Here is a 115,343-nt window from a genome sequence, read left to right as displayed (position 1 = left end):
TGTTCATAGACCTCACGGCCGAATTTACGGACAAGTTCATCCCTGGTTGATCCCCTGTGACACCCGGTTGCTATAAGGATTGTAATCTTTACCTGTGGGTTAAACCGTCTTACTTCCTGTAGCATGGCGGGTATGATTGCCTTGCTGGGCACAGGGCGGGTATGGTCACTTGCCAGAATAACCACATTCTCCTTTCCTTTTGCCAGCTCACATAAAGGAAGGCTTCCAATTGGCGATGCAAGCGCCTGCTCAACCAGTACATCCGCCGGAGCGGGAGGCTCATAATCATGAAGCTGGTTAGTTAGCACTGCTCCTATTCTTCCATCTGGTATGTCGGCTGATAGAACAGATTTCCCATATGGTATTTCTATCTCCATGTCCCCCTCCTCATCGATGTTTCTGTGTGTGTTTCATGAATTAACTATATCATAAATCCAATATGGGCGATATGGTATAGAAACTACATTTAATAGCATTAATATGGTATGTGTAACAAACTCATTTGTATGTTTTGTATTATTTTTACTTTATTCCATACACATTCTTATCTATTATTACCCATTTCCATATATGTCCGAATATCTATCAAAAAAGGACTACCGCTGCCCGCAGTAATCCTCTTTCTATAAATATCCTTCATTCCATGCTCTCATAAAACGCGATCGCCAGATAGTAATAAGGCGCCGAGCTTAATTTACGCGGGTCATAACCCGTTTTTTCCCTTAACCGGTTCAGTTTATACTGCAGCGTATTCTTATGGAGGTACAGCTGCTCGGCAGCCTGGTTGATGGAACCGTTGCACTCATAGAGCACCCTCAAAATACGAACAGCTTCCTTCATCCGTTTTTCCGAACACCCCTTAAATACCCGCTGTATGAACTCTTCCTTTGTGGCCTGTCCAATATCGTTGATGAATATTTCCAATAAAATACTGTCGTAAAAGGCAATCCCGCCGTTTCCCCGCACCGCGGCCCCGTTCAGGGCCTTAATGGCCCGAAGATATCCGGCTTTAAGCTGTCCGCCGCTTACAGTACGGCTGTCCACGCCTGCAATCAGCTGATATCCGCATTCCTTCTGGATATCCTTCTGGATCTGGGTAATCAGCTTCGCCGCCATCTCATCGCTGCGCTCGCTCATCAATACGATAAAGCTTCCGCCGCTGCTGCCATTTACATTGCGCATGTCCTCTTTCAGGATGCGGCGGATCCTGTGTTCAATCCGTTCCACATCCTCCTGGCTCATGATGGAATTCCCGGTATGCTCAAGCACCGCAACCCGTCTGGCCACCATCACATCGATTCCCTGAGAGATACCTTCATCCACCAGGGCCGAGTTCATCCTCAGCTCATCCGTCATCAGCCATTCCTGCAAAAAGCGGTTTCTGGCGCTGCGAATCCGCATTTTTTCTTCTTTCAAATAACTTTCCAGCAGCAGGATTTCCGTCATTTTCTTTACAACCTGTCCGTAGCGGCTGACCTCTTCTTCGTTTCCCGTGATGCCCACGACCCCTACGACCTGCCCTTCAATCTCCAGCGTCAGGTTAATCCCGGACCGGGTTCCCTGATATGTATCATCATCCGGCACCGTCAGTTCCTTAAGGCCCTCATCCAGCATCTTCCTGCTGGCCTCATGGAAATCTCCTATCCGTTTTTCATCCGTACAGGCAATAATACGGCAGCTCTTATCCATGAACGTCAGATCTTCATGGATGATTTTCTTTACTTCCGTGACAATGCTCGTTCCTAAGCTGGACGATATCTGCATGTATTCTCCTCCTGAATCTGAATACTTCCATCATATCATCCTGGATTCCCATCGTCAATGCGCCTTGGACTCATCCGCAGCAATCATTCACCCACAGCATACACCTGCCTACAGCATATTCCCTGCAGCCAGTGTCTCAAGTGCCCGTTCCTCTGTGAAATATCCGCATTTCACAAGACGTGCCAGAACCTGCTCCTGGCGCTTGCCTGCCAGCTCCTGGCTGACGGTGGGCGCGTACTTGGACGGCGCATTGGGGATCCCGGCCAGCAACGTGCTCTCATAATCCGTCATGTCCCCAGGTTCTTTTCCAAAATATCCCTGGCTGGCATCCTTAACACAGTAATATCCGTTTCCGTAATAGATCGTATTCACATACAGCTCCAAAATCTCATTCTTGCTGTAATTGCGCTCCAGGTCAAAGGCAACAAACACTTCCGCCACCTTGCGCTGCAGTTCCTTTTCCTGGGTAAAATACATGTTCTTGGCCAGCTGCTGCGTCACAGTGCTTCCGCCTTCCACAAAGGCTCCTGCCCGTATATCGTTAAACACCGCCCGGCCGATGGCGATCACGTCAATCCCCGGATGGTTATAAAACCTGTGGTCCTCCACCGACAGCACCGCGTCCACATAGATCTCGGGAAGCTCATGATAGGTGGTATAGTTTTCCTTGCCGCGGATAGAAGCCACCTTGTCCTCCAGGCTTACCTCAGCCACCGCATCCCTGTACATATGATAGCCATCCATGATGACCGTTGCACAAAGGTAAATACCCACTGCCAAGACAACGGCTGCCATATATTTTAATCCTCTACGCACCTTCATTGCTTCACCCGCTTTCCCACTTAGATTCACTCAGATCATTCCCTTATTAAGGATATGTGGATTATATCTGTTTTTATGTATCTATCATATCATATACCTTAGATTTAATCCTTGAAAATGCCTTAACATCACATGACTATTCCCTGACTATTTGTGGAATTTTTTCTAAAGGAAATGTTAGAATTTCTTAAGGGAGACAACAGGAAACTGGGTGCCCTGAACAGTTACAAAATATCAGATCTCCTCATACAAAAACCAGTCAAAGTCCGCCCAGACCCCATTCCCCTGGAGATCCTGGCATCCGATCCCCACCATGGCGCCGGCAAAGCCATTCCCGTTCACCCGCTCATCCGACAACCCATGCATGTCCAGGACATTGCCTGCAGCTTCATAATTTTCTCCATCTGTGGAGTAAAAAAATGTAAGTTCTCCTCTCCTTACCTTTGCCTTGAGATACAGATCACCCTTGTCCGGTACTGATACACAAGGGCTGTCCTCCACCTCCCTGTTGATGACGGACGTAATCTGAATGCAGCGCCCCAGCTCCTCATCACGGGTGATCTTCAGATAAAAATAATTGTCATAATTATAGTAGCACACCAATCCCGCCATATGATGATAATCGCCCGGGCAGAAATCCACCTTCGTCACCGCATCATAGGAAAATGCCTGCTGACGCCTGGCGGTAAATGCCTGGCGGTACTTGGATGACAGGGAATTGCCGCCGTGGATCCGAAGCCAGCCCGGCCTGGAATTAAGGTCCAGTCCGCAGTGCGCGGCCGACTCCCGCAAAGTGAGGAACTGCCACGGGAGGGAAGGACTGTTAAAATCCTCCGCCATATTACCGGACGCGCATAAAACCGTTCCCTGTTTTTCCACTTTATCCGAAGCGTTCTCTGCTTTTGTAAGCAACTCCAACTCCGCATCCATCTTCGCCTCCCCAAACGGGAGCCTCCCCCCGCCCGCCAGGCAGAACCATCCATCCTCTGTCCAACGGATATTCTGGAGCGCGGTTTCACGTCCCAGAATGCTGCACCCGTCCACGGGTCTGGAACACAGATGCGCCATATACCAGCTGCCGTCCGCGGTTTGTACCAGCTGTCCGTGTCCGGCTCTCTGTATGGGATAATCATCATCTGCCTTGGATGTGAGCATGGGATTTTGGGGGTCCACCTCATAAGGCCCGGTGATGTTCCTGGATCTCGCCACAGTTACGCAGTGTCCGAATTCCGTTCCTCCCTCCGCACAGATAAGATAATAGTATCCGCCCCGCTTCATCATGTTGGGACCCTCTGTCTTTCCAATGGGGCTTCCCCGGAAAATGCGGTAAACAGGGCCCTTCAGACAGTTCCCCATCTCATCATATTCCTGGATATCCACTCCGGAAAAACGCGCTCTGTCCATTCTGTGGTCAATGGTCATATTGACCAGCCATTTCCGGTCACCGTCATGGAACAGGGACGGGTCGAACCCGGAACAGTTGAGAAATACAGGATCGCTCCATGGGCCCTCAATGTGTTCAGCTGTAACCAGGAAATTATGGGTATCCTTAAAACGGGAACGGTTGGTGTAGACAATCGTATAGATAAGATAAAAACGTCCATTGTCATAGGTCAGGTTTGGCGCCCAGATTCCGCAGGCCGTATCGATTCCCCGCAGATCAAGCTTCTGGTCGTCATTCAGCGGAGCCGCTGCAAACTCCCAGTCCCGCAGGTTACGGGAACGGTACACAGTGATTCCCGGAAACCACTCAAATGTTGATACTGCAATATAATATTCCTCCCCCACCCGCACAATGGATGGGTCCGGGTTAAATCCTTTTAATATGGGATTTTGTATCTGCGCCATGATTCTAATCTCCTTATGGTCAAATTTTATTCTGGTTCCTGTATTCCTTGGGCGTCATGCCGTAGAATTTTTTAAATAGGACGCTGAAATACTGTGAATTCGTATAACCCACCCGTTCGGCAATCTCATATGTCTTAAAGTTTGTTGCTGAAAGCAGGCCGGCCGCATGCTCCATGCGGATCTTTATGATATAATCGCTGATATTCATACCGGAATGTTTCTTAAATAAAGTGCTGACATAGTTGGCTGACAGATGAACCTGGTCTGCGATCCGCTCCAGGGACAGGTCCGTCTTTGCGAAACACATATTGATATAACTGCTCACCTTGCCCACCAATTCCTCCGCCGTCTCCTCGGCAAACATATACGGGCTGTACTCCAGAATGGGATACTGCCGCTTTGGATATTCCCGGTCCAGCACGTCCCGCAGATTGTTGATCTTGAGAGCCTCCATATAGGAATCATGGATGCGGTCAATGGTGTCATACCAACGGCCGATCCCGGCATACAGGTGGATATCAAGCCGGTTCATCAGTCTGGACATAGCATCCCCAAGAAGATCCCGCAGATCCGGCCGTCCACTGCTCTGTATCTCTTCCCGGCTGCGCCTTGGTTCATTTTCCCCTTCCATGATAACCGCGTTCAAATACTCTTTCCCCTGAAAGAAAGACAGATCATACCCGGCCTCCCTGCACACTGCCCGGATAGCCTCCTCAATGGCATAAAACCATTCCTTGGTCTGAATCAGAAATGGAATTTCATCCATGGCCTTCAGAGACTCGATCTTAAATGACGCCATGCGGCATCGTCCACAGGAAAGGCTGATTCCCAGGCGGCCAGCCTGGGCCTGGATTTCCCCCAATTCCATCTTATTGCAGCTGATCTCACGGAAAAAATTCCTGCGCTGCATATCCAGGCTCTTCCCCCTAAGAAGCCGGCTCTCACTCTCCGCCTCAATCTGTCTGGCAGCCTGGAGCACGGCGTCCAAAACCGAATCCTGGCTTTCGTATTTCAGAACATACTGGCTTACCTTATATTCCAATGCTTTTTTTGCATACTCGAATTCCTCATATGCGGTCAGCAGGACGATCTTCACCTCCGGATACAGCCTGCTGATGGTTTCTGTCAGCTGCAAACCGTCCATGATCGGCATCTGGATATCCGTCACGATCAGCTGCGGCATGGATTCATCCATTTTGCAAAGGGCTTCCTTCCCATTTGCAGCTTGTGCAACCACCTCAAACCCGTGCCCGGCCCAGTCCACATTCTGCACCAGGCCGCGGCGCAGCATCTCGTCATCATCCACGATCATCAGTCTGTACATAAGCGATTCCCTCCATTACATCCAGGGGTACCATGATCTGTACCTGGGTATAGACATCCTTTACGCTGTCAATCTTCATCCCAGCCTGTTCCCCATAAAATCCCTTCAGCCTCATATATACATTGCGCATGGCAAATCCCCCCTGTTTGCCCGGGGCGATTGCCTCCTCCTTTAAATCCTCCCGCAGCCGGTCAAGCGTGTTTGCATCCATTCCCACACCGTCATCAAACACGGTTATGACCATAAAGCCGTCTTCCATCCTGCCGCTTACCAGAATCATTCCCCCGCCGTCCTTGGGTTTGATTCCATGGTAAACCGCATTCTCCACCAACGGCTGCAGCATCATACGCGGAATCTTGGCATGTTCCAGACCTTTCTCGATTTCAAAGGAATACTCAAACTTTTCCCCATACCTGTATTCCAATATCCGAAGATAATTGTCCACCAATTCCATTTCCATGCCCACTGTAATAACCGAATTCCCGTTACTTAAACTGATCCGGTAAAACCGGATCAGCGATTCGCACATGGAGGAAGCCTTTTGGGATTCCTTTAGATCCGCCAGAGCCTTGATAGACCCCAGCGTGTTATAGAGAAAATGCGGCTTGATCTGGGACTGCATGATCATCAGTTCCAGGTGGGATTTCTGCTTCTGCTCCTCCCGCACCTGCTCCAACAGCCGGTCAATGGTGGTTTTTAAATGGTTCAGTCCGCCGGCCAGGGTGGTGATTTCGTATCCCGCGTTCACGCCAAAGACCATATCCCGGTTCTTCTCAAATGCCAGCACCTGTTCCGACAACTCTTTAATAGGCCTGGAAACATAGCGCGAACAGAACACGGCTACGAGCACGGAAAGGATAGCCGCCGCCACAATGATCATGAAGAATACGGCCTTGAAATTATCCAGGGTGCTGTACAGATCCGAATGAGGCGTAACAGATACCGCTGTCCAGCTGTTAGCCTTTAAAGGTGTATAATGAATATCAAGCATCTCCCTGGATTCCTGATCCCAGATCTCAAAATCCCCGCTCCCCGTCATACCGCGAAGCTGGTCCAGCTGTTCCTCATTCAGCCCGGACCGGTTGTCCGATGGCTCCGGCATCAGGCAGCCGTCTTCACTTAACAGAAATACATAGCCGTTGCGGCTGATCTCCGCCTCGTTTAAAAGTTCCCGGAAATAATCTCCCTTAAAGTTGATCACCAAGAGCCCCGTGTACTCTTTCTTTGTATTGTTATAGGGGATGACAAGGGAAAATACCTCCCTGGGGATCCTTGTGGAAAATACCTCATCCGCATGGGCGTTTACCCAGAATAGGGAATCACGTCTGCCGTCCTCAAAACTGTCCCAGCTTAAGTGCGAATAATCGTAAACCATATCGTAATAGACGTTCAGCCGGTTGCCGTAAACGGTCTGGAATGCAATGGAGTCAATAGCTCCGTTGCTGTCATTGTAGATCCCCTGAAGAAACTTATGGACCGTGATCATATCCTGGTATTCATTGGTTTTGCTGTCCTCCGTATAAGGATGGTTCACCATTCGCCACAGGGCCAGGGTCTTGTTAAGCTCGCTGCATTTCCCCAGTGTCAGCTCCAGCTTACTGTCCACCACGGCAGCGGTCTGCCTGGTCGTGTTGGCGATCAGGTATCTGGCATTCTTTTTTACCTGCCCGGCCCCCAGCATGTACATCATAATGCCGGAAAACAGGATAAGAAGGATCGTGGCCGGAAGAAACGTCCTCATGACCTGCTTCTGAAATGTTCGCCTGCTTCTGTATGCCATTGGCTGTGCCTCCTTCTCCCCCGTGCCGCCGGATCTTTATCATATTCCACAACAAGGGCACTTTTCAGTGCCCCTGGTCTGCCGGAATGTCCGGCCATTATTTTAATATTACTGCTTTACGGATTCATTATAATCCACATACGCTTCTTCCAGAGCTGCCGCCCATGTGTCAAGCAGTTCCTGCGGGGTCATTTCCCCGGACATAACTGCCTGGATATTGGACTCCATATCGGACTGGATATTGGAATAGGTCGGAAGATAGTATGGAGTATCATTAAATTTCACATCTGCGCTGGTCTCAATGTCAACACCCACGCTCATGTAAGGCGAATCCTTGAAAAATGGATCCTGCGCAGCTTCCATATTGGCCGGAATCTCGCCGTACAGCTGGCAATATTTGGTGTTTACTTCCTTGCTCAGATACAGGGAGATCACCTTCCAGACCGCTTCCTTATTCTGGGACTGAGAGTTCATGGAAAGTCCCAGAGGCATCAGCCCTGCGTGAACCACATAACCGCCATCACAGGCCGGGAACTTGGCTGCCTGGAATTTGCTGTAATCCTCCTCAAATGCCTGTACCATGGATGCTGCGGAACCCAGGTTATGCACCACGATCCCTGCCTTGCCGGACTGGAAGGAATTAGCCAGATCCGCCCAGCCTTTGGTCAGGTCATCCTGAGCCGTATATACATTGTAACAGTCTACCAGATATTTCTGTACAAATTCCACATTCTTTGGGTCATTGATGGTGGATTTTCCGTCCTCGGTAAAATAGTGGTCCAGGCCGGAATATGCGTACATCAGCATCTCCAGTGTATTGGCGCTGCCTGCACCGCCGCGGATACAAAGGCCGTATTTATCATTGGACGCATCCGTCATCTTCTCTACGGCTGTAAAGAAATCATTCCAGTTGGTGGGAACGTCCATTCCAACTTCCTTTAGCCAATCCGGTCTTACCCACATATTCCAAGTCTGGGAACTGTAGGGAAGCGCGTAGAGTCCTTCTCCGGTGGGGTCATATGTCTTATTGGATTTAATCAGGGCTTCATTGATTTTATCCTTGTCTTCCCAATTTTCAAAATAAGGGTTCAGGTTCTCATAATATCCATTGAGTACCAGTTCCGGACGGAAATCATTGGTGATGTCAGGCGCTGTTCCTGCCTGGATCGCCACGTCCAGCTTCTGCCTGTAATCACTCAGATCACCCGGAACGCCCAGCATATCCACCTTAATATCAGGATACACTTCGGTCACATAGCCGGCAAACCAGTCAAAGAATCCCTGGCGCTCTTCGGTCACGGCAGCTGCCCAGAATGTAACCGTGGTCTGCTCCCCGTTTCCTTCACCAGACTGGCTGCTCCCGGATTGATTTTTACCAGACTGACCGGACGCACCCGCCTGTTCCTGTCCGCTCTGCTGTGCAGCAGAACCGCTGTCCTTGCTGCTGCCGCATCCTGCGAGCATACTTCCCGCCGCCATCACAACTGCCAGGGCTGCCGCCATTACCTGTTTTCTTTTCATAAATAAAACCCTCCTTCAAAATTATATCATAGTTTTCTGAAACCGCATGTATTTTGTTCCATGTAGAAAAATCATGGGTGAATCAGCTTTTACGATCAGCTTTTTACAATCAGCCTTTTACCGCCCCGGCGCTGAGTCCCGCCACCAGATGCTTCTGGATAATGGCAAACAGGATCACAGGAGGGATGAGAGCGATCACGCTTCCGGCAGCAAGGGCCGGATAGTTGACCGAATACTCTCCGATCATGGTCTTAAGTCCTACCGGAATGGTAAATTTCCTCTGAGTCTGTATAAATGTAAATGCCACCAGGAACTCATTCCAACATCCGATAAAGGTAAATGCACTTACTGCCACAATGCCCGGTTTTAACACCGGCAGCAGGATCCGGCACATAATCGTCATCCGTCCTGCTCCGTCCACCATGGCCGCCTCGTCCAGTTCCTTCGGAACTCCGTTTACAAAGCTCCGCATCAGAAGCGTATTAAACGGAGTCTGAAGAATAATATTGAAAATAACCAGGGCCGCAGGGCTGTCGATCAGCTTAATGGTCTTAAATACGGAAAACAGGGGCACCAGATACAGGATCACCGGCATCATCTGCGTTCCAAGGAGCAGCAGGGTCATACCGGATTTTCCTCTGAATTTATACCGGCTTAAGGCATACGCATTGCAGATACACAGCAGAATCACCACAACCACCGACAGCGAGGATACGATCACACTGTTGACAAAATAGGTGGAAAATCCGCTCTTGCCCCATACATAGGAATAGTTATCAAAATTCAGTGACTGCGGCAGATAATGAAGCGTTTCGGACTGAAATTCCGGTATGGTCTTAAAGGATGTGGACACAGCCCACAAAAACGGGATAAGGACCAACGCCAATACAATGAACAAAGGTATGTATAGTACTGCAATCCTGGCAGCTGCAGTTTTCTGTTTCCTACTCATTTTCCTCACCTCCGAAACCGCTGACTTTTATATAGAAGACCGCAAACACCAGAAGGATCAGGAATGCGATCACTCCGATGGTGGAGCCATATCCGTAATTTCCCTTGATAATGGCTGTCTTCATCATATAGATCGGCAGTGTTGTGGTCTTGTCCATAGGACCCCCGTTGGTCATGGTGAAGATCATGTCAATGGAATTAAACTCCCATATGCCGCGGAGAAGCGTTGCAAATATAATGCTCTCCTTCAGGTAGGGAAGGGTGATGTAAAAGAAATTCTTCACCGGCCCGCATCCGTCAATGGCGCTGGACTCATATACATCTGCCGGTATGGACTGCAGCGCTGCCAGGATGTTGATGGCAAAAAAGGGCACTCCCCTCCACAGCTCCGCAATGTTTACCGCAGGGAAGAAGGTTCTGGAATCAGCCAGCCATGCAACCTTTTTTGAAATGATACCTGATTTCATCAGCATATCATTGATCAGGCCTGAGCTCTGGTCATACATCAGGGTCCACAGCATGGTCACAAGCACGCCGGATACGGCCCACGGCACAAGGGATATGGCCCTGGCAAAGCCTCTGCCCTTAAACTTCTGGTTCAGCAGCAGCGCCACCACGGTTCCCAGCACCAGCTGCCCCACCACCTGGGTCAGAACCCATTTTGCCGTAATCGTCAGGGAGCTGTAGAACTTTCCATCATGAAACAGTTTCTGATAATTCTTAAATCCCGCAAATCCGTCTTTCCAGGCCTGGGTAAGGTCATAATTCTGGAAGCTTAGATAAAAAACCCTGGCAATGGGATATACCAAAAACGACAGGATCAGAATCACAGTGGGCGCAACCAGAAGATATGGAAAAAGCTGGGTGCGCAGAGCACCGTCATTTTTCATTCTTCCTCCTTTTGCCGCAGCTACATTCCGGGCATTTTTCATTTCTCTATTTCCCCCTCTCATATTTTCACCGTCAAACTGCACGGTCATTATCCATTTTCTTTTTTGTTTTCCAGCATTTTGATACATTTATATTAATGGTAAAATGGGAGAATTAAAATAAAGGATTCCTCAAAGTTTGTTTGTTATTTTCCAAATCTCAGCATCTAACAAAACAAAGAATCCTGCGAACTGGATTTTCCGCCTGCGGCGGGCCGCTTCAGCGACATCTGATACAAAAAAGAGCCGTGACGCGGGATATCCCAACGCACAGCTCTATTATTATCATAAGATTTTCAGTTCTACCGAACTTTATGGCCGCGCCGGGAGTCTCAATCCCTTCTCGCCTTCCATACCCCAAGGGCAGGGGACTTTACCACATAAATCTCTTCCCCGTCTTCCATCCTCTGCATCCCGTCCTCCATACAGGTGACAGGATATCGCTTCAGCGCCTCCGCCACATCCATGCATCCATACCCGGCTGCCTGTACCTCCCGGAGCGGCAGCTTCCTGGGGTTCACGGCGTATGTAATCTTAAACCTTCCCTCCGAAGAGCTGTGTATCATATGGGCCGGGACCATTGCCATATCGGCAAAGCTCCCTTTCCTCACCAACTCCATGGTGCGCTCCGTCCCCCTGTAACCATATCTGCGGATCATCCGGTCCACCTCCGGATTCTCCCCAAAGTTCGTAAGGCCCGGAGCAATGACCAGCAGCTCCCCGCCGTCCCGGATCATCATGCGGGTGCGGTAAACCGCCTTATTCCCCACCCAAAATGAGGAGAATTCCTCCGGCTCCAGATAGGCCACCACCTTTTTTACAGCCTTTGGCAGGTATGTTATGTTGCATTTCCGGGCAAGGGATGCGGCGTGTTCAAATACCTGCCTGGAGGCCCCTGTGAATATCCCGTGGACCTTCGTGTCCTCCCTTGCCCGGGAGGTTACGGTAAGGATATACATAAGGGGCGCCTGTTTCAGAAAATGCTCCTCAATGTAGTCAAACACCGCCCTCACAGGCGTGTCGGTGTTTCCCATGATCGTCTCCAAGTTGCAGACTGCGCCCAGCATATGGCTTTCATTGATGATCCTGGGCCCTCCCAGTCCCACCAGTATGTTCTTGGTGTAATTTGACATCCCTGTGACCTCGTGGGGCACCACCTGGCCGATGGACAGAATCAGATCATAGCTTTGGTCCACTATGCGATGGTTGACCTGGGCGCAGATATCCCCTGTATATCTGCCTGCTGATACTTCAGCGCAGTAAGACCCCGGCACGGTTCCGATATCCACCGTATCCCTGCGCCAGTCATGGATGAGAAAGGCGTGGTCCGGGATATCCCGGCCAAAGAGCAGGCAGCGCTCCCTGGGCGTCATGGGACGGTGGGTCCCGGTGGCCGGAAGAATACGAACCAGGGCGTCAACAGACAGTTTTTTGTATAAATATGAGGTTATGACCCCTGCAAAGGAATACAGTCTTGTTATGTCCGGCGGCACCAGAAGGATCCTCCCTGCTTTAGGAAGTCCCTCCGTCATCCGGTCCAGCACACGGTCTATCTCCTCCCTTTTAAGGGGACGTATCCTCCCGTGGTCCGGCTGCCCTATAAGGCTGTGTTCCCCGACATGTTCCACCATTCTTAATTCCCGCCTTTGGAGGCAGCCATCTCATCCACAAAGGCCCTGATCTCCTGATCCTGGCAGCCTGCGTAGAAGCAGTCAAGAAATCTGGGGATCATACACTCCTTCACCATCTGGGGATCCAAAGCCCTTAGGGCATCCAAAAGAGGCTTTGCAACTTTTTTCTTTACATCAAACAGCAGGTTTGCATTGCGGTTTTGGGCCTCCTTGCGGCCGTCCGGATACCCCATTCCTTTAGGTGATCCGAACGCCTTGACAAAAATATTGTTTAAATTGATCTCAGCCCCCCAGCCAAAGCCCTTTGCAAATGGAATAGCAAGGGCGTTTCCGTTGTTGATCTGCAAAAACAGGTAGGCGTCCGTGGGTTCAATACAGTAGCCGCACACAACGCCGGGATACATGTTTAAGGACATCAGCGCTCCCTGGGCCGTACCGCATCCTGTGACCACAAAGTCAACTGCGCCGGAGTTTAAAAGCAACGCGGACATGATTCCCAGATGCAGGTAGGTCAGGCGCGGATTCTCCTGCGTGTATGCTTCCGGAACGTCCTGATCAGTGAGTGGAACCTCCATGGCGGCATTAAACACCTGGTGACCCATTGGCTCCACAACAGACTTTAACTCCTTCAGGATGATCCCGTTTTTAGGTGCCTGGCTAAATTCATTCAGTACTGCAATTTTCATGGTCGTATCCTCTTTTCGTTTGATTTTTTGTAACAGTTCAGGGCGGCGGCCTGTATATCTGTTTTACCGATCTTCCTCATTTCCATACTGATCACTCCACTCTGGCCACCATTTCGCCGTATTGCTCTTTTTCCTTTTTGATAAATGCCTTCAGCTCTTCCACTGTGGGCATATCCGGGCTGCACCCGTGGGATGCCACCAGCATGGAGGCGGAGGCGGATCCCAGTTCCAGGCAGTCCATCATCTCCAGGCCGTTAAAAATACCGTAGAGGAAGCTGGAGGCATAGCCATCGCCGCCTCCAAACCCTTTCAGGGCCTCCACCGGGAAGGGACGGATGGAGTAGGAATTTCCATCCCTGGTATAGGCAGTGGATCCCTCCCTGCCATGTTTGACCACCACGACCGATGCCTGCCCCGCACACCAGTAAGCCGCGGAGGCCTCATCCGTACCGTCCAGTCCCAGGAAGCGCTCCGTCAGGTCATACTCCTCCCTGGAACCCAGAATAATATCGCTGTCCCTTGCCACCGCACAGTAGTACAAGGCGATCTCATCCTCATTCTTCCAGTTGTAAGCGCGGTAGTCAATGTCAAAGATAACCCGCAGGCCGTTCTTTTTTGCCAGGGCCACTGCCTTTAGGGCCGCCTCCCTGGAAGGGCTGGCAGCCAGGGCCGTACCCGAGATCAGGATGGCTTTGGACTCCTTTAAATAGTCCTCGTCAATATCCTCCGGACAGAGGGCCAGGTCCGCGATGCCGTTGCGGTACATGAGAATGCTGCTCTCATCATGGCTCAGAATCTCTGTAAAGGTAAGCCCCAGGCTCTCCCCGTTTACACACGTCCTGATATGGGAGGTGTCGATCCCCTCCCCCTTAAAAAAGTTTACTGCAAATTCTCCGAAACGGTCCTGGGAGACCCTTGCGAAAAACCCGCATTTCTTTCCCAGCCTGGAAAGCCCCACCGCGATATTGGCCGGCGAACCTCCTACATATTTGCGGAAGGTTTCGCTCTCCGCCAGTGTCTTATAATAATCCAGGGGATTAAAGTCAATTGCGATCCTGCCTAACAGAATCAGGTCATATTTCCTGTCCTGCTCAAATGAAAGGTATTCCATATTACATTTCCTCCCTTTTCCAAAGCTTCCTGTAAAGGGCTTCCACTTCCTGAACCGTAACATCCCTGCGGGTATTGGACGGGCTTCCTGAAGCCATGGCATCCTCAGCCATCTTGGGGATCGCCCTCATAAAATCCTCCTTTTGTATGCCGTATTCCGCCAGGGTGGGAATCCGGATCTCCCTGAGAAGCGTTTCCACTTGTTCCATAAGCTTATCCGCCGCCTCGCGGCAGCTGTCTCCCGGCTTCCCAAAACCGCACTTGACCGCAATATGGGCAAAACGGTCCGCCGCCCCTTCCTTGGCATAATCCAGGCATACATTTAAAAGCATGGCATTGGAAATGCCATGGGGCACATGGAACAGGGCGCCGATGGGACGGCTCATCCCATGAACAATGGTGACCGAGGAGTTGTTAAAGGCCATACCCGCCTCCAGGGCCGCAAGTGCCATCTGGTTCCTGCCCTCCTCCTCATCTCCGTGCTCCCAGACATTTTTTAAATGGCCGAAGATCCTCTGGCAGGCAGACAGCGCAAGGATATCGCTGAGGGGCTGGGCCTTTTTGGAAGTATAGGCCTCAATGGCGTGGGTCAGGGCGTCCACGCCCGTGGCTGCCGTGAACTTAGGAGGCGCTGTCATGGTAAACTGCGGGTCGATGACAGCCAGATCCGGCATAAGCCCCGGTCCCTTTAAGAGCATTTTTACCTGCGTTGCCGTATCCGTGATAATGGTGAACTGGGTGGCCTCCGATCCTGTCCCCGCCGTGGTGGGGATAGCTGCCATGGGCGCCGGCTTCTCGCAAACAGTCCTGCCCATGTAGTCCGCCGGCCTGCCGCCCCAGGCCGCGATCATGGCAATGGCTTTCATGGAATCAATGGGGCTCCCTCCCCCCAAACCCACAAGAAAGTCGCAGTTTTCTTCCCGGTACACAGCTACGCCGGCTTGGATCATCCGGTCATCCGGTTCCCCGCTGACTCCTGTAAAAACAGCATATGAAACACCTGCTTTCATAAGCATGTCCGTCACCTTATCCAGATTCCCCAGCTGGCGCATGATATCATCCGTCACCACCAGGGCCTTTTTTCCCAGCTTTGCCACAGCATCTGCGGCCATGTCCAGGGCCCGTCTGCCGCTTATGATCCGTCCGGGTGCAATAAATGTATCTGCCATATTCTTTGTCTCCTTTATGAAAATGCCTCCAGCAGGTCATCATAGGATGCCGCGGTCTGCAGCCTCCTCATGGTATTGTCATTTCCCAATTTCCCGGCCAGTTCCGCAATAAGGCGCAGGTGGTCCTTGGCTCCGTCACTGTGGGCCGGGACAGCAAAGAGAAAAAACAAGCGTGATGGCTCCCCATCGTAAGATTCCCAGTCGATCATATCCCTGGTGCGGCCCACCGCGATCCCCACATGGTCCACGTGGTCCGACTTTCCATGGGGAATGGCCACATGGCCGCCGATTCCCGTGATCCCTTCGCTTTCCCTCACATACACATCCCTCACATATCCTTCCAGATCCTCAATGTATCCGGCATTTTTCAGAAGCCCGGCCAAATGCCTGATCACCTCATCCTTATTTTTTGCATCCATGTTCAGGTCGATCACCCGATCATCCAGAATCTCTTTCACAGCCATATTCTGAAATCTCCCCTCTATTTTATAAAATATTGATAGATGTCCAAGGCAGAACCCATTTTCTTCACTGCTTCCAGATTATCGTCATTATCCGTCAGCTGAAGGAAATCCTTATAAAACTGCTTTGTCCTCTTTATTTCAAATTTCGATGTCATTTTTACAGCCAGCAGGAACACCACATCCACCATGTCGCCGTGCCAGCTGATGGGCCTGTCCAAAATTGCAACCACGATCCTGGATTCATTGATCTCCGTCATATTGCCATGGGGGATCGCCACGCCGCGGCCAATGCTGGTGGTGGTTGCCCGTTCCCTGTCAAATACGCTCTCCAGGTAATTGGCTGTCACATCCCCTTTTTTTACCAGTTTTTCCACCATCATGGCAATGAGCTGGTCTTTGTCCCCAACCCCGGGCCTGATCAAAAACAGGTCCACCTCGAACAGCTGATGACACAAGCTGTTAAAATGAAATTCCTGTTTTTTCCGGAAATAGAAAATCTGATTGACCTTCTGGCGCACCGCCTCGATCCCCTGTTCCCTTAAATGCCCTTCCAGGACCACCACACGCTCATCATGGATCTCATTTCCCGATGTGTTAATAATCACGTCCACATCCTGGTAATTAGAAAGGCGGAAATCATGGCAGCTGGCAGCCTCTATGTCTGTGATCTCAGGTATATTATACTTGAGCATCTCGCTGGTCAGCTGGCTGGTGGCCATGCCCCGTTCACTGATGAGCAGGGCCCGTATGGGCCGTCCCTTCTTTTTCCGGATAATGGCCGCCTGTATATAAAGCGCGATCCCGGCCAGCTCATCCTCGGTCACCTGCACATCATAATACTCTTCAAAAAGATTACTGGTGGACCAGGTGGCCAGAAAGGTCTGCTTATATTCATTCTTAACATACTTGCTAATATGATCTCCGGTGGCAGTGGAGTATTTCATCCGGAAAATAGCGGAGCGCATGTGGAGCATCAGGCTCTCGTAGAGCAGTTCATCCCCGGAAAGGTCAATATCCAGCACGGAATCAATGGTATCAATGATTAAATTCACGAAATTCCCCAGGTCTCTGTCATACGCCCTGGCATAGTCCCCTCCTTTCAGATCCGTGAAGTTCTTAAGCTTTTTAGCGGTAAGGAGCATCAAAGCCAGGAACATCACATCATCCTCTGAGGTGTGGGACCTGTATTCCTTCTCAATCCTCTGGTAGATGGACTCGGAAAAGGAGTATTCATTATAATTCTGGATATTCTCCTCCTTTGCCTGGAGGAACTTTCCTGCTTTGCTCCGGCGGGCCAGTGAAAGACAGGTCATGATCCATACCATTTTAAAAGAATTGTCCGCCAGTTCAATGCGCCAGGCATTTTCCGCATCCACAATGATATTGCGAATCCGCGTCACTTCCACCCCGGGGGCAAAGGTTCCCAAAAGGGCCTCCAGCACCTCCGGCATCATTTCCATCATATAATCCCTGATGGCAATGCGGAAACTGTACTCATCCCCCTCCAGGCACACGCCCTTGCTGCGCATGGAAACAATGCTAAGGCTCCTCTCCGTAAACCATTCCGCCACATCCTTTAAGAGCCCGCCTACCGTAGGCGGGCTTAAATACAGGCTGTCGGCCAGCTGCTGCAGGGTGGTGGTCTCACCGGGCTTTAATTTCAGAAGTTTTCCGATCAGCTGTTTATTGCGGCTGTCCTGCCAGGCGGCGGGCTTTAGTTCCTGATCCGTGAGAAGCAGCTGGTTCAGACACTTTTTCTGGTTTTCATCAGCCACCAGCCATATGCCTTTTCCCTGCTTTCGCTCGATCCGTCCCAGGTTCTCCTCCTCCAGCCAGTCGTTAATAAGGCTAACCTTGGTCCTCACGGTCTTTTCAGACAGCCCCACCTGATCCGCGATCTGCAGAGTGGTATAGCTTCCTCCATCCAGAAGGCACCTCATTATTCGGTTGTTGTCTATTGCCTTCTTTTCCTCTTTCAATCCAGCACTCCCTGTTCTTTGGTGATTACTCGCTGCTCCTGCTCACAGCCTTGCCATAAATGTAACGGCCGCTGGAACCGATTACCTTCATATAATCCTTTACAAACTCCTTGATCCCTGCCTCGGCCGCCATGCACAAGTGCATGTAGTCCATTTCAGGGTCCACCCTGAGCGCGCTCAGGGTGGCATCCTTGGCTGCCTGCCATGCATCGGTGCACACATTGATCTTATTGATCCCGCCTGCAACGGCCTTTTTCAGATTCTCCTCCCCTGAGCCGGAACCGCCGTGCAGCACCAGTGGCATTTTTAAGGTATCCTTTAACAGATGCAGACGCTCAAAGTCAAGCTTTGGGATCTTGCCTTTAGGATAGGCGCCGTGAGCCGTGCCGATGGCCACCGCCAGCGCGTCCACCCCTGTCCTGGTCACAAAATCCAGAGCCTGGTCGGGGTTTGTGTACAGGTCCAGGTTGTCATCATCCGCATCGGCTGCCTGTCCCACATGGCCCAGTTCCCCCTCAACGGAACAGCCCATGCCATGGGCCAGGGCGCTGACAATGGCGGTCCTCTTTACATTTTCCTCATAGGGCAGGGAGGATCCGTCAAACATGACATTAGTAAAACCAGCGTTAATGCAGTCCACGATCACATAAAAGTCGCTGCCGTGATCCAGGTTTAAGGCTACCGGCACGTGCACCCTTTTTGCCAGTTCCTCCACCACCGGAAGCATTTCCTCCATATGGGCATGGTTCTTCATCTGGCCGGGGCCAAACTGGATGATAATGGGGGAATGCTCCTCCTCCGCAGCCATGATACCGGCCCGGGCCATCTCTATATTAATACTGTTCATGGCCATAACACCGTAATAATTTGTATTTGCATCTTCAAGAATTGCTTTCATTGAAACTAACATAATGATCTGTCCTTTCTTATCCGCGGGCCTTAACTTTGGGCCCTGACCTTGATTCCTTTGGCTATTCGATCCTGATGTCCAGGTCAATGTCAATGTTTTCTTCCTGCCCGGCCGTCTCATCATCGGAAGGTTTCTTAATCAGGGCGTAGATGACGCCGGTCACCGCGGATCCTATGATAAGCGCGATCAAAAACCATACCGGATTCTTCATCATGGGAACCACGAAAATACCTCCATGGCCAGCCACGGACTCACAGCCCATGCCAACTGCAATGGCGCCTGCGACAGCGGAGCCTGCCATACTGGACGGGATGAACCTTGCAGGATCTGCCGCCGCAAAGGGCAGAACTCCTTCCGTAATAAAGCAAAGCCCCATGGGAAGAGCTGTCTTTGCAGTCTCCAGTTCAGTTCTGGTGAACTTATTTTTCTTGATCATGGTTGCTATGAACAGTCCAATGGGAGGGGTCATGCCGCCAATGATCTTCGCGCACATGGGACCGTTGATTCCATCGGCCCCCAGGGCATTGGCTGCCATGGACGCGGTCTTGTTAACAGGTCCGCCCATATCAAAACCCATGCAGGCTCCGATCACAGCTCCGATCACGGATTTTGCGCCGCCGTTCAGGGAGATGATCCACTGCTGGAACACATCCATGATCCATGCCAGAGGAATGGAGAACACGCACAGGAAGATCATGCCGCAGACAAGTGTGGAGATCACCGGGATAAACATAACCGGCATAAGCCCTTCACACCATTTGGGAAGCTTCCATGTCTTCATCCAGTTTACAAAGTTGCCGATAATAAACGCCATGAGAAGGCCGCCTAAGAACCCGGCCTTCGACTGGGCCGAGCAATAGCCGATGATCAGGCCGGGCACTATTCCGGGCCGTCCGGCCATGGAGTAGGCCGCGCCTGCCGTCATCACCGCAACCGCAAAATCCATTGCGTAGGAGCTTAATTTGTTCACGCCCCACCAGAACCCCGCCCATGTAAATGGATTCAGGTTTGAAAATGGTGTTGCACCCGCTGCAACAGCGCTTCCTATATCCCATCCGCCAAATGCCTTTGCCAGCGCCCCAAGGATACCGCCTGCCACAACGATAGGAATCATATAGGAGATGCCCGTCATAATGTGTTTCATGAATTTTTGCTTCTTTGCCATTTAAAAGTCCCCCATCTTTCAGTATTTACCAATCAGCCTGGCTCACTTGCCAAGTTTTTCGTGGATCTTGTTGATTACGCCCTTTGGAGATTTCATAACCGTGCTGATAGGAATCTCCACCACTGGTTTGCCTTTGAACCGTTCCTTGTTCACACGGATATCAGCGGAGATCAGGATCACATCCGCATCCCTCACCTCTTCCGGTGTCAGTTCGTTTTCAACGCCAATGGAGCCCTGGGTTTCAACTTTGATCGAGTCACCTAATTCCTTTGCTGCGTTTTCCAGCTTTTCCTTTGCTATGTAGGTGTGGGCGATACCGGCCGTACAGGCAGTGATTGCTAAAATTTTCATATGCAGCCTCCTCTCATTTGATTTACCTAAAATGTATCATTTTTCTTTGGGCTGTGGGAAACTTATTGCGGCATATCAAAACGGTAATTTTTCAGTTATATTTCGGTAATTTTACTGAAATACGGTAATTTTCTAATATTTAGGAGGTTTTCCGGAACAGGCGGCGCCTAACAGAAAAAGGTCCCCGGAAAGCCTGATGCCTTCCGGGAACCTTACAATAATCCCATTTAGTCTTTTCATACAATAATCTCATGCAGTAATTCCATATTCCCTGTCATAATGCGTTATTATTACATGGTAATCCCTTTTTCCTTATCCTGAAGGATGATCTGTCTCATGGCCTCGATCCCCACCTCAATGGCCCTCTGTTCCCATCTGTCCGGATAATCAGCCGCATCATTAGAGTACTCCCCAAAGTTGGTGGCGCTGATCATCACGCTGGACGTCCTGATCCCCAGTGACGCGCCGATCAGGAACAGTACGGCACACTCCATGCTGGTATTGGTGGCTCCGCCTTTCACATAGGAATCCCACTTGTACTTAAGCTCCTCATACACCGGCTTTGTCTCGGGTTCAGCCTCTGTATAGTAGGAATCCTTTGTGATGGTGATCCCCACATTATATGGATGCCCCAGTTTTAACGCCGCTGTCTCCAGCGCCTTCAGCATCTCAAAATCAGGCACTGCAGGAAATTCAAAGGGAAGGTAATGGTTGCCCGTCCCCTCCATGCGCACGGCGCCGTTGGGTATGACCACATCCCCGATCTTAACCTTTTGGGAGGTGGATGCAGCTGATCCCACCCGCATCATGGTGTGTGCGCCGCAGGAGTGAAGCTCCTCAATGGCAATACAAGCCGAGGGGCCCCCGATCCCCGTGCTGGTCACGGTCACAGGCACGCCCTCCAGAGTGCCTGTATAGGTCAGGAACTCTCTTTTGTGGGCAATCTTAACCGGGTTATCAAAATGCTCTGCGATCAGGGCCGCCCGCTCCACGCTGCCGGGCAGAAATACATATTTGCCAACCTGGTCTGAAGTGATATCCAGGTGCATGGTCTTTTGTTCTCCCATGTTCTTTACCTTCCTTTTCTAGTTCTCCGCACCGCCGGTACAGCGCTGCGTTTGTTCCTGTTCAAACCTGTAAATTGCTTCCAGAACGATTTTGATCTCCTCGTCCCAGCCCCTTGCCAGCCCCTGGTTGGCCGTCTCGTAGATCACTTCCCCTGTCACCAGGTTGCCGGAAACAGCGCTGATCATGGCCGCCCTTTTCTTCCTTCTGTGACACACGGTATAAAGCGCGGAGCTCTCCATCTCCACATTCAGGCATCCCAGGGAGGAAAGCTTCTCAATCCACTCCTGGGTTTCCCCGTAAAACGCATCATCAGAGGCATTGATCCCATAATGGACCCTGCCGTACAGCTGAGGCTGCATTTCCCTTGCGGTGTCAATAATGGTCCTGGTCAGGTCAAAATCAGGAACTGCCGGGAAACAGTCCGGCACATAGAACCGGCTGGTCCCCTCGTTTTTCATGGAACCCGTGGAGATCATCAGATCCCCGATCTTAATATCCTCCTGCAGGGCTGCGCTGCTTCCGATACGGATCAGGCATTCCGCCCCAATATTCATCAGTTCCTCCGCCGCAATAGCCGCAGAAGGACAGCCCATGCCAGTGGAGGTAACGGATACCTTAACGCCCTTATAATATCCCGTAAATGTCCTGTGCTCCCTGTTATTGGCCACAAGCTCTGCATTCTCAAGATACTGTGCCACACGGTCGGAACGGGCCGGATCCCCGGGAAGGAGCACATAATTTCCTATATCACCTGGTTTCAGGTGGATGTGATATTGTTTCTTTCCTGCTGTCTTACTCTCTTTGTCCAGTGCCATCAGCCCTGTACCTCCTTTAATTTTTTTATCTTACGGCTGGCCGCGGCTGACTTTTGTATGGAATAAACCGTAAGGCCTGCAATGGTTGCCAGATACGGGAGCATCTGGATAAATTCAGACGGGATCTTAAGTACCTGAAGAATATTGGAAAGCCCGTCAAAAAACGCAAAGATCATGGACGAAAGCAGCGCCCCCACCGGCGTGGCCTGTCCCATGGAACAGGCGGCCAGGGAAATAAACCCGCGTCCCGCCGTCATATCCCTTACAAACATATTGAGATAACCCATGGAAAGATACATTCCTCCAAGCCCTGTCATAAGTCCGCACAGGACAATGGCCAGGAACTGGATCCTTACCACATTCTGCCCCACGCTGGAAGCAGCGTCCGGGTTCTCGCCCACCGCCCTCATGCGAAGGCCGGTAGGTGTCTTGTAGAGAAAGAACCAGATCACAGCCACCATGACCAGCGCAACATAGGTCAGGGAATTGTGGCCTGACAGAACACTTCCGATCACCGGGATATCCTTGATCACAGGGATGTCCAGGTTGGGAAATGCAAAACTCTTCAGGGAGGAGGAGTTGCCCTTTTCCCCGGTTGCCAGCTGAAGCACAAATACCGTAAGGCCTGAAGCCATGGTATTCACAGCCGTACCGCAGAGCACGTTATTGGCTTTTAAAACAAGGTGGAAATACGCAAACACCGCGCTCACCGCAACGGCTGCCAGCATACCTGCCGCAACGCCCCATACCAGGTTTCCCCCAAAGGCGCTTCCAAGCACGCCTGCCAGGGCGGATATCAGCATAATGCCTTCCAGCCCCAGATTGACCACGCCTGCTTTTGTACAGATCACAGCCCCCAAAGAGGCAAAAATAATGGGGGTGGCAACGCGTATCCACATATATACGAAGTCTGTGCTAAGGATCAAGTTCAATAAATTCATGCCTGCATTGCCTCCTTTTCCTCTGCTTTTGCAGCCTTTACGATCAGATGCTGCCTCCAGCCCTTTAACAGTGCGTCCGCTGCAATCAGGAACATCATGACACCCTGGATGATGTCCACGACCTCCCTGCCCACATCACTGCTGCGCGCCATGATATCAGCTCCCACATTCAGGTATCCGATAAAGGCGGCCGCCAGGGGAACCAGCAGGGGATTGCTCCTGGCCAGCAGGGCAACCACGATACCCGTCCACCCGTATCCGGGAGTTGTGGTCCATTTAAACCGGTTATACATGCCCAGCAGTTCCGCACCGCCGCCCATGCCAGCAATGGCTCCGGCGATCACCTGGGCCGCCACCATAAGACCGGTCACCTTAAGGCCGGTATATTTTGCAAACAGCGGGTTGTCGCCTGTGATCCTCAGCTTTGTCCCAAGGGATGTGCGGTACAGGAAGAACCACACCAGGACACAGAGCACGATCCCCAGCACAACGCCTGCATGGATCCTGGTCCCATCCAGGACCACCGGAAGCTTGGAGGTCTTTTCAAATTCCAGGGAAGCCAGGCTGGAGCTGCTGACCTCGCGGAAATGATAACTCACCATATAAATGGCAAAAAACTGCACCACATAGTTAAACATAATGGATGTGACCAGCTCACTCACATTCCACTTCATCTTCAGGAACGCAGGGACCAGGGCTACCAAAGCGCCGCAGAATCCTCCGAACAGGATCGCGGCCGCAGGATGGATCCCTCCCGGCAGCTTACAGGCAATGGCCACGATCATGGCGCCTGTAATGCCGATAAAAAAGGACCCCTCCGCAATCATGGAAAACTGGCCTGAGCCAAATATGATGATCACGGCCAAAGCGGTAAACATAAGTGGGGAAGCTGCTTCAATTATATTCCCCACCCTTCTCAGCGAGGTAAATGGCCCCAGAAAAAAACTGCTTATGGCGGTCCATGGGTCATCACTTACAACAAATACAATGACCGATACCAGCACACAGGCAATGAGAATGATCAGTGCCAGCTTCACAAGATCCACCAGCAGGTTGATTCGTTTATTACTGTTCATGCCGTGCCTCCTTTATCTCTTCCTCGGACTGTACCCGGATCCCCAGCATATAGGTACCCAGCTGGGCCTCCGTCATCTTGGAAGTGTCGCTGATATAGGCCACGATCCTTCCCTCATACATGACGATCAGGCTGTCGGAAAGCCCCAGTACTTCGTTCAGGTCAGAGGTTACAAGAATGACCCCATTTCCCTCATCCCTCATCTCAACCAGACGTTGGCGGATAAACTCCGTGGCACCCACGTCCACGCCTCTGGTGGGCTGGTCCGCGATGATGACCTGGGGTGAACCGGACAGTTCCCTTGCCAGGACAGCCTTCTGGATATTTCCTCCCGACAGGCTGTTAATAGCCACATCCTGGGATTTGCAGAATATCAGGTACTGCTTTACCATCTCTTCCCCGTATTCCTTTACCGCCCGTTTATCCCTCACACCCTTCTTAAAGAAACGCTTCCAGCCTAACTTGTCAGCGATCATATTCTCTGTGATGGAAAGGCGGGGAGCCATGCCCATGGTCATCCTGTCCGCAGGGATATGGGCCAGCTTCAGGTTCCTGATCTTCTCAACCGAATATCCCTTGATATCCTGTCCGCTTATCTCAATGGCACCGTGGCTGTAAGCGCCCATGCCGGTGATGGCACGGACCAGCTCCGTCTGACCGTTGCCCTCCACTCCGGCGATTCCAAGGATCTCTCCCTTTCTTAAGGAAAAGGATACATGGTCCACCGCATGCTTTCCGTTCTCATCCACCACCACCAGATCCTTTACCTTAACCAGGGCCTCACCCGGCTTGGCGGCATCCTTTTTCACATCCAGTATCACATCCCTTCCCACCATCAGCCGGGAAATATCCTGTTCAGAAACAGTCTCAACATCATGTACGCCCATGGTGGTCCCCCTGCGGATAATGGTGATCCGGTTGCAGATCTGCTTGATCTCCTGCAGCTTATGGGAAATGAAGATGATGGTATAGCCATGATCCTTCAGGTTTAAAAGCTCCTCAAACAGTTCCTGGGTCTCCTGGGGCGTAAGCACGGCCGTGGGCTCGTCCAGGATCAGGATCTTTGCTCCCCGGAACAGGGCTTTGAGGATTTCCACCTTCTGCTTCTGGCCAACGGTCAGGTCCTCCACCCGCTTGTCAGGCTCCACATAGAGGTTATATTTCCTGCCCATCTCCTCCACCTGCTTCCTGGCATATGCCAGATCCACCATAACTCCCTTTCTGGGCTCCATACCCAGGATAATGTTCTCCGCAACTGTCAGCGAAGACACCAGCATAAAGTGCTGATGCACCATGCCGATCCCCATCTTGATCGCCATCTGGGGAGATGACATATGTACCTGCTTTCCATTTATAAAAATTTCTCCCGATGTTGGCTGTTCTTCGCCAAACAGGATCTTCATCAGAGTTGATTTCCCTGCCCCGTTTTCCCCGGAAAGGGCATGGATCTCTCCCAGATCAACAGACAATGTCACATCCTTATTGGCCATCACTCCATTGGGATATATCTTCACAATATGCGACATTCTCAATGCTTCATCTGCCATAATCAGCACCTCATCATTCCACAGAATCATTCCACAGTTGTTATTTCTGAAAAAAGAGGCTGCGCATCCGCAGCCTCAGTGTTAATTAAATCATGGCTTCATGCCATCACGAAGAGCTGCTACGTCTTCTGTTGACATGTCAAATGCAGTGCCGACCGCGATATCGCCATTGATGATTTTCTGTTCTGTCTCATCGATGAATTTCTGAATCTCTTCAGGAACAATTGCCTTATAATTCTCGTTCTCAGCCAGGCCCACAGCGCCGCTGTCCAGGCCCAGGATATAATCCTGATCCAGCGTCATGGTTCCCTCCGACCATGCTTTAACGGATGTGTAAATGGATTCTCCCACATTCTTTAAGCTGGAGGAAATAACATTGGCTGCCAGCTGGGGATCGGATTCCTTTAACTCGGAATACAGGTCCTGATCGCAGGCGATCAGATATTTGTCTGACTTCTGGGCTGCTGTTACAGCGCCAAGGATGGACTGTGACGCGGGCGCATATACTACCTGGGCTCCCTGGTTGTACAGCTGGGTGGTCATTTCCATGCACTTGGAAACATCCTCAAAGGAACCCACATAGGAGGTCACTACCTTGATCTCAGGGTCCACATACTGAACGCCTTCCAGATAACCTACCAGGAAATCGTTGATATTGGATGTATCCATGGATCCCACAAATCCCAGGATCTTCTTGGAAGCATCGATCTTGGCATCCCCTGAATCCAGCATCTTTGCAGCCAGCACGCCGGAAAGGAATGCTGCCTGGTTGGAGTAATAGTTAACTCCCATCATATTGCCGTCCGTAACCACGTCCCTGTCAACGGAAACATCAAAGATCAGGTAATTCTTTTCAGGGAACTGGGAGGCAATATCCTGAGCCAGTTCCTTCACAGACCATGTACCGGATACGATCATGTCCCAATCCTGCTCGGACACATCCAGGTAGTTGCCCTCATAGCTGGTCTCATCCCTGCCCATCTCAATGGTCTTGACCTCAGCTCCCATCTGGTCAGCCAGCATCTGCATACCGCTGGCGGCGGAATCGTTAAATCCCTTGTCTCCCAGGTTGCCGTTGCACAGATATACCACTTTCAACTTTTTACCGGATGCATCCGCGTCCGCTGGATCCGCGCTCTCCGCCTTGTCCTTTTCGGCAGCGGCATCCCCTGACTGTTCCTGCTTCCCGGCAGCAGCTGCTGTCTCTTTTGCTGAAGATCCGCAGCCTGCCAGCATGGATGCGGCCATCGCGGCCGCCAGTACGGTACTTACGATCCTTTTCTTCATTTTCCATATCCTCCTATGTTTAACTTGTTATCAACAAACTGCTAAAAAGCAGAAGGTTTCATATCTTACAGCCTGCGGTCCAGGGTAAACCGGTACCAGTTGCTGTCCATCCTGTATTTGTGATAGGCAAGGGGAGCTTCATCCTCATAAAGCACCTCATCCATAACTATAATGATCGGGCTCTGGGGCTGGTCCGCCACCTCCTCCGTCCACTCCACCGCGCTCATGGACAGACTGGAACGTCCTGCGCGCTTGTATAGTCCGGAAAGGGCCAGGTCCTTTAGTTTTTCTTCCTCATCAATGGCGATCCCCTCCTGCTCCAGGCGGAGCACCGGTATAATGGCCACAGAGGAGGCCACGTATGCTTCCCCCACATAATATTTCATATCCACGGCCACTGCGGTGAATACCTTGCCGTTGTAGCCCAACAGATCCCCTATAAGGCGTCCGCCATTCTGCACGCTGATCACTGCCTCCGCCTTTGTTATGGTATCGATGCAGCTGCTGATACAGGGATTGGAGATATGCTGAAGCCCATCCTTGTTCCTGGCCAGCTGGCCCGTGACCATGGTCTTCTTGCCCTGCATCTTATAGATATAGCCGTCCTCCTCCAGTTTCCGCACTGCCATGCGCACCGTGCTGCGGCTCACGTTCCAGTACTCGGCCAGAATATTCTCCCCCGGAAGGGTATCCCCCTCCTGCAGCACATTTTCCTGGATCAGCTGGTAAATAATATCATAAATCTGTACGTAATAAGGAATATTCATTTCCTTTAACAAAGGCATTTCCTTATAATCCATCAACTACTTCATCTCCTTATCATTCCTGATGATGATCCTCATGGCTTCGATAGCGGTCCGGATCGCCCTGTCCTCAATGTCAATTTCCGTATTCCTGCCGTTATCACTGTAATTCCTGCAGTTAGTGGCGCTGGCCATCACACATGCGGTCCGGATCCCCAGGCAGGAGCCAATGGCGAACAGGGGCGCGCATTCCATGCTGGTGGAGGTGGCGCCTCCCTTTTCGTAGGCGGACCACTTGAACATAAGCTCCGGTCCCACGGGTTTTGTCTCCGGCTCAGTCTGTGTGTAAAAGGACGCCTTTGTGATGGTAACGCCCACGTTGTAGGGATAATCCAGGTTCTTAGCCGCCTGTTCAATGCACTTAAGCATATGGAAATCCGGCACCGAGGGAAACTCCACCGGCAGATAGTGAAGGCTCACCCCCTCCATCTTCACGGCTCCGTTGGGGATTACCACATCCCCCAGCGACACCTTGGGTGATACGGAAGCGCAGGTGCCCACGCGCATCATGGTATCCGCCCCGCATTGATGCAGCTCCTCAACAGCAATGGCCGCAGACGGGCCGCCGATCCCTGTGCTGGTCACAGCCACCCGGGCGCCCTCCAACTCACCTACAAATGTCCTGTACTCCCTGTTGTAGGCAATCTCCTGCGGATTGTCAAAGTATGCCGCGATCTTCTCCGTGCGCTCCGGGCTTCCCGGAAGAAACACATACCTTCCCACATCCCCGGCCTCCAGTGCAATGTGCATCATTTTTTTTCCCATAACACATCTCCCTTTTCTTATTTTATGTTAATCCATCTTAATGCTCTTACTTCCTGTTGTATCTTCCCGGCGTCATGTCCTGAAACAGTGAAAACAGCCTGCGGACCGCTTTCTCGGAATCCACCTCCACACACACCGCAATCTCCTCCCGGTCCAGAACCGGCACAAATCCCGTGTCCGTCTTGATCATGCCCCGATACGGCTCATGTTCATATTCCACTCCGGCCCTGACCATGCGAAACACTCCCAGTGACGGGTCCTCGGCGATGAGTACGGCCAGCGGATCGTGGACCACACATGCCTCCGCCATGCCCATGGATACCCGGTGGAATTCAAAGTAAAACTTCAGAACATCCCTTATGTAATCCGCAATGGCCCTGCACTCCTCCCGGCAGTAGGTACAGAGATTTTTTACATCCCTGTCCGTGATAAATGTCTTCATGGTCACGTCCAGCCCTACCAGGGCCAGGTTGAATCCGGCCCTGAATACCCGGTCAGCCGCCTTTGCATCCCCGTGGATGTTGGCCTCTGCGTAGGGATTCACATTACCCGGTTCCTTCAGGGTTCCGCCCATGGCCACCACCTTCTTTACCTTAGAGGGCAGCTCAGGATCCTTCTCCAGGGCGCGGGCCAGGTTGGTCATCCGCCCCGTTGTGATGATGGTCAGCTCATCTTTCAGCTCCCCGGCCTTTCTTATAATAAAATCCCAGGCAGTCTCGTCCACCGGCTTCTGGCTGCTCTCAGGCAGCTCCACATTGCCGATCCCGTTATCCCCGTGGATGTGGGCGGGAGCCGAATCGAACACGCCGTCCAGAGATTCGTTGGAGCCCACGGCCACCGGCACCTCATAACCGCAGCCTGAAAGCCGGATCAGGCGCAGGCAGTTGTCTGCGGACTGCTCCGCATTATTATTGCCAAAGCATGTGGTGATCCCCTCCACATGGAAATTAGGTGACCTCAATGCGTATAGGATAGCCAGGGAATCATCCACGCCTGTATCCGCATCAATTATTATCCGTTTCATAAATATGTGCTCCTTTTTCTCATCTCATTTTTATCTTATTTTTTCATCAAGTCTTTTCTTCTCATCTTGTACACATATTTTACAACATGGCAGCCAAGTTGTCAACATGGCAACACCAGTTTAATTATGCTAAATGCACAATTTTTTGTAATTTATAGATACAATTTTTTTAATGATGCCTAAATATTTTTTGTGTTCTTTGTGATTTGGCCAAAATTTTTGGGCGTTCTGCCCTTGCATATCCACTCAATCTATGTTAAACTAAAACCGTTGCAATGCCTGTATAAGTTCATAATCGGATGAACGTTTCTACCAGCTACCGGAATAGTTGACTACATGCTTCTATTTTGTATACTGGCTTTTTTTATGTTAGGGCATATTAAAAAATGCCCTGAAGTTACACAGCGAAAGGAGTTTTTCTATGAATCCAACCAAGAACTTTGACGTGATCATTATTGGCGCAGGTCCCTCCGGCATCTTCTGCGCGTACGAGTTAATCCAGAAAAAACCGGACATGAAGATTCTGATGGTGGAAAAAGGACGCCCCATTGAAAAGCGCGTATGCCCCAAGCGTACCACCAAGGTATGTGTTGGATGTAAACCGTGTTCCATCACCACAGGTTTCGCGGGAGCCGGTGCATTTTCAGACGGAAAGCTGTCCCTGTCACCGGACGTTGGCGGTAACCTGCCGGAGATCCTGGGCTATGACAAGACCATTGAACTCTTAAAGGAGTCCGATAATATTTACCTTAAATTCGGCGCTGACACCAATGTCTACGGTCTGGACAAGCAGAAAGAGATCGAGGAGATCCGCCGCAAGGCCATCAATGCCAATTTAAAGCTGATTGAGTGTCCCATCCGCCATCTCGGAACGGAAGAAGGATATAAGATCTATACCCGCCTTCAGGAACATCTTCTGGCCCAGGGCGTTACCATGGAATTCAACACCATGGTCAAGGATATTATCATAGAAGAAGACAGGGTAAAGGGAGTTCTCACAGACAAGGATGAGACCTGCTACGCCCCTGAGATCGTTTCTGCCATTGGCCGTGAAGGCTCAGACTGGTTCTCACACATCTGCGGGGACCACGGGATCGAGACCCAGGTAGGCACCGTGGATATCGGTGTCCGCGTGGAGGTAAGGGACGAGGTCATGAAGTTCCTGAACGATAACCTGTACGAGGCCAAGCTGGTATACTATACCCCCACCTTTGACGACAAGGTCCGCACCTTCTGTACCAACCCTTCCGGTGAGGTTGCCACGGAATACTACGAGAACGGCCTGGCCGTTGTCAACGGACATGCCTACAAGTCCAAGGAATACAAGACAAACAACACCAACTTTGCCCTGCTGGTGAGCAAGAACTTTACAAAGCCTTTTAATGAACCTATTGAATACGGCAAACACATTGCCCAGCTCTCCAACATGCTCTGCGGCGGCCGGATCATGGTGCAGACCTTCGGCGACTTCCAGAGAGGGCGCCGCACCACAGAGGAACGCCTCTGCCGCAACAACCTGATTCCCACCTTAAAGGACGCAGTACCCGGGGACCTGTCCCTGGTGTTCCCTCACCGCATCATGACCGATATTAAGGAAATGCTCCTGGCCCTTGATAAAGTGACCCCCGGCATTGCCAGTGATGAAACCCTTCTCTACGGCGTGGAGGTCAAATTCTACTCCAACAAGGTGGTAGTGAACACAGATTTTGAGACCAGCATCAAAGGCCTTCGGGCCATCGGCGATGGCGCATCCGTCACACGCGGACTGCAGCAGGCGTCCGCTAACGGTATCAGCGTGGCAAGAAGTATCTTAAAACAAATGGAAGCTTAAGCTTCTCCCTATCCTGTCAGGGCCTTACCTAATGGTATGGCCCTGTTTTTATGCATCCTTCTCATCCCCTAGCCTCATAGTGGTATATCACTTGTCCATTTTTATTTAATGATATTCCATTTTTTCCGTATTTTCATCTATTCAATCTGCTCTTATTTTCTCATCTTTGCTATGATATATGTACATATTTTGATTTAAAGTTAACATTTTCTTCACGATTTATTTGCTAATTGCACAAAAATAAACTTTATATTAGTGCAAAACATGAATAGACACACCGGTATATCAGTTGTAATATATAGTAAGTGGTATATCACTTTAGCACATGGCCAGTTACTACAAAACAATTGCATATTGGAAAATAGGAGGAAAAGTTATGGCAGATATGGTTGCCGGCATCTTACTGTTGATCACGTTTATCGGATTAATCGTATATTGCTTTAAAGGTGGAAATCTATTGATCGGTTTTATCACAACCGCGGTTTTATGGTGTATCATCGGGTTGGTGCCCCTGGAAACAGTGGTAAATGTTGTATTTGAACAATCAGTTGAAAGCTACGGAAAAACCATAGCGATCATTGTGTTCGGCGCCTGGTTCGGACGGGTTCTGGTGGATACCGGGATCGCAGGCTATATCATCAAAAAAACCGTTGAATTTGCCGGCGACAAGCCGTTGGTCACAGCCCTGCTGTTAAACATTGTATGTGCCCTGATCTTCTGCAGCGCCTTCGGTGTGGGCTCTGTTATGGCCATTGGTATGATCGTTCTGCCGATCATGTTTTCTGTGGGAATTGACAAAAAGGCAGCCGTAGGCGCTTACATGCTGGCAGTTGCATCCGGCATGTACCTGAATATCGCATATGTAAGCCAGTTTTTTGCCGTATTCCCCAATATACAGTACGATAATAAATACATCCACTTTGCAGTGATCGCCACGATCATCAGCATTGTAGTTATGATCGCCTTTATTGTTTTTAACTTCATGCGTCAGAATAAGACCAGGGCATTTGCCGCTCCCGTATCCGTGGATGCCCAGGAGCTTCCCTTCTACTGCATCCTGGTACCCTTTGTTCCCATTATCATGGTATCCTTTTTCAAATGGCAGCCCGTACCGGCTTTCCTGCTGGGCATTCTTCTGGGACTCCTTTTCACACGCAACCTTTCAAGCTACTCCGCTGCCGTGGAAAAGGTACAGAAAACATTGTATGACGGTGTTGCCGACTCCGGTCTACTGATCGGAATGCTGTATGGGGTTAATATTTTCCAGGCAGCCGCCAAGGAAGTGGCCCCCATCCTGCAGAATCTGCTGGGCGGACTGATCCCCCAGTCTCCCCTTGTACTGCTTGTACTGTTCTGCATCCTGGCTCCCCTGGCCCTGTTCAGAGGCCCCCTTATGATCTGGGGTTCAGGAATTGCCCTTGCATCCATCCTGCAGGCCATGGGTATTTTCACAGAACCGTACCTGTTCATGCTGTTTTTGGTTCCGCCGGTTTCCATCGTGGCATCAGCCTGCCCAACGCAGTCCTGGACCATGTGGGCCCTCAGCTACTCCAAACTGGAGCCAAAAACCTACATCAAGACAAACCTGCCATGGGGCTGGATCGCCTTTATCGCAATACAGATAGTCGGTTACTTTACATACAGCATTATTTAAGAAGGGACGTCACTGAATGATGGAAAAAAGAGCAATCAGAATCGGAATCGATGTGGGCGGCACTCACACCAAAGCTGTTGCCATTGACAACAGTACCAACCGGATCGTGGGAAAAGGGTCGGTTATGACGACCCACTTTGCCAAAGAAGGCGTGGCCAAAGGAGTGGTGGATTCCTTTCAGAAATGCCTGGAGGAAAATAATATACAGCCGGATGAAGTGATTTTTATCGCCCACAGCACCACCCAGGCCACCAATGCCCTGTTGGAGGGCGATGTTGCCAAAGTAGGAGTGATCGGTATTGGAAAAGGCGGTCTGGAGAGTTTTCTCACCAAACGCCAGACAAAGATTCCCGACATTGACCTGGGAACAGGCAAATTCATCCATATTGATTCACACTTTATCAAGGCAAAGGACATGAATGAAAATTCCGTCCGAGCACTGATCCAGGACATGTACAACCAGGGCGACCGGGTTATTGTAGCATCCAAGGCTTTTGGCGTGGATAACATGTCCGAAGAAAAGCTGGTGTCCGAAACCGCGGATAAGATGGGGCTTCCCTCCTCCATGGCCTCCGACATCACCAAGCTTTACGGCCTGACCACCAGGACCAGGACCGCTGCGCTCAATGCCAGTATTCTTCCAAAAATGATGGAAACAGCCAACAGCACCGAATCCTCGGTGCGCTCCACAGGCGTTAATGTGCCTCTAATGATCATGCGCGGCGATGGCGGCGTCATGGAAGTCAATGAGATGAAAAAGCGGCCCGTGCTCACCATGCTTTCAGGCCCTGCCGCATCGGTGATCGGAGCCCTGATGTACCTCAGGGCATCCAATGGTATCTACTTTGAGGTAGGCGGCACCTCCACCAATATCGGCGTGATCAAGAACGGACGCCCCGCTGTTGACTATGCCATCATAGGTGGGCACCGGACTTATGTCAACTCACTGGATGTGCGTGTGCTGGGTGTTGCGGGAGGTTCCATGGTGAGGGCCGGAAAGAACGGCATCACGGATGTGGGACCCAGGTCCGCCCATATTGCAAACATGGGCTACGCCTGTTTTACCGATCCTTCATTGCTGGAGGGAGCCGCGCTCTACCATATGCAGCCGCGGGAAAATGATCCGGATGATTATGTTGCCATCCGCTTAAACAACGGGGAATCCGTTACCATTACCAACACATGCGCCGCCAATGTCCTGGGAATCCTGGCCGAGGGAGACTATGCCTGCGGCAATGAGGACTCCGCCAGGATGGCTATCAAGCTCCTGGCAGATGAAGTGGGAATGTCCGTGGAGGATACAGCCAGAGCCATTCTCCAGAAATCCACAGACAAGATCAAACCCGTAATTGAAGATTTGATCGCAAAATATAAAATAGAGCGTGACCAGATCGTGCTGGTGGGAGCCGGAGGCGGCGCCGGTACTCTGCTCACCTTTACGGCCAATGATATGGGCTTTAAATACCAGATCCCGGAAAATGCAGAAGTCATCTCCTCCATTGGGGTAGCTCTTGCCATGGTCAGGGAAATGGTTGAGCGCACCCTGCCCAATCCCTCTGCCCAGGACATTGCGCAGCTCAAAAAGGAGGCAAAGGAAATGGCCATGAACTCCGGTGCAGTAGAAGACAGCATAGAAGTCTATGTGGAAATCGATGAGCAGGCCCAGAAAGTGACGGCCATTGCCATGGGATCCACCGAGGTAAAGACCACTGATCTGATGAAAAATTGCGATGAGAAGGAAGCGGTCAGCATAGCAGCCGCATCCATGGGCGTGGCAGAGGACAAGGTAAACCTGGAAGCGACCAATGGACAGATTTTTGTGGCCACCTGCAGGCAGGGCAATAAAAACCAGCTCCGGGTAATTGATAAAAAAGGCTTTGTAAAAATCCAGCGCTCCGATGGAAGCTGCCTGACCACCACTATGGAAAAATCCGGCGAAAATCTCAAAAAGATATGGGATGCCTCCTCCAACTTTTCCTCCGAAGTCCGCATCAATCCGGACGTGTATGTCATCTGCGGCTCAAGAGTGATCGACTATTCCGGCATTCCGGAATACAAACAGGTGGCAGGGCTTATAGAAGCAGAGCTTTCCGACAGGGCCCCCTCCGATGAGATCATACTTGTGCTGGCCAAAAATGCTCTGGGCTGATCACAGACGCCTATTGTTACAAGGAGAAGGACCATGGACAATTACCCCGATGAATACTGGTACGGCCTGCTGCTGTCCAAAGATTCTGCGGCCAGACCTTTGACTTCTATGCAGAAATCAATTATAATTAAACAAAGTATGCAAGAAGCCGCTTTGCAGAAAGAGCACATCAGAAAATGCTTTGGAGATCAGCCCCCGGAGAGCTGTCTTGGCAGGATGGGTTTTGACCTTAAGGATGACGGCCGCGAACCTATGGCCGCATTCTTATACATGGGATTAATGGAACCGGACAGCAAAACTGTCTGGATCAATATGACCCTTATATCCATGGTAGAGCATTATATGGAAGTCCATATGCCCGAAGATATCTCCCGTAGGCAAAAGCTGCGGGAGATTGTCTGCTGGCATGAGCTCTACCATGTGATCGAGGAATGTACACCGGACATCTACACCAGGAACGTCCGCGTACCGGGCCGGTTCCTGGGTATGATACCATGCTGCAGAAAGGTGGAAGCTGCCAGTGAGATCGGCGCCATCCATTTTTCAAAGCTGATGTCCGATGTGGCGTTTTCGCCATACATCTATACCAGATATCTTATGGCTGCGGCAAATCAGGATTTGGAAGTGAGATATGGGCACTGAACCAGTTATAAAAGAAGATACGAATATTTATTCAATTCTAAGAGATGACATTGTGAAATTGCGTTTAAAGCCTGGTATGTTCTTTAATATTAAGGATATATGCAGGCTCTACGATGTGGGGCGTTCCCCTGGCCGGGAGGCCCTTCTTCAGTTGGAACAGGAAGATCTGATCACGGTTCTGCCCCACAGGGGAAGCATTGTATCAAAGCTGGATCTGGACCGGATCGATAACGAGCGTTTTGTCCACCGCTCCATTGAGGAGAATGTTCTCAGGGACTTTATCGGCATGTTTTCCCCGTCCGTCATCCTTCGCATGGAAAACTGCATCCTGGAGCAAAAGGAGCAGTACCGCGCCAAGGACATCCGGCGCTTTTTTGACGCGGATGAAGAATTTCACGCCCTGTTTTTTTCAGAGATATTCAGAGACTACTGTCTGTCCGTGATCGAAAGAGAATGCAGCAACTATAAAAGGATACGTCTGCTGGCCCTGATGGCGGACGAAAATTTCATGAAGAACTCCATTGAGGAACATGAGTCCATGATAAGGGCAGTGTCCACCAGAAACCTGGATAAGCTGATGTTCTGGTCCTCCCTGCACACAGACCGCTACAAAGCCCAGGAGCGCTGGCTCCTGAAACGTTTCCCCGACCTGTTTACCCAGTCGGACAAAGAGTCGGAAGGCATGCGCAAGAGTCCGGCGGACTTGACATCGGACTTTCTGTTGTCCATTCGTTCCAGGGGGCTGTAAGAGTTTTAAATCTTAGAAGCCAAAACACCGGGAATCTCCTGCTCCTAAGGAGATTTCCGGCGTTTTTAAAATAATGGCCTTACTTACGTATCAAATATTGATCTTTTCGTCTATCAGCCAGCAGAGCGTAAAGGCGGGCTGTATCATAATCCGGATGGGACTCGATCATATCGTACAGTTCCTGAACCGCATCCAGGGGTTCCACCAGATCCTCAGCAATCCGGACTGCCGACTGTCCTTTTTCCATCTTCCGCATGACCAGCGTTATCAGCTTTTCCATTCCACCCTTTTCTATCCCTATACTTTCCCGTTCCTCCAGCTCATCTGCAAACAGCTCCCTCAGCGCGTCACACATTTTCCTCACCTCCTGATATTTTTCCCAGTTAGCCCGCATGATCAGATCCATGGCCGTCTCATACAACGGATTTCCTTCATTTCCCTTATATTCCTTTGCAAGGACCTCTATATCCTCATCCAGTTCCAGTCCGCTTCTCAGACGGCTCAGCCAGATATTGTCTTCCTTTGATAATTCCCGGATAACCAGGATCTGTACAGGAAACAAAAGTCCGTTTATATAATAAATCCCCGGATATGCCAGTCTCATATCTACCCTGTACGTTCTTTTTAGGAAATTTGACAAGCTTTGCGGATAATGGCTTACTGCCAATGTCACCGTTATCTGGGAGGGAAGGATCTCCCGAACCTGCTTTGTATTTGACAGCAGGATACATGCATACCCTATAACCTTATAGAAGTCATTTACACTCACATAGTCTTTCATTCCCTTATATTCCACCACATTATATCGGCGAAACATTCTGCCTATGTTCTTTTCTATCCTTCGCTCCGAATCTTTTTTTATCACCAATACATCAATCTGCATAGGCTTACATGTAAGATTATACTCCGCATAAAACTGTATAAACTGCTTCTCTTCTTCCAATTCAATCTGCAATACTGCAAAAAAGGCAGGATGCCATTGCAGCCGCTTTTTATCCATACATTTCCTCCTTATATTATAATAAATTTCTTTCCCATCTTCAATAGAACATCCGGAACATCACCTGACTTTCTTGTAAGAGCATACTCTTGTAGCATCATATACTTCCCAGTAGTACAGTTTGGAACCACGGCCGAAGTGGCCATTACAGCGCCCATAGGGCACCAAAGATTGTCTGACACTTGATGTGTCAAGATTGTGATAAAAACCGTGTTTTCACTATAGCATAAGAATACATAGAAAACAAGAGCCGCTCCCCAGCTAACATTTCGTTATCCAGAAACGGCTCTTAATTATTAACCTACCGTAACAGTTCAGGACGGCGGGAAAATGGGTGCAAAAGCGAGCGTTAAGCTTGCTTATAAGTCCGTTTTTGCACCTATTTTCACATCGGATGTCCTGAACAGTTATAATCTACCAATATACTATGCCAGCGCTTCCTCAGCCGCTTCATTCTCCAGCAAGGTGGTCTCATACTTGTTCAGAATAATGGTCTGGATCATGTCTCTTGTGTTGGAGTTAATGGGATGGGCAATATCCCGGTACTCTCCGTCTGCTGCCTTGCGGCTTGGCATTGCTATGAATAAACCCTTTTCCCCCTCGATAACCTTGATGTCATGAATGACGAATTCATTGTCCAGGGTGATGGAAACAATTGCTTTCATCTTCCCTTCCTTTTCTACCCGTCTTACTCTCACGTCCGTAACCTGCATGTTCTTATACCCCTTCCGTCTTATCCCGCTTCAGCCTGCAGCTGCGCTCCCCGTGCGCTTAACCCGCTGTCCGCTGCGTCTTATAATGTATACCTTTCGTTCTTCTCCACAACGATTTTGATGTTCTCCGGCGTGCCGATATGTGTGGTGTTGGCGCGGATGGTATCCCTGCTCTCAACAATGCAGTTCTCAATCACGGTATTATCGCCAATATAGACATCATTTAGAATAATGGAATTCTTAATCACACAATTGTTTCCCACATATGCCTTTTTGAAGAGAATGGAGTTCTCCACCGTTCCGTTTAAGATACATCCGCTGGAAATCAGGCTGTTCCTTACAATGGCGCCCGGATTGTACTTAGCCGGCGGCAGATCATCGATCTTGGTGTATACATCAGGATACTGCTTAAAGAAGTAATCCCGGACCTCAGGTTTTAAGAAGTCCATGTTGGTCTTATAATAGGAGTCCACGGAAGCGATATTGTTCCAGTATCCGCTCAGCTTGTACGCGTAGATCCTCTTAAGGTTCTTATAGCGCACCAGGATATCGTTAACCAGGTCATATCTGTCTTCAGCTGCACAGCGCTCCAGCAGTTCGATCAGCTGTCTTCTGCGGATCACATAGATACCGCAGGAAATGGTGGTTGCATCACTTGCCATAGGCTTCTCCTCGAAGTCCGTGATACGTCCGTCATCGTTAAGCTTCACACAGCCAAACCTGGTTACGTCAGTGCCGTCTTCCATGTCCTTGCAGACAACTGTGATATCTGCTTTTTTCTCAATATGGTATTCCAGGACCTTATTGTAATCCAGCTTGTACACGCCGTCACCTGCAGCGATTACCACGTACGGCTCATGGCTGTTCTTTAAAAAGGTCAGGTTCTGGTAAAGTGCATCTGCTGTTCCGCGGTACCAGTCACCGTTCTCCGGTGTGATGGAAGGCGTGAATACAAACAGCCCGCCCTGTTTACGTCCGAAATCCCACCACTTGGAAGAACTCAGGTGCAGGTTCAGGGATCTGGAGTTGTACTGTGTAAATACAGCCACATTCTGGATGTGGGAATTCGTCATATTGCTCAATGCAAAGTCTATACTGCGGTAGCTTCCTGCAACCGGCATGGCAGCCACTGCTCTCTTATTAGAAAGTTCCCGCATCCTCTTGCTGTTACCACCTGCTAATACGATACCGATTGCTCTCATTTTACGCCACCTGCCTTTATAATGTAATTTCCGCTTGCCAGTAATCCGTCAGGATAGTCACTTACGGTTGTATCGCCTGCTATGGCAGTGTTCTTGCCAACCCTCATCCCGTCAGGCACAATGGAATTCTCGCCGATGGTTACAAGGTCAAACTGATATACCTTTGGATCATATGTGCTGGGGGCATACTCACCCACTCCCAGCTGGACGTCAGAGCCAATCTTTACATTCTCTGCAATGACAGCCTTGTCAACTACACTTCCCGCTCCAATGACGCTTCCCTGCATCACAATGGAATCGCGGACCACTGCCCCCTTTCCAATGGTAACACCGGCACCGATCACGGAATTGACAACCTCGCCGTAGATCTCCGTGCCTTCACCTATGATACTTCTCTCAATGTTCGCATCACATGATATGTACTGGGGAGGGATCACATCACTCTTGGTATAGATCTTCCAATACTCCTCATACAGGTTGAATTCCGGAATGATATCAATGAGTTCCATATTCGCTTCCCAGTAGGAGCCAAGGGTACCCACATCCTTCCAGTATCCGTTGTACTCGTAAGCAAACTCCCTGTCGCCCTTTGCATGGCAGTATGGAATGATATGCTTGCCGAAATCGCATCCCGGCTCGTCCTTCATCTTAATCAGCGCTTCCTTGAGCACCGGCCAGCTGAAGATGTAGATTCCCATGGACGCCAGGTTGCTTCTGGGAACGGGAGGCTTCTCCTCAAATTCCATGATACGATTGGACTCGTCCGTAATCAGGATACCGAAACGGCTGGCTTCCTCAATCGGTACCGGCATTGCAGCAATGGTGATATCTGCGTTGTTAGCTTTGTGATAATCCAGCATAACCTCATAGTCCATCTTGTAAATGTGATCGCCGGATAAGATCAGAACATACTCGGGATTATATGTCTCCATATATTCCAGGTTCTGATAGATGGCATTGGCAGTACCTGTATACCAGTCGCTGCCTTTGCTGCGCTCATAAGGAGGTAATACTGTTACACCACCAACATTCCGGTCCAAATCCCATGGAATACCAATTCCAATATGAGAATTTAAACGTAATGGCTGATACTGTGTCAGAACTCCGACAGTATCTACCCCGGAATTGATACAGTTGCTCAGTGGAAAATCAATGATCCGGTACTTCCCCCCAAAAGATACGGCCGGCTTGGCTACTTTCTGTGTCAGTACGCCAAGGCGGCTTCCCTGTCCGCCTGCTAATAGCATAGCTATCATTTCTTTTTTAATCACGTTATCACCTCTTGCTGTTAAGATTTTTGTAATTTTAATTATATCACAAACTTCGTAAATAGTACATAAATTTTTTAATATATTTCTCTGTTTTTGTGCATTTTTCCGACATTTTCTCCCTTATTTCTCCATTTATCACCGGTTTTCTCTATATCTAGTGTTTGATTTATTAAGCCGCCACTAAATATCCCCCTTCCCCCAGGACGCATACCGTCATGGTTCGACAAAAAGGCCCGCTTACCCATCATATCAGATAAACGCCTCTTGTATGACTGTTAAATTCTTCCACTGTACCGTCCTTTGGAGGCAGGCCATTATAAGAGGAAGGTAGAATAACCTTGAAACATTACGGGAAATATCTTATAATCACGTTATATGTAGTTACCGTCCATTTCCTGGGGAATTGGGGATACTGTATTGTATAGAGAGAAAAGAAAAGGAGATTATCAGTCATGGATCTGATTACCGTAAGAGAACTTTACAAACATCCGGAGGAATATCTTGACAAGGAGATACAGATAGGAGGATGGGTCCGCAGTCTGCGTGATTCCAAATCCTTTGGCTTTATTGTGGTAAGTGACGGAAGTTATTTTGAGACCCTTCAGGTTGTATATCACGACAACCTTTCCAACTTTGCAGAGGTTTCCAAGCTGAACGTAGGCACTGCCATCATTGTAAAGGGCACCCTGGTGGCCACTCCCGATGCCAAGCAGCCATTTGAGATCCAGGCAGCAGAGGTAACGGTGGAGGGCACATCCGCATCCGATTATCCTCTGCAGAAAAAGCGCCACTCGTTTGAGTATCTGCGCTCCATCTCCCACCTGCGTCCAAGGACCAACACCTTCCAGGCCGTGTTCCGCGTCCGTTCACTGATCGCATATGCCATCCATCAGTATTTCCAGGAACGGGATTTCGTATATGTGCACACACCGCTGATCACGGGAAGCGACTGTGAGGGCGCCGGGGAAATGTTCCAGGTCACCACTCTGGATCTGAACAATATCCCCAAGACAGATGACGGCAAGGTGGATTTCAGCCAGGATTTCTTTAATAAGCCCACCAACCTGACCGTAAGCGGACAGCTGAACGCTGAGACCTATGCCATGGCCTTCCGCAACGTATACACTTTTGGACCCACCTTCCGCGCCGAGAATTCCAATACAGCCCGCCATGCAGCTGAATTCTGGATGATCGAGCCCGAGATGGCATTTGCAGACCTGGACGACAACATGCGCCTGGCCGAGGGAATGCTTAAGTACATCATAAAGTACGTGCTGGAGCACGCGCCGGAAGAGATGAATTTCTTTAATCAGTTTGTGGACAAGGGCCTTTTGGAGCGCCTTAACAATGTGCTGAACGCAGAATTCGGACACATCACTTACACAGATGCAGTGGAGCTCTTGGAAAAGCACAATGATGAATTTGACTATAAGGTATCCTGGGGATGCGACCTTCAGACCGAGCATGAGCGCTATCTGACGGAGAAGGTATTCAAGAAGCCTGTGTTTGTAACAGATTATCCAAAGGAGATCAAAGCCTTCTATATGAAGATGAATCCGGACAACAAAACCGTTGCCGCCGTGGACTGCCTTGTTCCCGGCATTGGCGAGATCATCGGAGGAAGCCAGAGGGAGGACAATCTGGAGAAGCTGGTTGCAAGAATGGATGAACTGGGCCTGAACAAGGACGATTACGGTTTCTACCTGGATCTGCGCAAATACGGCTCTACCCGCCACGCCGGTTTCGGTCTTGGCTTTGAGCGCTGCGTTATGTATCTCACAGGAATGGGCAACATCCGCGATGTGATCCCCTTCCCAAGAACCGTAAACAACTGCGAGCTGTAAACAAGTGTACTCTCGGAATCTCCAGACTCCGGGAGTACACACAATTAATTTAGGAGGCAGACATGAAATTCATCCACACTGGGGATATCCACTGGGGCATGTGCCCGGATGCCAATAAACCCTGGGGCAAGGAACGGGCCCTGGCGATCAAAGATACCTTCAGGACAATCATTGAAAATGCAAAAGAGATGGATGTGGACTGCTTATTCATCAGCGGCGACTTGTTTCACAGGCAGCCGCTGATGAAAGATTTAAAGGAGGTCAATTATCTTTTTTCCACAGCACCTTCCGTTAAGATCATTATCATAGCAGGCAATCACGACCGTATAAGAGATAATTCCGCCCTTTTAAGTTTTACCTGGAGTCCCAATGTGACATTCCTCATGGATGAGAACCTGACCTCTGCCTACTTTGAAGATATTAACACAGAGGTACACGGCTTCAGCTATCACCGGGCTGAGATTAAGGAACCGCTTCTGGACGACATCCAGGTTCCCCTAAACAGCAGGATCCAGATCCTCATGGCCCATGGCGGTGACCCGGCCCACCTTCCCATCAGTTTTAACAGCCTGGAACTGTCCCCATTTTCCTACATAGCCCTTGGGCATATCCACAAGCCCCATATCGTGGTGGAGGGGAAAATGGCATACTGCGGCTCCCCGGAACCTTTGGACCTCACTGAGACAGGCCCTCACGGCTACTATATGGGCGAGATCCATCCTGTTACCAGAAAGCTTCTCAGCCTTAAGTTTGTTCCGGCGTCCAGTCTCCAGTATGTTCCCCTGGCAGTGAATGTGTCCAAGGACACCACTAACGGCGAACTGTCCGACCGGATTGCCAGGGAAATCCAAAACCGCGGGGAACAGAATATCTACCGCTTCCGTCTAAAAGGCATGAGGGACCCTGAGATTGAATTTGATCTGGAGCAGCTATCCTCACGTTTCAGAATTGCTGAGATCATCGATGACTCAGAACCTCAATATGATTTTTCAGCCCTGTTTGCTGAACATTCCAGCGATATGATCGGGTTCTATATCCAGGCCCTTCAAAAAGACGACATGAGCCCGGTGGAGAAAAAGGCGCTGTACTACGGGGTCAATGCACTGCTTCGCACCACGGATGAAAGGAGCTGAACCCATGAAGATACTGAGTCTGCATATTGACGGCTTTGGCAAACTCCACGACCAGGACATCTCCTTTCAGGATGGAATGAATGTGGTGTATGGCAAAAACGAGGCCGGTAAATCCACCCTGCACACATTTATCAAGGGTATGCTGTTTGGCCTGGAGCGCCAGCGGGGGCGCGCCGCACGAAACGACACCTACAGCAGATATGAGCCCTGGCAGGGAAGCGGTACCTACGAGGGATGGCTGCGCCTGGAAAGCGAAGGACAGGTGTACCGCATCCAGCGCAGGTTCCATAAGCGCAGCAGGGAGCTTACCATTGTCAATGAGACCCTGGGCAGGGAGGTAGAGCCCACCAAGGCCCTGCTGGACCAGCTGCGCTGCGGCCTGTCTGAGACAGCCTATGACAACACCATCAGCATCGGACAGCTAAAATGTGCCACAGAGGGCGGCATGGTGTCCGAGCTCAGAAATTATATTGCCAACCTTAACACCTCGGGCAGCATTGCCCTGAACATAACAAAGGCCACTGCCTACTTAAAGGCCCAGCGGAAGGAACTGGAGAACCAGCTTGTACCCGAGGCTGCGCGCACCTACACCGGCCTTCTGGGTGAGATCCGCAAGGTGGAGCAGGAGATATCCGCACCTGAATATGCCAACCAGCTTATTGCCTGCCGCACCAAGAAAACCGAGGTAAGAAAGCAGTTGGACCACCTTCAGAGGGAAAAGGAAGGGTTATTGGAAAAGGCTGCCAAGGGCCGCCAGATCCTCCTTAACAGCCAGTTCACGGACCAGGCTTCCGTCCAGGTCTATATTGATGATACAAAAAAACTGTACGGCGAATATGACCGCGCCAGAGCGGCCTGCAGCAAGAAATCCAGGACCGTGTGCGCAGTGTTCATGTTCCTTATTACACTGGTATGTTCCGGGATCTCAGCCGCATGCCTGGCAGCGCCCCAGGCAGTGCGCACCCTGATACAGGTTCCCCTGCACATGACTGCGGCGGCGGGGATCGCAGGCGGTATCGCCCTGGCTGCCCTGATCATAGCCATTGTGCAGCTGAACAAAAACAGCCGGTTTAAGAAAGAACTGGACACCAACACACGCCTGCTGCAGGAAATATTTGCCCGTCATTTGGGGGACTCATCCATTTCTCCGGAAGCAATGAATGCCCTGGAGGGCAAGATGGCAGAGTTTCTCCGCCTCAGCAAGGCGGTGGAGCAGTCTGAGCAGACGCTGGAACAGCTCACTGCGGAGATCGGGCAGCTGCAGTCAAAGGAGGATGTGTTCTCGGAGGAGATTGAAAAACAGCAGCGGATCCAGTGGGAGCTGGAAAAGAAGCTGGAGCATCTGGCCGACTGCAAGACAAGGGCCGAGGCCCTGAAACATGTACTGGCAGAGAATGAGCGCGTCCAGGAGGAACTGAACGCCATCGACCTGGCCCAGGATACCATGACCGCCCTGTCCACCTCCATCCGTGATTCCTTTGGACTATACTTGAACAAAACGGCCTCCGACCTGATATCCGGGATTACAGGGGGTATCTACCGCAGCATGAGCATTGATGAGAACCTGGATGTGTTCATGAACACGCCCGGCAAACTGGTCCCCATTGAGCAGGTGAGCAGCGGCACCATGGACCAGATCTATCTGGCCGTGCGTCTGGCAGCTGCCAAACTGGTCCAGAACGGACGGGACACCATGCCCCTGATATTTGATGACAGCTTTGTGCTCTATGATGACGACCGGTTAAGAACCGCCCTTAAGTGGCTGGTAAAGGCATATGACAGCCAGATCATCATATTTACATGCCATCAAAGGGAAGCGCAGCTTTTAACCGCCAATCAGGTAAAGTATCACCTCATAACGATTTGACAATGAGCTTTATAAAAAAACTCTCCAACCGCCTGGGTCCGGTATCGTCCGGCGCCTTGGCTTGGAGAGTTTTTTGCGTTCGTTTTTTGCGTCACCGTCTGTCTATCTCAGTACCTGGAGGCATCCTGACACCAGCAGCATCACATAGACAACGGTTCCAAAGGTTTTTGTATTCAGCCGGCTGATCATCCGGTTTCCTGCCATCACAGCTGCCGCTACAAAGGGAAGCCCGCACACAGACAGCCTGGCTGCAGGCAGGGTCATACTGCCTGTAACTATGTTTTTTAGCGTAAGCAGAAGGTTCAGGGAGAACCAGATGGCGCTTAGGGTCACCCGGTAGGACCGCTTATCTGTAATGGCCCGGTTTGCATATATGACCGCCAGAACCCCGCCGCAGGAAAATGCCCCGTGAATCACGCCTCCCAGAAACAGGCATACATAATATCTAAACCCGATCCGCTTCTCTGTTTTCTTTCTCCTGTCATGCCAGAACAATCCCTTCAGTGCCACAAGAATAGTAAATATTCCCAATGCAAGTTTTAACGGACGCTCCGGGAGACAGGAGTAGGCAGCCATGCCTATGGGCATTCCCAATACCATAAGAAGGAACATGACTGTATAGGCGCGCTTCTCAACATATGCCCTGTCATGTACCAGGATCATCAGCGCGGCTGCACACACAATAGCGGTGATGGCCGGAATGGCGATATGAATCCCCACGATCATGCTGCACAGAGGAAGCGCGGTCACAGTTCCCCCAAATCCCAATGTGGCTTCGATAAGATAGGCCAGCAGCATGACACCGCAAAAGCCCAGTGTATGTATGGTATCCATGTTTTACAGAAGCTTGCGGAACATGGCATCTAAAATCTCATCCGTTACTTCCACCGGGTTCAGAGCCATATTGGGGTGATGGCATTCTTTGACCAGTGATGGAATGTTACCTTCTGATATCCCTGCCTCACTCAGCCTGCAGCGCAGTCCCGCCCTCTGTTTTAATGCAAGGATATCATCCGCCAGTTCACAGGCGTCTTGCCTGCCGATCATCTTTGCCAGCTGGTGGAGACGGCCACCCTGTGCATCCTTATTCAGTCTCAGGAAGCTGTCCAGGGTTATACCGCAGGCCTCACCGTGGGGCACATGGTAAATACTGGTAAGAGGATAGGAGCACACATGGGGCCCGCTTGTCTTAGGCGCTGCAAATGCGATTCCGGCCAGCAGGCTGGCTTCGCACATTGCGGTTCTGGCCTCAAGGTCATTTCCATCTTTATAAGCCCTTTCAAGATATTCAAATACCAGGGAACACGCTCTGATCGCACATGCATCGCATACCGGCTGATGGTTCCTGCTCCAATACCCCTCCAGCGCCTGGCTCAGCACATCGATCCCGCATGATGCAGTCACTGAGGGGGGCAGCGACAATGTCAGCCGGGGATCCAGTATGGCCAGGTCAGGATAAAAGTTAGGGGTTCCCACAGGCATCTTCTTATTATTCTCCCCATCTGAGATCACTGCCACCATGGTCACCTCGCTGCCGGTTCCCGCGGTTGTGGGAATGGCGATCAGGGGCAGATGCCCAGGTCCAAAGGTCTTTTTCCCATACATATATTCCCGTATGGAATCCTGGGTTTTACACAGGCTTCCCACTGCCTTTCCGCAGTCCAGGGAGCTTCCTCCTCCCAGGCATACCAGAAACTCATATCCCCGCTCCCTGACAAGCCCGGAACAAGTATCCACATTCTCAACAGTAGGATTTGGTACCAGGTCAGAGAACACACCCGTTATCCTGCCTTTTGACGCCTCCACCACCTGATCGGCCAACCCGTTCTTTATAAATACCAGATCACTGATCAGCAGGCCGTTTGACAGGCCTTCCCCTTCTAAAAGGCGTCCCAGTTCCCCGGATACCTTGCCTGCTCCAAATTCTATTCTTACCGGTAAAGAAAAACTCCAGCTCATTCAATCCCCTCCATTCCATTATCTTCTTGTCCATTATCTTCCTGTGTTATAGGTCTTCTGCTATTTTATATACCGCATACTGGTTTTGTCCATGGTTGGCGCTTACAAGGAATGATACTCCCCTGATCTCTGTTACGCAGACATTGCTGCTCCCCGCCCCTGAATCCACCACAACGCTTTGCCATTGTCCTTCTTTTATCCAGAATGCCAGTAGATTTCCATTTCCTCTGCGGTGACCGCAGATGATCATCCTTCTTCCCTGGAACAGGCCTGCCCAAAGTGAGTGGGCAAACTCCAGTTCCCCGGAATACTGCCAAATTTTATGCCATGGCCCGTTCCGGCCAACCGGGGACATCCCCGGCAGACTGCCGGATTCCGCGCCTGATGAACTGTCCGTTCCTCTTTTATAGACCCTTAAGCAGGCGCCGTGAAAGGGGGAAATGGTAACCAGTTCGTCCTCCCCATCGCCATCCAGGTCAAAAGCCGCCGCCTCGCCGCATGATTCTGACAAAAGCTGCCGGACCTTCCAGTCCTTTATCTTCGCACCGGGTTCAAACGCGTACACCCCCTGATCTGACGCAGTCATTACCGTCAGCCGCCCGTCCAGCATCCCCTTCCACATTCCATGGTTGTGGAACTGGCCGTCCAGAAGGATTTCCATGGACTGCTCTGTCCGGGATCGGCCGCCCCCTGACCCTCCTGCCCGAAAGTCCTCCCCCAAGCTCCCATCCTCTCTCACAGGAAGGACCGCCACGTAGCCCGGGCTGCTCCAATCATCCTTCCCCTCCTTTTTCCTGCACAGAACTCCCAGGACCAGCCAGTTCTGATCTCCTGCCTTTACCACCTCAAAGCGATGGAGATAGGGAAGCTTAAAAAGCGTCCTGCTGGCATAGCTCCCATCCTCCCGGGCATTGGTCAGGAGCAGGCCGGAGTCTGCTGCCAAAAACGGCGGGAAAAATCCATATATGGAGGCAAAACCACCCCCGCTCCCGGGCCACTCTGCCATCTGCATTACTCCGCCAGGGGTTGGAAAGGGCCTGGTCAGATCCAGATCCATCACCACCCCGCCTCCATCAGTCTCAGAAGCAGCAAGCAGTTTACATGTTCCATCTATGTGGAGTGCACTGACAGAATAACATTTCTCCAGCCCTCCTGCGGCTATCTTCTCAAATCTCATTCTCTTATGGGTTTCCCAAACTGATACGGGCGGATCATCTGCAGCAGGTCGTCATATCCTTTAAAAAAGCCTTCCAGACAGGTAATAAAGGCGCCGTAGTGCTCAAATTCCTCCTCTTTCATCCCATCCTCCTCATAGGCCCGGACAAAGTCAGGCAGCTTATCCTTCAGCTGGGCGACCAGCTCCGGACTGACCGGGGCACTCATGGATTCCTTTACCTCAAATCCGCTTAGTTCCACCTGTTCCAGGTAATAGCGGGTCAGTGTCATGGATATCCTGCCCCCCATGAGAGCGGACCAGGCATAATGGTTTCTGTATGCAGCGGTCAGAAGTCTGGTCTGGTAGCCCCTCTCCTCAAATATCTCATAAGCGTGCTTAAACACAGCCACTCCGGCCCATTCCAGGCATTCCGGGTCAATGGCAATATTGTCCCTTTTAACCACCTTCTTAAGCCAGTCGTCAATGCGGCCGATCATTATGGTGCACACAGGGGTCATGTGTTCTGTCTCAAGTCCCTCTTTCCTTCTTCTCTCCAGCCCCCGCTCCACTGCCTCCGCAACCTTCACAGCCTGAGCCACTGAAAAGGATACGGTGGCATTGATATTGACACCCTGGTACGTGGCCTCCTCAAACGCTTTGATCCCGGCCGGTGATACAGGCATTTTCACCTGCATATTAGGGGCCAGTTTGGAAAACTCCACTGCCTGGGCCGTCATTTTCCCGGCGTTTTTATAGTTCTTTATATTGGTCTGTATGGAAAGGCGTCCGTAGCGGCCATTGCTTTCCTCAAATAATGGTTGCAGCATACCGGCTCCCCGTATCCCCATCTCCTTGATCAGCTCCCAGGCCACCTCATCCTCCGTGACCTCAGGCTTGGCAAACAGTTCGCAGATCCTGCTTTCCCACATGGGCAGTTCCTGCTTTAATACACTGCCCACAATGACCGGGTTGGTGGTGGCTCCCACGATCCCGTGTTCAATACCCCACTTAAGGTCCTTTTCTGCACATGAATCACACCACATATGAGTCTCCGGAAATTTAGTCCGGATATCTCTTATCATTCCCATTATGTAAACCTCCTTTGTTTACTTTACCATGAGCATACCTGAAAAATGCTCTAATACAGCTTTCTGAACCGGTTAGGGGTCATTCCCACTTCACGCTTAAAATACCGGATAAAATTATTCGTGTCTAAAAATCCCGACTTAAATGCAACCTCACTTACCAGCAGATCCGAGTTCAAAAGCAGTTCCTTTGCCTTTGCGATCCTGGTGAGCAGCAGAAAACGTTTGGGGCTGTATCCCGTGGAACGCTTGAAACAATGGGACAGATAATAAGGATTAATATAATACATCTCCGCCAGACTTCCGATCTGCACTTCCTCCGCATAATGCTCTTCCATATATTTCTGGATCTCATAGACTTCCATCTTGAACTTGGGCTGCTCACTGTCATGGGATGCGCCTATGATGCGGTCCGCCATAATAAGGATCTGGCGTATGATATTCACCACCATTTCCTCGTAATACCGGTTGTCCTTTGCCTTGCTCTCCTGGAGCAGCTGCCAGAACAGGGCGGCCATCAGTTCCTGATGACCATCCATGGAAACACAGTGGTCAAATCCTGCGGGGCGGTTCTTTAATATGGATATGAGCTGTGGAATGGCCAGAAGCCTGTCGATCCGTTCCGTGTCCAGTATGAGAAAATAGCGGCAGCACGGCTCCTCCACGATCTTGTAGTGGTGCTCCTCAAAATTACTTATAAATACCAGCTGATTGGGGCCGACCTCATACTGCATGTCGTCAATGCGTACATTCATCCGACCGGACACCACATAAGTCACTTCATATGCATTGTGATAATGGATATCATGCCTTGTTGCGCCATCTCTGTACCGGCACGTCATCAACCTCTGTTCAACACCCATACTCAATATCCTCAAATTGTTTTTTTAGGCTTGCAAAATTTGCTTCCAGGTCAGGGCCATTTCCAAAAAGCGCCGCTGTCCCTGCCACGAACACATCACATCCCGCTTCCTTTAGTTCCTTTAAATTACGGGAACACAGGGAACCGTCCATCTCAATTTCAAAATCCAGGCCCAGTTCACGTCTCAGCCTTGCCGCCTCCCTGATCTTCTCTGCCATCTCCGGGATATAAGGCGCACCGGGGAATCCCGGTTCAATAGTCATGATAGTAAGCCGCCGGATCTTATGTATATACGGCCTTACCGCCTCCAGACTGGTAGCCGGGTTGACCGCCACTCCCGGTCTGCATCCACAGGCCGTGATCCTGTCCAGCACGCGGAATGCCCCGGTTGTCATGGTCTCTGCGTGAGGTACAATCACGGAAACCCCCGCTGCCGCTAACTGGTCTATGTAATCCAGGGGCTTTTCCACCATGATATGACAGTCCACAGGTATTTTGCTTCCCCGCGCCACGGCTTCCACAAATCCTGGAAACAGTCCCAGGGTTGGGACAAACCGGGAGTCCATCATATCCACATGGAGATAGTCCGCGCACCGGTTCATGATCTCCAACTGCTGCCCCACCTTCAGCATATCCATGCAGATCAGGGACGGCGATATTTTATACGCCATGTTCCACCTCTCTATCTGTTGCTATCCTGTTGCTATCCTGTTACTGCCCTGTTATTGTCCTGTTCCGGCCTTTTTTAACGACATGTGTTTCATCATAAAGGAGACTACAGGAATCAAAACCGCTGCGATCACCAGGAAGGAGCCTGCGCTCCACTGGCTCATGCATCCCCAGAAACTGCCATAATACATCAGGGAACGGCGGTAATACTGCTCCACCATACTGCCCAGCACAAATCCCAGCAAAAGGGGCGGAAGGGGATAATGGTTCTTTTCCAGTGCGTATCCGAGAATGCCAAGGACAATGATCACATAGACATCAAACACCCTGTTGTTTACGCTGACACAGCCTATGACACAGCACATGGCAATAAGAGGCATCAGATAATACCGGGGCACCTGTACGATCCTGGCAAAAATGGGGATCCCAAAGCTTTGGAACACAAACATCAGTATATTGGCAACAAAAACAGCCAGGATCAGGGTGTGGATCAGCCCCTTATTAGTTGTAAACAGCATGGGGCCAACTGAGATTCCCTGCATGACCAGAGCCGCCATGATAATTGCTGTAACCGAATCCCCGGGAACTCCCAGGCTCAGCATAGGAATCAGGGCGCCACCTGTCACTGCGTTGTTGGAAACTTCCGTGGCATACACACCCTCGGGAGTTCCCTGCCCGAATTCCTCGGGGTGCTTGGAAAGCTTTTTGGCTGCCGCGTAGGACAGCATGGATCCTGTAGAGCTTCCCATTCCGGGAAGGACTCCGATAAATGTTCCTATCACACTGCTTCTTAAAATACAGGGCCAGTAGCCCAGCATATTCTTTTTGCTTGGAAGATAGAATATCTTTTTTTCAAAATTGGCGGAAGTCATATCCTCCCTAAGCCGTCCCGCTGTTGCCAGTATCTCTGGCACCGCATAGATCCCTATGATAACAATTACCATGGAAAGCCCTGCTTCCAGCTGGTAAAAGTTAAATGTAAACCGCTTCACAACACCATCCATGGAACTCATGCCCACGGTTGACAGCAGCAGGCCGATCAACATACTGATCAGTCCCTTAACCACGTTGTTCCCCATCAGCACACTGACCAGGCAAAGGGAGAGGAATGTGATTCCAAAATACTCCCATGGCCCGAATTTGATTGCCATCTTTGTCAGGGACGGCGCGATGAGCCAGAGGGCAAAGGCGCTGAACAGTCCGCCGATAAAAGAGCCAAAGGTTCCTATGGCCAGAGCTTCCGCGGCCTGTCCTTTCTGGCACATGGGATACCCGTCAAAGGTTGTCGCTATGGCTGCCGCGGTCCCGGGTATACGAAGAAGAATGGCGGACACAAGACCACCGGAGATCCCTCCCATATAGACTGCGATCAGCAGGGATACGGCCGGAACCGTATCCAGAGCAAAACTGAAAGGCAGCAGCAGTGCTACTGCAATAGGTGTATTGAGCCCGGGGATCGCTCCGAATATGATGCCTACCACCACGCCCAGACACATCAGGGCCATTACCTCTGGATTGAGGATGGAGCCCGCTACTGACATTATTGCCTCCAAAATATAACCTCCTTTATACCAGGCAGTTTCATCTTCCGATCTGCCCCATTACTTCTAAATCCCGAATATGCCTGTGGGGACCATGACCCTAAGAGCGGACTGGAAGAACCATGTCACCCCATAGGCCGCTGCCACTAGGCAGATTCCCCTGATAAACAGCCATTTATCAACCTTAAAGCTTCCCTTTGAAAAATAGATCATCACGTTCACAACAACATTCAGGTAAATAATGGTGGCGATCATAAATCCCAATATATTAAGGCTTGCCACATAGACGACCAGAGCCAGCAGAAAAAATCCTCTGTGGCCTTTAAACAGGTCCATAAATATAAAGTCCGGTCGTTCTTCCTTTTTCTGTTTCAGTATCTGTATGATACGAATCAGGGAACAGGCCAGAAGCGCTGTCAGAATGATCCGGGGATAAGTTGCCGGTCCTCCTGAGGTGTCCTTGATCACCTGCCAGGACAATGTGTTGATGAGTCCCGCAATGCTTACAACGAATAAAAATAGATTAAAGTATATTTCACCCATTACCTAATCCTTCTCCTGCCTTTCATTATCTGTAAGGCAGAATCCGCCTGAACGGATCCTGCCCCAAAACTACGTTTAATTCAGCCCTTTCGCAAATTCCTGGAAATCAGCATACATCTTTTCCAGATAAGTTACATACTCAGCCGTAGGAATATAGCTTGCGGAATAGGTAAGGTCCGTGAGCTGTTTCTGAACTCCCTCGTCCGCTGCGGCTGCCCCAAACAGGCTGGAGAGGTATTCCACCACATCGTCCGGAGTATCCTTTGGCGCCCAGATGCCAAATACCTGGTTCATCACGTTTGTCTCATACCCCAGTTCGGCAAAGGTAGGCACATCCGGGTAATTTGCAAAGCGGTCATCCGCATATAATCCCAGGATCGTAAAGTCCCCGGAATCCACATAACTGGTAAGCCCTGCCAGAGAATCGATCATCACATCAATACGATTGCTCAAGAGTTCAGGAGCCTTTAAAGTTGTGCCCCCTATATCTACAATATTAAAATCAACGCCCTCCTGTTTTTCCATTGCCAGTACACAGAACATAGGAAGTCCGCCGGTAGCCACGCCGAATTTCAGTTCCCCGGGCCTGTCCTTTGCTGCCTGGACCAGATCCTCATAGGTTTTGATGCCGGAAGAGGTATTCACCGCCATCCCTAAATAAGAGGTGACAAACAGGCTTACAGGTTTGAAATCTTCATATGTAAATTCACAGGACCCCTTCGCATACTGCATGGCATAACCTGCCGGGGCCACAAGAAGGGTATATCCGTCCCCAGGTGAGGACATTACCTGCTGGGCGCCGACCGCACCGCCTGATCCGGTTACATCCGTAACATTCATCATGGCCCCATCCATGATACCGCTGATATAGTCGGCGTAGATCCTTGCAGGGATATCAGATGTGCCGCCTGCCTCGTATGGATTCACAAGCGTGATATCCTTATTGGGAAAGCCTTCCGGCGCCTTGACCGGGGCTGCCTGTCCGCTGTTACCGGCTGCCGGGGCCTCTGACTCCTTCTTTTCTCCCTCCGCCCCGGGAGCCTCTTTTGCTGTTTCCGGCGCCTTTGCTGCTTCCTGGGCTGATTCTGCCTGGGTGGATGCCGCCTGAGTTGCTGCCGGCTCTGCCTTTTTCCCTCCGCTGCATCCCATGAGACCTGCTGCCAACCCCACCGCCAACGTAATTGATAACACTCTCTTAAACATTTTTTCTCCTCCTCTTTTAATTAAACGCTTTATAAAAATGATTTAAAATACACATTCGGCTCCTCTTCCATTGCGTGCTCAAATCCCCGCTCGAACATAAAATGCCGGTCATCCTTATTGTCCGGATACACGAACTTGCCGCCCACCTGCCAGATATAAGGCTTAAACTCATACTTAAGCCGGTCCCGTCTCATATCATACAGCACATCCACCTCTCTGGTGTCTGCCATAAAGCAGCTCCAGGTCTCATAGTGAACCGGTATGATGACCTTACATCTTAAGTTCTCCGCCATGCGCAAAACATCACTGGACGTCATCTTATCCGTAAGTCCGGGCGGGTTCTCCCCAAAGGATGCGATCGCCACATCGATCTGGTGCTGCTTCCCATGCCTTAATGTATAATTGGAAAAATGGGAATCCCCGCTGTGATAAAAACTTCCCCCCGGCGTCTTGATCAGGTAGTTGACAGAGCGCCGGTCCATATCATCCGGACAATGGCCTTTCAGCTCCCCATCCCTCGGGGCAGTAAGCAATACGGTCCTGTCAAAGCTGTCCAATACCACGATCTCGCAGTCCTTAACCTTTATCACATCCCCCGGCTTTACCGTGGTGCATCTTTCTTTTGGCAACCCCCATTCAATCCACTGTTTTGTCACATACTCAGGCCCGATAAAGGGAATATCCGGGAACTTGTGGTAAATCGCAGCCAGAGAGTTGGGATCCATGTGATCCCTGTGGTTATGGGTTACCAGATAGGCATCCAGTTTTCTTACTTTAAAGGGATCCATCACAACCGGAATCATCCTTGTGTTGGGAAACCTCTGCCTTCCTCCCACCATCCGGTTCAGCTGGAAATCCGGTCCTCCCAAATGAGGAGGAAGCTTTGAAAAGTCCTGTGTCACCTTTCCTCTTCCCACCCAGAAGTCCACCACTATATCCGTGTTGTTCTCTGATTTCAGCCAGATCCCCGTGCATCCAAGCCACCACATGGCAAATGTTCCGGGTGTAACCCTGGTCTCACCAATTTCCTCGTTAAGCCATTCTCCCCATTCAGGAAAAACAGACTGTATCCAACTCTCACGCGTTGTATCATCTATTAATGACATATAAATATTACCCCTCCGTCTTCCTAATATAATTCAAACAGTACAAGTTCACCTGCTTCCCTTGCCGCTGCCAGGATGTAATCCTTACCCTCATGGGAAAGCCCCCGTATATTGCTGGGTCCGATCCCTGTCTCCAGCACGGTCCGCAAAAAAGCACCGTTTCCCTGATCCCTGGTAAAGGACAGAACGGACAATTCTCCTTCCCCTTTCATGGATCCAATAACAAAAACCGGTTTTCCCAACAGTGTTCCGCCCCAGATTCCATGGGCAAATTCCATTGGGCAGGAATAGATGACTTTCCATTGGCCGTTCACCCGCTTATTGATTGTGGCCTGATTTCCATGAAGCCCTTCAAATGCCAGGATCTCGTCCTCCCTGTCACCGTCTATATCAGCCACAGCAATATCACTGATCTCCCGTTCTATAAGAACCTCTGTCCTCCAATCATCCCCCTTTGTCTTTGGCGCCGTAACACAATACAACGCATTCCCCGATACAAGGGTCACCTGTCTGTTGTCCAGCATTCCCTGCCAGAAACCATGATTTTTGGTTATCCCGTCCCGAATGATGCGGATGTCTCCATGTGCGCCAAAACTGTCCGCCGGCTCCGGGCCTTGCACCGGCTCAGGATGCTCTGCCGGATCGGGTACCTCCAATACCTGTATTCTGCCCGGATGACTCCAGTCCCCCTGGAATTCTCTTTTGGTGCACAGGGTGCAGGCGATCACATACGCCCGTCCCTCCACATATACCACACCGCAGTGATGCAGGTATGGAAGTTTTGCAAGGACCTTTGTAACCCATCCCCGTCCTTCTCTGTAGGCGACAGCCACCTGGGCATCCAGGGCCTGGGCCCCTTTATAGAAATTCTGGACACCTATGAGGCTGCCGTCCTCTTTCCACTGGGCAACATTCATGCAGCCTCCGGGGCCGTTCCACACGATCTCCTCTTCCCGTGATTTAAAATCAATGATCTTGCAGATCCCATGGCGCAGTTCAGATGCGGCTGCTATCTTGATGCCAGTATTGGTATGAAGGACTTCCACACAGTAAATCCCTTCAATTTTACTGAGTACAGACCGTTTCCACTTCATCCGCATTTTCTTCCTCCCATTTCCGATAGCGTACTCTTGGAACTTCCGAACGCACATTTTATATAACTATATTGTAAAGAGATTTTACTGGTCATAGTCATTAAAACTTGTCTATGTATATGTAAATTTTGCTTTTAATCAAATGAAGTGATGATGATTTTTTGTTATTTACATATTCTTACAGTTTTAGTGCGGTTCTGGAGCAATCATTTTTTACATAATTTTATATCTTATTTTTTATTTATTTCAGATAACTTAACTCCATTTAAGGAGGGGGTTATTTCAAATATTTGTAAATTATATTGGTTATTATGCCTTTTCTATCCGAGCTTGTCCATTCTTTTATTGTAATTTCTTCCTATGATCCTGATCCATGTGGTTTTAGCAGGTTTTACATATTTATTTGCAACTTTATATTACTATTTGCTTTAAAACTATTGTAGAATATAGTCAGATTTTGAGAACCGGCCTTAATCATTATTATGTAAAAACTGGTATTTAAAAGAAAGGACTGATACAGAATGGAACATTATGTACTTCCAAAAACCATGACCGCCGTGGTATTAACAGGAACCAATGATCAATACGAGATCCGCCATGATATTGAGACGCCAACTGAACCTGGTTACCAGGAGGTTATCTGTAAAGTAATGGCAATTGCTATCTGCGGTACCGACCCCAAGCTTTTAAAAGGGAAGCCTTACCACTATTGCCCGGAGGAGTATCCCTTTATCATCGGACATGAGTGGTCCGGCATTGTTGTCAAGGTGGGTCCCGGCGTGTTTAATTTGAAAGTAGGCGACCGGGTGGCAGGAGAAGCCCACCGCGGATGCGGCGTGTGTAAAAACTGTAAGGAGGGGCGCTATTCTCTCTGCCTTAATTACGGAAATGACAGCACCGGACACCGCCATTACGGATTTACCACCTATGGAGCATACTGCCAGTATGTGCGGTACAGCTGCGGGTCCCTGACCCCGCTCCCCGACAATGTAAGCTTTGAAGAAGCAGCCATGTGTGACACTGCCGGTGTTGCCTTCCACGGTCTGGAACGTGCCGGAGTCACTCCCGGAGGCACGGTCTGCGTTATCGGGCCCGGCCCTATCGGCCTGATGTCCATGAAGATCGCACGCTGCCTTGGAGCCGCCCATGTGATCGCAGTGGGCCGGGGCGCCCGCCTGAAAGCTGCTGTTGCCACCGGAGCCTGCGACCCGGACAAGGCAATTGATTTTGAAGCATGTGAACGGGACGGCGTGGATGTAGTACAGAAAGTAGTGGAAATGACAGGAGGAATAGGGCCCGACAATGTATATGAGGCAAGCGGAGCCAAGGGCGCCATGGCCCAGGCCATTGAGATGTGTAAAAAGGGCGGGAGTATTGCCCTTCTAGGCACCCCGCCTGAGGGAACCATGGTGGAGATTCCCATGAAAAAGATCACATTTAAGGAACTGGCCCTGTTTGGAAGCAGGGGCAACCCCAATGTGACTCCTGCTGTTGTGAACCTGATGGCAACCGGCCAGCTGCGAGTCAGGGACCTGGTTACCCACACCTTCCCCCTCACCCAGTTCAGACAGGGGATCGATACCTTTGTCAATCGTAAGGGCGGAGCTGTGAAGGTTATCTTCTATCCCAACGAGCAGCCGGAAGTTCCCTTTGTGAAAGCATAAAAAGATACCCTGCCGGCATAACAACCATCATCGTTGTCATGCCGACAGGGTATTCCTGATCTGTTTCTGTATTCCTTCCTTACCATTTCACAGGTGTATCTGCACAGTGGTTGTGTATTTTGGCTGCTCTCAGCGCCACAAAACAGCCGCAGAGCCTGCACATTCCGTTTCTCAGGAATCCGCACTGGCTGCAAGCAGACAGCCTTTCCTGATAGATATGGTCAGGAGTCTTTATATCCTCATCCATATATTCCAGATAATCCTTAAGGATCTGTTCATAGTCCCTGTCGGACAATCCTGTCTGCAGGCACGGAATACAGACTTCCCCGGTTATTGCCATCTCAACCTGTCCCCTCTTTAGACTAACGTTTTACAGTGAGCAGGACAACGGACTTTGAAGGCATTTTAATGTGTATGGTATTTCCCTCAATGACAAAGTCCCCAAACTCCTCCGGCTGGATCTGGTCCGGATGTTCAAAGGTATTCATGGTGTTCATGGCCCCTGATGTGAGGACGGTTCCGCTCACCTTTGAGATCATTCCAAAGTCCGCGATATGGCATGTCACCTCCGCCATCTGGTTTGGATCCAGGTTGACCAGGGTGGCATTGATGTTGCCCAGTGAATCCTTGGAAACAGAGGCATTGATCTGCTTCAGATTTTCCGTGCCGCACTCATAGTCATCTGAAAGCACTGCGAAATCCAGAAGCTTTGCATCCTGGTGCACCTTGTACATATCATATATATGGTAGGTGGGGGTGAGGATCATCTTCTCCCCTTCTGTAAGGACCATGGCCTGGAGCACATTGATGGTCTGGGCAATATTAGTCATGTGGATGCGGTCCGCATGGTTATTAAAGATATTCAGGCTGATTCCGGCCGATACCGCGTCACGAAGGGTGTTTTGCTGGTATAAAAATCCCGGATTGGTTCCTGGTTCATTGTCAAACCAGGTTCCCCACTCATCTACGATCAGCGCAACCTTTTTTTCAGGATCATACTGGTCCATAATGGCAATGTGTTTTGAAACCAGTTCATCCGTAAATGCAGCTGCTTTCATAACGCCAAACCACTGGTCCTCGTCAAAATCAGTGGCTGATTTCCGGGACTTGGAATTATCCCTCAAATAACGCTCATTTCCATCGGGAAGGTATTCGATGATCACCTTATCACCCACCCTTGTATAATAATGGAGGGCAATCGCATCTAAGAACATGGAAGCGTCCCGCATCATGACCTCCGTCCATTTATAATTTGCGCCCCTGGGCCCGGCTCCTATGCGGTAGAGCTTATTATCGCCGTAATCCCTGGCATACAGGTTATAACGGGTCACTTCGTCCGCATAGTACTCTGCCCTCATGCGGCCTCCGCAGCCCCAGTTTTCATTGCCTATGCCAAAGTATTTTAATCTCCACGGCTTCTCCCGTCCGTTCTTTTTTCTTAAGTCCGCCATGGGGGACTGTCCGTCAAAGGTCATATATTCGATCCACTCCGACATCTCCTGCACGGTACCGCTTCCCACATTGCCGCAGATATAAGGTTCCGTGTCCAGCATTTCACACAGGTCAAAAAACTCATGAGTGCCAAAATGGTTGTTCTCCACCACACCGCCCCAGTGAGTATTTACCATGGATGGCCTGGACTCCTTGGGTCCAATGCCGTCACGCCAGTGGTACTCATCCGCAAAACATCCTCCCGGCCAGCGCAGGCACGGGATCTTAATTTTCTTAAGCGCTTCAATGATATCGGTCCGCATGCCTCTTACATTGGGGATCCTGGAATCCTCCCCAACATAGAAGCCGTCATATATACATCTTCCAAGATGTTCTGCGAAATGTCCGTAAATCATTCTGTTGATCGTTGACTTTTCTGCTTTTGCATTGACAATGATCTGGTTTGCCATACTGCAGTCCTCCTAAATAAGATTAGTAAATAATATTTGTATCATCCTTTAACACCGCCGCTCGTAAGACCGGCAATGAAGAATCTCTGGTTAAATAAGAACAGGATCAAGATGGGCAGGATTGCAACAACAGAGCCCGCTATCATCACATCATAATTTGCACTGTAGGGATTGATCAGCGATGCAATTCCTATGGTCAATGTAAATTTGCCGCTGTCCCTCAGCACGATCAGGGGCCAAACAAAACCATTCCAGTTCTGCATGGCAAGGAGTATGGTCATGGCCCCAAAAGCCGGCTTCATCAGCGGCACCACGATCCGGAAAAAGATCCCAAATTCCGTACACCCGTCAATCCTGGCCGACTCCATAAACTCCTGTGAAATGCCGGATACAAACTGACGGAAAAAGAAGATGGCCACAGGGGCGACCATAAAGGGGAAGATAATCCCTCCCACCGTATTGATCAGCTTAATCTTAACGATCAGCTTGTAAAGAGGAAGCATGAGGATCTCCAGGGGGATCATCATTACGGCCAGGACCAGCACAAAGATCATGTTCCTGCCCTTAAAGTTATATGCTCCAAGCCCATATCCCACAAAGGAGGACAGAGACAGCGCGCATACGGTAAAAGCCACTGCATATAGGACACTGTTGGTAAACCATCTTGTATAGATCCCGTTATTATATGTGAACAGGTTGGGATAATTGGACCATTTCATGTCTCCCGGGTTCAGGAAGAACTTCATACCTGCCCGGAATATCTCCTGCCCGTCCTGAAGTGATCCTATGACCAGGTAATAGACCGGAAACAGCATGATCAGGGACACCAGCATAAACAGGATGAAAACCAGTACGGACATCATTCTTCTGCGCGCTTTCATTATGCATCCTCCTTTTTAAACAGACCAAAGAAGTTCAGCTGGAACATATTGACGGTGAGTACGATTGCCAGCAGCACCACGCCGATGGCGGAACCCATGCCGAAATCATTTCTCTGGAACGCCTGCTGGTAAATGTAGCGGACAATGGTCAGGCCGATATCCCCCGGGTTGGTTTCATTCCAGTACACATACCCTTCTGTAAACATTCTGTACCCATTGAGAATGGTCAATGTCAGGATATAGATAATGATGGGTTTGACCTGGGGTATGGTTACGAACACAAACTTCTGGACCGCATTGGCTCCGTCTATGTCCGCTGCCTCGTAAAGTTCCTCGGGAATACTCTGGAGCGCGGATAGGCAGTACACCATATTGATGCCCAGTTCACGCCAGGCTGCCAGCGTGACCATCATGATCATTCCGGTCACATATCCTGTTTTCCATGCTACAATCTCCCCGCCCAGCTTTAAGATAATGGAGTTGAACAAACCGGCTTCCGTTTCCCCGAACATCAGCCTGAAGGCAATACCTGCCACAATAACGGATGTAAGGGTTGGCACAAATATGGCTGACCTGAAGAAGTTTTTGAACTTCAGTATTTTCGAGTTTAAAAATGTGGCAATTGTGATGGGAAGGATCAGCATGATGCTGACCATACATACCATGTAGATGGTGCTGGATTTCAGCGCATTGTAAAAGTGGATATTAAACAGACGCTTGTAATTGTTAAGGCCGATCCATTTCACATTGTTAAATCCCTCTATCTTCTGGAAGCTCATAAGCACCGTATTAATGGTGGGATAGAGGAAAAAGATTAAAAACGATATGATAAACGGCAGGCAAAACAGATACGGCGCTGCCTTTTTACTGTATAAGATCTTACGAAAACCCCTTATCTCCTTGTTCTGATTCATAAATGCCTTACCTCCTCATGCCAAGGCTGCCGCGGCGGTTCTGACCGGACGCGGCAGCCAGAGGACATCTACTGCTGCGCCCTCAATTCTTCAGCTGCTGCTTTTAACGCCTCTGCCGGGCTCTGGGAGCCATCCACAAACACGCTGTACATGACCGTGTTGTTCACAAGATCCTGCGCCGCAACGGAAAGTTCTGCATTGACCGGTGACGGGCAGCCGTCCACGTATGCGCCCATGATTTCAAAGAAGGACTCATTATAAAAATACTCCATGGGGGCTGTCAGCCTTTCATCCGTCCACACATCAGTCCTTACCGGGTCAAACTGGAGACACTCCCAAATATTTACATTTGCTTCATATGTAAGCTTTGACTCATACAGCACTTCCTTTGCCAGTTCCACGTTCTTGCACTGGGTGGTAATGGCCGTACCGGTTCCCCCAATACCAACCGTTCTAGGCTGTCCCTCCTCAAACACAGGCATAGGACGGATCGCGATCTTTCCTTTCAGATCAGGCATATAGTTTGTAAAGCGTGACATGAACCAGGACGGCATGGTCAGGGATGCACAGCCGCCCTGATTCATCCATGTCCAGAATTCCTCCACGGACGTGGAACCGCCCGGTGCAGCTACCACTGCCCCTGTATCCCAGAAATCCTTCATCCACTCAAGAACCTGTATGTTGGAATCACTGTCCATTGCAACGGTTCCGTCAGGGTTCAGGTAATCCCCGCCGCGCTGTACGATCATAGGCCAGAAGGGACGCTGGTTGGATACTTCATATATGGTCATGGGTATACCTGTCTTTTCAAATACCTGTAAGCCCATCTCCTTGTACTGGTCCCATGTCTCAATGGCATCCACATCCTCAATGGTAAATCCTGCTTTTTCAAGGATCTCCATATTGTAATAGACTACTGAAGCCCCTACATGGGTAGGGATCCCATAGTAGCTGCTGTCCTTCTTATAGAGATCGAATCTGGACTGGACACAGCTGGAAAGTTCTTTTTCCACAATATCATTCAGCGGAACCAGCTGGATATCCCCTTTTAAGAAATTGGAAAAATAGTTAATATTAATATCCGCTATATCGGGAGCGCCCACACCGGACTGCAGGGCGATCAGCAGCTTATTAGCCATTTCCGCATTGGGATAGACCTCTATCTTCAATTCCACCGGGTTATCCCCATGCTTTTCATTGTAAACCTTTTCCCCGAATTCAAACATATGGTTGTGCAGCTCATTGGATGTCCAGACAGTCACTACATTGCCCTCCCCAGAGCCGGTCTGGCCTCCCGCAGCCTCTGTCTGCGCTGTCTGTGCCGCCTGTGTTCCCCCTGAATTTCCTCCCCCTGCCGTCTCAGAGGAGCCCCCGCCGCACGCTGTCAGCGATAAGGCCATTGTCAGTGCCAGAGCCGGTGCCAATAATTTTTTCATAGAAATACCTCCTTATTATCTTGATGCCATAATAATAAGCAAACAATGTGCCAACTCCCGGATATGACCTTACCGTTGAGGCAAAGAACCCCAAAAACCTTGTTTATCCATGCTTTCCCCAAAAACAAAAAACAGGAGAACGTTACGAACCGTTCTCCCATCTCCTGGATGTGTTGCCTTTTTCCGTTGCCCTGAACGTTGCTTCTTGAACACGAACAGATTGGTTATAACAGACCCATTTTCCCCATCTTTCTCCACAGGGTTGTCCGGTTGATGCCTAACCGCCTGGCCACCTCGCTCTTATTATAGCCGCACTCCTTTAAAAGACTTACGACCTCCTCTTTCCGGATTTCCTTGGCATATATCGGATCCGCCGGGGAATCTTGGTACACGGGAGGCATCTGGCCTGGATGCTGGATCGGATACGGCTGCGTATCCGTGTCATTCAGACCCAGGGATTCCTCCACATCCGAGGCATGGACTGTTGCGTCCTGAACAGTAACACTGAGACGTTCCACAATGTTGCGCAGCTCCCGTATATTTCCCTTAAAAGGATAACCGCATAGAAGTTCAACCGCATGTCCGGTAAAATGGTCCGCACATGTCTCAAACTGCTCTTTGTATTTTAGCAGAAAATACTCAGCCAGAAGCCTGATATCCTCCCTCCGTTTCCTGAGAGGCGGTATGGAAAGGTTCAGGACATCCAGCCGGTACAGCAGATCCTCCCTGAAAAGTCCCTCCTGGATCATCTGCTTCAGGTTTTTATTGGTGGCTGCAATGATCCTCACATCAATCTTAACCACCCGTTTTCCTCCCACACGCCGCACTTCCCGCTCCTGCAGGACCCGGAGAAGTTTTCCCTGGAAACTGACAGGCAGCTCCGATACCTCGTCCAAAAACAGGGTGCCGTTGTGCGCCTGTTCAAACAGTCCGGCCTTCCCGCCCTTGACCGCGCCGGTAAACGCCCCCTCCTCATAGCCAAACAGCTCGCTCTCCAGCAGGTTCTCGGGAAAGGACGCACAGTTAATGGCCACAAAGGGGCCGTTTTTCCGCTTGCTGTCATTGTGTATGCTCTGTGCCACCAGCTCCTTACCTGTTCCCGTCTCACCATATACCAGCACATTGGAGGTGACCGATGCAAATTTCCTTGCCCGTTGGATCACATGCTCCATCACAGGACTTTGATGGATGATATCAGAAAACTGGTACTTTGCGTAAAGGCCCATCTCATTCAGCTTTGTGCGGATCTGCGCCTCCCTCTGCTGCAGCCTTCCAATGTCGCGGATAGTGATGATCATGCCTTTGTAATTATCCTCGATCATCACCGGGGTAAAATCCACCGCAATGTTCATATCCCTGGTCCGGTAGATCTCATTGTCCAGATGCTGCTTTTCCCTGCATGCCTTCAGATAATTGCGGGTCATAAAAGAAAACTCCTCCTGGAATCCCTTTCCGGCCACCGGGCGCCTGTTTGGGAATATCCTTCCCACATTGGCGTTGGCTATCCTTATGCGCTCCCTATCATCCACAAATATAAGACCGTCCGTTACATTTTCAGCCAACAGTCTTAAAAGTTCCATCTGGCTGGCCTCATATTCCATATTCTTTAAAAGGCTGGCCGCTGAGTTCAGCGCCCGTGCAATGGCCTCCTCACTGTTTTCTATAATACCGGAGTAGACCTTGAACCCATTTTTAATCACGCACTTATTTGCATGGCTGCCGCTGATCAAAGCGTCACAGCCTTCTTCTATGGCACGTTTTACCATGTCCTCGATCTGGTCCGGATTGTCGATCACGTAGACCACAAAATTAATATTAAAAAGAGAGCTCATGGATTGGATATCCTTCATGTTTGAATAATCCCCGATCAGCCCTATCTTCTGACAATTTGTATTCTTCCTGCACTGGGCAATGGCCTTGACAATATCGCTGCCCGTTATGGGGATCTCCACAATGGCCCCGCTGAACCGTTCCCGTATCACATGGATGGAATAGCCCCTGGCAATTACCAGATCGCAGTCATCTTCCACCTCCACGTCATACATTATTGGAAAATATTGGATGGATGCATTGACAAATATCCCCTGATAACACGGCTGGTCCATAAGCCGCCTCACCACGGGTATCAGCTCCGGATATGGGACAAAATATGTAATTTTCCTCAATCTTCCTCCCTCCCCCCGTTATCCCCGTACTTGCTGAAGATCCGCTCCAGGATCAGGTTAAAAAACACTCCCACGCAGGACGGCATAATGAGGATCGCTCCCGGTATAATGGATATCAGACACAGGGCTGCTGTCAGTATAAGGGTGAGAAGAATAGTCCATGGAAGACTCAGTACGCAAAGACAGACGCAATCTTTTATGATCTGAACCATTCCCACCCTGTACTTAGAAATATACGGAAACACATAAACGCCTATCATTAGAAAGAGCAGCCTGGCAGCCACAAATAGGGTCTGGAGCATTTTCATAGCCGCCTGCCCCCTTACCAGGTTCATATCCAAATGGATCGCCCCGAATAACACCCCCAGGATTGCTGCCAATATGGTTGACTGCCTGAAGCTGTTCTTAAAACTGCCCCAGAATGACTGGAAGATATACCCCCTGTCAGATATAAGACATTGCCCTGATGTATGATAAAGAGCTGCCGTGGCAGCTCCCATGGTGATCAGGGGTATGGAAAACACAAACCACAGGAAGCTTACAAATATATAATCCATCCATTTGCTGATTCCTCTGAAAATAATATTATCTACATTAAAAAACTGTTTCATATCAGACCTCCCTATATAATGCCCGCTGACCTGATGAGCCATATGCCGGCAGGCATGGTGAGGACAGGCAAAAACATGGCAGCCACAATAACTGCGGCTCCCGGTTCTCCATCCCCGCCCATCTTTTTCGTCACAATATATGCATTCATGGCAGACGGAACTGAAAATAAAACAAAGGCAGTTGCAATTTGCTCGGAACTGAATCCCAGCCACGTCATGGGAATGACAAATGCCAGCGGTGTGATGACCACCTTATACAAGGAGCCGGCCATAATCCATCCCATCTGGCCCACAAAAGACTGGTCTATCATTTTGCATTTTGACAAACAATATCCCACAATCATTACAAGAAATACGGGTATAACAGATTAAAGGCTGAAAATCAGATTATTCATAGCAAATTTTCTCACATCTTTCTGAATTTTATCACAATGGTTCATCTCATGCAATGTCAGAACCTTTTGCCACATTGCAATGACCACTCTCTATATAATATACATCTCTCATACACTTCTCTCTAAGTTCTGCTCATCTCGTTCTATGGTTTATATTCTCGCAAATATCATGCCAATGCAAATCTGAAGGATCCTATCCTTTCCTATCACGTTTTTACCGCCTTTAAGGCACATAAATACGAGAAAGGGTATCCCGGCATGTTCAAACCGTTGCAACGCCCGAACGCAATGAACAGACCATGTAACACTTGGCCATGAAAACAAAAGGGGGTTTTTATGCAAATGCTGCCGGTATCACAGCCTTTTTACGTTTGGCATTGATTTTGCTTTCATTACTTATCATACGTAACAAAAACCTGTTTTCAGGCAGCATACCAACAGTAAGGAGCGTGACCACAATGAGTTCTATCAAGATTTGTACAAAAAAGGCACTGTTTGACACAGCGCCGGACTTTTATGGGCTTTTTTTCGAGGATATCAACCGTTCAGGGGACGGGGGGCTTTACCCGGAAATGCTCCGCAACCGGGCATTTGAAGATTCCATCCTTCCCAAACGTTGTGAACCCCTTAAGGGAACCTATGGATTTGTAACACCTGAGGGATGGAGGGACCAGTTTAATAACGGAGAAGGCTTAGAGCGCTGGCTGGAAGGGATTGAAAAAACCCCTGTTCCGGCCTGGTACGCCCACGGTGTCTCCATGGAATTGAATGTTGAGGACAGGTTAAACGCAAACAGGCTGGCAGCCCTGGACCTGACATTTGAACCAGGAGGTTCTGTAACCAACATCGGTTTTCGGGGCCTGTCTCTGGTTCAGGGGCAATCTTATGATCTTTACCTGTTTGCCAAAGGCAGGGTAAAGCTGTCCGTCAATCTGGAATCCGCAGACTGCCATGTCTATGCCAGGGAATCCCTGGATATAGATGCGCCTGAATACACCCGCTTTGATCTTTCCCTCTGCCCTGACCAGACGGATCCGGATGCCCGTTTCACACTGAGATCCGACAGCGGGGGAACGCTGATGATCGGCTTTATCTCCCTGATGCCGCGGGATACCTACAAGGGACACGGAATGAGAAAAGACCTGATGGAAATGCTTAAGAATACCCATTCCAGATTCCTGCGTTTTCCCGGAGGATGTATTGTGGAAGGCTTTACCAAGGAAACCGCGATCCGCTTCCCCCATATGATCGGCCCTGTATGGGAACGCCCCAGCCACAACCTGATGTGGCATTACCGCACCACCAATGGCCTGGGATACCATGAATACCTGCAGATCTGCGAGGATCTGGACTTAGAACCCATGTACGTGGTCAACTGCGGCCTTACCTGCCAGGGAAGAAAACCAGAGTTCTTTGAGGGGGAGGAGCTGGAACAATGGATCCGGGAAGCCTTTGACGCCATTGACTACGCTATCGCCCCTGCCCGCAGCAGGTGGGGCAGACTGCGCGCCCAGGCAGGCCACCCGGAGCCGTTTAAGCTAACTTACCTGGAAATCGGAAATGAAAATGACAGGGAAGTATACTTTTCCAGGTACGAGAAATTTTATCATGCGATCCACCAGCGTTACCCCCAATTGAAACTGATATCCAACACCCACACGGAAAAGCTGGGACTTCCCACCCAGATCGTGGATGAACACCTGTACAGCACGGCAGACACATTTGTGACCGCTGCCAAAAAATACTGTGATTACCACAGGAACGGACCTCAAATATTCATTGGGGAATATGCGGTCACCAGCGGACTGGATATCGGCAACCTGAAGTCAGCCCTGGCAGAGACCATGTATCTCATGGACGCTGAAAAAAATCAGGACATTGTCCGGCTCACAGCCTACGCGCCCCTGTTCCAGAACGTGGATTATACTGCATGGTATCCCAACCTGATCGCCTTTAACAATCATGCCTGCTACGGAATCCCCTTTTACCACGCCCTGTCCATGCTTTCCAAAAGCCATGACCAAAGGCTGTTATGTACCCGGTCGGACGTTAAAAACGGTTACCCGGAACCGGAAGGCCTGAATGGTCTCATTGCCTACCAGGAAGGCACGCGGGTACGGAATGTAAAGGTGGACGGACGCCCTGCTGGTTTCTCCCATGGGATTATTGGCAGCGTGACGCACCATGAGGATGGCTCCCTGGAGCTTACCTCCGATTACACAGACCAGCTGGAGGGTTATCCCAACATGGGGCATATCCCCCCGCATACCGCCTTTGTCACCTTTGGGGAGGAAGAAGCATCACACTGCACCTATGATCTGGAGGTGCTGCTATTATCACCGGACCAGGAGATCGATATCGCCGTATGGGCCCACAGCACTCCCATGCTGTTCTCCAGGGATGAGACCGATCCCTTCTATACATCCTGGAACCCTGTTTATACAGACCGGTATGTATGGTCCATCAAACAGGGGCAGGGACGGTTTGCATCCGTCAACCGTTTTAATTACAGCTACTTCGGTTCAACCAGCCCCCTTCCCATACGCTACGGGGAATACAACCATTTCCAGGTAGTCACAAGACATGGGGGATTTGACTGCTACCTCAACGGCCTGCTGGTACAGACAGCTGAGATGGTTCCCTATCCCATGATTGCTGAACTTGCGTCTGAGGATGACACCTATATCTATGTAAAGATCGTAAATTTTGACAAGACCCATGAGGCGGTGGAGATCTGCCTGGACTGCGCCATCCAGGCAATATACGAAGCAGAGCTGTTGACTGGTTGCCCAAAGGATACAAATTCGCTTGAGGAACCCCTGAAAGTCTCCCCTGTAACCCGCACCTTTGACAATGGGGCGGACACATTTACCTACCAGGCTCCGGCCTATTCATTCTCAGTTCTCAGGCTTAAAAAAGCAATTTTGCGGGAAGTATCATAATTAAAAACAACCCGGCAGTAAGGTACGATCTCCTAAAGGTGATCGCTTAGACCTTACTGCCGGGTTGTTTTAACTCAGCTTATTTTGTTATATATGTTCTATCTTCCCTGTTCTACTTGATTTCCAGACCCTGGGCATACAGCTTATATGTCTCCAAACCTGCCAGATCCACATCCTCAAGGGTGATGGGGTCGCCCTTTTTTACATCCCTGAGCAGGGTTGTTCCGTTTAGCAGGTAAAACGGAGCAAGGTCCTGGCCGGATGTTCTTTCCAAAAGTTCAGGAATCAGGCCATCGATTGCATGGTGATGGCCCTGTACCGTAAGCTGGGTGCCCTTTGGCAGATCCCGCTCAGCAACACCGGCCAGAACAGATACCTGGCGGCACTCAGGATGGGTCCCGATCCCCATAAGGTCTCCCAGGAGAATGGATATGGGAGTCTCAAGGCCCATATAGTGGTATGGATAATAGATGCATGCGTATTTGTCGTTTCTGCTCATCACATGACCTTTACTCTTAAGGATCTCCCACATTTTTTCGTTTTCGCACCTGACAATAATGAACTCTCCGCCGCAGAAGCTGGCCTCATCCTTACCCCTAAGGTTGTAGAACACATCCACTACTCCTGTCTTCTTAAGGATTCCTCCATCTTCCTCGGGAATGAAAATGTTAGCCAGTTCGCTGGTCTTGGCCACAGGATAGCTTAAAAACGGAGAGGAGGGCACAAGTCCGGTAATATTGGAAACCAGGTTCATCTCGCAAAGGTCAGCGGAGATAACTCCTGTGTATTTCTCCAGTATGCTGCGGCGCTGATCCAGTGTTTCCACGCCATTATAATACCAGCAGTCCTGCATCTGCGGTATCTTCTCCACAACACCGCTTCCATCCGTGCAGGTAAATTCCCCTGTCTCCCTGTCCCACACAAAATCATATTCGCTGGACTTCCCGGCCGCCACTACCTCCAGGCCCAAAAGCATGGCCCAGGAATAGAGGTCCAGAAGGTTGCGGGGCTGGTCGCCATTGACCAGTGCATACACCGCACCATGTTCTGCAGCCACCTGGTTCAAAAGGGGGCCGCACACACTGTCTGTTTCCTTGGAAACCATATACACATTAACTCCTGCCCGAAGGGCTGCAAGGGCTGCGTCAGAGCTGACCGCCGTATTTCCCGTACACTCCACAAGGGCAGTGATTCCGCATTCCATCACAAGGCGGTAATCACTGACTATAAGGATAGCCTCCTTGGGCGCCTGTTCGATCTCAGGCTTTCCCTCACAGAAAATGATCTGGTCCTCATCATACCCGATTTCCTTTAACACCTCCAGGCACTCCTCTGGATGCCGGGAACAGATAACCCTTAAATCCATATGCTTTACCTTGGGGATCTGGGCAAGCAGCGTGTAGCCATAGCCGCGGGTGGCGCCGATAATGCCTACCTTGGAGGTTTTTCCGGTTGTGTTGTTGATTAAATTTGTATAATCCATACTGATAAGTCTCCTTTACATTCTGAATGTGAGTTTTTTATTATCGAATTACATTTCCACCCTGGATCACATGCTCTACCCTGGAAAGGGCCTTTATATCTTCCAGAGGATTGCCGTCCACAATCACCAGATCCGCATCCAGTCCTTCCTTGACCGCACCTGTGATCTGGTCCACTCCACAGAGCTTAGCTGCCTGGGTGGTAACGCCTGCAAGCACATTCCTGTTGCTTGCTCCCAACTGTGCAATGTACTGGGCCTCCCTGGCAAGGCCGCCGTGAAGCCCGTCTGTGCCGATTCCAAACTTTAATCCGCCTGCAATGGCCTCTGACAGACAACCGCAGATGATTTCTTTTTCTCTCAGGCTTCCCTCCTTGTCATGTGGCGAAAACTTGAACAGCAAATCGTCATTCAGCGCATAACTGGGCGTATACACCACCCACCGGTCCATCTTCTTGACCCGCTCTACCTGTTCCTTTGTTATGTAGTACACATGCTCCAGACAGTCAATTCCCGCCGTAAGGCAGTCATCCAGCCCCTGGCCTCCGGAACAATGGCATGCCGTGGTTATATTTACGCTCTTTGCCTCCTCAACCACTGCCCGAAGCTCCTCCGGGGTGATAAAGTGATAGATGAATGGTGTAGCATTGATCACCTTTGTCATAAAGACTTTAAGAAAATCCACCCCTCTGGCAATATTTTCCCTGGATGTCTTTCTAAAGTCTTCCGCACCGCAGTGAGGCATGCCCACGTAACCATGGCCGTGAAGACTTCTCATCCCAATTCCGCTGACTACCAGCCTTGGCCCCTCCAACCTTCCTTCCCTCTGGGCCTGGCGGCAGGTCACATCAATGTAATATTTGTCTCCAAGGCATCTGGCCGTAGTGACTCCGGCATGAAGGTCGTCATGCATGGTTTTTACTGCCCTCAATGTCTGCTCCGCCTCACAGTCGCTCATCTTTACCAGATGATTAGGTATCCTGGCGTCCAGGGCCAGGTGATTGTGGCAGTCGATCATGCCGGGAATAAGAGTCTTATCTCCCACATCCATAGTAACCGCGTCTTCCAGTCCCTCTACGTCCGTAACCTGCTCATAAATTTTTGAGATTTTGCCGTCTTCCACTAATACGGCACCATTTTTTACCTCAGTTAAATCCTGTCCTTTAATGATCGTCCCTGCTTTTATTAATAATCGTTCCATAATCCGGCTCCTTACTTATCACTTGTCTCAGCTTGTTTTTTTTGTGCCTTTTTATAAAAATACCCTGTCAGCAGCGGAGTTAGGATCGCGCTGACAACTACAGATGCCGCAACCTGGGCAGTCGCCACTTCCACAACAGGATTCAGGGATGGATCCGCCATTGCAACAGAGGCCGGCACTGCAACTGCATTTCCGCCAGTGGTTCCAATAGCCATACCCATGGGATCCGGTTTGCGGCGGATCGCACTGTAGATGTAATAGGTCAGGACACCGGTACATACAACGGTCACAAGTCCCAGGACAATACCGCCTGCACCTGCCTTTACGATTGACATAAGGCTCATGTTAGCGCCCAGTACAAATCCATTAAACGGCAGCAGCATAGCAAGTCCGTTTGTCAGAAGCATCTTAAACTCCTCATCTGCATTTCCCAAAAACATACCGATAAAAAGGGGTACAATCACAGCAATAATGGATATCAGCGGAATTTCTGCCAATCCGGTTGCACCAAGGGCGATCATTGTCAAAAACGGTCCATCGTTTAAGGACAGGATCGCGATTGCTCCCACATCCGTGGAATCGCCGAATTCCTTTGCAAGAGCGGTATAGATCGCACCATTAGAGTTGGTAACTGCCGTAATAACTGCCAATGGAGTCAACCCCAGTATTCCGGCTGGTCCAAACGCCCTGTTCAGCCCCCAGCCGATCAACACACCGATTATATACTTTAGTGCGGTCAGGACAGCGCCCTTGTAAAGGGGCATACCAGCCTGCTTAAAACTGATGGTTGCACCGCTGCACAGGATAAACAGTCCTACCAGTGCCGATGTTCCGTTTTTGAAAAGCCCGGTTGTAAATCCCCCGATTTCCAACACCTGCGGTATAAACGTGTTGATCACACACCCCAGCAACAGCGGTATTACCATCATTCCCCCCGGAAACTTTTTCATTGTTGCACAAATCTTCATACCTCATCTCTCCTTTGTGGTTATTGCATTCTGTCTCACATGCTAACCACATATACAGCAATTAATGTGCCAAATCAGTCAATCAAACATGGGGGCAGGAAAAAACTCCGCTAAAATACATACAAATCTGCGTTTTTTCCTATCCCCAAATCATTGGTCCCAATTTTAAATATTCCCCAATATTTGTTGCAATTGTTTTAAATCGCAACGCATCATTGTTGCAATCCGTATTTCTTCATCTTTCTCCAAAGAGTAGAGCGGTCCATGCCAAGGATCCTGGCCGCCTGCGTCCGGCTTCCCCCGCTTTGCTTCAGAGCCGTGCGCAGCCTCTCCGGTTCATCCAGGGAAAGAGAGTCCGGCAGAGAATGAGCAGGCGCAGGAAGCGGCCCCCCGTCCAGGTCCGGTGGGTACAGGGCATCCTGAAGATTTTGTTTTGTAATACAATCCCCAGTCTTAAACACACAGGTACGTTCAACTATATTCTTAAGTTCCCGTATATTTCCAATAAATGGATAATTGTGAAGGGTTGCAAGGGCCCCTGTCTCCAGCCGGGGAACCGGAAGGCGGTTCTCCCTGCTGTGCACGTTCAACAGATGAAGAAACAGCAGTTCCACATCATTTTCCCGCATCCTAAGAGGCGGCAGGAACAGGCGGAGCACATCCAGACGGTACATCAGATCTCTCCGGAACAGTCCCTGCTCGGAAAGTTTTCCAATACTCTTATTGGTGGCGGAAATAATGCGCACATTAACATCAATCACTTTATTGTCACCGATCCTTCGCACCTGTCTCTCCTGCAGTACTCTTAAAAGCTTACTCTGAATGGATAGGGATATCTCCCCAATTTCGTCCAGAAAAAGAGTTCCCCCATGGGCCAGTTCAAAAAGCCCCATTTTCCCGCCTTTGCTTGTCCCGGTAAAGGCGCCTTCCACATATCCAAACAGTTCGCTTTCCAGCAGATTCTCAGGCAGGGCCGCGCAGTTGATCGCTACAAAAGGTCCATTTTTACGCTGGCTGCTGTTGTGGATGCTTTGGGCAAACAGCTCCTTGCCCGTTCCCGTCTCCCCCACAATGATGACATTGGAATCAGAGTCAGCATACCGTTTGGCGTTTTCTATGGTATTGTGAATAATACTGCTCTGATAAATGATGTCATCAAAGGTATATTTGGCCTGGAAGCCTCGCTCGCTTAACTTGCGCCGGATCTGGCTTTCCAGGTCCTGGATCATGGTAATGTCAGAGAGATTGAAAATAACTCCTGACATTTCATTGTTGGCAATGACCGGCGTACAACTCACAGATACGGTAACCTTGGTTCCGGGAATAGCAAGGATCCGCCCTGTTTCCCCCTGCCCGCTGGCAACAACGGAAAGGAACATCTTATGAAGATAGGGAAGAACCTGCTTTAGGGGCTGGTTCATCAGGCTGATATCCCCATTCATCTGACGCACCACCCGGTTACGCACCTTGATTACGCCCCCGGAATCCACATAAAGTAAACCGTCCTTGGATGAATAGATGATGGTCTTATACATCTGGGAAATGATCCGTTCCTGGCGGATCTGGTCCACTGTATGAAGAGTCTCATCCAATGTCTGCAAAACCGTATCCTCCCCTGTCCGTATTATAACAGACGGGATATTGTACTGCCGCGCCAGGATGTTGGCTGAATACCCGCCGATCAGGGCATCGCATCCCGCTGCTTTGGCTTTTTCCAGAGTAGCGGGCAATTCCTCCGGATTGATGGGAGCATAGACTTCCGCGCTTGTCTTAAATAAACGGCAGATATCCTTTACCTCATACATCTGCCCGCTGAATCCGCATACTGCGATCTTTTTTGGATGGTAGGTCTCACAGCATTCGGAAATGGCCCTCACCACATCATATCCTGAGATGGATAATCCTATCGTAGGGATCTGTGTGTATTTAGCAGATGTTTTTAGTGCCGAGTACCCCCTTGCAATGATCGCATCATACTGGTCAGCCGGAACATCCAGCGTATCCTCCACTGTCATCACCCGGATATCCGCATTCAGCCGTTGACTCTCAGGATGATGTGCAACCACGTATTCTACCTTATCTTTTAACTCGGGATACGGGACAATAAATAAAAGACGGATCATAGTTTACCCCCATGTTTTATCATAATAGATGTTGCAAAAATGTTGTGTTGCGAAAATGTTGCATTGTTTTGATTATACAACGCTGCAACATTTACAGTCAAGAGACAGAATGGAGGGATCATTTTCCCCATTCCTGTACCGGCGCGGTTTTTGCCTGGAATGTAAAGACATAAAAAATTATTATTACGTCTGGCATGAAAATTGCTGTATAATAGGTATAAATGAAATACCGCAAGGTAAAAGGAGGTATACCCATGGCTGTATTAGGATGCATTGCCGATGATTTCACCGGGGCCAGTGACGCGGCTTCCTTTCTGGTAAAAGGAGGTATGAGTGTCCGCCTTTACAACGGAATCCCGGATCAACCGGCTTTAGAAAAAGGCCCGGACCGCCATCATTCCCCGGACCGCCCTGACGATGCCCAGGCCATTGTCATTGCATTAAAATCAAGAACCCAGGAAACCAGCCGGGCCGTGGCCGACAGTCTTAGGGCCGCCCGCTTTCTGCTGGCTCAGGGCGTTAAGCAGATCTATTTTAAATATTGTTCCACCTTTGATTCCACCCCCAAAGGCAATATCGGGCCGGTAGCCGATGCCTTAATGGACCTTATGAAGGCTCCTTACACATTGCTTTGCCCCGCTCTTCCGGTCAATGGGCGAACGGTGGAACACGGAATGCTCCTGGTCAACGATGTTCCCCTCCATGAGAGCCATATGAAGAACCATCCCCTGACCCCCATGTGGGACTGCAGGATTGATAAGCTGATGGAACCTCAGAGCCGCTATGAATGCCGCTGCCTTACCACGGAAGAAGTGGAACATTTCTCCCCCGGATCATTGGAACAGGTTCTCGGATCCCCCCTCTACCTGATCCCTGATTATAAAGAACCTGAAGACGGCAGCCGGATTGCCGCTGCTTTCGGCCATCTTCCCCTTCTCACAGGAGGAAGCGGACTTCTGGAGCCATTGGCGCAAATGTGGACAAACAGGCTCTCCTCAGAAGGCCACATACCCGAGAGCGGTACTGATGGAAAGGCCCTGCTGTTGGCAGGAAGCTGTTCCAAGGCCACCCTGGGACAGATCGCATGGTACCAAAGCCAGGGAAAACCATGTTATAAACTGGATCCGGCAGCCATGCTGGATGGAAAGCAGACCCTGGAAGATGCATGGCAGTTCATAGAAACGCACAGCAGCAGCCCTGATACGGTCCTTGTGTACAGCTCCGATACCCCTGAAAAAGTGAAGGAATTCCAAAAACTGGGTATAGAAAAAGTAGCAGACATGCTGGAAGGCACCACAGCCCGGCTGGCAGTCCGTGCCGTGGAACAGGGCTACACCAGGATCATCTCCGCGGGGGGAGAGACCTCCGGCGCAGTGACCAAAGGGCTGGGATTCTCCTCCTATTGGATGGGGGAAAGTGTGGCTCCCGGAGTACCTATCATGGTACCGGCGGAACGGCCGGATATCCGTCTGATCCTCAAAAGCGGAAACTTTGGGCAGGAGGATTTCTTTGGCCGCGCCCTTACAATGACATCCAAGTAACAAGGACACCAACATAATGATCTGGAGGGAAAAATGGATTCTGTATTACATGATAAACTGAACTCCGCTGTATGGGCTGCCCACAGCCTGTTTCAGCGGGGAAAGACGGCCGGTTCCTCGGCCAATATGAGTTTCCGTCACAATGACCTTATCTATATCAGTGCCAGCGGTTCCTGCTTCGGCACTATGAGTGAAGAGGATTTTACAGCAATCAGCCTGGACGGAACACCTGTGTCCGGTAAAAAGCCCAGCAAGGAATGGCCTCTGCATCTGGCTCTTTATGAGAAATCAGAGGATATTGGAGCCGTGATCCATACCCATAGCACCTACTCCGTGCTGTGGACATTTGTACCTGACCTTTCGGAGCACGATTGTATTCCGGACCATACTCCTTATCTGAAAATGAAGCTGGGCACTGTTGGACTGGTCCCCTACGAAAAGCCTGGCTCCGATGCACTGTTTGCCGCATTCAGGGAACGTGTCCATGAAAGCCAGGGATATCTGTTAAGGAACCATGGTCCGGTTGTGCCCGGCAAAACAGTAATGGATGCGTTCTACTGCCTGGAGGAGCTGGAAGAGAGCGCCAGGGTTGCCTGGGAACTGTACCGGGCAGGGCTGCATCACCTGTAACGGAGCTTAAGGCGCATCCTTCTTCTTATCTGAGGAAAAAATCATGAAGCATAAAAGAAGCCGCAGAACGTATGATCTGCGGCTCACAAAAATCCCTTATGCCATTCCCATAAATCGTAACCACCATATCCCTGCCGGCAGCGTGACAGCGGAAAGCAGCATGGAAACCGTAATAACGGCAGCCCCCAGCTCACCATCTCCCCCCATCTTTTTTGTCACAATATAGACATTCATGGCTGATGGAACCGCAAACATCACAAAGGCAGTCACCATCTGCTCCGGGTTAAATCCCAGCCACAGCATGGGAACCGCAAAAAGAAGGGGAGTGACCACTACCTTATAGACAGCCCCAAACATGATCCATGCCCCCCTGCCCGCAAAGGCGGAGGGCCTGGTTCCTGCTCCGATCAGAATAAGAGCCATGGGGGTTGAAAGCTGCCCCAGATAAGACAGGGCCTTGTCCACAGCGGATGGAAGGCTGATGTGCATCAGGGAAAAGGGCAGGGCTGCAAGAATGGCCACGATCATGGGATTGGTCAAAATATCCTTAAGCATCTTCTTCCAGCTAACCTTCCGGCCCAAAGGATCATAGTAGGATAATACGATCGTAGCCAGTACATTGTAGAAAGGCAGCACAAAGGTGACCACCATAATCGTGGACGGCACAGACTCCCTGCCCAGAATGCTCTGGCAGATCGGAAGGCCCAAATACACAAAATTCCCCCTAAAGGCACTGTGAACCACCGCGCTTACAGCGGTCCTGTCCTTAACCAGCAGGACACATAAAGTCCATGCCACTGCAAAGGACACGCAGGTACAGATCAACAGATAGGCGGTAAACCTGATATCCAGGCATTCGCTGAAGTTACTGCGTGATACATCCAGGAATAACTTGGCCGGAAGCGCGGTATAAAACACCAGGGATGTGGCCTGTGACACAAAATCCCCTGTCAATATCTTCTTTTTCCCTAAATAAAAGCCGATTCCCATTACCATGAATACAGGTATGACTGAATTGAGGCTGAATATGATATGTTCCATTACGGCAATACTCTCAGTTCTTTAAAATTCCGGCCCTCTCCTGTGTATTCAAAGGGTCCCGGTGTGGGATGCTGTCCCCGTCTGATGCCCAGAAAGTCTTCCTCTATGCGCAGCGGCGAACCGTCCGGGTTCTCATATGGCTGTTCGGTCTCAAAGGCATTTCCCAACATTGACGTGGAGACAAACTCTGTCTCCATCTGAGGCAGATGGTCATAGAGATTGGTGCGGAAATAATAGGCTCCCTCCTTTTTAACCAGTTCAAAATAGATCCTGTTCTCCCTGTCCACATAATTAAGGCGTTCCTTTGCATAAGGTTTGGCGCCGTTAAAATATGCATTCCCGCTGACATACATGGGGAGATGGCTATTATAGTCATAACGGCGTCCCCATGAGGTCTCCGGCGTGCCCTCATCTGTAAACTGGTAATAATATTCATCGTGAAGTGGATAGTCATCATAAATATGAAGCCCTGCCTCTATATTTACCTGGGGATTCATACCCACCAGCCTGGCCACCTCCGGGTTGCGCACCTGCCTTTTCTCCTCAGGCAGATCCGGCTGGATAAATATATTATTATAAAACCGGTCATCACCATTGTTAATTGTCATGCAGCCCATGATATCAGTCTCATGCGGGAAATGATAAGGCGTAAACCTGCCCTCCGAACTTCCGATGTCAATGGGACCGGCAATGATATTGTGGACAAAGGCCAATCCCTGGGAACGCTCCCTCAGCGCAAACCTGGAAAGGAACAAATTATTGTCAACAAGGGCAGGTCCGTGGCTCACCTCAATATACAGGTCCTCACTGATCCTGGTGTCCTCCTCCCCGTGGTTATCGTGGAACAGGTTGCAGGAAACCCTGGTCCCCTGTGTCTGCCAGTCCAGCCATATCCCCCTGTGGCAGTGGTGGATATGATTGCGGCGTATCACGGTATCGATCGCTCCATGGAGTTTAATACCGCCCAGTTCCGAACCGGAAAACTCCCCGTATGTATTAATATGATGGATCTCATTCCCCTCGATCAGTGAAAAGATCCCTCCCAGATGACCCACAATGCCTGTCTGTCCGCAGTTAAATATCTTGTTGCGGCGTACAATGTGGGATCCCACTGTCTCCTTGCTCCATCCCGTGTGCTGCGCGTAGTGCACCAGGTCCCGCTCCAGCTGTGTTCCAGATTTAATACGGTCCTTTGTCCAGCGGTTATCCGAAGGATGCCAGCACTTTCCCAGACTGACGCCTGAACATCTGGAGTCTGAGATCTCGCAGTCCTCTATGATCCACCCCACGCTCCAGTGGGGACCGATCAGTCCGTCCTGGAATGCGGTGGGCGGTGCCCACTGGGTGGCTGCCTGCTTTAAAACAAATCCGGAAACCGTGATATAATTGGTATGGGTCTGTTCCGGGAAAAATACCCTGCGCCGCACATTGATCTCCACAAGGTTCTCCGCCGGTGTCCCGTCCGGAAACCTGGCGTAGATTACCGTACTGTCTCCGTCCTGCACGGTGTACCATTTGTGCTGCCTGGAATATTCCCTATCCCACGCCCATTCCAGCGGTTCGTCACTATATAGTTTGTCCAGGCTGTCCTCTTCATAGAGTGCCTGACCGTTACAATACACCTGTCCCACATGGTTGACTCTTCCCAGCCCCCGGTACCAGTCTCCGTATACCTCTGTGGTGTACGGATTATAACCGCTGAAGAATCCGTCCGGAATCCTTGTCATCCATGTATCATCCTTTACATGGGTCCACTCCTTTATCTCCTCAGCGCCGCTGATAACCGCGGCTCCCGGGACCTCGGAACAATATACGATCCTGTCCCGGTCAGAGGTTCCTCCATGCTTAGGGTTCACACACTCCCGGTAGATTCCCGGTGCTACGATCACTTTATCCCCGGGCAGGGCAATTTCCGCTGCCTGTGTGATCCTGCAAAAAGGCGCCTGTCTCGAACCGTCTCCTGTCAAAGATCCCTTGGCAGATACATAATATTCCATAATAAGTCCTCCTCCAGATGATATCTGTTTTGTTCCGTCCGCCGGATGATCCGCCCTTTACCGGGCGCGCCTACCCCTTCACCGCCCCCTGGGTCAACCCGTTGGATATCTGCTCCTGTGCTGAGAAATAGGCAATGATCACCGGCAGTGAACTGATAAAAACAGCACACATAATGGCTGGTATGTTTACTGCCGCCTCCCCGTAAAAGTTCTTAAGGCCCACGGGAAGCGTCATCCTGTTCTTGCTGTCCACCAGCGTCATTGCATAAATGAATTCATTCCAGGTATGGAGAATGTCATAGATGACAACCGTGGATACCGCAGGTTTGGCCAGGGGCATGATAATGCGTCCGTACAGTGAAAATGATCCGCACCCGTCTATAATGGCCGCTTCCTCGATCTCGTGGGGAATATCCCTGAAAAACTGGGTGATGATAACCGTGGAGATGGGAATGCTGAAGCTTACATATGGGCCGATGAGGGCGATCAGATGATTGTAAATATTCAGGTCCTTGGAAATCACATAGATCGGTATCAGGGTCGTATGGACCGGGATCATCATCCCTATCATAATAACTGCAAATAACAGCTCTGCCCCTTTAAAACGAAGCTTGGATATGGCAAAGCTTACCATGGTGGAACAGAGGATCACCAGAACCACCGCTGAAACGCACACAATAATGCTGTTTAGGAAATACTTTAAAAAATCCCCGGTAAGGACCAGCCTGAAATTATCCAGGCAAAGGGAGGCTGGAAATCCCCACGCACTTCCAAAATACTCCTTTTGTGTCTTAAAGGATGTCATGATAATAAATATAAAGGGATACACGGTGATGACTGTTATGATCAGACAAAGGGCGTATTGAAGCGCGCGGACGATCCCTTTTAGTAAACCTGCATTGTCTTTCAACCTGTCTTCCTCCTCCCTGATTTCCTGGAACGCTCGCCGCCGATCTCTCCAAAGGCCGAGGTTGCTCCATAGTACACAATGGCAAAGGTTCCGCAGAATAGGAACAAAAAGCTGGCAATGGCGCTGGCATATCCCATATTCCATCCCTGGATCCCCTGCTTATAGAGATAGGTGGCGACCAGCTCACTGGTGCCGCTGGGCCCTCCCCCTGTCATGATCCAGATCAGATCAAAATACTTTAAGGACCCCACAATATTCAGCAGGGCGGCTGTCCGTATGGTGGGCAGCAGGAGCGGAAAGGTCACATTCCAGAAACACTGCCAGCTGCCGGCCCCGTCCAGTTTGGCTGACTCCATCAGTTCCCCCGGCACATTAGTCAGCCCTGCTTTTAAAAGGATCATATAAAAGGGGATAAATGTCCAGCATATAACAATGAGAACGCACGGCAGCGCATATGCCGGTTCTCCCAGCCAGCCCTTTACCAGATTCCCCTTTCCAATTCCCCGAAGAACGGCCTGCAAAAGGCCGAAATTCGGGTCATACATCAGATTCCACAGAATACCGGTGGCTGATGTGGAAAGCAGCACGGGCAAAAACCAGAGCGCTTTGTATATCCGCACCCCCTTCAGCCTGGAATTGATCAGCAGCGCAAGGATCAATGCTCCAGGAAGCTGGATACAGATGGATGTCACCATTAAGATCAGGTTGTTCTTAAGGGCATTCCATACATTGGGATCGTGGACCAGGCGGACCCAATTGTCCCACCCGGCCCATCCTTCCGACATTATACCATTCCAGTCCAAAAAACTGAAATAGATTGTTTTGCCAATGGCAAAAACATTATAAAATCCATAAAAAAACAGTGTTGGAGCTATAAATACCAAAATGGTCAGAATACGCTTGACCGAAATGGTCCTGCCTTTTTTCTGAACAGGTATGTCAAGCCCCGCGGCATTGGTATGATCAGACATAGGGCCTCCTTAACTTACAGGCATGAACGGATTACTGTTTCAGTTCTCCGTAACATTCAACCGCTACCTTCTCAAGACCTGCGGCCGCTTCCTCCGGTGTCATGGTACCTCCGTAAAGGGCCTGGGTATAGTCCTTGAACGCTTCGCCCAGCTCTGCAACAAACTGCTGGTCGTAGAAATTCTGGGTCCAGTCGGCCTGGATCAGGTTATCAAACTGTTCCTGGACCAGCGGGTCACTGATCGTTACATCCTTTGCGCCTGTAAAGCAGTTTCCGGCGTCAATATAGTCCTGGCTGAAATCCGCATTGGTGAGATAATACAGGAAATCCGCTGCCATCTCCGGATATTCACACTGGGATGAGATGGAGAATACATTTCCACCGGCAACAATGCCCAGTTCCCCGGAGTCATTGCAGGCCGGGTATGGGAAGGTGCCCACCTTTTCATAAAACTCTGCATCCTCAGCCACACAATTGCTCAGGAATCCATTGGTCATGATAAACATGGCCGCCACTTCATTATAGAACAGCATACGGCTGCCGCCTGCATTATGGTCGATTCCATTGGTCCCGTCCGGATAGTAGCCTTTCTGAGAAAACTCGGATATGCGGCGTCCGGCCTCGATAAAATGCTCATTATCAAAAGAAACGGTCCTGTTGGAAAGCCCCTTGGACATCTCCTCTCCCCCCAGGTTCACACCCAGCATGGTATATTCCAGCAGTCCCGGCCACTTATTCTTATTCCCCAATGCAAAGGGGACATAGCCTGCGTCCTTCAGGCTGGCACATACGGCATCCAGTTCTTCCCATGTTGCAGGTACTTCCAGATTCAATTTGTTAAATATCTCCGTATTATAAAATATCACGGAAGGCGCGATTCCGATCCCCATTCCATAGATCCTGTCGTCAAAGGTGGAAATGCCGAACTCAAAGTCATAGTATTCATCCTTATACGGTGCGATGAGATCCGTAATATCAGCCACTAATCCATATTCAATGTATGTCTTAAGCACATCGCCGCCCCAGTTCATAAATACATCCGGGATATCCGTGGCCCCTGCCCCCATGACGGTTTTGATCTTTGTCTTGTACGCATCACTGTCCAGGCGGGTCTGTTCCACCGTAACATTCGGATATGCCTTATTAAAACGCTGGATCCCATGATCATACATCTGCTGGCGCACATCATCCGTGGCACCGTGCCAGAAGCTCAGGGTGTACGTCACATCACTTTTGATCTCAGGATCCGCTTCCTGGTCACCTTCCGAACCGGCCGGTGCAGCTTCCCCTGCCGCCTGGGCCGATACGGCCTCTGCCGTCCCCTGATCCGGTGCAGATGCAGAGCCCCCGCTGCCGGCACACCCCATCACGCTGCCGCCTGTCAACACAACCGCCATCATCATTGCTGCAAGTCTTCGTTTCATAATGTCCCTCTCCTTTACATTTGTTCTTATCGGGTTTCTATGTATTTATTTCATGGTTCCCGTCTGCCGTCCCATTCTCTTTCTTTACACCCCTTAAACCGGCCTTGATAAGTTCACGGATCATATCCGACCTGGAACGGTCGTAGAACCGCTCTTTCTTTTCCTTATCCAAAACGGCTTCAATATCAGGCGTAACTGCGAAGGTCAATTTTTTTAGCCCGGTACCCATGAATATCACCTCCTTTTTCAATAGTTCAGAACCTATGAACCTGTCTCAATTATAGTTCATAGGTTCTGAACCTGTCAAGGCTTTTAAGGCACACTTTTTTGCCTCTTTTAGTAACCTTTTTTGCTTGACAGAACCTATGAACCTGGGTATTATATGAACTAAGGAGGTACTTGATTATGCCTACAGAGAAACCGCGTTATACGATAATTGTTGATGATGATCTACTCAGACAGATTGATGATTTCCGCTTTGAAAACCGCTTTCCCAGCCGTTCCGCCGCCACCTTGGATTTGATACGCCGCGGCATCGAACAGCTAAGGAAGGAGCAGGAAACATCCAGGAAGGACAGCGACCGGGAATAAGCGACAGAATATAGACAGGACAGACTTCGGAATACACAAAAACATTCCCCCTGCAGCAGGCCGTCCCATGATACGGGACCATCTGCTGCAGGGGGAATTTATTGTTCTTCTTTATATTGGATCTTATACAGTTCCAGGCGTCTGTTACGCCTGCTTTGCTTCATTATAGGCAGTGATCGCCTCAGTGATATTGGAGGCGGTTCCGCTTTGGATTATCCTGGACAGTTCGGATAGCCTGTCCGGCTCCAAAAACTCCTTCCCCAGATAGGGGCCAAAGGTGTCCGTGATCCGGATATTCTGTTCCTTAATGCTGTTTTCCAGATTCCTGAGAGCCAGGGATGTATCCTCCAAAGCCTGCTTTAAGTCATCCAGATGGGACTTGTGGCTGGCCACGATCTCGTCTGAGATAATGTTCTTTGTGACGCTCTCAAAGGTGTTCAGGGCATCCTTTTTCCTGGTGGTGATCTCGGACAGTTCCTGTTCCACGCACGCTATCTCATCATCATATTTCTCAAGGTCATATATGTCTTCATTGCCGTCCTTCTGGATGGTATGGGTGATCACCCTGATCTTCTTCCGGTTGGCGCGCAGGGTGTTGCGTATGGCCCGGCCGCGTTTTAAAGCGTCCTGATAACGCAGGCGGGTCTTATTGCCAACCAGTACGTATAACCCGCCGAACAGCAGCACATCCAGAAAGTACACCGCTGCCAGATACCACATCTGCCGCTGCTGCAGCAACAGAAAATAGATCCCGCAGGGGACAGCCAGGAAGCAGACCAAAATGGTCATAAAGAATAACATGAACTCCTTCACGCCCCTGGGATCGTACAGGGCATAATAATAGGTGCTGTTGCAGAACCCAGGTACCCGCTCCTTCTGGAACAAAGTCTTCATCTGCAGCTTCAGTTCACGGTTATGCTCCCGCAGTTCGCTGGTCTCCTCATCGATCCGCTCCTTCATCCCCTTATTCTTAGCCTTCTCCCGTTTTGCCCGGGCCTTTTTAAGCCGTTCCTGGCCCTTTGCAATCTCTTTATCATAGCTGGAATTAATCTCATCCAGCCGCTTCTTAACAGTCTGGTTCACAGCGTCCGCCACTGCCCGGTTCGCTGTCTCCAGCTCCTGTTCCTGATGTTCCTCTTCATCTGCCAGCTGAGCTGCCGTATTTTGGTCACAGTTCAGACGGTACACTGCATCCCTGGCATCTGCCAGAAACCTTACATAATCTGTAATTGCGGGTCCCACCTGCATTTCCTCCTTATGGGAACTTTTGTAACATCTTACAATTTTGTGCAAAGCCATACTATGTATAGCTTACTACAAATAGCCCCTTGGAGCAAGTGATGTTACAAAAAATTCAAATATGACAGAAATATGTCTGAACTGCTGCGATATGTGGTCAGGTGGGACTGACCTTTATGGCTTCATGCCTACGCCGCCCTGTATGAAGAGTGTATCCCCTGTTATGTACTTGGCATCATAGCTTGCAAGGAATACACAGACCTTTCCTATATCCTTTTGTGCGTCCCCGTACCGGCCCAGCGGGATGGCATCCAGGTTTTTCTTAAACATCTCCGGATTTTCCTGTCCCCACTGGGCCAGCTTATCCGTCATCACAAGAGGCAGGACCACATTTACATTGATATCGTAAGGCCCCCATTCATTGGCAGCCACACGGGACATTCCGCGGATCCCCTCCTTTGCCGCCGCATAGGAACTCTGCCCCGGCTTACCGGAAATGCCTGCTCCGGATGCAAAATTGATCACAGATCCCTTGGTCTCCTTCAAATAAGGAAATGCATGCTTCATGTAAAAAAAGGTTGCATACAGTCCGGAATAAATGGCCTTGTCAAAGTCCTCCTGGGTGTGCTCCACCAATGTCAACCCGGAAGCTGAAGTCTGGGCGCTGTTGATCAGCACATTCAGCTTGCCGAAATGTTCCACGCCTTTTTCAATGGCAGCCTTTACCTGATCCTCCCTGGCCCCGTCCGCAACGCAGATCACCACATCTGTGCCAAAATCACGCTCCAGCTCTTCCTTTGTCTTCTCCATGCCTCCTGGGAAAATGTCGGTAAGTATCATGCTGGCGCCCTCATCAGCAAATGCCCTGGCCACGCCTCTGGCAATTCCGCCTCCGCCTCCTGTGAGCAATACAACACGGTCTTCCATTCTTCTTAAATGCTGCATACACGTATCCTCCCTCATCACAATCTCATTAATAATTTTCAGAAAACTCATCGTGATTACCATTATAGACGCGTATATTTATTTGTCAATAAGGATTTTTTCGTTAATTAATTATTTATCAGCGTAGTTTTTCTTATATATTCAGAGTTTATATGGTATAGCGTGGAAGACCTTTCCTTATTTTTCCGTTTATTAACTAAAATTTTTTTTTGATTGTATTATTATTTAACAATATTTTTTTGATTCCAATCTTTACTTGCGGACTGCCCAGGCCTTTGGCAGGTATTTTATGGTTCCTTCCACCATGTCCCGGACCAATTTCCTGATATCCTCCTCCCTGCAGTTCCTGCCCCTTATCTGGGGATCATTCATAAATGCCTGCACCACCAGCTCCTCATTGCAGGTCAGGGCAGCCTCCAGTATGGTTTCATGATTTTCCACCGCGGGCATGATCAGGGCCTTTACCGGCTCCGGCACACTGCCTGCCAGCACCGGCCGGATAGCGTCCCGCTCAAATACGGCATTGGTTTCCACCACCGCGCCGGCCGGAAGGTTGGGGATCTGAAGTCCTGTATTGGGTATGTTCACATTGCTCACCACCCGCTCCAGGCCGCACAGCGCCTTGATCAAAAGGATTCCCTCCTCCCCTGTGGGCTTTAAGTCTATCTCCGTCTCTCCGCACAGAAGTTTTCTGCTCTTCTCCATGCGGTTTTCCAAGTCTTCTTTCCGCCAATCCACTGAGGTCAGGCCGAACTTCCAGCGCGCCACGGTCTCAGGATCCTTCAGATACTCATCCCCCGGCATGAACTCAGCCAGGTGGCGGTCACCCGCCGCCGCAATCAGCCCGTACCGCCTGAACAGGTCGAATTTTACCCTGTGGGCGCAGGCAAAGCATGCATTTGCCCAGTTGGTATCGCGCTCCGCATACCCTTCTTCAAAATGCTCATCCACATACTTCCTGTACATGGGGAACAGGTCGATCCCCTCATAGGAAGCATAGTCAAACCAGGTGAAATGGTTGATACCCAGGACATTTACACGGATATCCTTCCTGTTAATACCCTTAAGCCCCATGGTATCTTCTAGTAATCCCTTCAGGACTTTCTGTGTGCCGAACACCTCATGGCAGCAGCCGAACGCCTTGATCTGTGGAAATACATGGTACAATGTTTTTACACACAATGACATGGGGTTGGTGTAATTGATGACCCAGGCCCGGGGCGCATAATCCCTGATAGCTTTGGCAAACTCCACATACATGGGAATGGTGCGCAGTGCCCTGATCATACCTCCCGGGCCCGCGGTATCCCCCACGGACTGATAGATCCCCAGACGCTCCGGCATATGGACATCCACCGCCATCTCATCAAAAGTGCCCGGAAGAATGGAAATGACTACAAAATCCGCTCCTGTCAGCGCCTCCTCCAGGCTCATGCAAGTCTCATATGTCCACTTCCCCGCTGCCTCAGGGCGCTGGGACAGCCGGTTACCAATGATTTCATTGGCCCTGGAAGCCTCCGCATCTATGTCATACAGCCTGATGGTGCCGCTTATGGAAGATTCCATGGCCAGATCCGTCATAAATGTCCTGGCCCATCCCCTGGAGCCGCCTCCTATGTATGCGATCCGGATGTCATTTACCCTTTTATCCTCATATCTCATGTTACATACCGTCCTTTCACTGGTGTTATGTTCCTGGTGTTATGTTATACTGGACATTATAGATAAATTTAGTATAATTGTCTTATGATATATTGATTTATCACAAGCTTTATCAAACAAAATTTACTTATTGGTTTATCCATTATTTTTTAATAACTGGTAATTCTATAGGAACGGAGCCGGAGGTGTCCATGGAACAGATGATCTACCGGGAGAGGATTCCCGGAATTGCCATTGACCGCATTTTACGGGAACCTGGCTTTACCATGCCCAGCAAGCATCTTCATGATGATTATGAGATCTATTATCTGGTGGAAGGAGAGCGCTACTACTTCATTGACAGGACCACCTATCACGTGACAGGCGGAAGTCTGGTGTTCATTGACAGGAACCGGATCCATCAGACCAGCCAGTGCGGGACCGGCAGCCATGAACGGATCCTCATCTCCCTGAGCCAGCACCCCTTTGGGGATTTTCTGTCCCTTACCGGGGAAATGTCCCTGTCCGGCTTTTTCAGCGCCCATACAGGCATCCTGGAATTAGACCAGGAAGGACGTCCTCTGGCGGAATCCCTTATGGATACCCTGGCCTCCGAACTGCACGGACAAAAGCCCGGCTTTCAGCACATGGCCATGTCGGCGCTATCCCGGCTTCTGATCCATGCCCAGCGGCATTTTTCCAGCCCTTCCCACATATCATCCAGGCTTCCTGTATCCACCCAGCCCAAGCACCGGCTTGTGGATGATGCAGCCTCCTATATCACGGAAAACTACAGTAAGGACCTGTCCCTGGAAACCGTGGCCGCTCAGTTTTATGTAAATAAATGCTATTTGAGCCGTATCTTCAAGGAGGCCACCGGCTTTACGGTCAATGAATATATCAACATGGCCCGTGTACGCCGCGCACGGGAGCTTTTGTCCGCCACCTCCATGAGCATCACGGAAGTGTCCTGTCTCCTGGGTTATGACTCCATCACCTACTTTGAGCGGGTATTTCACAGGTATACCCAGACCTCGCCCATGAAATACAGAAAAGCATACAGCGCCCAGCATGTGGACCATGCTTTTTAAAAAATCCTTTTAAAACCCGGTATAAAATGATATACTAAATCACAAACGCCGCCCCTTATGGGGCGGGGAATCAACCGTAAAGGAGAAGCCTTATGTTCAGAATGTGGGGAAAACTAATGAAGGACAACCATCTGCTTCAGGACACGGTCATATGTATATCCGACTACTCCCTGTCCAGGACACAGATGGTATTTAACTCCCTGGACTCCATCTGTTATGAATTTAATCTGGAAAAACCCATGTGGCTGGATTCCACTGTAAAGGATTTCCAGCTCCATGATAAAACACGTTTTACACAGGACAATTTTATCGAAACCATTGACTTTGATTTTCTTGAAATACAGGTGATCGAGGAATAAGACGTGAAGGATCTGTTTACCATCGGGGAAGTTGCAGAACTGTTTTCAATCAACATACGTACGCTCCGCTATTATGATGACATTGGTATCCTGCACCCGGAGACCACGGACCCCCAGACCGGATACCGCTATTATACTACCCGCCAGTTTGAACGGCTGAACACCATCAAATACCTGCGCGCCCTTGGCATGTCCCTGAAAAAGATCGCTCTGTTTTTTGAGAGCAGGGATGTGTCTGTCATGCAGACACTCCTGGAAGAGCAGCACAGGGAAACTATGTTGCGTATCAGCCAACTGATGCAGGTGGAGCGGAAACTGGAATACCGTCTCCAGTCATTGGAAGATGCCCTCCATACACCGCCCGGTATGATCCGGCTGCTGCACTTTGGGCAGCGACAGGTTGCATATTTACGCAAAAATATTCCCCTGGGCGATGATCTGGAGTACTCCCTTCGGGAGCTGGAACGGACCAATACGCTGGAACCCGTAATGTTCCTGGGAAAGGTGGGGGTCTCCATATCGGCCCATGAACTGGTCAGGCGGCATTTTGAATCATTTTCCGGTATCTTTGTGCTTTTAGAGCAGGAGGACCATTACCATGGTGAGGAGCATTACCTGATGGCAGGGGATTACCTGACCATCCGCTTTACAGGCACCCATACGGAAGCTGCTCCTTATTATATGAAGCTTTTGGATCACATGGCTGAAAACGGATACCGGTGCTGCGGTGATTCTGTGGAGATCACGCTGATCGATGCCGGTTTTACCAATGACGCCTCCCAATATGTCACTGAGATCCAGATCCCCATTGAGCAGAACTATTTAAAAAATCCATTGACCCTCCAGTAACTGGAGGGTTTATCTTATTTATAGCAATGATACAAGGAGTGGATGATAATGAAAAATGACAACCTGCTGACAGAAGGAAATGTATTTCGTGTGCTGCTGAAATTCTCAGTTCCCTTTCTCATAGCCAACATCATACAGGCCCTTTACGGCGCCGTGGATCTGATGGTCATTGGCTGGTACTGCGCGCCGGAGAGTGTGGCTGCCGTATCCACCGGAACCCAGGTAACACAGATCATCACCAGCATGGTGTCCGGCCTTACCCTGGGCAGCACGATCATGGTAGGGAAATATACAGGCATGAAGGACGAGGACCGGACCCGCAGAACCATTGGAACCACATTATCCGTATTTGCCGTCATAGCCATTCTTCTGACCATTGTGATGCTGATATTTAAGGGTCCGATCCTGGCCGCCCTTAAAACTCCGGCCGCCTCCCTGAAGGAAGCCAATGACTATGTGACCATCTGCTTTTACGGCATCTTCTTCATCTGCGGCTACAATGCGATCAGCGCTGTCCTCAGAGGATACGGTGATTCCCGCAGACCCATGTACTTTGTTGCCCTGTCCTGTGTGCTGAACATCATCGGGGATATCATGTTTGTAAAATACCTGGGGCTGGGTGTGGCGGGAACCGCCCTGGCCACTGTCTTGTCCCAGTCCATCAGTATGATCTGCTCCATTATCTATCTGAACAGGAGCAGGTTCATCTTTACATTCAGCTTTAAAAACCTGCGTATTGACCGGTCGCTGGCAAAAGAGCTGGCCATGGTGGGGATTCCCATCTCCTCCCAGGAATGTATGGTCCGCCTCTCCTTTCTCTACCTGACCTCGGTCACCAACCGTCTTGGGGTGAATGCAGCGGCAGCCGTGGGCATTGCCAGCAAATATGACGTATTTGCCATGCTGCCCGCCACTTCCATTGCAAGCGCCCTGGCCGCCATCACGGCACAGAACTACGGGGCCGGGAAACCGGAACGGGCCAGACAGTCCCTGGCCGCAGGCATTGGTTTCTCTGTGCTGGCCTCCTCCCTATTCTTTTTGTGGGCACAGCTTTCCCCCCAGACCATGATCGGATTGTTCAACACCAATCCTGATATCATCTCTGCAGGCATCCCATTTTTCCACTCCTGCAGCTTTGACTACCTTGCAGTATCCTTTGTATTCTGTCTCAATGGGTTCATGAACGGGCGGTCCAAAACAGTGTTCACCATGATCAGCTGCTGCTTTGGGGCGCTGGCCCTGAGAATCCCTCTCATATGGCTGGCCTATACATATTGCCCCGACAACCTGTTTGTGATCGGCTCCATTGCCCCCGCTGTCTCAGGATTTATGGCAGTCTATACCATGGGATTTGTTCTGCGGCAGATTCGGACGGACCGGGCTGCTGTAACCGGATTACGGTTGGGGGATAATGCGGTCTAGCGGCAGTCCTTCCCCGAAAAAGACTCGAAAAAAGACTCGAAAAGCCGCCCTGCTGACTTACCTCATCAACAGGACGGCCTTTTATCTTAAAATGATTTACTTAAAACACACGGTCCATCACAGCCTTTTAAGCAGTTCTTCCCTTTGCGCCTCGAAACCTGGTTTACCCAGAAGTGCGAACATATTTTTCTTATAGCTCTCAACGCCCGGCTGGTTAAAGGGGTTAATACCCAGAATATAACCGCTCACACCGCAGGCGAATTCAAAGAAGTAGAACAGTTCTCCCAGATAGAACTCGTTCTGCTCCGGTACCTTAACCATCAGGTTAGGTACATTGCCGTCTGTATGGGCCAGAATGGTGCCGTTCATGGCACTCTTATTCACGAAGTCAACACTCTTCCCTGCCAGATAGTTCATGCCATCGGTATCCACGTCCTCTTTATTCAGGAGAATCTCAACCGGAGATTCTTCCACATTGATCACTGTCTCAAACATGATACGTGCTCCGTCCTGGATGAACTGTCCCATGGAGTGAAGATCTGTGGTAAGATCCACTGCCGCCGGGAGAATGCCTCTCTGGTCCTTGCCCTCGCTCTCGCCATAGAGCTGCTTCCACCACTCGGACACGTAGTGAAGGCTTGGCTCATAATTGGCTACAATCTCAACGGATTTGCCCTTGCGGAGCAGGATGTTGCGCACTGCTGCGTAAAGCAGGGCCGGGTTGGACTCATATGGGGTTTCAAGTGCTTTCTTCCGTCCGGAAGCCGCACCTTCCATCAATTGATCAATATCCGCTCCACTCACTGCGATGGGTAAAAGGCCTACTGCCGTCAATACGCTGAATCGCCCGCCTACATCATCCGGAACAACAAATGTCTCATAACCTTCCACATCCGCCAGATTCTTAAGGGCGCCTTTAGCCTTGTCTGTGGTTGCGTAGATGCGCTTGTTAGCCTCTTCCTTTCCATATTTTTCAATGAGCATTTCCTTAAATACGCGGAATGCGATCGCAGGTTCCGTGGTAGTGCCTGACTTGGAAATGATATTGATGGAGAAATCCTTGCCTTCCAATACCTGCTTTAAATCATGAATATATTTGCTGCTGATGCTGTTGCCTACAAAATAAATCTCAGGTGTCTTGCGAACGCTCTTGGGTAACACATTATAGAAGCTGTGTGACAGAAATTCAATGGCTGCCCTGGCACCCAGATAAGATCCGCCGATACCCACTACCAGCAGTACATCAGAATCATTCTGAATCTTATCTGCCGCTTTCTTAATCTTCGCAAACTCATCCTTGTCATAATCCACCGGCAAATCAATCCATCCCAGAAAATCGTTGCCTGCTCCAGATTTATTGAGCAAGGTCTCCTTTGCACTCATTACTGTGGTCTTAAAGTTGGCCATCTCCTCTGCAGAAATAAATCCTGCTGCCTTGGAATAATCAAATGTTATTTCCTTTCCCATAGTTTGCGCTCTCCTTTTCTTATGTCCATGGATAAACCATGCCTCTATCTATTGCGGTAAAGCCGCTTATCGTTTAAATTATAACATATTTTGACTTATATTACTATTTTTTTCTGACCCCCCTGACCTAATTTCAGGAAATGAACTCCTTTAGCAATTCTCCCAACATCCGTTTTTGTTCCGGATTCAAATCCTGCAGCCAGTTGTCCTTGGACTTGTCCTCCTGTCTCTCCCTGCTTGCCGCGGTCTGGTCCAGCCCGCGCCTGTTATTATTATTTGAACGGCGGTCTCTTGTAATGGAGCGTACAGGCGCCGGATCCCTGCGCTCCTCCTCTGCTGTAACAGCGGGCACATGCTCTGCGCCGCCTTCACGGTTCATTCTCGGCCACATCACATTTTCCATATAATCCTGCATACAGGTAAGAAGCTGCTGGCGTTTGGCCTCCAGATTCACCCCATAGTCCACCAGCATGGTGAACATTCCTGCCAGGATACCGATGGTGCCGTAGAGTACTATATAATAATTATCACTTCTATACCAATAAGAGAGAAATGCTGCTGTTCCGCCAGCCAGGAAGCAGAGAAGTGTAAGCTGCCCCGACAGGTTGTCCAGCCCTCTGACGGACATTCCCGCCATGCGAAGGCCATACATCTGGCGCTCCAGATAAACACGTGTATTGCTCATTCCCTGATTAATTCTATATGTATCCTCTGCATTCTGTTTCAAACCACGCAGACACTTGTTCTTAGTCAATGCCATATTGGTACTTTCTTTAATAAGTCGTTTGTAAAAGCTCCCCGCTATCAGACGGCTGAATACCCCCGCCAGACAGATTGCTGCCAGCACGTATAGTGCCTTTCCTGTTTGTAAAAAGCTAATCATAGTAAAATCCCCTTTCTTCTTCCCGGATTCCTTCCAGTTACTCTATATATTATTCACGGCTGCGGCCGTTGTTTGGGAAATGCCCCTGCAGTCAGGCGTTTCCCGGTAAGGTCTATTATAGCAACGGATTTTCATTTGGGAAGTTGAGAACCCCTAGAATCGTTCGCCAAATTCTCCTAAAAATCGATTCTGAGAGGTAAGATTTTTCTTGAACAAGCTGATGGTTTAAGCCTCTCTTAAGGGGGATGGGATGGGGGATTTTGGGGGAGACCGGATGTCCCGGCCGCTGGATTAGGCTAATTTCCTGGGCAGCCGGATTAGGCCGATTGGCCGGGCACCGCATCTCACAGGTGAATGTTCCCCTGATTGGATCTTTCTTCCAAAAGGTGCTTTCTCATAACCCAGTAAATTCCCATACCCGCGGGCAAACACAAGCTGAACATCACTCCATTCTCAGGGTAGACTACATATTTACTCAATCCCATCAAGGCAACGGAACATGTAAAACGCAGTACTTTTCTCCTATCCTCCAGCATCAAGGAAAAGCCCGGAGCAACATAAACAAGCATGATCAGGGCGATCCACCCCCACCGGTATCTGATTTTATTCCTATAACAATCGGCCGCAGACACCACTGCTGCCCCAAACACTGCCATGGAAAAAACAAACAGAAACCACTGGACTACATTCCATTTTCCCATGCTTCCCAATGTTCCAATTGGCTTTAATGACTCCTCAGTTCTGATAACAAAATTCGTAAGACCGCTGTCCCCGTTATCTCCTTCAACATGCCGGAGGACGACCGACATCTTTTCCCCGCTTGCTGTGGTGATCTTATAATTAGCTGTTATTGTCTTTATCCTTTTACCGTTAGAAGTTGTTGTCTTCCTATTATATCCTGTTTTCTTATAAGTAAATTCCTGTTCACCGTCCCACACTTCCAAAAGAGTCTGCATGTCCTTTTCCATACTCTTCTTTGATACCCCCTGGGACAAACACAGGGCGTCCATGGCATTCCGGTCCCCGGCGGACGCTGCGCCTATCATCTGTTCCAGATATTGGTCAGACCTGGTATCTGATTTTATTTCACCTGTGATCAGGCGGAATACATGGAGGAGTAAAACGGCCACAATGGCAGCTAACAGAATAACACCTGCCACTCCTGCAATGATCAGATTCTTTCTTTTCTTTTTGTCCATAGTAAACGGTTCCCCTCTTGTTCCAATATTTTCACCAATACTGTACCATAGGTCCACGACAGTAAACATGCTCTAAGCAAAAAAGGGACCTCCCGGAATTGCATCCCAGAGGTCCACATAATTTTAGAAGGAACGGATCATTTCCGTCAGCAGGTTTACGGAATGTGTGATTGCCTTGGCTTCAAATACCGGATAATCTACAGTGGCGCTGTCATCCGCCTTATCTGATATAGCCCTTACAATCAAAAACGGTATGGAATTCAGATAGCATGCCTGGGCAATGGCCGCTCCCTCCATTTCCGTACAAAACCCTGCAAATGTATCCACCAGCCACTGCTTTTTCTCTTTTTCTGAGACAAACTGGTCTCCGGTGACAATGCGCCCCACAAAGGTATGGATATCCGGATTCACCTTAGCGCAGCATTCCTGGGCAAGCTGTATCAGTCTCTCATCCGCCTTAAACGACAGGGTATCCACACGTGGGATCTGTCCCACTGCATATCCAAATCCGGTTGCATCCATATCATGCTGCAGCGCATCGCTGGAAAGCACAATATCCCCTATATCGATCTCCGCCTTCAGCGAACCGGCTATTCCGGTATTTACAACGCCCTCCACCTTATATATATCCGCCAATATCTGGGTACACATAGCGGCATTGACCTTTCCAATACCGGACCGGACCACGACCACGTCCTTTCCTCCCAGCCTGCCCTTATAAAAGTCCATGGCAGCCCTTGTCTCCACCTCTACATCTGTAAGCTGTTCCTTAATCTTAGCCACTTCCTCATCCATGGCTCCAATGATACCTAACATAAAACCTCCTTCTGGTACTATAGTGCGTAAGTTTTCATAATCCACATGCATAAATCCACATGCATGATATCCCTGCCGGAATTGTTTCTGTACAGAAACGGCATAGCAATTCACAAACCACCTTAACAGATCTGATCCCGGTTGGATAGCAGATGTGGTCATTACCGAAACTTATGCAGTACAATACTTGTCCCCTGATGGGCACCTCCCCTTTATTATACCGAAAGTGTACAGTTTTTCAAGGGCCAAGCTTATTCACACTTGACATTCCACAGTTCATAAGGCATAATCTGATATACATAATTGATTTTCAGGAGGCAATACACATGCGATATAAAACTCAAGGAGTCTGTTCACGGGAGATATCCTTTGAAGTAAACGATAACAAGCTTACCAATGTCCAGTTTTTCGGCGGCTGTTCAGGCAATACCCAGGGTCTGTCCAGGCTGATTGAAGGTATGGATGTAGATGAAGCCATCCAACGGCTGGATGGCATTCACTGCGGCCCAAGGCCCACATCCTGTCCGGACCAGCTGGCCAGGGCCTTGAAGCAGTATAAGGGACAGTAATAAGTTTGTGGATATGGGAAAGGCAGGTCGCGCGGACCTGCCTTTTTTGGTTGGGTTTGTTGTGTTAGTCTAGTAAAACGCCGTCTGTGGTTGGGCTGAATGCTTCAAAAGCACCATTATATACTACACCAAACACGCCTCTTAAACGATAGTAGTATCCTCTAGGTTGATTTATAAACGATATGTCAATCGTTGGCGTCTCTAATCCCTCAGGATAATCCTTGGAATAAAACTCTGCTTCATAGTAATCAACTTGACGCCATCTTTCAGTTTTTTCATCCCACTGATCCAAGTAGATAGATATATAAGCTTCATCCACTGGTACCGAAGTAAAAGCTATAGCAAGTGCTCCAATTGTCCCATTACCATTATTCTTTACTACTAAATCCGCACTCATAAAAAATTCGCCACGTGTCTTCGTACTTTCAGTTGCCCTACTTTGTTTGACATTCGATGGCAATAAAGCTGATACCTCATTTACTGAAGTATATTTGCTTGGATTATAAGGCATTCCAAAAACAGTTGACGAAGCAAAAACAGTTACTAACATCGAAATCATTAATAAACGAATAATTCTTTTCATTTTTATCCTCCGTATTTATAAAGATAAGCCCTCTACCATTTTTTGAAATTCTTCTTCTTCGACCATTCCTATTAATCTGTAACTTGCACCATTTGTAATTATCGAAGTCTCATATGTTACCCTATTATCAAGATGAATCTCTTTCTTTATATCCAAATCCATTCTTAACCACTTATTATATACACCTATCTCTTCTTCAATTGTTGAATCAGATTTATAATTATATGAGACACTCTTATCATACTTTGATTGAATAAAATAAATAGACTTATCTTCACATGTAAATTTCATATGCACAAACCCTTCACCAGTCTGAACATCTATAAATCTCATATCGGTTGGCATATAGCTTAATTTCATAGGTTTTATATTTAGTTTCTCCTCTATTAAAGCATATGCCTCTTCTTCTCCATTAACTGCCACTTTATTCATATCGTTATTAAAAATATAATTATTATCAACGATCGTATCCTTCCGCTCCCGATAAAAATAAGACTTCGTCCCCATTGCCACCATACAACCGCCGCCAGCCATCAAACAAGCAATCAGCCCAATGGCAGCCAGGCGTTTCCAGCCAAACCTGCCTTTAATAATCTTATTGTGCCTTGAATCCGCGGGTTCTGTCCTTTCATCTGAATTCTCTGCCTCAGCGCGTTCCTCCTGGATCCTTGCCCAAATTTTCTCAAACTCGTCCGGGGACGGCTCTGAGCTGAGCTGGGGAACATTTAAATTGCAGGCCGCTTCAAATTCATCCAAAAGATCTTGGTCTGAATATCCAGAAATTTCCTGAAGCAGGTTGTCTATGAACTTGTCCTGTTCTGAATCTTTGTTATAATCTCCCACGTGACACCTCTGTTTACCAAATCTCCTAAAGTTCCCTTGGCCTTTAGGGTTGACTTTTTGCATTTAATGCTTACTATAATAGTAGACGTTTATGATCAGGGTTTTTCCCCATCATAATATAACCTTCAGGAGGTTTTTATGAAAAAAATAGTATTAACCGGCGGCGGTACTGCCGGACACGTCACTCCCAATCTGGCTTTGATCCCCTCTCTCAGGGAAGCTGGCTACGAAATCAGCTATATCGGCTCCTATCAGGGCATGGAGCGTAAACTCATTGAAAATGCAGGCATACCTTATAATGGCATATCCTCCGGAAAGCTGCGCAGGTACTTTGACATTAAAAATTTCTCCGATCCATTCCGTGTGATCAAAGGCTATGGCGAAGCCCTGCGTCTGTTAAAGCGTTATAAACCGGACGTGGTTTTCTCCAAGGGTGGATTTGTGGCAGTCCCTGTGGTGCTGGCTGCCAAACACTATAAGATTCCCACCATTATCCATGAATCAGACATGACTCCCGGACTGGCAAATAAAATCTGCATTCCCTCCGCTGCCAAAGTATGCTGTAACTTTCCTGAGACTTTAAAATATCTTCCGGAAGACAAAGCCGTCCTTACAGGTTCACCAATCCGCAAGGAACTGTTGCAGGGGGACCGGCTGTCAGGGCTGTCCTATGCACATCTTGGCGCAGATAAGCCTGTTCTCCTGATCATTGGCGGAAGCCTTGGATCTGTAACTGTCAATCAGGCTGTCCGCAGCATCCTTCCCCGCCTTCTCGCCGACTATCAGGTAATACATATCTGCGGCAAAGGCAACCTGGACGAAAGTCTGATCGGTACCGCCGGATATGTACAATATGAATATGTAGATGCCCCATTAAAGCATCTGTTCGCAGCTGCCGATATTGTCATCTCCAGAGCCGGAGCTAACTCTATCTGTGAGCTGTTGGCACTGCGCAAACCCAATCTTTTAATTCCCCTTTCCGCTTCTGCCAGCCGCGGAGACCAGATCCTCAATGCCAATTCCTTTGCAAAGCAGGGATTCAGCAAGGTTCTGGAAGAGGAGGCTATCTCTGATAATACCTTGTATCAGGCCATTGACGATTTGTATCAACAACGCAGTACCTATATACAAGCCATGGAACAAAGCAGTCTCAACAATGCAGTGGAGACTGTTACTTCCCTCATTGAATCATGTGTGAAATCATCTTAAGGCCAGTTTTCATCTTGCAGTAGGGTTTCCAGGTATTTCCTAATACGGCTGACCCGGGAATAGCATGCCTTTTCCGTAATGTTCAGGATCTCGCATACTTCTTTGGTCGGCCGCCCTTCAATCAACTTTAAAGCAGCAACCTGACGCCAGTTTTCAGGCATCTTTTCAATTTCCACCAAAAGTGCCTGACATCGCTCTTTACTTACCACAAAATCCGATAGGTTTGCGGCCTTGTCATGGGATGGAAAGTCTTCAGTATTGTAGGCTTCCTCATCCAACTCCCCATAGCTTCTCCGCTTCATTCTGCGGTGATAATCCATACAACGGCTTTTGAGGATCTTGATCAGCAGCATCTTCAGATTTTCCGGCGGCAAATCAAGGGAATAATCATAACGGGCATACGAGATAAATGTATCGTGCACCACATCATCAATGTAATCAAAAGGAATTTCATTGAGATAGGCTATCTTTCTCAGAACATACTGGAATTTCAGATACATTTCCTCAAACTTCTTTTTATCTTCAGCATCCATCTTCTTATCCATACTCTATTAATCTTTACAGCCCGCTCTTAATTTGTTCCGCAGTCTGAACCAGTTCTTCCGGTGTTGCATTGCCGGGTGTCCAGCTTACGATCGATGGGCCATTCTCGTACCTGGGAATCACATGCATATGGAAATGAAATACAGTCTGTCCGGCTGACTCTCCATTGTTCTGAACCAGATTAAATCCGGTACAACCAAGGGACTTCTTCATTGCAGCGCCAATCTTAGCACCCAACGGAAGTATCTTTGAAGCAGTCTCTTCATCCAGGGTACATACATCTGCAAAATGCTGTTTCGGCAGAATGAGTGCATGTCCTTTGGAAGCCGGACCCAGGTCCAGGATCACCCGAAACTGCTCATCCTCGTACAGGGTAGTTGATGGAATTACCCCGTTTGCTATTTTACAAAAAATACAATTGTCATCTGTCATATTGAAAGTCCTCCTTCTGCTGTGATCCGCACAGCTTTGTTTCTATTCTTCCATATAAAAGCCCCTGGCAGCACGAGGCCTCCGATACAAAAGAATACTTAAGATGAAGCCGGAAATCAGCCCTCCTATGTGTGCCCAGTTATCTATACCCGTGGCCGTAAAGCCGTGGTACAGGGTTAGAAGGATCATAAAGCCCAGCTGTCTGTTAGTAAGTCCATCCAGCTGTCCATGATTAACTGCAACCACATAGACCAGGCCGCCTACCACCCCGAAAATCGCGCCGGAAGCCCCGGCCGACACTGCCGCGTATCCTTTTTCCATATGAACAACTATGGAAATGATATTTGCGAAAATGCCGCTGGCCATGTAAAAAAAGAAATATTTCACATGACCAAGGACCTGCTCCATTCTCTCTCCCAACACAAAGAGGACCAGCATATTGTTCATCAGATGGCTGGCCCCAAAATGCAGGAACATGGAAGTAAGTAGCCTGTAATACTCTCCACGCATGACAACCAGAGGTTCATAAACAGCTCCGTGCTTCATCATGAACATAGTGTCTTCCGTGTCACCGATTAATTCAAACAAAAGAAAGACCATTACATTAACTGCAATTAATGCAATATTAACATATGCCTTATCCCTTTCCCTGTATGCACCCATCGGTTTTCCTCACATCATCAATGATATCTTATCTTAACATACTTTCATTGTCTTGTTAAGTGGGTACATTGCATATTAATTAGATTTATAATCCCCCTCCATACGTTTTTTCTATGATCTGCAGCTAATATTACCATTATTTTCCATCATAATTATTGGAATTGTATATAAAATTGATTATTCAGGTAAATATATATCCTATATCAGCAATAATGATCTCATCTCCAACTTCGATCACGGCAGTCTCATTGGCATCTAAAAGTTTTCCTCTGACCCTGGTCCCATTGGTGGAATTAAGGTCCGTGACCGTATATGTCCCTCCATCCTTATCGATTCTCAGGTGAAAACGGCTGACCGTATCCTTTTGAAGGACATAATCCGCCAGATTTTTATTTTTGCCTATGACAAAGGGGTAGTATGAGATGACTATTTCATCCTCTTCGCCTTCTATGGAAGTCAAGCGCCGCAATTCGTCCTCCGTCCTGCGGCCTGTGAGAAGAGTTGTGCGCATGGTTTCCTCATTGTCATGACCAGGGAAAGTATTGGAATATTCCACGGGCTGCTTTCCACTGCAGGCATTCATGGTTTCATCCTCCCCACTTGTCCTCTGGTCTGTCCCGGATAAGGGATCTGATTCATCCTCATATAGGATCCTCCACATCCCTTCATCAGCCTCGTCTTTCTGCCTCCTTGGCTTTACCGCCTCCTGAACCGGCTGTATCTCCCTCATTTGTTCGTTCCGTCCCTTTTTCCTCCCCCCAACCAGCCAGAACGCCAAATCCATTGCCGCAATTGCAAACAGGAGCCCCCCGTCCCCACAGATAAGGATAAAACGAAGCTCCCTTACTGCATTTGGTCCCCTGAGCAGCCACAGGGCAGCCGGAATCAGGACAACAACAGACATCCAAATGATAACCTGCTTCGCAATTGGAATTTTCTTTCTATTATCCCGTTCATATCCTCTATTACACTCCTTCTGTCCTGGGCTTTCTTCCCATCCTGCCCCTGCCTTCTTTCCAAAACCCAATGCTCCTCCAAAGCCTGATGCTCTTCCAAAACCTGCCGACCATTCAGAATCTGACATTCCAATGTCTGGCGTCCCAAAATCTGCTGTCCCAAAATCTACTGTCCCCTCCCTGCTGTTCTTCTCCCCTTTTCGCTCCTGTTTTACCCAGTCTGTCTGATTTCCCCATCCGTTCCCGCCTTCCGGCTGCCTCTGACCTTGCCCGGACAGTTCCTGAGAGGATGTTCCATCCCTATTTTCTCCGTCCAGGGAAATAAATTTTAATATGTCCTCTATGCCGTAGTTGTCCTTCAGGCTCTCCTGATACATGCCGTAGGCGAGAACCACACATTCGCGGTCTTTGTGGTTCACACATTTGAGGATATACTGTAAAAAACGGCTTAACTGTTCCGGAAAATCTCCCCTGTGTCCCGGAACCAGGCACAGGCTGATGCCAAAAAGCTCCGGTTCCACGTAGATCAGATCCTGATTTAACAAAATCCCCCCGTCACTCAGCAGATATTCCTCCATCCTCATCAGGGTTACATGCAGCTGTATCACAATCTGGCATATCTCATCTCTGGTGATGGAACGGGTTTCCAGCAAACGGCTCAGGGGCTGCCTGGAAGTAATATCATAATAGTAGAGGGGGGTTCCATCCTGATACCTGATATGCATATGCATCAGCCCCCGGATTTCATTGCCTGCCAGCATTTTTGCCTCATATCCAGCCTCTGCTCCCATATCGGGAGTGACCACCAGATAATTGTACTTTATCTCACGCCTGTAGCTAATTTCCATCCTCTTCCCCCAGACCCTCGATCAAGGTGATCTTTCGCAAAAACATCTCCGGCCTGAACCTCTTTCCCTGGATTTCATAACTCCAGCGCCCGCCCTGTCCTTTGCCCGACACCCGTATTCCCCGCTGGCTCAGCCCAATCTTATATTCTGAAAATGTCATCGGGTTCCCCATATACCCCTCCGCCGCGGATGCCGCCCCATCCAAATCCAATCCTTTTTCATGCCGCCCCTTTTCTACCGCTTCATGGAGGCTTATCATACCCACGGTCTCATCCCGCATATACCCGGCCTGCCGGATCATAACGGATAAGGAAAGAAGCACCATGGCCATAATACATGCTGCTTCCACTGTAAAACTTCCCTCAACCCATTCCCCCGGCCGGTTCATAGAAACATCACCCCGATTCCGCCAGGAACCAAAAACGGCAAAAAGGGAACGGAGCGTCTGCGGACATTCTGCCCTGCACAAACTCCCTTTATGACCAATATACCGCATACCAAAAAGCAGCATGTTAATCCTCCCATCAAAAGAATAAAATTTCTGAAAAATCCCAGATATAGCCCTGATACGGAAAAAAACAATCCATCACCTCTCCCAATAGCTCCCCGGGTCATTGCTGACAAGAGAAGCATCCCCCCTCCCACTGCCATTGCCGCTCCTACGTCCAAGATGCGCCTTGCTGCAAATCCCCATAGATCCACTGACTCCCAATCCCCGGAAAGGGCATTAATTTCCAGGAACATCTCCACTCCCCTCAGTACAATGCCCGCTGTTCCAAATATAACAAACACGCTGACCCGTATCCTGCGCTCTCTGCAGTCCTGAAAAGCCGTAACTGCCAAAACCATAAAGAAGCCGCTTCTGAGCATGATCTCAACTGCCCTCATCCCATTTGATATTCCATCCATATCTATTCTCCTCCGCAATATGAACACGCCCCCAGATGCTCCGCCTGTGAAAGGGGAACCGCCTGAACATATGCTATAATGGAAGCGCATGTCTTTGATAAATGGTAACTGGTTCCATAGGGCATGACATATACCATCCCCCCCTCCGATCCTGTTTTACATGTCTTACACGGTGCATACCTTGCCCCCGACTGGTTGCGCAGGGAGTCCACCTCACCGGCCGCCACTGCCTTAAGATCATTATAAAGATAATGGCATGTCCTCCTCCTGTGAAAGCGGGTAGAGTTTTTGCCAATATAAACCGTTTCATCCTCTTGTCCGCCGGACATTCCCCCATCTTTGTTTCGTCCTCCGTCCGCTCCATTCCACATCCTGCGGCTGCACACATGCTGCACCGGAACGCTGTCCAGACCCAATACGGAAAAAGGAAGCTTCATCCTGTACTTCATCATAATGTGCACCATATCATCTGTCCCAATATCGGTCCCATCAAATGATACTGATTCCACCCAATTTCTGTCGATCTGTCCCAGGATTTTCATAGCCGCATACCCGGATGCCAGAAGGGCGGTCACTTCCTCCCCATCCGTCCGTTCTGTATCCACCTGATCCTCATCCCCTGATAAAAGGCAGTACTCCACATACGCATACTGGCTCAGTTCCTCCCCCACGGATTCCACCACGGCCTGTATCTGCCTTTGCCGGTTTATCATTTTCATAGGCATCATCATGCAGATACACACGAACAAAAACAGGGGAAGGCACATGGCCGCTTCCAGGGTAAGACTTCCGGCCTCAAAACCGGAGGCCCATGATAATGCCCTTTTTTCACAGCATAGAGCTTCATATACAAGGATTCTTCTATTGTTTCGTACTTGGAGAGGTGCGAATTCTGTTTGTTTCTTAAAGGAATTATGCGCTGAATAAAAGGCTGCTTGAAAAAAGGGCATCATCATAGGCCTCCTTTCCGGATTTTGGATCGTTCAGATAGCTGCCTGATACGCCTATACGCGTTTCATACCCGGGTCCCCTGTCCCCCATTTGGCTTTTCCACAACCCTGCTGAAAAAAATACATGTTTTCCACTGACCGTGGCTTCCATTTCCACATTACATGCACAGCGCTCCATGGAAAACCCGCTCTGCTTCTTTCCTATATTAATCTCCATGACATCCATCATGCGGTACACCAGATCCGCTTTGTAACTGCCGAATATAAGAATACGCATATATCCCTTATAACTCAGTCCTCCTGTTTTTCCATCCCATGATCCCATATCTCCCAGACCTCTGTTCTTACCTATGGAAAGCAGCTCATCCAAGCTCAGTCTCCAGTCCTCCCTGGTTTTTAACACAGGTACTTTTCCGCCGTCTAACAGGCATCTCACATCCATGAGAGCTTCCCCCAACGCCCATACGGACATGATTAAAAATGCAGTCAGCGAGACAAGGGGAAGCACACCGCTTCCTCCCACAATAGCCAGCGCCAGACTACGCGCTTTCTGGCGCTTACCGGGATCGGAGAAAATGTGGATCAGGTTCATGCCTTCCCTTAATGCCACCAGACGCGAGATAACTCCGGCCAGGTTCTCCCTGTCCCCGTCTGCCCCATGGACAATATATTCCAGTTCATAAAATCCCTGGTCCTGCATTTCCTTTTGAAAGCCCTTGAAAAACCGTATATCATATTCACCTACCAGAAGGCGCTGCAGCAGGTTTTCTGCCCCGATCAAAAGTCCCTCCCTGCCGGCTTCATCTTCCCTCATTACTGATGCTGAGGGCACTGTGTCCAGCGAAAGCTTCCTGCCTGAAACCACCGTCCCTTCCGGCAGGACCAGCTCCAGGATCCCTCCTGATACCAGTCTCCCCACCTGCTCCAGGAAATCCTCCTTTTCTTTATCCTTAACTCCAAACTCAATTCCCAGGGAAAGCATGGCGTATCCGCTCCAATGAGCCGCCACAGGCCGCCACAGCGCCGCCTCATCCAGTTCGTCATCTTCATCCTCCGGCTCCCAGCTGTCTATATAGTCCATCACATCCCCGGCCATGGAAATGGCTCCTCTGATCCACTGGATCCGGTCAGGTCCGTATTCCCTGAGACGCACCACCTCCCGGCGGCGCTGCCCGTCATGGGATACGTAGGATTCATACTGAGCGATCTCATCCTCAAATGCAGCCTGAACCCCGGAACTTAATTCCTGTCTCTCATTCTCAAACTGTTTGCGGCTTTCCCCCAAGCGTTCAGCCAGCTGATCCGCCTTTTTTTCATAAGCTCCCACCAGTGCGGGCAGCTTTTCCAGCTCCCTGCACATGCGCTCCGCCTGGGAAATAAATCCGGAACCATCCAGCCATTCCAATGCTTGTCCGGCCCGGGACCAGCATTCACTCTGGGATTTCAGTCCGTCATCTATCTTTTCCAGAGCCTTCTCCAGCAGGACCGCTTCTTTGGAATGGGCTGTATAGAGGCCGGATACCCGGCTTACACTTCCTCCCTCTTTCCATGTCTTAAAGAGTGCATCCGCCCCTGATTCATCCAGCTCATCCCAATCCGTATCCAGCAGGCCATACTTCATATAGTCCAGGATTTCCTGTTCCAGATACCGTCCCTCTCCCTCTGTAAGGGCAATGATATCCTTTGCCTCCGTGCAGGATATCTTCATGGGATACCAGTTCTGTGCGTTCATATAAGGGGTAAGAAATTCCCCCAGCTCCCTTTCCAGGGTCTGGGGACTGTCATACTCTAACCCCAGGATCCTGTATTGCTTCCACAATTCCCTGTGATACTGAGCCATAAGGGAATCCATGGACGAATCCACCGCCATCCTGAGATAGCATCTGGCCCCTGCTGTCCGGACGGATTCCGCCATCCCGCACAGCAGGGCGCAGACACTTACCAGGATCATGGCGAGAAATACGGTGATCTCACCCTTCTCCCCCATTAATACACCTCTTTCGACTGGCTGTTGACCTCCTTAAAAATATTTTCCAAAAGCGTTATGATCTGTTTCTTAAAAATGATCACAAGACCGATGAGCACCACCAGTACAAGCACCAGCTCGATCACTCCAACTCCCTGCTCTTCCCTGAAAAATGCCCTCAGCTGCTCTCTAAGTTCCATACAATCACCTCTCTCCTCCTATGAACTGTTCTCATTCCCCATATGCCCTACCCAAATTCCATTAATGCGGGCACCGCGATCATGATCATTACAACAGATAACAGCATGAACAGCGGCAGCAACAGCCTGGTTCCGGCCTCCTCCCCCAGTCTTCTTGCCTGGTGTTTTCTCTGCTCAAATGCCTCTGCCATCTCCAGCTTTAATGTATCCCTCAGGTTCTTTGAACCATTCTTCCTGTTCTGCTCCAAAAGTCCGCTGAGCTTAATATAGGACTGCAGGCCGCACCGTCCGCCAAATTCCACAAACGCCTTCCCCTCAGATACACCGCTCCTGATCTGGCAGCTGGTCTCATACATTTCCCTGTATACATGCCTCGGCGTTCTTCTTCCCGATGCAACCATGTCCTGATACTCGAATGCGATCTTATCCCATGCCGTCCTTATACTCATTCCGGCACCCAGAAATATGATGAGACGGGACAGGATTTCCGGATAGTCCAGCGTCATCTGCTGCTTCCTTACTTCTTCCTTTTTTTTGATATCCCTTTTCTCTTTTAAACTGAACATGCATGCTGCCGCTGCCCCCAGGCCTGTCATAGAGAAAAAGGAGGATTCCTTCCTGCTGCTGTAGCTCAGGCTCCTGTCCTGGAATGAATCCGGCAATTTCATTGTCTCCTGGGTATTTTGACGTTCATCCTCATCATACAGTAAATTTAAGAAGGCCTTGCGGACCTGTTCCTGCTCTGTGAGCAAAGGCGGTTTTACTTCTATGGATACAGCGTATTCTTCCGGCCACCGCCCCTCTGTCATGCGGACTCTCAGGCATACCTGGCTCCCCTCATCATCCAGGCTCTCATTATTTACTTCCCCAAAGGAATTAACAAGCTCCGGACTGTCGGACTCCCATCTGAGACGGACGCCGTATTGATTCAGGGATGTGATCAGATCCAAGTTGCTCCTTACATCCTTCAGCGAACCGTTATCAGCCAGTATATACCCGGGAAGCTGCTCCATAATGGCTTCATAAACCCTGTGGGCTTCTTCCCTTGTATAAGTGCGTTCCGACAGGTTGAGATCCAGCGCCACCTCATCCGCTTCAAGTCCCCTTACCAGAAGCTGATATGGCGTATCCCCCTGCCCATAAGAGTTGCGTTTAAGGATATATCCCTGGGCAAGGTCCTGCTCCATCCCTGCCATAAGATGAGCCACAACTCCCAGAGCAAGCCCCAGGGTCACACACATGAATTGGCTTTTCCATTTCCTCCATTTGTCCCATTTCCCCCATTTGCCCACCCCCCGGCTCACAAACCTTATTAAGGTGTTCTCCACCTGATCCATCACCCCATTTGTTATGTCTTTATTCTCTACACCTCAATCTCCAATATCTTTTTCGCCAGGACCAAAGCTCCTGCATATACTGCCAGGCAGGCCGTCATGATGCATCTTCCCATAACAGTCTCATACATCACCCGGAAAAAACCCGGTGAGGTAAAATCTATGTAAAGAATGATCAAAAATGGAATCCCGTTCATGATCTTCTGCTCAAATACCCTGGATGCGGTCATGGTGTGGATCTCCTCCTGTACCTGCACCTTATCCCTGATAATCCCGGCCGTGTAATGAATGATTTCCACCAGCTCCCCTCCGCTCCTTCTGGCAGCTGCAAATACCTGGGCAAAATTATCCACGTCCTCAAGTCCGCTTCTGGAACCAAACTCCATAAGAAGCTGTTCCGGCTGTCTGTTCATTCTGACCCCTGCGCTGAGAATGGTAAACTCCCGTGTGATCATCCCTTCCTTCCCATACAGCCCTTCCAGTTCGGCCACACTCATGGCCAGCCCGTTTTCCAGGGAGTATCCGGCTCCCAAAAATGAGGCCAGAACCAAAATTGCTTCCTTAAACTGAAGCCCCAGCTGCCGGGTCCGTTCCCGCTTCAGATCCATTTTTTTATAAACAGGATAGAGCAGGCCTGCCGGAAGCAATATAAGAAACATTGTCATGCTTCGATAAAATGTATAGGCTGTCAATCCACAAACCGCCAGTCCCCATGCACCGTACAGCAGCCACTCCCGTGGAGACAGCCGGTAGCACCGGTAGTCTGCGGACCGTCTGTTTCCCGGATTAGGCCCCGGCCCAATCCACCGGCCCTTCTTTTGTCCTGTCACCGTTTCATCCCGTCTTCCCCTCCTCCCTCCTCTGGCAATATCCTGCTGCTCCAAGCTTTTCCCTGTACGTGAGCTCTCCCCTTTTCCTGAGAATCCCCTTCTCCCTGTCATATTCGTACAATGGTTCCAGTTCCACTTCTCCATTCCTGCATTCCCCAATCTCTGTGATACTTAGTACTTTCCTGCTCCCGTCCCTGAGTCTTCCCAAATGGATCATCACATCCAGCGCGGACGCAATCTGGCTCCTGATGGCAGCCAGGGGAAGCTCTGCTGCCATCAGCACCATGGTCTCCAGCCGGCTGATCATATCCCTTGGGCTGTTGCCATGTCCGGTGGAGAGCGACCCTGCATGCCCTGTGTTCATTGCCTGAAGCATGTCCAGTGTCTCCTTTCCCCTGACCTCTCCCACAATGATCCTTGATGGATTCATCCTAAGGGATGCCCGGATCAGCTGGCTCATGGTTATCTCACCTTCCCCTTCCGTGTTGGCGTTCCTGGTCTCCATACGAACCAGGTTGGGCACCTGGGTAATCTGGAGTTCTGCGGAATCCTCAATGGTAATAACCCTTTCGCCGGTGGGGATATACGCTGACAATGCGTTTAAAAAGGTTGTCTTTCCCGAATTGGTCCCCCCGCTGATAAACATGTTATATCCTGCTTCCACCAGTTTCTGAAGGAACTCCGCCCCCTCCCGGGTAACCGCGCCAAAACGGATGAGCTTCTCCATGGTAATGGGCTCGGGAAATTTGCGGATGGTTACAGCCGGACCGTCCAGCGACACGGGAGGCAGCACCACATGGACTCTGGAGCCGTCTTCCAGCCTGGCATCCACAATGGGCGAGGACACATTGACCACCCGGTTGACCCTGCCCACGATCTGCTGGATTATGTCCTCCAGCTGTTCAGGCTTATCAAACCTGCCCTTCCAGAGTTCCACCTTACCGTTTCTTTCAATGAATATTGTTCCTGCCCCATTGACCATGATCTCGGACACAGACCTGTCATCAATCAGCTCCTGCAGAATATCCAGGCGGCGGAAGCTGTCATAAAGGCTTCCTCTCAGCCAGATCCTCTCTTTTAAAGGAATATAGATTCCCTGCCCCATGTCACGGATCGCAGTGTCAATGCGCTCCAGCAATTCCTGGTCATCCATATTGCGGCACTCTGTAAGCTCCTCCATGATCCGTCCCCGCAGTCTGGCGCGTACCCCATCCCGGTTCCTCCCGGTTTCCCTTTCTGCTCCGTTTTCTGCTTCCCGTCCGGAAAGGCTCCCTGATTCTGCCCGCCCTGATTCTGCCCATTCTGATTCTGCCCGCCTTCCTGCCTCCTCCCTTCCGTACTCCGCATCAATCCTGTTACGGACCTCCCGGGCCGCCTGACGCCTGCTGTCTCCAACTGCCTTTCTATCATGGGCCACTGTCAGCAAATACCTCCTTTATCTCCTGGTGCGCTCTTAAAATTTCCTGGTACGTCTTGTAACCGGGGCAGGTTGGGCGATTAATTCCTCAATTAATAGCGGCGGAGAAAATCCCCCTCACTTTGTTAAAAGCTGCCGTACAAAATCCCCCAATTCCCCAAACAACAGCTGTTCCAGATACCCCTCCCGCCGGATGACGCTTCCCATCCTTGGAAGTTTCAGCTTCTGTATCCGCTCCCTGACGGACCCGTCATCCGCCGCTTCCAGATACTCCTCAAATTCCTCAATTTTGGCAGCTGAAACGCAGTCCTCCCTGACAGGCATGTAGACAACATCACACACGGACAGGACCGGCAGCGCCCCGCGCCCCATCTGCCCCACATCCACCACCACCTTGTCGTATCCGCTCTCACGTGCAATGCGGTCTATGAGCATAGCCATCTCCTCCGGCGTTACCTGGCTTAGATCCTCCCCATACCGCACCGGAGGTATGTAGTCCATACTCCCCCAGTTGTGCACCATGGATTTCAGGCGCATCCAGTTATATGTCCCCTGCCTGTAAAGATAAAGCACATCTGACAGGTCGGCCCTGTAATCGCCGCACACCAGCCTGGAAAATCCTGAATACTCCTCCAGATTCATATACAATACAGCCTCCTGCCGGGCCATCTGCTGGCACATGGTAAGGGCCAGGGATGACTTTAAGCACCGGTTTACAGGGGAATAGATCCCTATTACCACTGCCCTTGACCCCAGAAGGGCCAGGGCGGGCTCCATGGGCTGACTGCAGTAGCGGGCCATGACCTCCCTCATCACGCAGTCCCCTGACTGGTACTTATAGATTGCCGGAAACTCTTCCTTCTCCTCCACCAGCTCTCCCTGGCACAACACCATGATCTGCTTCGCTTTTACATCCCTTACCAGCTCCCTCGCATCTTCATCTGCCAGAAGGATCTCTATCACATGTTCCTCACCGTACTGACGGAGTTTTTCCACACTGGAAAACGACATGGCCGTAAAAGGTATCTTCTCTTTTTGGTTTACATAATCAGCAAACCGTTCCCCATAGGACGGGTCCATCCCAAATACTGCCAAAACCCTTATCATGAATTTATACGCTGCCTCCCTTCAAAATCCCGGCGCTCCGGGAAACTCTTTCCTAAGTTTCCGGAGGAGGCCGGTTCTGACACTCAGTCATCCTTTCCACAAGACCGTAAGTAAAGTGCCTGCAAACAGACAGGCTCCCAGCGGAATCACGCAGGCATTCCCGTCCCTTTGGGGACAATAATATGGTTCAATGTTCTTACTTTGGAGCATCCGCCTGATATAGGCTGATAAATACAGAAACCTTTGAAAAACGCTGCCATGAAACAGCATCTTGCCAAGAGCCAGAACAGCTCCCAGACATAACCCGGCCGCAATGGCCCTTGTTCCATCCCTCATTCCCATATAAGCGGCAATGAGTCCCATTACCTTAATATCCCCTGCCCCGGTCATACGCAGTGCAAAAAAGGGAAATCCCAGTCCCCACACAAGGACCATCCTGCCTAAAAAACCAGCCCCGGTCCACAGGATCAGCGCACCGTCCAGACCAAGACCCAAATGCCCTGTTCCCAGTCCCAAGTGCCCTGTTTCCGGTATCAAGTGTCCTGTTCCCGGTAATAAGTGTCCTGTTCCCGGTAATAAGTGCTCCGTTCCCGAAAAAAAGCAGGTGCATCCCAGACCCAGAACCGCGCCCCACCCTGCTGCCTGATTGGGTATCCGATGTTCCCTTACATCCCAAAATGCGCAGCAAGCAAGCACGGCCAGCAGTATGCAGTCAGACAAAATCCCATACTTCCCCCTTTCCATTTGTAAATTTGTTTGTTCCTGTTCCTTTGGAAATTCCTGTCCGATCCGGACAGATCACTTACACTTGATCACCTAGATTGTTATAAAAAAGAATGTCTTGAATGTTGTTCCATTATGAGTGATATTAATGAAAATGTCAAGGGTAAAATTTGAGTATTTCACAGCTGATCACCTTGACCTTCCCCTGTATAAATGGTAAAATAAAGTTGGTTCAAATTTTTAAACCAAAGGAGGAATGGCAGATGACAACTGCCCGGGAACTTCAGGAACGTTTCCACCTATGCATGCCTTTATTCATCGCCCTGGGGGATGAGATGCGTCTGTCCATTGTGGAAGTACTGACAGAGGAGGCCATGGGCCCGGAACGTCCCACCGGCCCTGTTATCTTTGAAGATCATGCCCTGAACGTAAATGAGATCACCCAGCGGACCAGCCTGTCCCGCCCGGCTATCTCCCATCACTTGAAGATTTTAAAGGATGCGGGACTTGTGGGTGTGCGCCAGGAAGGGACAGCCAATTATTATTACCTCACCCTGAGGGAGTCCAACCGGAAGCTTATGGAGCTTGGTTACCGGCTGGAGGAATTCATGTATTAAATTCCTGCACATGCATAAGATGTCATTTTCCAGATATACTATTTCTATCAATATCTGGGAGATGAACAATATGTTTGATATTTTAAAAGCAGTCAGGGAAACAGCCGCGGCCAAGGCCGGCGCTGTTCCATCCAGAAAGCCGGCAAAGCTCCGGCCGGAACTGATCCGTCTGCGGTTCGAGATCGAGCGTACCCAGTGTGCCATTGACGCTGCCAGAAACCATTTTGAGCAGGCCGTGGACCCCACACTGATCGACTGCTACATTTACGAACTGAATGCCGCCCAGCTGCGGTACCAATTTTTACTGCGTAAATTCAAAAGCCAGGAGGATTAATACTCCTGGCACGCACCATAGAACAACTAAACTAAAAGATTGCGAGGAAAACAACATGAGCACCTGGTATGAGCGGGGAGTATTCTATCATATGTATCCCCTGGGGATGACGGGAGCCCCTAAACACAATGACCCGGCCAAGGCAGCAGGCCGTTTTAAAGAACTGTTTCAGTGGATTCCCCACATTAAGTCACTTGGATGCAATGCCATCTACATAGGGCCGCTTTTTGAGTCCACCAGCCATGGATACGATACCAGGGATTACAAGCTGGTTGACCGCCGTCTGGGGGATAACCAGGCATTTAAGGATTTTGTGAAGCAGTGCCATGATTCCGGCATCAAAGTGGTGGTGGACGGAGTGTTCAACCACACGGGCCGGGAATTCTTTGCTTTTAAGGATATCCAGGAGAAAAAGTGGGATTCTCCTTACAGGGACTGGTACAGGGGGGTCAGCTTTGACTGGCAGAGCCCCTGCGGCGATTCCTTTGGATACGAGGCCTGGCAGGGACATTTTGAGCTTCCGTGCCTGAACCTGCCAAACCCGGAAGTCAGGTCTTATCTTTTTGATGTGATCCGGTTCTGGGTGGATGAATTTGATATAGACGGGATCCGGCTGGACTGTGCCAATGTCCTGGATTTTAATTTTATGAAGGAGATGCGCAGTGTTACATCCGGCATGAAAGATGACTTCTGGCTCATGGGTGAAGTGATCCACGGGGATTACAGCCGCTGGGTCAACCAGGAGATGCTTCACTCCGTTACCAATTATGAACTTCACAAAAGCCTTTATTCCGGCTTTAATGACCATAATTTTTTTGAGATCGCACACAATGTACGGCGCCTGGAAGCCATCGGAAGGCAGCTTTATACCTTTGTCGACAACCATGATGAGGACAGGATCGCCAGCAAGCTGGTCTTAAAGGAGCATCTGTTTCCCATCTATCTCTGCCTCTTTACCCTTCCGGGCATCCCTTCCATCTATTATGGCGGAGAATGGGGCGTGGAAGGCAAAAGGAGCAATACCAGTGACGAGGCCCTGCGCCCTGCGTTTTCCATGGACCAGGCGGATGAACTGCACTGTGAGCTCACGGATTTCCTGTCAGCCATGGGCCGCATCCATGATGGGAACCAGGAGTTTCACGGCGGACGTTACCAGGAACTGCTGCTGACCAACCGGCAGTACGCATTTGCCCGCCACGGGGAAGGTTCTGTTATCATCACGGCAGCCAACAATGATGACAACGAAGCGGAGCTTGATATACCCGTACCCATCCAGGCATCGGAGGCCGTCAGCCTTCTGGAGGAAGATACCATCCTGCCCATCACAGGAGGAAAGGTTCATGTTAAATTAAAGGGCAACCGGGGGGCTGTCCTGAAAATAAAGGGGGATAAGTGATATGGCAGTTAATAAACGCAATCCGGGTACCAAGAATCCGTCTGCTCCGGCAGCATCCGCCGCAAAGAAGAAGAAAACCCAGATCACCGGATTTATCTCAGACCTGGACTGCTATCTGTTCGGAGCCGGCACCCACTATGATATCTACCAGAAGCTGGGCGCCCATCCCAAGACCTATAAAGGGAAAGAGGGCATCTACTTTGCGGTGTGGGCGCCC

At 49.8% G+C, this 115,343-nt stretch carries 106 protein-coding genes and 1 riboswitch (2 of these 107 cut by a window edge); of the genes, 23 read left to right on the top strand and 83 right to left on the bottom strand.

From position 1 onward, the window contains the following. The 27 genes from larA to CLFS41_RS00995 form a co-directional block, all read right to left on the bottom strand. A protein-coding gene (gene larA / locus CLFS41_RS01125) for a nickel-dependent lactate racemase (protein WP_045091178.1) crosses the window boundary here: on the bottom strand, positions 1–377 show its beginning. The gene continues 904 nt to the left of window position 1, outside the view; only the first 377 of its 1,281 coding nucleotides appear in the window; it begins with the start codon at positions 375–377; its stop codon lies beyond the left edge, outside the window. 259 nt (positions 378–636) lie between these two features. After that, on the bottom strand, positions 637–1,764 hold the full coding sequence (locus tag CLFS41_RS01120; protein WP_007865377.1) for a sugar diacid recognition domain-containing protein: 1,128 nt from the start codon (positions 1,762–1,764) through the stop codon (positions 637–639). 108 nt (positions 1,765–1,872) lie between these two features. Next, the gene (locus CLFS41_RS01115) at positions 1,873–2,586 is read right to left on the bottom strand and encodes a biosynthetic peptidoglycan transglycosylase (RefSeq protein ID WP_040416879.1); all 714 of its coding nucleotides are present in this window, start codon (positions 2,584–2,586) and stop codon (positions 1,873–1,875) included. A gap of 234 nt (positions 2,587–2,820) precedes the next feature. Then, the gene (locus CLFS41_RS01110; RefSeq protein WP_007865373.1) at positions 2,821–4,434 is read right to left on the bottom strand and encodes a glycoside hydrolase family 43 protein; all 1,614 of its coding nucleotides are present in this window, start codon (positions 4,432–4,434) and stop codon (positions 2,821–2,823) included. Between the two features lie 19 nt (positions 4,435–4,453). Then, positions 4,454–5,758 (bottom strand): response regulator, encoded by a 1,305-nt coding sequence (locus tag CLFS41_RS01105; protein ID WP_045091177.1) that lies wholly within the window; start codon positions 5,756–5,758, stop codon positions 4,454–4,456. Beyond that, complete coding sequence (locus CLFS41_RS01100; protein ID WP_007865370.1) at positions 5,733–7,538, bottom strand: sensor histidine kinase; 1,806 nt, start codon at positions 7,536–7,538, stop codon at positions 5,733–5,735. Before CLFS41_RS01100 ends, CLFS41_RS01105 begins: the two co-directional genes overlap by 26 nt. A gap of 108 nt (positions 7,539–7,646) precedes the next feature. Continuing rightward, complete coding sequence (locus tag CLFS41_RS01095; RefSeq protein ID WP_052665566.1) at positions 7,647–9,059, bottom strand: sugar ABC transporter substrate-binding protein; 1,413 nt, start codon at positions 9,057–9,059, stop codon at positions 7,647–7,649. A 109-nt stretch (positions 9,060–9,168) separates the two neighbouring features. Next, positions 9,169–10,011 (bottom strand): carbohydrate ABC transporter permease, encoded by an 843-nt coding sequence (locus CLFS41_RS01090; protein WP_007865365.1) that lies wholly within the window; start codon positions 10,009–10,011, stop codon positions 9,169–9,171. After that, a complete protein-coding gene (locus CLFS41_RS01085) occupies positions 10,004–10,900 on the bottom strand; it encodes a sugar ABC transporter permease (protein WP_040416917.1) in 897 nt (298 codons plus the stop codon). Before CLFS41_RS01085 ends, CLFS41_RS01090 begins: the two co-directional genes overlap by 8 nt. 371 nt (positions 10,901–11,271) lie before the next feature. Continuing rightward, positions 11,272–12,570: a lactate racemase domain-containing protein gene (locus tag CLFS41_RS01080; RefSeq protein ID WP_045091176.1), complete on the bottom strand. Its 1,299-nt coding sequence runs from the start codon at positions 12,568–12,570 to the stop codon at positions 11,272–11,274. A gap of 2 nt (positions 12,571–12,572) precedes the next feature. Next, on the bottom strand, positions 12,573–13,256 hold the full coding sequence (locus CLFS41_RS01075; protein ID WP_007865359.1) for an RpiB/LacA/LacB family sugar-phosphate isomerase: 684 nt from the start codon (positions 13,254–13,256) through the stop codon (positions 12,573–12,575). Between the two features lie 91 nt (positions 13,257–13,347). Beyond that, positions 13,348–14,367: a 5-dehydro-2-deoxygluconokinase gene (iolC, locus tag CLFS41_RS01070; RefSeq protein WP_007865352.1), complete on the bottom strand. Its 1,020-nt coding sequence runs from the start codon at positions 14,365–14,367 to the stop codon at positions 13,348–13,350. Position 14,368: 1 nt separating this feature from the next. Further along, on the bottom strand, positions 14,369–15,535 hold the full coding sequence (locus CLFS41_RS01065; RefSeq protein WP_045091175.1) for an iron-containing alcohol dehydrogenase: 1,167 nt from the start codon (positions 15,533–15,535) through the stop codon (positions 14,369–14,371). 14 nt (positions 15,536–15,549) lie between these two features. Further along, entirely contained in the window at positions 15,550–15,999 is a 450-nt protein-coding gene (locus CLFS41_RS01060) for a PTS sugar transporter subunit IIA (RefSeq protein ID WP_002585781.1), read from the bottom strand. A 17-nt stretch (positions 16,000–16,016) separates the two neighbouring features. Then, on the bottom strand, positions 16,017–17,978 hold the full coding sequence (locus CLFS41_RS01055) for a PTS sugar transporter subunit IIA (protein WP_007865344.1): 1,962 nt from the start codon (positions 17,976–17,978) through the stop codon (positions 16,017–16,019). 25 nt (positions 17,979–18,003) lie between these two features. Next, complete coding sequence (locus CLFS41_RS01050) at positions 18,004–18,888, bottom strand: class II fructose-bisphosphate aldolase (protein ID WP_045091174.1); 885 nt, start codon at positions 18,886–18,888, stop codon at positions 18,004–18,006. Positions 18,889–18,949: 61 nt separating this feature from the next. Next, positions 18,950–20,053, bottom strand: coding sequence for a PTS fructose transporter subunit IIC (locus CLFS41_RS01045; protein ID WP_045091173.1), 1,104 nt, complete (start codon positions 20,051–20,053; stop codon positions 18,950–18,952). 42 nt (positions 20,054–20,095) lie between these two features. Further along, entirely contained in the window at positions 20,096–20,404 is a 309-nt protein-coding gene (locus tag CLFS41_RS01040) for a PTS fructose transporter subunit IIB (protein ID WP_002585778.1), read from the bottom strand. Positions 20,405–20,694: 290 nt separating this feature from the next. Further along, positions 20,695–21,471: a nucleoside phosphorylase gene (locus tag CLFS41_RS01035; protein ID WP_007865330.1), complete on the bottom strand. Its 777-nt coding sequence runs from the start codon at positions 21,469–21,471 to the stop codon at positions 20,695–20,697. An 18-nt stretch (positions 21,472–21,489) separates the two neighbouring features. Further along, positions 21,490–22,287, bottom strand: a complete 798-nt coding sequence (locus CLFS41_RS01030; RefSeq protein ID WP_045091172.1) for a nucleoside phosphorylase — start codon at positions 22,285–22,287, stop codon at positions 21,490–21,492. After that, a complete protein-coding gene (locus CLFS41_RS01025) occupies positions 22,287–23,228 on the bottom strand; it encodes an ABC transporter permease (RefSeq protein ID WP_007865324.1) in 942 nt (313 codons plus the stop codon). The genes CLFS41_RS01030 and CLFS41_RS01025 overlap by 1 nt, the downstream gene beginning before the upstream one ends. Then, positions 23,225–24,304: an ABC transporter permease gene (locus CLFS41_RS01020; protein ID WP_045091171.1), complete on the bottom strand. Its 1,080-nt coding sequence runs from the start codon at positions 24,302–24,304 to the stop codon at positions 23,225–23,227. The genes CLFS41_RS01025 and CLFS41_RS01020 overlap by 4 nt, the downstream gene beginning before the upstream one ends. Further along, positions 24,294–25,850: an ABC transporter ATP-binding protein gene (locus tag CLFS41_RS01015; protein WP_007865318.1), complete on the bottom strand. Its 1,557-nt coding sequence runs from the start codon at positions 25,848–25,850 to the stop codon at positions 24,294–24,296. Before CLFS41_RS01015 ends, CLFS41_RS01020 begins: the two co-directional genes overlap by 11 nt. Before the next feature lie 90 nt (positions 25,851–25,940). After that, on the bottom strand, positions 25,941–27,137 hold the full coding sequence (locus tag CLFS41_RS01010) for a BMP family ABC transporter substrate-binding protein (RefSeq protein WP_007865316.1): 1,197 nt from the start codon (positions 27,135–27,137) through the stop codon (positions 25,941–25,943). 65 nt (positions 27,138–27,202) lie between these two features. Next, positions 27,203–27,937, bottom strand: coding sequence for a GntR family transcriptional regulator (locus CLFS41_RS01005; RefSeq protein ID WP_045091250.1), 735 nt, complete (start codon positions 27,935–27,937; stop codon positions 27,203–27,205). A 3-nt stretch (positions 27,938–27,940) separates the two neighbouring features. Beyond that, positions 27,941–28,705 carry a nucleoside phosphorylase gene (locus CLFS41_RS01000; RefSeq protein ID WP_007865300.1) on the bottom strand — a complete coding sequence of 255 codons (765 nt, stop codon included), beginning with the start codon at positions 28,703–28,705 and terminating at the stop codon, positions 27,941–27,943. 46 nt (positions 28,706–28,751) lie between these two features. Continuing rightward, positions 28,752–29,729 carry a nucleoside hydrolase gene (locus tag CLFS41_RS00995; protein ID WP_045091170.1) on the bottom strand — a complete coding sequence of 326 codons (978 nt, stop codon included), beginning with the start codon at positions 29,727–29,729 and terminating at the stop codon, positions 28,752–28,754. A 259-nt stretch (positions 29,730–29,988) separates the two neighbouring features. Continuing rightward, positions 29,989–30,084: riboswitch (purine riboswitch) on the top strand. 66 nt (positions 30,085–30,150) lie between these two features. Here CLFS41_RS00995 and CLFS41_RS00990 point away from each other — a divergent pair. The 5 genes from CLFS41_RS00990 to CLFS41_RS00970 all read left to right on the top strand — a co-directional run bounded on the left by CLFS41_RS00990 (position 30,151) and on the right by CLFS41_RS00970 (position 36,753). After that, a complete protein-coding gene (locus CLFS41_RS00990; protein WP_007865276.1) occupies positions 30,151–31,560 on the top strand; it encodes an NAD(P)/FAD-dependent oxidoreductase in 1,410 nt (469 codons plus the stop codon). Between the two features lie 376 nt (positions 31,561–31,936). Further along, positions 31,937–33,214, top strand: a complete 1,278-nt coding sequence (locus tag CLFS41_RS00985) for a hypothetical protein (protein ID WP_007865274.1) — start codon at positions 31,937–31,939, stop codon at positions 33,212–33,214. A 16-nt stretch (positions 33,215–33,230) separates the two neighbouring features. Then, on the top strand, positions 33,231–35,363 hold the full coding sequence (locus tag CLFS41_RS00980; RefSeq protein WP_330376701.1) for a hydantoinase/oxoprolinase family protein: 2,133 nt from the start codon (positions 33,231–33,233) through the stop codon (positions 35,361–35,363). A 33-nt stretch (positions 35,364–35,396) separates the two neighbouring features. After that, complete coding sequence (locus CLFS41_RS00975; RefSeq protein WP_045091169.1) at positions 35,397–36,005, top strand: hypothetical protein; 609 nt, start codon at positions 35,397–35,399, stop codon at positions 36,003–36,005. Beyond that, positions 35,995–36,753 (top strand): GntR family transcriptional regulator, encoded by a 759-nt coding sequence (locus CLFS41_RS00970; RefSeq protein WP_007865267.1) that lies wholly within the window; start codon positions 35,995–35,997, stop codon positions 36,751–36,753. Before CLFS41_RS00975 ends, CLFS41_RS00970 begins: the two co-directional genes overlap by 11 nt. 79 nt (positions 36,754–36,832) lie before the next feature. Here CLFS41_RS00970 and CLFS41_RS00965 read toward each other — a convergent pair whose 3' ends face one another. The 4 genes from CLFS41_RS00965 to CLFS41_RS00950 all read right to left on the bottom strand — a co-directional run bounded on the left by CLFS41_RS00965 (position 36,833) and on the right by CLFS41_RS00950 (position 40,939). Further along, on the bottom strand, positions 36,833–37,753 hold the full coding sequence (locus CLFS41_RS00965) for a hypothetical protein (RefSeq protein ID WP_045091168.1): 921 nt from the start codon (positions 37,751–37,753) through the stop codon (positions 36,833–36,835). A gap of 425 nt (positions 37,754–38,178) precedes the next feature. Continuing rightward, the gene (gene spoVG, locus CLFS41_RS00960) at positions 38,179–38,466 is read right to left on the bottom strand and encodes a septation regulator SpoVG (protein WP_007865261.1); all 288 of its coding nucleotides are present in this window, start codon (positions 38,464–38,466) and stop codon (positions 38,179–38,181) included. Positions 38,467–38,546: 80 nt separating this feature from the next. Beyond that, on the bottom strand, positions 38,547–39,668 hold the full coding sequence (glgD, locus tag CLFS41_RS00955) for a glucose-1-phosphate adenylyltransferase subunit GlgD (protein ID WP_007865252.1): 1,122 nt from the start codon (positions 39,666–39,668) through the stop codon (positions 38,547–38,549). Continuing rightward, a complete protein-coding gene (locus CLFS41_RS00950; protein WP_007865248.1) occupies positions 39,665–40,939 on the bottom strand; it encodes a glucose-1-phosphate adenylyltransferase in 1,275 nt (424 codons plus the stop codon). The genes glgD and CLFS41_RS00950 overlap by 4 nt, the downstream gene beginning before the upstream one ends. A 452-nt stretch (positions 40,940–41,391) precedes the next feature. Here CLFS41_RS00950 and asnS point away from each other — a divergent pair, with 452 nt between their 5' ends. The 3 genes from asnS (at position 41,392) to CLFS41_RS00935 (ending at position 45,783) form a co-directional block, all read left to right on the top strand. Beyond that, on the top strand, positions 41,392–42,783 hold the full coding sequence (gene asnS / locus CLFS41_RS00945; RefSeq protein ID WP_045091167.1) for an asparagine--tRNA ligase: 1,392 nt from the start codon (positions 41,392–41,394) through the stop codon (positions 42,781–42,783). A gap of 62 nt (positions 42,784–42,845) precedes the next feature. After that, complete coding sequence (locus CLFS41_RS00940; protein ID WP_045091166.1) at positions 42,846–43,916, top strand: metallophosphoesterase; 1,071 nt, start codon at positions 42,846–42,848, stop codon at positions 43,914–43,916. 4 nt (positions 43,917–43,920) lie between these two features. Then, positions 43,921–45,783 carry an AAA family ATPase gene (locus CLFS41_RS00935; RefSeq protein ID WP_045091165.1) on the top strand — a complete coding sequence of 621 codons (1,863 nt, stop codon included), beginning with the start codon at positions 43,921–43,923 and terminating at the stop codon, positions 45,781–45,783. A gap of 102 nt (positions 45,784–45,885) precedes the next feature. Here CLFS41_RS00935 and CLFS41_RS00930 read toward each other — a convergent pair whose 3' ends face one another. From CLFS41_RS00930 to CLFS41_RS00880, 11 genes are all read right to left on the bottom strand, one after another. Then, positions 45,886–46,617, bottom strand: a complete 732-nt coding sequence (locus CLFS41_RS00930; RefSeq protein WP_045091164.1) for a sulfite exporter TauE/SafE family protein — start codon at positions 46,615–46,617, stop codon at positions 45,886–45,888. A gap of 3 nt (positions 46,618–46,620) precedes the next feature. Further along, positions 46,621–47,742, bottom strand: a complete 1,122-nt coding sequence (locus CLFS41_RS00925; RefSeq protein WP_045091163.1) for an iron-containing alcohol dehydrogenase family protein — start codon at positions 47,740–47,742, stop codon at positions 46,621–46,623. Positions 47,743–47,788: 46 nt separating this feature from the next. Further along, positions 47,789–48,919, bottom strand: a complete 1,131-nt coding sequence (locus CLFS41_RS00920) for a hypothetical protein (RefSeq protein ID WP_045091162.1) — start codon at positions 48,917–48,919, stop codon at positions 47,789–47,791. Further along, positions 48,916–49,986, bottom strand: coding sequence for a transaldolase family protein (locus CLFS41_RS00915; RefSeq protein ID WP_045091161.1), 1,071 nt, complete (start codon positions 49,984–49,986; stop codon positions 48,916–48,918). The genes CLFS41_RS00920 and CLFS41_RS00915 overlap by 4 nt, the downstream gene beginning before the upstream one ends. 50 nt (positions 49,987–50,036) lie before the next feature. Next, positions 50,037–50,846: an AraC family transcriptional regulator gene (locus CLFS41_RS00910; protein ID WP_045091160.1), complete on the bottom strand. Its 810-nt coding sequence runs from the start codon at positions 50,844–50,846 to the stop codon at positions 50,037–50,039. Further along, positions 50,836–51,516 carry a ribulose-phosphate 3-epimerase gene (locus CLFS41_RS00905; protein WP_045091159.1) on the bottom strand — a complete coding sequence of 227 codons (681 nt, stop codon included), beginning with the start codon at positions 51,514–51,516 and terminating at the stop codon, positions 50,836–50,838. Before CLFS41_RS00905 ends, CLFS41_RS00910 begins: the two co-directional genes overlap by 11 nt. 51 nt (positions 51,517–51,567) lie before the next feature. After that, positions 51,568–53,067 carry a tripartite tricarboxylate transporter permease gene (locus CLFS41_RS00900; protein WP_143111146.1) on the bottom strand — a complete coding sequence of 500 codons (1,500 nt, stop codon included), beginning with the start codon at positions 53,065–53,067 and terminating at the stop codon, positions 51,568–51,570. A 54-nt stretch (positions 53,068–53,121) separates the two neighbouring features. After that, positions 53,122–53,598, bottom strand: coding sequence for a tripartite tricarboxylate transporter TctB family protein (locus CLFS41_RS00895; RefSeq protein WP_045091157.1), 477 nt, complete (start codon positions 53,596–53,598; stop codon positions 53,122–53,124). A 75-nt stretch (positions 53,599–53,673) separates the two neighbouring features. After that, on the bottom strand, positions 53,674–54,801 hold the full coding sequence (locus CLFS41_RS00890) for a tripartite tricarboxylate transporter substrate binding protein (RefSeq protein WP_045091156.1): 1,128 nt from the start codon (positions 54,799–54,801) through the stop codon (positions 53,674–53,676). A gap of 29 nt (positions 54,802–54,830) precedes the next feature. Further along, entirely contained in the window at positions 54,831–55,907 is a 1,077-nt protein-coding gene (gene ulaG / locus CLFS41_RS00885; protein WP_045091155.1) for an L-ascorbate 6-phosphate lactonase, read from the bottom strand. A gap of 23 nt (positions 55,908–55,930) precedes the next feature. Next, positions 55,931–57,001 carry a hypothetical protein gene (locus CLFS41_RS00880; RefSeq protein WP_152648992.1) on the bottom strand — a complete coding sequence of 357 codons (1,071 nt, stop codon included), beginning with the start codon at positions 56,999–57,001 and terminating at the stop codon, positions 55,931–55,933. A 521-nt stretch (positions 57,002–57,522) separates the two neighbouring features. On the opposite strand from CLFS41_RS00880, the gene CLFS41_RS00875 reads away from it, so the two are divergent. After that, complete coding sequence (locus tag CLFS41_RS00875; protein WP_045091153.1) at positions 57,523–58,665, top strand: alcohol dehydrogenase catalytic domain-containing protein; 1,143 nt, start codon at positions 57,523–57,525, stop codon at positions 58,663–58,665. Positions 58,666–58,744: 79 nt separating this feature from the next. Here the strand turns inward: CLFS41_RS00875 and CLFS41_RS00870 are convergent, their stop codons facing one another. The 8 genes from CLFS41_RS00870 to CLFS41_RS29705 form a co-directional block, all read right to left on the bottom strand. Then, positions 58,745–59,005: a DUF6171 family protein gene (locus tag CLFS41_RS00870; RefSeq protein ID WP_007865220.1), complete on the bottom strand. Its 261-nt coding sequence runs from the start codon at positions 59,003–59,005 to the stop codon at positions 58,745–58,747. Between the two features lie 22 nt (positions 59,006–59,027). Then, positions 59,028–60,566: an alpha-N-arabinofuranosidase gene (locus CLFS41_RS00865; RefSeq protein WP_045091152.1), complete on the bottom strand. Its 1,539-nt coding sequence runs from the start codon at positions 60,564–60,566 to the stop codon at positions 59,028–59,030. A 41-nt stretch (positions 60,567–60,607) separates the two neighbouring features. Continuing rightward, positions 60,608–61,447: a carbohydrate ABC transporter permease gene (locus CLFS41_RS00860; RefSeq protein WP_007865217.1), complete on the bottom strand. Its 840-nt coding sequence runs from the start codon at positions 61,445–61,447 to the stop codon at positions 60,608–60,610. Beyond that, positions 61,447–62,361 (bottom strand): sugar ABC transporter permease, encoded by a 915-nt coding sequence (locus CLFS41_RS00855; protein WP_007865211.1) that lies wholly within the window; start codon positions 62,359–62,361, stop codon positions 61,447–61,449. Before CLFS41_RS00855 ends, CLFS41_RS00860 begins: the two co-directional genes overlap by 1 nt. A 68-nt stretch (positions 62,362–62,429) precedes the next feature. After that, positions 62,430–63,797 carry an extracellular solute-binding protein gene (locus CLFS41_RS00850; protein ID WP_045091151.1) on the bottom strand — a complete coding sequence of 456 codons (1,368 nt, stop codon included), beginning with the start codon at positions 63,795–63,797 and terminating at the stop codon, positions 62,430–62,432. A gap of 224 nt (positions 63,798–64,021) precedes the next feature. After that, a complete protein-coding gene (locus CLFS41_RS00845) occupies positions 64,022–65,962 on the bottom strand; it encodes a sigma 54-interacting transcriptional regulator (protein WP_052665564.1) in 1,941 nt (646 codons plus the stop codon). Continuing rightward, the gene (locus CLFS41_RS00840) at positions 65,959–66,573 is read right to left on the bottom strand and encodes a YesL family protein (RefSeq protein WP_045091150.1); all 615 of its coding nucleotides are present in this window, start codon (positions 66,571–66,573) and stop codon (positions 65,959–65,961) included. The genes CLFS41_RS00845 and CLFS41_RS00840 overlap by 4 nt, the downstream gene beginning before the upstream one ends. Before the next feature lie 11 nt (positions 66,574–66,584). Further along, positions 66,585–66,899: a hypothetical protein gene (locus tag CLFS41_RS29705; protein ID WP_147329403.1), complete on the bottom strand. Its 315-nt coding sequence runs from the start codon at positions 66,897–66,899 to the stop codon at positions 66,585–66,587. A gap of 527 nt (positions 66,900–67,426) precedes the next feature. Here CLFS41_RS29705 and CLFS41_RS00830 point away from each other — a divergent pair. After that, the gene (locus CLFS41_RS00830; RefSeq protein WP_045091246.1) at positions 67,427–69,910 is read left to right on the top strand and encodes an alpha-L-arabinofuranosidase C-terminal domain-containing protein; all 2,484 of its coding nucleotides are present in this window, start codon (positions 67,427–67,429) and stop codon (positions 69,908–69,910) included. 112 nt (positions 69,911–70,022) lie between these two features. Here CLFS41_RS00830 and CLFS41_RS00825 read toward each other — a convergent pair whose 3' ends face one another. The 4 genes from CLFS41_RS00825 to CLFS41_RS00810 all read right to left on the bottom strand — a co-directional run bounded on the left by CLFS41_RS00825 (position 70,023) and on the right by CLFS41_RS00810 (position 75,682). Continuing rightward, a complete protein-coding gene (locus CLFS41_RS00825) occupies positions 70,023–71,393 on the bottom strand; it encodes a homoserine dehydrogenase (RefSeq protein ID WP_045091148.1) in 1,371 nt (456 codons plus the stop codon). A gap of 40 nt (positions 71,394–71,433) precedes the next feature. Then, positions 71,434–72,591: an amidohydrolase family protein gene (locus CLFS41_RS00820; protein WP_045091147.1), complete on the bottom strand. Its 1,158-nt coding sequence runs from the start codon at positions 72,589–72,591 to the stop codon at positions 71,434–71,436. An 11-nt stretch (positions 72,592–72,602) separates the two neighbouring features. Further along, on the bottom strand, positions 72,603–73,559 hold the full coding sequence (locus tag CLFS41_RS00815) for a 2-keto-3-deoxygluconate permease (RefSeq protein WP_045091146.1): 957 nt from the start codon (positions 73,557–73,559) through the stop codon (positions 72,603–72,605). A 212-nt stretch (positions 73,560–73,771) separates the two neighbouring features. Continuing rightward, the gene (locus CLFS41_RS00810) at positions 73,772–75,682 is read right to left on the bottom strand and encodes a sigma 54-interacting transcriptional regulator (RefSeq protein ID WP_045091145.1); all 1,911 of its coding nucleotides are present in this window, start codon (positions 75,680–75,682) and stop codon (positions 73,772–73,774) included. Between the two features lie 254 nt (positions 75,683–75,936). On the opposite strand from CLFS41_RS00810, the gene otnK reads away from it, so the two are divergent. Both otnK and CLFS41_RS30600 read left to right on the top strand, forming a co-directional pair. After that, entirely contained in the window at positions 75,937–77,223 is a 1,287-nt protein-coding gene (gene otnK / locus CLFS41_RS00805) for a 3-oxo-tetronate kinase (protein ID WP_045091144.1), read from the top strand. Between the two features lie 33 nt (positions 77,224–77,256). Beyond that, the gene (locus CLFS41_RS30600; RefSeq protein ID WP_007871290.1) at positions 77,257–77,853 is read left to right on the top strand and encodes a class II aldolase/adducin family protein; all 597 of its coding nucleotides are present in this window, start codon (positions 77,257–77,259) and stop codon (positions 77,851–77,853) included. 96 nt (positions 77,854–77,949) lie between these two features. Here the strand turns inward: CLFS41_RS30600 and CLFS41_RS00795 are convergent, their stop codons facing one another. The 6 genes from CLFS41_RS00795 to CLFS41_RS00770 form a co-directional block, all read right to left on the bottom strand. Further along, positions 77,950–78,894 carry an AEC family transporter gene (locus tag CLFS41_RS00795; protein WP_007871288.1) on the bottom strand — a complete coding sequence of 315 codons (945 nt, stop codon included), beginning with the start codon at positions 78,892–78,894 and terminating at the stop codon, positions 77,950–77,952. Continuing rightward, entirely contained in the window at positions 78,894–80,891 is a 1,998-nt protein-coding gene (locus CLFS41_RS00790; protein ID WP_045091143.1) for a right-handed parallel beta-helix repeat-containing protein, read from the bottom strand. The genes CLFS41_RS00795 and CLFS41_RS00790 overlap by 1 nt, the downstream gene beginning before the upstream one ends. 70 nt (positions 80,892–80,961) lie before the next feature. Next, positions 80,962–81,801 (bottom strand): carbohydrate ABC transporter permease, encoded by an 840-nt coding sequence (locus CLFS41_RS00785; RefSeq protein WP_007871284.1) that lies wholly within the window; start codon positions 81,799–81,801, stop codon positions 80,962–80,964. Further along, positions 81,798–82,772, bottom strand: coding sequence for a sugar ABC transporter permease (locus CLFS41_RS00780; RefSeq protein ID WP_052665563.1), 975 nt, complete (start codon positions 82,770–82,772; stop codon positions 81,798–81,800). The genes CLFS41_RS00785 and CLFS41_RS00780 overlap by 4 nt, the downstream gene beginning before the upstream one ends. 31 nt (positions 82,773–82,803) lie before the next feature. Beyond that, positions 82,804–84,195, bottom strand: a complete 1,392-nt coding sequence (locus tag CLFS41_RS00775) for an extracellular solute-binding protein (protein ID WP_045091142.1) — start codon at positions 84,193–84,195, stop codon at positions 82,804–82,806. A 37-nt stretch (positions 84,196–84,232) separates the two neighbouring features. Further along, positions 84,233–84,424, bottom strand: coding sequence for a hypothetical protein (locus CLFS41_RS00770; protein ID WP_007871275.1), 192 nt, complete (start codon positions 84,422–84,424; stop codon positions 84,233–84,235). 176 nt (positions 84,425–84,600) lie between these two features. On the opposite strand from CLFS41_RS00770, the gene CLFS41_RS00765 reads away from it, so the two are divergent. After that, entirely contained in the window at positions 84,601–84,786 is a 186-nt protein-coding gene (locus CLFS41_RS00765) for a hypothetical protein (RefSeq protein WP_007871273.1), read from the top strand. Positions 84,787–84,930: 144 nt separating this feature from the next. On the opposite strand, the gene CLFS41_RS00760 is transcribed toward CLFS41_RS00765, so the two are convergent. From CLFS41_RS00760 to CLFS41_RS00750, 3 genes are all read right to left on the bottom strand, one after another. Beyond that, a complete protein-coding gene (locus CLFS41_RS00760) occupies positions 84,931–86,028 on the bottom strand; it encodes a hypothetical protein (protein WP_045091244.1) in 1,098 nt (365 codons plus the stop codon). Positions 86,029–86,199: 171 nt separating this feature from the next. After that, the gene (locus CLFS41_RS00755; RefSeq protein ID WP_045091141.1) at positions 86,200–86,970 is read right to left on the bottom strand and encodes an SDR family NAD(P)-dependent oxidoreductase; all 771 of its coding nucleotides are present in this window, start codon (positions 86,968–86,970) and stop codon (positions 86,200–86,202) included. 252 nt (positions 86,971–87,222) lie between these two features. Beyond that, a complete protein-coding gene (locus CLFS41_RS00750) occupies positions 87,223–88,632 on the bottom strand; it encodes a glucosidase (protein ID WP_045091140.1) in 1,410 nt (469 codons plus the stop codon). Between the two features lie 191 nt (positions 88,633–88,823). Here CLFS41_RS00750 and CLFS41_RS00745 point away from each other — a divergent pair, with 191 nt between their 5' ends. From CLFS41_RS00745 to CLFS41_RS00730, 4 genes are all read left to right on the top strand, one after another. Further along, positions 88,824–89,702, top strand: a complete 879-nt coding sequence (locus CLFS41_RS00745; protein ID WP_045091139.1) for an AraC family transcriptional regulator — start codon at positions 88,824–88,826, stop codon at positions 89,700–89,702. 92 nt (positions 89,703–89,794) lie between these two features. Next, the gene (locus CLFS41_RS00740; RefSeq protein ID WP_007871264.1) at positions 89,795–90,061 is read left to right on the top strand and encodes a hypothetical protein; all 267 of its coding nucleotides are present in this window, start codon (positions 89,795–89,797) and stop codon (positions 90,059–90,061) included. A 3-nt stretch (positions 90,062–90,064) separates the two neighbouring features. Further along, positions 90,065–90,910, top strand: a complete 846-nt coding sequence (locus CLFS41_RS00735) for a MerR family transcriptional regulator (protein ID WP_045091138.1) — start codon at positions 90,065–90,067, stop codon at positions 90,908–90,910. A gap of 48 nt (positions 90,911–90,958) precedes the next feature. Then, the gene (locus CLFS41_RS00730) at positions 90,959–92,332 is read left to right on the top strand and encodes an MATE family efflux transporter (RefSeq protein WP_045091137.1); all 1,374 of its coding nucleotides are present in this window, start codon (positions 90,959–90,961) and stop codon (positions 92,330–92,332) included. A 117-nt stretch (positions 92,333–92,449) separates the two neighbouring features. Here the strand turns inward: CLFS41_RS00730 and CLFS41_RS00725 are convergent, their stop codons facing one another. The 4 genes from CLFS41_RS00725 to CLFS41_RS00710 form a co-directional block, all read right to left on the bottom strand. Further along, positions 92,450–93,799 carry a glucose-6-phosphate isomerase gene (locus tag CLFS41_RS00725; RefSeq protein WP_045091136.1) on the bottom strand — a complete coding sequence of 450 codons (1,350 nt, stop codon included), beginning with the start codon at positions 93,797–93,799 and terminating at the stop codon, positions 92,450–92,452. 133 nt (positions 93,800–93,932) lie between these two features. Next, positions 93,933–94,682: a hypothetical protein gene (locus tag CLFS41_RS00720; RefSeq protein ID WP_045091135.1), complete on the bottom strand. Its 750-nt coding sequence runs from the start codon at positions 94,680–94,682 to the stop codon at positions 93,933–93,935. A gap of 344 nt (positions 94,683–95,026) precedes the next feature. After that, positions 95,027–95,881, bottom strand: a complete 855-nt coding sequence (locus tag CLFS41_RS00715; RefSeq protein WP_045091134.1) for a hypothetical protein — start codon at positions 95,879–95,881, stop codon at positions 95,027–95,029. Positions 95,882–96,004: 123 nt separating this feature from the next. Continuing rightward, positions 96,005–96,697 carry a 5'-methylthioadenosine/adenosylhomocysteine nucleosidase gene (locus tag CLFS41_RS00710; protein ID WP_045091133.1) on the bottom strand — a complete coding sequence of 231 codons (693 nt, stop codon included), beginning with the start codon at positions 96,695–96,697 and terminating at the stop codon, positions 96,005–96,007. A gap of 326 nt (positions 96,698–97,023) precedes the next feature. Here CLFS41_RS00710 and CLFS41_RS00705 point away from each other — a divergent pair, with 326 nt between their 5' ends. After that, positions 97,024–97,266 (top strand): TIGR03905 family TSCPD domain-containing protein, encoded by a 243-nt coding sequence (locus CLFS41_RS00705; protein WP_007871250.1) that lies wholly within the window; start codon positions 97,024–97,026, stop codon positions 97,264–97,266. Positions 97,267–97,330: 64 nt separating this feature from the next. Here the strand turns inward: CLFS41_RS00705 and CLFS41_RS00700 are convergent, their stop codons facing one another. Further along, positions 97,331–97,849, bottom strand: coding sequence for a DUF6147 family protein (locus tag CLFS41_RS00700; RefSeq protein WP_045091132.1), 519 nt, complete (start codon positions 97,847–97,849; stop codon positions 97,331–97,333). A 15-nt stretch (positions 97,850–97,864) separates the two neighbouring features. Continuing rightward, positions 97,865–98,692, bottom strand: coding sequence for a hypothetical protein (locus CLFS41_RS00695; protein WP_242856752.1), 828 nt, complete (start codon positions 98,690–98,692; stop codon positions 97,865–97,867). Positions 98,693–98,830: 138 nt separating this feature from the next. Here CLFS41_RS00695 and CLFS41_RS00690 point away from each other — a divergent pair, with 138 nt between their 5' ends. Then, positions 98,831–99,901: an undecaprenyldiphospho-muramoylpentapeptide beta-N-acetylglucosaminyltransferase gene (locus CLFS41_RS00690; RefSeq protein ID WP_007871247.1), complete on the top strand. Its 1,071-nt coding sequence runs from the start codon at positions 98,831–98,833 to the stop codon at positions 99,899–99,901. Here CLFS41_RS00690 and CLFS41_RS00685 read toward each other — a convergent pair. From CLFS41_RS00685 to CLFS41_RS00620, 14 genes are all read right to left on the bottom strand, one after another. Next, the gene (locus CLFS41_RS00685) at positions 99,898–100,446 is read right to left on the bottom strand and encodes an RNA polymerase sigma factor (protein ID WP_040417761.1); all 549 of its coding nucleotides are present in this window, start codon (positions 100,444–100,446) and stop codon (positions 99,898–99,900) included. The two genes, CLFS41_RS00690 and CLFS41_RS00685, sit on opposite strands and share 4 nt — an antisense overlap. Positions 100,447–100,459: 13 nt before the next feature. After that, on the bottom strand, positions 100,460–100,876 hold the full coding sequence (locus tag CLFS41_RS00680) for an HIT family protein (protein ID WP_045091131.1): 417 nt from the start codon (positions 100,874–100,876) through the stop codon (positions 100,460–100,462). Positions 100,877–100,918: 42 nt separating this feature from the next. Further along, complete coding sequence (locus CLFS41_RS00675; RefSeq protein WP_007871244.1) at positions 100,919–101,539, bottom strand: rhomboid family intramembrane serine protease; 621 nt, start codon at positions 101,537–101,539, stop codon at positions 100,919–100,921. 181 nt (positions 101,540–101,720) lie between these two features. After that, entirely contained in the window at positions 101,721–103,343 is a 1,623-nt protein-coding gene (locus tag CLFS41_RS00670; protein ID WP_007871243.1) for a DUF6382 domain-containing protein, read from the bottom strand. Next, a complete protein-coding gene (locus CLFS41_RS00665) occupies positions 103,333–103,731 on the bottom strand; it encodes a hypothetical protein (protein WP_082082465.1) in 399 nt (132 codons plus the stop codon). Before CLFS41_RS00665 ends, CLFS41_RS00670 begins: the two co-directional genes overlap by 11 nt. Continuing rightward, positions 103,728–104,252, bottom strand: coding sequence for a hypothetical protein (locus CLFS41_RS00660; RefSeq protein ID WP_045091130.1), 525 nt, complete (start codon positions 104,250–104,252; stop codon positions 103,728–103,730). Before CLFS41_RS00660 ends, CLFS41_RS00665 begins: the two co-directional genes overlap by 4 nt. A 2-nt stretch (positions 104,253–104,254) precedes the next feature. After that, positions 104,255–104,971 (bottom strand): hypothetical protein, encoded by a 717-nt coding sequence (locus CLFS41_RS00655; RefSeq protein ID WP_227161383.1) that lies wholly within the window; start codon positions 104,969–104,971, stop codon positions 104,255–104,257. Positions 104,972–105,164: 193 nt separating this feature from the next. Further along, the gene (locus CLFS41_RS00650) at positions 105,165–107,189 is read right to left on the bottom strand and encodes a DUF5702 domain-containing protein (protein ID WP_045091129.1); all 2,025 of its coding nucleotides are present in this window, start codon (positions 107,187–107,189) and stop codon (positions 105,165–105,167) included. Further along, positions 107,189–107,368: a Flp1 family type IVb pilin gene (locus tag CLFS41_RS00645; protein WP_007871233.1), complete on the bottom strand. Its 180-nt coding sequence runs from the start codon at positions 107,366–107,368 to the stop codon at positions 107,189–107,191. Before CLFS41_RS00645 ends, CLFS41_RS00650 begins: the two co-directional genes overlap by 1 nt. A gap of 47 nt (positions 107,369–107,415) precedes the next feature. Then, entirely contained in the window at positions 107,416–108,696 is a 1,281-nt protein-coding gene (locus tag CLFS41_RS00640; protein ID WP_045091240.1) for a hypothetical protein, read from the bottom strand. 35 nt (positions 108,697–108,731) lie between these two features. Continuing rightward, positions 108,732–109,532, bottom strand: coding sequence for a type II secretion system F family protein (locus CLFS41_RS00635; RefSeq protein WP_347467182.1), 801 nt, complete (start codon positions 109,530–109,532; stop codon positions 108,732–108,734). Positions 109,533–109,536: 4 nt separating this feature from the next. After that, positions 109,537–110,712 carry a CpaF family protein gene (locus tag CLFS41_RS00630; protein ID WP_242856756.1) on the bottom strand — a complete coding sequence of 392 codons (1,176 nt, stop codon included), beginning with the start codon at positions 110,710–110,712 and terminating at the stop codon, positions 109,537–109,539. Positions 110,713–111,066: 354 nt separating this feature from the next. Further along, on the bottom strand, positions 111,067–112,056 hold the full coding sequence (locus CLFS41_RS00625) for a hypothetical protein (RefSeq protein WP_045091128.1): 990 nt from the start codon (positions 112,054–112,056) through the stop codon (positions 111,067–111,069). Positions 112,057–112,143: 87 nt separating this feature from the next. After that, entirely contained in the window at positions 112,144–112,776 is a 633-nt protein-coding gene (locus CLFS41_RS00620; protein WP_007871211.1) for a hypothetical protein, read from the bottom strand. A 266-nt stretch (positions 112,777–113,042) separates the two neighbouring features. On the opposite strand from CLFS41_RS00620, the gene CLFS41_RS00615 reads away from it, so the two are divergent. The 4 genes from CLFS41_RS00615 to glgB form a co-directional block, all read left to right on the top strand. Then, entirely contained in the window at positions 113,043–113,396 is a 354-nt protein-coding gene (locus CLFS41_RS00615; RefSeq protein ID WP_007871208.1) for a metalloregulator ArsR/SmtB family transcription factor, read from the top strand. A gap of 70 nt (positions 113,397–113,466) precedes the next feature. Beyond that, positions 113,467–113,730, top strand: a complete 264-nt coding sequence (locus CLFS41_RS00610; protein WP_007871201.1) for a YaaL family protein — start codon at positions 113,467–113,469, stop codon at positions 113,728–113,730. Between the two features lie 55 nt (positions 113,731–113,785). After that, complete coding sequence (locus CLFS41_RS00605; RefSeq protein ID WP_007871192.1) at positions 113,786–115,126, top strand: alpha-amylase family glycosyl hydrolase; 1,341 nt, start codon at positions 113,786–113,788, stop codon at positions 115,124–115,126. Position 115,127: 1 nt separating this feature from the next. Further along, a protein-coding gene (glgB, locus tag CLFS41_RS00600; RefSeq protein WP_045091126.1) for a 1,4-alpha-glucan branching protein GlgB crosses the window boundary here: on the top strand, positions 115,128–115,343 show its start. It continues 1,749 nt past the right edge of the window; 216 of the gene's 1,965 nt are visible here — the first part of the coding sequence; it begins with the start codon at positions 115,128–115,130; the stop codon falls past the right edge of the window.

This window comes from Clostridium sp. FS41 (genome assembly GCF_000954015.1).
Lineage (GTDB): Bacteria > Bacillota > Clostridia > Lachnospirales > Lachnospiraceae > Enterocloster > Enterocloster citroniae.
The sequence above is the reverse complement of the archived record's forward strand: the minus strand, read 5'-3'. Positions and strand labels throughout refer to the sequence as shown.

Bases quoted from the DNA above. Each gene is read 5' to 3' on its own strand.
- CLFS41_RS01065 (WP_045091175.1), bottom strand. From the start codon at position 15,535: ATGGCAGATACATTTATTGCACCCGGACGGATCATAAGCGGCAGACGG.
- CLFS41_RS00675 (WP_007871244.1), bottom strand. From the start codon at position 101,539: ATGGGTGCATACAGGGAAAGGGATAAGGCATATGTTAATATTGCATTA.
- glgD (WP_007865252.1), bottom strand. From the start codon at position 39,668: ATGAGAGCAATCGGTATCGTATTAGCAGGTGGTAACAGCAAGAGGATG.
- CLFS41_RS01015 (WP_007865318.1), bottom strand. From the start codon at position 25,850: ATGGCAGATGAAGCATTGAGAATGTCGCATATTGTGAAGATATATCCC.
- CLFS41_RS00865 (WP_045091152.1), bottom strand. From the start codon at position 60,566: ATGGCAAACCAGATCATTGTCAATGCAAAAGCAGAAAAGTCAACGATC.
- CLFS41_RS01025 (WP_007865324.1), bottom strand. From the start codon at position 23,228: ATGAATTTATTGAACTTGATCCTTAGCACAGACTTCGTATATATGTGG.
- otnK (WP_045091144.1), top strand. From the start codon at position 75,937: ATGGCTGTATTAGGATGCATTGCCGATGATTTCACCGGGGCCAGTGAC.
- CLFS41_RS00855 (WP_007865211.1), bottom strand. From the start codon at position 62,361: ATGAATCAGAACAAGGAGATAAGGGGTTTTCGTAAGATCTTATACAGT.
- CLFS41_RS00850 (WP_045091151.1), bottom strand. From the start codon at position 63,797: ATGAAAAAATTATTGGCACCGGCTCTGGCACTGACAATGGCCTTATCG.
- CLFS41_RS01030 (WP_045091172.1), bottom strand. From the start codon at position 22,287: ATGGCACTGGACAAAGAGAGTAAGACAGCAGGAAAGAAACAATATCAC.
- CLFS41_RS01115 (WP_040416879.1), bottom strand. From the start codon at position 2,586: ATGAAGGTGCGTAGAGGATTAAAATATATGGCAGCCGTTGTCTTGGCA.
- ulaG (WP_045091155.1), bottom strand. From the start codon at position 55,907: ATGTCATTAATAGATGATACAACGCGTGAGAGTTGGATACAGTCTGTT.
- CLFS41_RS00770 (WP_007871275.1), bottom strand. From the start codon at position 84,424: ATGGGTACCGGGCTAAAAAAATTGACCTTCGCAGTTACGCCTGATATT.
- CLFS41_RS01000 (WP_007865300.1), bottom strand. From the start codon at position 28,705: ATGGGAAAAAAAATGATGCACATTGCACTGGAGGCCGGGGATGTGGGA.
- CLFS41_RS00895 (WP_045091157.1), bottom strand. From the start codon at position 53,598: ATGGGTGAAATATACTTTAATCTATTTTTATTCGTTGTAAGCATTGCG.
- CLFS41_RS00965 (WP_045091168.1), bottom strand. From the start codon at position 37,753: ATGGATAAAAAGCGGCTGCAATGGCATCCTGCCTTTTTTGCAGTATTG.
- CLFS41_RS01075 (WP_007865359.1), bottom strand. From the start codon at position 13,256: ATGAAAATTGCAGTACTGAATGAATTTAGCCAGGCACCTAAAAACGGG.
- CLFS41_RS00655 (WP_227161383.1), bottom strand. From the start codon at position 104,971: ATGAAAATGATAAACCGGCAAAGGCAGATACAGGCCGTGGTGGAATCC.
- CLFS41_RS00930 (WP_045091164.1), bottom strand. From the start codon at position 46,617: ATGGATACCATACATACACTGGGCTTTTGCGGTGTCATGCTGCTGGCC.
- asnS (WP_045091167.1), top strand. From the start codon at position 41,392: ATGGATCTGATTACCGTAAGAGAACTTTACAAACATCCGGAGGAATAT.
- CLFS41_RS00935 (WP_045091165.1), top strand. From the start codon at position 43,921: ATGAAGATACTGAGTCTGCATATTGACGGCTTTGGCAAACTCCACGAC.
- CLFS41_RS00980 (WP_330376701.1), top strand. From the start codon at position 33,231: ATGATGGAAAAAAGAGCAATCAGAATCGGAATCGATGTGGGCGGCACT.
- CLFS41_RS00725 (WP_045091136.1), bottom strand. From the start codon at position 93,799: ATGGGAAAGGAAATAACATTTGATTATTCCAAGGCAGCAGGATTTATT.
- CLFS41_RS00815 (WP_045091146.1), bottom strand. From the start codon at position 73,559: ATGAAGATTTGTGCAACAATGAAAAAGTTTCCGGGGGGAATGATGGTA.
- CLFS41_RS00880 (WP_152648992.1), bottom strand. From the start codon at position 57,001: ATGAAGTGGAAACGGTCTGTACTCAGTAAAATTGAAGGGATTTACTGT.
- CLFS41_RS01090 (WP_007865365.1), bottom strand. From the start codon at position 10,011: ATGAGTAGGAAACAGAAAACTGCAGCTGCCAGGATTGCAGTACTATAC.
- CLFS41_RS01110 (WP_007865373.1), bottom strand. From the start codon at position 4,434: ATGGCGCAGATACAAAATCCCATATTAAAAGGATTTAACCCGGACCCA.
- CLFS41_RS00840 (WP_045091150.1), bottom strand. From the start codon at position 66,573: ATGAAACAGTTTTTTAATGTAGATAATATTATTTTCAGAGGAATCAGC.
- CLFS41_RS00830 (WP_045091246.1), top strand. From the start codon at position 67,427: ATGAGTTCTATCAAGATTTGTACAAAAAAGGCACTGTTTGACACAGCG.
- CLFS41_RS00780 (WP_052665563.1), bottom strand. From the start codon at position 82,772: ATGTCTGATCATACCAATGCCGCGGGGCTTGACATACCTGTTCAGAAA.
- CLFS41_RS00970 (WP_007865267.1), top strand. From the start codon at position 35,995: ATGGGCACTGAACCAGTTATAAAAGAAGATACGAATATTTATTCAATT.
- CLFS41_RS00860 (WP_007865217.1), bottom strand. From the start codon at position 61,447: ATGAAAGCGCGCAGAAGAATGATGTCCGTACTGGTTTTCATCCTGTTT.
- CLFS41_RS00680 (WP_045091131.1), bottom strand. From the start codon at position 100,876: ATGACAGATGACAATTGTATTTTTTGTAAAATAGCAAACGGGGTAATT.
- CLFS41_RS00915 (WP_045091161.1), bottom strand. From the start codon at position 49,986: ATGGGAATGATAAGAGATATCCGGACTAAATTTCCGGAGACTCATATG.
- CLFS41_RS01060 (WP_002585781.1), bottom strand. From the start codon at position 15,999: ATGGCTGTGAAAGAGATTCTGGATGATCGGGTGATCGACCTGAACATG.
- CLFS41_RS00790 (WP_045091143.1), bottom strand. From the start codon at position 80,891: ATGGAATATTATGTATCTGCCAAGGGATCTTTGACAGGAGACGGTTCG.
- CLFS41_RS01095 (WP_052665566.1), bottom strand. From the start codon at position 9,059: ATGAAAAGAAAACAGGTAATGGCGGCAGCCCTGGCAGTTGTGATGGCG.
- CLFS41_RS00925 (WP_045091163.1), bottom strand. From the start codon at position 47,742: ATGAGCTGGAGTTTTTCTTTACCGGTAAGAATAGAATTTGGAGCAGGC.
- CLFS41_RS00995 (WP_045091170.1), bottom strand. From the start codon at position 29,729: ATGAAACGGATAATAATTGATGCGGATACAGGCGTGGATGATTCCCTG.
- CLFS41_RS00670 (WP_007871243.1), bottom strand. From the start codon at position 103,343: ATGGAAATTAGCTACAGGCGTGAGATAAAGTACAATTATCTGGTGGTC.
- CLFS41_RS00700 (WP_045091132.1), bottom strand. From the start codon at position 97,849: ATGAAAAGAATTATTCGTTTATTAATGATTTCGATGTTAGTAACTGTT.
- CLFS41_RS00820 (WP_045091147.1), bottom strand. From the start codon at position 72,591: ATGGAACGATTATTAATAAAAGCAGGGACGATCATTAAAGGACAGGAT.
- CLFS41_RS00985 (WP_007865274.1), top strand. From the start codon at position 31,937: ATGGCAGATATGGTTGCCGGCATCTTACTGTTGATCACGTTTATCGGA.
- CLFS41_RS00685 (WP_040417761.1), bottom strand. From the start codon at position 100,446: ATGGATAAGAAGATGGATGCTGAAGATAAAAAGAAGTTTGAGGAAATG.
- iolC (WP_007865352.1), bottom strand. From the start codon at position 14,367: ATGGAATACCTTTCATTTGAGCAGGACAGGAAATATGACCTGATTCTG.
- CLFS41_RS00920 (WP_045091162.1), bottom strand. From the start codon at position 48,919: ATGAGATTTGAGAAGATAGCCGCAGGAGGGCTGGAGAAATGTTATTCT.
- CLFS41_RS00750 (WP_045091140.1), bottom strand. From the start codon at position 88,632: ATGAGATATGAGGATAAAAGGGTAAATGACATCCGGATCGCATACATA.
- CLFS41_RS01020 (WP_045091171.1), bottom strand. From the start codon at position 24,304: ATGAACAGTAATAAACGAATCAACCTGCTGGTGGATCTTGTGAAGCTG.
- CLFS41_RS00990 (WP_007865276.1), top strand. From the start codon at position 30,151: ATGAATCCAACCAAGAACTTTGACGTGATCATTATTGGCGCAGGTCCC.
- CLFS41_RS00755 (WP_045091141.1), bottom strand. From the start codon at position 86,970: ATGCAGCATTTAAGAAGAATGGAAGACCGTGTTGTATTGCTCACAGGA.
- CLFS41_RS00910 (WP_045091160.1), bottom strand. From the start codon at position 50,846: ATGGGTGTTGAACAGAGGTTGATGACGTGCCGGTACAGAGATGGCGCA.
- CLFS41_RS00720 (WP_045091135.1), bottom strand. From the start codon at position 94,682: ATGATTAGCTTTTTACAAACAGGAAAGGCACTATACGTGCTGGCAGCA.
- spoVG (WP_007865261.1), bottom strand. From the start codon at position 38,466: ATGCAGGTTACGGACGTGAGAGTAAGACGGGTAGAAAAGGAAGGGAAG.
- CLFS41_RS00975 (WP_045091169.1), top strand. From the start codon at position 35,397: ATGGACAATTACCCCGATGAATACTGGTACGGCCTGCTGCTGTCCAAA.
- CLFS41_RS01050 (WP_045091174.1), bottom strand. From the start codon at position 18,888: ATGTTAGTTTCAATGAAAGCAATTCTTGAAGATGCAAATACAAATTAT.
- CLFS41_RS01010 (WP_007865316.1), bottom strand. From the start codon at position 27,137: ATGAAGAAAAGGATCGTAAGTACCGTACTGGCGGCCGCGATGGCCGCA.
- CLFS41_RS00660 (WP_045091130.1), bottom strand. From the start codon at position 104,252: ATGGATGGAATATCAAATGGGATGAGGGCAGTTGAGATCATGCTCAGA.
- CLFS41_RS00825 (WP_045091148.1), bottom strand. From the start codon at position 71,393: ATGGATTATACAAATTTAATCAACAACACAACCGGAAAAACCTCCAAG.
- CLFS41_RS00705 (WP_007871250.1), top strand. From the start codon at position 97,024: ATGCGATATAAAACTCAAGGAGTCTGTTCACGGGAGATATCCTTTGAA.
- CLFS41_RS00605 (WP_007871192.1), top strand. From the start codon at position 113,786: ATGAGCACCTGGTATGAGCGGGGAGTATTCTATCATATGTATCCCCTG.
- CLFS41_RS00775 (WP_045091142.1), bottom strand. From the start codon at position 84,195: ATGAAACGAAGACTTGCAGCAATGATGATGGCGGTTGTGTTGACAGGC.
- CLFS41_RS01080 (WP_045091176.1), bottom strand. From the start codon at position 12,570: ATGGTGGAACATGTCGGGGAACACAGCCTTATAGGGCAGCCGGACCAC.
- CLFS41_RS00795 (WP_007871288.1), bottom strand. From the start codon at position 78,894: ATGGAACATATCATATTCAGCCTCAATTCAGTCATACCTGTATTCATG.
- CLFS41_RS00875 (WP_045091153.1), top strand. From the start codon at position 57,523: ATGGAACATTATGTACTTCCAAAAACCATGACCGCCGTGGTATTAACA.
- CLFS41_RS01105 (WP_045091177.1), bottom strand. From the start codon at position 5,758: ATGTACAGACTGATGATCGTGGATGATGACGAGATGCTGCGCCGCGGC.
- CLFS41_RS00730 (WP_045091137.1), top strand. From the start codon at position 90,959: ATGAAAAATGACAACCTGCTGACAGAAGGAAATGTATTTCGTGTGCTG.
- CLFS41_RS01100 (WP_007865370.1), bottom strand. From the start codon at position 7,538: ATGGCATACAGAAGCAGGCGAACATTTCAGAAGCAGGTCATGAGGACG.
- CLFS41_RS01040 (WP_002585778.1), bottom strand. From the start codon at position 20,404: ATGAAAATTTTAGCAATCACTGCCTGTACGGCCGGTATCGCCCACACC.
- CLFS41_RS00690 (WP_007871247.1), top strand. From the start codon at position 98,831: ATGAAAAAAATAGTATTAACCGGCGGCGGTACTGCCGGACACGTCACT.
- CLFS41_RS01120 (WP_007865377.1), bottom strand. From the start codon at position 1,764: ATGCAGATATCGTCCAGCTTAGGAACGAGCATTGTCACGGAAGTAAAG.
- CLFS41_RS00710 (WP_045091133.1), bottom strand. From the start codon at position 96,697: ATGTTAGGTATCATTGGAGCCATGGATGAGGAAGTGGCTAAGATTAAG.
- CLFS41_RS00665 (WP_082082465.1), bottom strand. From the start codon at position 103,731: ATGAACCGGCCGGGGGAATGGGTTGAGGGAAGTTTTACAGTGGAAGCA.
- CLFS41_RS00650 (WP_045091129.1), bottom strand. From the start codon at position 107,189: ATGGGGGAGAAGGGTGAGATCACCGTATTTCTCGCCATGATCCTGGTA.
- CLFS41_RS00810 (WP_045091145.1), bottom strand. From the start codon at position 75,682: ATGATCCGTCTTTTATTTATTGTCCCGTATCCCGAGTTAAAAGATAAG.
- CLFS41_RS00615 (WP_007871208.1), top strand. From the start codon at position 113,043: ATGACAACTGCCCGGGAACTTCAGGAACGTTTCCACCTATGCATGCCT.
- CLFS41_RS01085 (WP_040416917.1), bottom strand. From the start codon at position 10,900: ATGAAAAATGACGGTGCTCTGCGCACCCAGCTTTTTCCATATCTTCTG.
- CLFS41_RS00715 (WP_045091134.1), bottom strand. From the start codon at position 95,881: ATGGACAAAAAGAAAAGAAAGAATCTGATCATTGCAGGAGTGGCAGGT.
- CLFS41_RS00625 (WP_045091128.1), bottom strand. From the start codon at position 112,056: ATGATAAGGGTTTTGGCAGTATTTGGGATGGACCCGTCCTATGGGGAA.
- CLFS41_RS00940 (WP_045091166.1), top strand. From the start codon at position 42,846: ATGAAATTCATCCACACTGGGGATATCCACTGGGGCATGTGCCCGGAT.
- CLFS41_RS00765 (WP_007871273.1), top strand. From the start codon at position 84,601: ATGCCTACAGAGAAACCGCGTTATACGATAATTGTTGATGATGATCTA.
- CLFS41_RS01045 (WP_045091173.1), bottom strand. From the start codon at position 20,053: ATGGCAAAGAAGCAAAAATTCATGAAACACATTATGACGGGCATCTCC.
- CLFS41_RS01005 (WP_045091250.1), bottom strand. From the start codon at position 27,937: ATGGATTATAAGGAAATGCCTTTGTTAAAGGAAATGAATATTCCTTAT.
- CLFS41_RS01035 (WP_007865330.1), bottom strand. From the start codon at position 21,471: ATGGGAGAACAAAAGACCATGCACCTGGATATCACTTCAGACCAGGTT.
- CLFS41_RS00745 (WP_045091139.1), top strand. From the start codon at position 88,824: ATGGAACAGATGATCTACCGGGAGAGGATTCCCGGAATTGCCATTGAC.
- CLFS41_RS30600 (WP_007871290.1), top strand. From the start codon at position 77,257: ATGGATTCTGTATTACATGATAAACTGAACTCCGCTGTATGGGCTGCC.
- CLFS41_RS00870 (WP_007865220.1), bottom strand. From the start codon at position 59,005: ATGGCAATAACCGGGGAAGTCTGTATTCCGTGCCTGCAGACAGGATTG.
- CLFS41_RS00890 (WP_045091156.1), bottom strand. From the start codon at position 54,801: ATGTTTAAGAGAGTGTTATCAATTACGTTGGCGGTGGGGTTGGCAGCA.
- CLFS41_RS00610 (WP_007871201.1), top strand. From the start codon at position 113,467: ATGTTTGATATTTTAAAAGCAGTCAGGGAAACAGCCGCGGCCAAGGCC.
- CLFS41_RS00905 (WP_045091159.1), bottom strand. From the start codon at position 51,516: ATGGCGTATAAAATATCGCCGTCCCTGATCTGCATGGATATGCTGAAG.
- CLFS41_RS00740 (WP_007871264.1), top strand. From the start codon at position 89,795: ATGTTCAGAATGTGGGGAAAACTAATGAAGGACAACCATCTGCTTCAG.
- CLFS41_RS00645 (WP_007871233.1), bottom strand. From the start codon at position 107,368: ATGGAACTTAGAGAGCAGCTGAGGGCATTTTTCAGGGAAGAGCAGGGA.
- CLFS41_RS00630 (WP_242856756.1), bottom strand. From the start codon at position 110,712: ATGGAGGAGCTTACAGAGTGCCGCAATATGGATGACCAGGAATTGCTG.